Annotated in this window: 107 protein-coding genes, 2 tRNA genes and 1 riboswitch (2 of these 110 cut by a window edge); of the genes, 69 read left to right on the top strand and 40 right to left on the bottom strand. The window is 67.5% G+C overall.

Translation table 11 applies throughout. The features are described 5' to 3' along the window. Positions 1-354: the 5' portion of a sorbosone dehydrogenase family protein gene (locus tag DMB37_RS10775; RefSeq protein WP_135232576.1), read on the bottom strand. The gene continues 750 nt to the left of window position 1, outside the view; only the first 354 of its 1,104 coding nucleotides appear in the window; the start codon lies at positions 352-354; its stop codon lies beyond the left edge, outside the window. Between the two features lie 151 nt (positions 355-505). Between DMB37_RS10775 and DMB37_RS10770 the strand changes: the two genes are divergently transcribed. Next, entirely contained in the window at positions 506-1,363 is an 858-nt protein-coding gene (locus tag DMB37_RS10770) for a DoxX family protein (RefSeq protein ID WP_135232575.1), read from the top strand. Positions 1,364-1,835: 472 nt separating this feature from the next. Here DMB37_RS10770 and ilvD read toward each other — a convergent pair whose 3' ends face one another. Together ilvD and DMB37_RS40960 are read right to left on the bottom strand one after the other, a co-directional pair. Then, positions 1,836-3,677: a dihydroxy-acid dehydratase gene (gene ilvD / locus DMB37_RS10765; protein ID WP_135232574.1), complete on the bottom strand. Its 1,842-nt coding sequence runs from the start codon at positions 3,675-3,677 to the stop codon at positions 1,836-1,838. A gap of 316 nt (positions 3,678-3,993) precedes the next feature. Continuing rightward, positions 3,994-4,776 carry a PH domain-containing protein gene (locus tag DMB37_RS40960; RefSeq protein ID WP_240772326.1) on the bottom strand — a complete coding sequence of 261 codons (783 nt, stop codon included), beginning with the start codon at positions 4,774-4,776 and terminating at the stop codon, positions 3,994-3,996. A 328-nt stretch (positions 4,777-5,104) separates the two neighbouring features. Between DMB37_RS40960 and DMB37_RS10755 the strand changes: the two genes are divergently transcribed. The 3 genes from DMB37_RS10755 (at position 5,105) to ilvC (ending at position 8,712) form a co-directional block, all read left to right on the top strand. Next, positions 5,105-7,027, top strand: coding sequence for an acetolactate synthase large subunit (locus DMB37_RS10755; protein WP_135232573.1), 1,923 nt, complete (start codon positions 5,105-5,107; stop codon positions 7,025-7,027). Next, complete coding sequence (gene ilvN / locus DMB37_RS10750) at positions 7,024-7,527, top strand: acetolactate synthase small subunit (RefSeq protein ID WP_107658505.1); 504 nt, start codon at positions 7,024-7,026, stop codon at positions 7,525-7,527. Before DMB37_RS10755 ends, ilvN begins: the two co-directional genes overlap by 4 nt. A 69-nt stretch (positions 7,528-7,596) precedes the next feature. After that, positions 7,597-8,712 carry a ketol-acid reductoisomerase gene (gene ilvC / locus DMB37_RS10745; protein ID WP_370465362.1) on the top strand — a complete coding sequence of 372 codons (1,116 nt, stop codon included), beginning with the start codon at positions 7,597-7,599 and terminating at the stop codon, positions 8,710-8,712. Positions 8,713-8,803: 91 nt separating this feature from the next. Here ilvC and DMB37_RS10740 read toward each other — a convergent pair whose 3' ends face one another. From DMB37_RS10740 to DMB37_RS10730, 3 genes are all read right to left on the bottom strand, one after another. Beyond that, positions 8,804-9,097: a hypothetical protein gene (locus DMB37_RS10740; RefSeq protein WP_135232572.1), complete on the bottom strand. Its 294-nt coding sequence runs from the start codon at positions 9,095-9,097 to the stop codon at positions 8,804-8,806. Between the two features lie 334 nt (positions 9,098-9,431). Next, a complete protein-coding gene (locus DMB37_RS10735; RefSeq protein WP_135232571.1) occupies positions 9,432-10,643 on the bottom strand; it encodes a sodium:proton antiporter in 1,212 nt (403 codons plus the stop codon). A gap of 708 nt (positions 10,644-11,351) precedes the next feature. After that, positions 11,352-11,768: a PPOX class F420-dependent oxidoreductase gene (locus DMB37_RS10730; RefSeq protein ID WP_135232570.1), complete on the bottom strand. Its 417-nt coding sequence runs from the start codon at positions 11,766-11,768 to the stop codon at positions 11,352-11,354. 97 nt (positions 11,769-11,865) lie between these two features. Here DMB37_RS10730 and DMB37_RS10725 point away from each other — a divergent pair, with 97 nt between their 5' ends. The 4 genes from DMB37_RS10725 to DMB37_RS10710 all read left to right on the top strand — a co-directional run bounded on the left by DMB37_RS10725 (position 11,866) and on the right by DMB37_RS10710 (position 16,985). Further along, positions 11,866-12,744 carry a MoxR family ATPase gene (locus DMB37_RS10725; protein ID WP_135232569.1) on the top strand — a complete coding sequence of 293 codons (879 nt, stop codon included), beginning with the start codon at positions 11,866-11,868 and terminating at the stop codon, positions 12,742-12,744. 340 nt (positions 12,745-13,084) lie between these two features. Next, positions 13,085-14,503, top strand: coding sequence for a VWA domain-containing protein (locus DMB37_RS10720; RefSeq protein WP_135232568.1), 1,419 nt, complete (start codon positions 13,085-13,087; stop codon positions 14,501-14,503). Positions 14,504-14,640: 137 nt separating this feature from the next. After that, positions 14,641-15,804 carry an McrB family protein gene (locus tag DMB37_RS10715; protein ID WP_135232567.1) on the top strand — a complete coding sequence of 388 codons (1,164 nt, stop codon included), beginning with the start codon at positions 14,641-14,643 and terminating at the stop codon, positions 15,802-15,804. Between the two features lie 2 nt (positions 15,805-15,806). Beyond that, positions 15,807-16,985, top strand: a complete 1,179-nt coding sequence (locus tag DMB37_RS10710; RefSeq protein WP_135232566.1) for an McrC family protein — start codon at positions 15,807-15,809, stop codon at positions 16,983-16,985. A 108-nt stretch (positions 16,986-17,093) separates the two neighbouring features. On the opposite strand, the gene DMB37_RS10705 is transcribed toward DMB37_RS10710, so the two are convergent. The 4 genes from DMB37_RS10705 to DMB37_RS10690 form a co-directional block, all read right to left on the bottom strand. After that, a complete protein-coding gene (locus tag DMB37_RS10705) occupies positions 17,094-17,933 on the bottom strand; it encodes an endonuclease domain-containing protein (protein ID WP_135232565.1) in 840 nt (279 codons plus the stop codon). Positions 17,934-18,127: 194 nt separating this feature from the next. Then, complete coding sequence (locus DMB37_RS10700; protein WP_240772325.1) at positions 18,128-19,219, bottom strand: endonuclease NucS domain-containing protein; 1,092 nt, start codon at positions 19,217-19,219, stop codon at positions 18,128-18,130. A 104-nt stretch (positions 19,220-19,323) separates the two neighbouring features. Then, on the bottom strand, positions 19,324-20,343 hold the full coding sequence (locus tag DMB37_RS10695; protein WP_135232563.1) for a Gfo/Idh/MocA family oxidoreductase: 1,020 nt from the start codon (positions 20,341-20,343) through the stop codon (positions 19,324-19,326). A gap of 61 nt (positions 20,344-20,404) precedes the next feature. After that, complete coding sequence (locus DMB37_RS10690; RefSeq protein ID WP_135232562.1) at positions 20,405-21,409, bottom strand: LacI family DNA-binding transcriptional regulator; 1,005 nt, start codon at positions 21,407-21,409, stop codon at positions 20,405-20,407. 262 nt (positions 21,410-21,671) lie between these two features. On the opposite strand from DMB37_RS10690, the gene DMB37_RS10685 reads away from it, so the two are divergent. From DMB37_RS10685 to DMB37_RS10640, 10 genes are all read left to right on the top strand, one after another. Next, positions 21,672-22,562 carry a TIM barrel protein gene (locus tag DMB37_RS10685; protein ID WP_135232561.1) on the top strand — a complete coding sequence of 297 codons (891 nt, stop codon included), beginning with the start codon at positions 21,672-21,674 and terminating at the stop codon, positions 22,560-22,562. A gap of 10 nt (positions 22,563-22,572) precedes the next feature. Continuing rightward, on the top strand, positions 22,573-23,577 hold the full coding sequence (locus DMB37_RS10680; RefSeq protein WP_234391160.1) for a sugar ABC transporter substrate-binding protein: 1,005 nt from the start codon (positions 22,573-22,575) through the stop codon (positions 23,575-23,577). Between the two features lie 18 nt (positions 23,578-23,595). Then, positions 23,596-24,648 (top strand): ABC transporter permease, encoded by a 1,053-nt coding sequence (locus DMB37_RS10675; RefSeq protein ID WP_206055226.1) that lies wholly within the window; start codon positions 23,596-23,598, stop codon positions 24,646-24,648. Then, complete coding sequence (locus DMB37_RS10670; protein WP_135232560.1) at positions 24,645-25,445, top strand: ATP-binding cassette domain-containing protein; 801 nt, start codon at positions 24,645-24,647, stop codon at positions 25,443-25,445. Before DMB37_RS10675 ends, DMB37_RS10670 begins: the two co-directional genes overlap by 4 nt. 28 nt (positions 25,446-25,473) lie before the next feature. Then, positions 25,474-26,412: a 5-dehydro-2-deoxygluconokinase gene (iolC, locus tag DMB37_RS10665; protein ID WP_135232559.1), complete on the top strand. Its 939-nt coding sequence runs from the start codon at positions 25,474-25,476 to the stop codon at positions 26,410-26,412. 33 nt (positions 26,413-26,445) lie between these two features. Then, on the top strand, positions 26,446-27,339 hold the full coding sequence (locus DMB37_RS10660; RefSeq protein ID WP_135232558.1) for an aldolase: 894 nt from the start codon (positions 26,446-26,448) through the stop codon (positions 27,337-27,339). A gap of 34 nt (positions 27,340-27,373) precedes the next feature. Then, positions 27,374-28,261: a 5-deoxy-glucuronate isomerase gene (iolB, locus tag DMB37_RS10655; RefSeq protein ID WP_135232557.1), complete on the top strand. Its 888-nt coding sequence runs from the start codon at positions 27,374-27,376 to the stop codon at positions 28,259-28,261. After that, positions 28,258-30,099, top strand: a complete 1,842-nt coding sequence (iolD, locus tag DMB37_RS10650) for a 3D-(3,5/4)-trihydroxycyclohexane-1,2-dione acylhydrolase (decyclizing) (protein ID WP_135232556.1) — start codon at positions 28,258-28,260, stop codon at positions 30,097-30,099. The genes iolB and iolD overlap by 4 nt, the downstream gene beginning before the upstream one ends. Before the next feature lie 183 nt (positions 30,100-30,282). Continuing rightward, positions 30,283-30,711 (top strand): putative immunity protein, encoded by a 429-nt coding sequence (locus DMB37_RS10645; RefSeq protein WP_135232555.1) that lies wholly within the window; start codon positions 30,283-30,285, stop codon positions 30,709-30,711. Between the two features lie 143 nt (positions 30,712-30,854). Continuing rightward, complete coding sequence (locus DMB37_RS10640) at positions 30,855-31,058, top strand: cold-shock protein (protein WP_054814460.1); 204 nt, start codon at positions 30,855-30,857, stop codon at positions 31,056-31,058. 246 nt (positions 31,059-31,304) lie between these two features. On the opposite strand, the gene DMB37_RS10635 is transcribed toward DMB37_RS10640, so the two are convergent. Further along, positions 31,305-32,108, bottom strand: coding sequence for a nucleotidyltransferase domain-containing protein (locus DMB37_RS10635; RefSeq protein WP_135232554.1), 804 nt, complete (start codon positions 32,106-32,108; stop codon positions 31,305-31,307). Between the two features lie 47 nt (positions 32,109-32,155). Further along, on the bottom strand, positions 32,156-33,367 hold the full coding sequence (locus DMB37_RS10630; protein WP_135232553.1) for an MFS transporter: 1,212 nt from the start codon (positions 33,365-33,367) through the stop codon (positions 32,156-32,158). Between the two features lie 185 nt (positions 33,368-33,552). On the opposite strand from DMB37_RS10630, the gene DMB37_RS10625 reads away from it, so the two are divergent. Next, positions 33,553-34,440 carry a LysR family transcriptional regulator gene (locus DMB37_RS10625; RefSeq protein ID WP_135232552.1) on the top strand — a complete coding sequence of 296 codons (888 nt, stop codon included), beginning with the start codon at positions 33,553-33,555 and terminating at the stop codon, positions 34,438-34,440. Between the two features lie 688 nt (positions 34,441-35,128). Here the strand turns inward: DMB37_RS10625 and DMB37_RS10620 are convergent. Both DMB37_RS10620 and DMB37_RS10615 read right to left on the bottom strand, forming a co-directional pair. Next, entirely contained in the window at positions 35,129-36,835 is a 1,707-nt protein-coding gene (locus DMB37_RS10620; RefSeq protein ID WP_135232551.1) for an alpha/beta fold hydrolase, read from the bottom strand. Positions 36,836-36,909: 74 nt separating this feature from the next. Next, positions 36,910-37,464 (bottom strand): TetR/AcrR family transcriptional regulator, encoded by a 555-nt coding sequence (locus DMB37_RS10615; RefSeq protein WP_135232550.1) that lies wholly within the window; start codon positions 37,462-37,464, stop codon positions 36,910-36,912. A gap of 146 nt (positions 37,465-37,610) precedes the next feature. On the opposite strand from DMB37_RS10615, the gene serA reads away from it, so the two are divergent. The 3 genes from serA to DMB37_RS10600 all read left to right on the top strand — a co-directional run bounded on the left by serA (position 37,611) and on the right by DMB37_RS10600 (position 41,123). Then, the gene (serA, locus tag DMB37_RS10610; protein WP_135232549.1) at positions 37,611-39,209 is read left to right on the top strand and encodes a phosphoglycerate dehydrogenase; all 1,599 of its coding nucleotides are present in this window, start codon (positions 37,611-37,613) and stop codon (positions 39,207-39,209) included. Positions 39,210-39,356: 147 nt separating this feature from the next. Continuing rightward, positions 39,357-40,364, top strand: coding sequence for a 3-isopropylmalate dehydrogenase (locus tag DMB37_RS10605; RefSeq protein WP_107658478.1), 1,008 nt, complete (start codon positions 39,357-39,359; stop codon positions 40,362-40,364). A 156-nt stretch (positions 40,365-40,520) separates the two neighbouring features. Then, positions 40,521-41,123 carry a Uma2 family endonuclease gene (locus DMB37_RS10600; protein WP_240772324.1) on the top strand — a complete coding sequence of 201 codons (603 nt, stop codon included), beginning with the start codon at positions 40,521-40,523 and terminating at the stop codon, positions 41,121-41,123. 12 nt (positions 41,124-41,135) lie between these two features. Here the strand turns inward: DMB37_RS10600 and DMB37_RS10595 are convergent, their stop codons facing one another. Beyond that, a complete protein-coding gene (locus DMB37_RS10595) occupies positions 41,136-41,744 on the bottom strand; it encodes a TetR/AcrR family transcriptional regulator (RefSeq protein WP_135232548.1) in 609 nt (202 codons plus the stop codon). Positions 41,745-42,010: 266 nt separating this feature from the next. Next, entirely contained in the window at positions 42,011-43,195 is a 1,185-nt protein-coding gene (locus DMB37_RS10590) for an MFS transporter (RefSeq protein ID WP_135232547.1), read from the bottom strand. A gap of 204 nt (positions 43,196-43,399) precedes the next feature. On the opposite strand from DMB37_RS10590, the gene DMB37_RS10585 reads away from it, so the two are divergent. The 4 genes from DMB37_RS10585 (at position 43,400) to DMB37_RS10570 (ending at position 46,127) form a co-directional block, all read left to right on the top strand. Beyond that, complete coding sequence (locus DMB37_RS10585) at positions 43,400-44,176, top strand: fumarylacetoacetate hydrolase family protein (protein WP_107658475.1); 777 nt, start codon at positions 43,400-43,402, stop codon at positions 44,174-44,176. Between the two features lie 48 nt (positions 44,177-44,224). Next, a complete protein-coding gene (gltX, locus tag DMB37_RS10580; protein ID WP_135232546.1) occupies positions 44,225-45,697 on the top strand; it encodes a glutamate--tRNA ligase in 1,473 nt (490 codons plus the stop codon). A 135-nt stretch (positions 45,698-45,832) separates the two neighbouring features. Further along, positions 45,833-45,904 (top strand) — tRNA-Gln (locus DMB37_RS10575). A gap of 150 nt (positions 45,905-46,054) precedes the next feature. Beyond that, positions 46,055-46,127 (top strand) — tRNA-Glu (locus DMB37_RS10570). Positions 46,128-46,630: 503 nt separating this feature from the next. Here DMB37_RS10570 and DMB37_RS10565 read toward each other — a convergent pair. From DMB37_RS10565 to DMB37_RS10555, 3 genes are all read right to left on the bottom strand, one after another. After that, positions 46,631-46,837: a DUF5302 domain-containing protein gene (locus tag DMB37_RS10565; protein ID WP_107658473.1), complete on the bottom strand. Its 207-nt coding sequence runs from the start codon at positions 46,835-46,837 to the stop codon at positions 46,631-46,633. A 156-nt stretch (positions 46,838-46,993) separates the two neighbouring features. Beyond that, a complete protein-coding gene (locus DMB37_RS10560; protein ID WP_107658472.1) occupies positions 46,994-47,494 on the bottom strand; it encodes a pyridoxamine 5'-phosphate oxidase family protein in 501 nt (166 codons plus the stop codon). A gap of 33 nt (positions 47,495-47,527) precedes the next feature. Then, a complete protein-coding gene (locus DMB37_RS10555; RefSeq protein ID WP_135232545.1) occupies positions 47,528-48,229 on the bottom strand; it encodes an IclR family transcriptional regulator in 702 nt (233 codons plus the stop codon). A 163-nt stretch (positions 48,230-48,392) separates the two neighbouring features. On the opposite strand from DMB37_RS10555, the gene leuC reads away from it, so the two are divergent. The 3 genes from leuC to DMB37_RS10540 all read left to right on the top strand — a co-directional run bounded on the left by leuC (position 48,393) and on the right by DMB37_RS10540 (position 51,277). Continuing rightward, complete coding sequence (gene leuC / locus DMB37_RS10550) at positions 48,393-49,814, top strand: 3-isopropylmalate dehydratase large subunit (RefSeq protein ID WP_135232544.1); 1,422 nt, start codon at positions 48,393-48,395, stop codon at positions 49,812-49,814. 35 nt (positions 49,815-49,849) lie between these two features. Beyond that, on the top strand, positions 49,850-50,458 hold the full coding sequence (gene leuD / locus DMB37_RS10545; RefSeq protein WP_135232543.1) for a 3-isopropylmalate dehydratase small subunit: 609 nt from the start codon (positions 49,850-49,852) through the stop codon (positions 50,456-50,458). 156 nt (positions 50,459-50,614) lie between these two features. Continuing rightward, positions 50,615-51,277 carry an HU family DNA-binding protein gene (locus DMB37_RS10540; protein ID WP_107658468.1) on the top strand — a complete coding sequence of 221 codons (663 nt, stop codon included), beginning with the start codon at positions 50,615-50,617 and terminating at the stop codon, positions 51,275-51,277. Positions 51,278-51,435: 158 nt separating this feature from the next. Here the strand turns inward: DMB37_RS10540 and DMB37_RS10535 are convergent, their stop codons facing one another. The 3 genes from DMB37_RS10535 to cofC all read right to left on the bottom strand — a co-directional run bounded on the left by DMB37_RS10535 (position 51,436) and on the right by cofC (position 55,398). Further along, the gene (locus DMB37_RS10535; protein ID WP_135232542.1) at positions 51,436-52,374 is read right to left on the bottom strand and encodes an NUDIX hydrolase; all 939 of its coding nucleotides are present in this window, start codon (positions 52,372-52,374) and stop codon (positions 51,436-51,438) included. Between the two features lie 20 nt (positions 52,375-52,394). Further along, a complete protein-coding gene (locus tag DMB37_RS10530) occupies positions 52,395-54,554 on the bottom strand; it encodes an RNA degradosome polyphosphate kinase (RefSeq protein ID WP_135232541.1) in 2,160 nt (719 codons plus the stop codon). A gap of 160 nt (positions 54,555-54,714) precedes the next feature. After that, on the bottom strand, positions 54,715-55,398 hold the full coding sequence (gene cofC, locus DMB37_RS10525) for a 2-phospho-L-lactate guanylyltransferase (protein ID WP_135232540.1): 684 nt from the start codon (positions 55,396-55,398) through the stop codon (positions 54,715-54,717). Positions 55,399-55,429: 31 nt separating this feature from the next. Between cofC and DMB37_RS10520 the strand changes: the two genes are divergently transcribed. The 4 genes from DMB37_RS10520 (at position 55,430) to DMB37_RS10505 (ending at position 59,599) form a co-directional block, all read left to right on the top strand. Next, positions 55,430-56,425 carry an NAD(P)H-dependent glycerol-3-phosphate dehydrogenase gene (locus DMB37_RS10520; RefSeq protein ID WP_135232539.1) on the top strand — a complete coding sequence of 332 codons (996 nt, stop codon included), beginning with the start codon at positions 55,430-55,432 and terminating at the stop codon, positions 56,423-56,425. Positions 56,426-56,560: 135 nt separating this feature from the next. Further along, positions 56,561-57,457: a hypothetical protein gene (locus DMB37_RS10515; RefSeq protein ID WP_135232538.1), complete on the top strand. Its 897-nt coding sequence runs from the start codon at positions 56,561-56,563 to the stop codon at positions 57,455-57,457. Next, positions 57,442-58,479 carry a hypothetical protein gene (locus DMB37_RS10510; RefSeq protein ID WP_135232537.1) on the top strand — a complete coding sequence of 346 codons (1,038 nt, stop codon included), beginning with the start codon at positions 57,442-57,444 and terminating at the stop codon, positions 58,477-58,479. Before DMB37_RS10515 ends, DMB37_RS10510 begins: the two co-directional genes overlap by 16 nt. A gap of 121 nt (positions 58,480-58,600) precedes the next feature. Next, positions 58,601-59,599: a D-alanine--D-alanine ligase gene (locus DMB37_RS10505; protein ID WP_135232536.1), complete on the top strand. Its 999-nt coding sequence runs from the start codon at positions 58,601-58,603 to the stop codon at positions 59,597-59,599. An 86-nt stretch (positions 59,600-59,685) separates the two neighbouring features. Here the strand turns inward: DMB37_RS10505 and DMB37_RS10500 are convergent, their stop codons facing one another. Continuing rightward, positions 59,686-60,282: a DUF3515 domain-containing protein gene (locus DMB37_RS10500; protein ID WP_370465405.1), complete on the bottom strand. Its 597-nt coding sequence runs from the start codon at positions 60,280-60,282 to the stop codon at positions 59,686-59,688. Between the two features lie 419 nt (positions 60,283-60,701). Here DMB37_RS10500 and DMB37_RS10495 point away from each other — a divergent pair, with 419 nt between their 5' ends. Genes DMB37_RS10495 through DMB37_RS10480 form a run of 4 tightly spaced genes read left to right on the top strand, consistent with a single transcriptional unit; the run spans position 60,702 to position 63,619 of the window. Beyond that, on the top strand, positions 60,702-61,670 hold the full coding sequence (locus DMB37_RS10495; protein ID WP_135232534.1) for a thiamine-phosphate kinase: 969 nt from the start codon (positions 60,702-60,704) through the stop codon (positions 61,668-61,670). 11 nt (positions 61,671-61,681) lie between these two features. After that, entirely contained in the window at positions 61,682-62,365 is a 684-nt protein-coding gene (locus DMB37_RS10490; RefSeq protein ID WP_107658461.1) for a uracil-DNA glycosylase, read from the top strand. Between the two features lie 54 nt (positions 62,366-62,419). Further along, the gene (locus DMB37_RS10485; protein ID WP_135232533.1) at positions 62,420-62,695 is read left to right on the top strand and encodes a hypothetical protein; all 276 of its coding nucleotides are present in this window, start codon (positions 62,420-62,422) and stop codon (positions 62,693-62,695) included. 60 nt (positions 62,696-62,755) lie between these two features. Further along, the gene (locus tag DMB37_RS10480) at positions 62,756-63,619 is read left to right on the top strand and encodes an alpha/beta fold hydrolase (protein ID WP_135232532.1); all 864 of its coding nucleotides are present in this window, start codon (positions 62,756-62,758) and stop codon (positions 63,617-63,619) included. Position 63,620: 1 nt separating this feature from the next. Here DMB37_RS10480 and DMB37_RS10475 read toward each other — a convergent pair whose 3' ends face one another. The 3 genes from DMB37_RS10475 to rpmB all read right to left on the bottom strand — a co-directional run bounded on the left by DMB37_RS10475 (position 63,621) and on the right by rpmB (position 65,231). Beyond that, positions 63,621-64,400, bottom strand: coding sequence for an enoyl-CoA hydratase/isomerase family protein (locus DMB37_RS10475; protein WP_135232531.1), 780 nt, complete (start codon positions 64,398-64,400; stop codon positions 63,621-63,623). A gap of 37 nt (positions 64,401-64,437) precedes the next feature. After that, positions 64,438-64,944: a GNAT family N-acetyltransferase gene (locus DMB37_RS10470; RefSeq protein WP_135232530.1), complete on the bottom strand. Its 507-nt coding sequence runs from the start codon at positions 64,942-64,944 to the stop codon at positions 64,438-64,440. Positions 64,945-65,039: 95 nt separating this feature from the next. Then, a complete protein-coding gene (gene rpmB, locus DMB37_RS10465; protein ID WP_011210730.1) occupies positions 65,040-65,231 on the bottom strand; it encodes a 50S ribosomal protein L28 in 192 nt (63 codons plus the stop codon). Between the two features lie 294 nt (positions 65,232-65,525). Between rpmB and DMB37_RS10460 the strand changes: the two genes are divergently transcribed. Further along, a complete protein-coding gene (locus tag DMB37_RS10460; RefSeq protein WP_240772508.1) occupies positions 65,526-67,385 on the top strand; it encodes a DAK2 domain-containing protein in 1,860 nt (619 codons plus the stop codon). Further along, positions 67,386-69,671 (top strand): ATP-dependent DNA helicase RecG, encoded by a 2,286-nt coding sequence (recG, locus tag DMB37_RS10455; protein WP_135232529.1) that lies wholly within the window; start codon positions 67,386-67,388, stop codon positions 69,669-69,671. 21 nt (positions 69,672-69,692) lie between these two features. Here the strand turns inward: recG and DMB37_RS10450 are convergent, their stop codons facing one another. Further along, on the bottom strand, positions 69,693-70,097 hold the full coding sequence (locus DMB37_RS10450) for a nuclear transport factor 2 family protein (protein ID WP_135232528.1): 405 nt from the start codon (positions 70,095-70,097) through the stop codon (positions 69,693-69,695). A 98-nt stretch (positions 70,098-70,195) separates the two neighbouring features. Then, positions 70,196-71,647 carry an MFS transporter gene (locus DMB37_RS10445; RefSeq protein ID WP_370465361.1) on the bottom strand — a complete coding sequence of 484 codons (1,452 nt, stop codon included), beginning with the start codon at positions 71,645-71,647 and terminating at the stop codon, positions 70,196-70,198. Between the two features lie 168 nt (positions 71,648-71,815). Between DMB37_RS10445 and sigJ the strand changes: the two genes are divergently transcribed. Then, a complete protein-coding gene (gene sigJ / locus DMB37_RS10440; RefSeq protein WP_135232526.1) occupies positions 71,816-72,742 on the top strand; it encodes an RNA polymerase sigma factor SigJ in 927 nt (308 codons plus the stop codon). Here the strand turns inward: sigJ and DMB37_RS10435 are convergent. Beyond that, positions 72,721-74,142 carry a short-chain fatty acyl-CoA regulator family protein gene (locus DMB37_RS10435; RefSeq protein WP_206055225.1) on the bottom strand — a complete coding sequence of 474 codons (1,422 nt, stop codon included), beginning with the start codon at positions 74,140-74,142 and terminating at the stop codon, positions 72,721-72,723. The genes sigJ and DMB37_RS10435 overlap by 22 nt on opposite strands. Before the next feature lie 147 nt (positions 74,143-74,289). Here DMB37_RS10435 and prpD point away from each other — a divergent pair, with 147 nt between their 5' ends. Further along, positions 74,290-75,813 (top strand): 2-methylcitrate dehydratase PrpD, encoded by a 1,524-nt coding sequence (prpD, locus tag DMB37_RS10430; protein ID WP_135232525.1) that lies wholly within the window; start codon positions 74,290-74,292, stop codon positions 75,811-75,813. Between the two features lie 5 nt (positions 75,814-75,818). Here prpD and DMB37_RS10425 read toward each other — a convergent pair whose 3' ends face one another. Then, positions 75,819-75,992 carry a DUF1737 domain-containing protein gene (locus DMB37_RS10425; protein ID WP_135232524.1) on the bottom strand — a complete coding sequence of 58 codons (174 nt, stop codon included), beginning with the start codon at positions 75,990-75,992 and terminating at the stop codon, positions 75,819-75,821. 26 nt (positions 75,993-76,018) lie between these two features. Here DMB37_RS10425 and prpB point away from each other — a divergent pair, with 26 nt between their 5' ends. From prpB to DMB37_RS10410, 3 genes are all read left to right on the top strand, one after another. Next, positions 76,019-76,927, top strand: coding sequence for a methylisocitrate lyase (gene prpB / locus DMB37_RS10420; protein ID WP_135232523.1), 909 nt, complete (start codon positions 76,019-76,021; stop codon positions 76,925-76,927). Positions 76,928-76,932: 5 nt separating this feature from the next. After that, complete coding sequence (locus DMB37_RS10415) at positions 76,933-78,057, top strand: bifunctional 2-methylcitrate synthase/citrate synthase (RefSeq protein ID WP_135232522.1); 1,125 nt, start codon at positions 76,933-76,935, stop codon at positions 78,055-78,057. A 100-nt stretch (positions 78,058-78,157) separates the two neighbouring features. Continuing rightward, complete coding sequence (locus DMB37_RS10410; protein WP_135232521.1) at positions 78,158-78,535, top strand: SgcJ/EcaC family oxidoreductase; 378 nt, start codon at positions 78,158-78,160, stop codon at positions 78,533-78,535. Between the two features lie 324 nt (positions 78,536-78,859). Here the strand turns inward: DMB37_RS10410 and DMB37_RS10405 are convergent, their stop codons facing one another. The 3 genes from DMB37_RS10405 to metE form a co-directional block, all read right to left on the bottom strand. Continuing rightward, the gene (locus tag DMB37_RS10405; protein WP_135232520.1) at positions 78,860-79,390 is read right to left on the bottom strand and encodes a hypothetical protein; all 531 of its coding nucleotides are present in this window, start codon (positions 79,388-79,390) and stop codon (positions 78,860-78,862) included. After that, the gene (locus DMB37_RS10400; protein WP_135232519.1) at positions 79,387-79,956 is read right to left on the bottom strand and encodes a TetR/AcrR family transcriptional regulator; all 570 of its coding nucleotides are present in this window, start codon (positions 79,954-79,956) and stop codon (positions 79,387-79,389) included. The genes DMB37_RS10405 and DMB37_RS10400 overlap by 4 nt, the downstream gene beginning before the upstream one ends. Before the next feature lie 96 nt (positions 79,957-80,052). Beyond that, positions 80,053-82,320, bottom strand: coding sequence for a 5-methyltetrahydropteroyltriglutamate--homocysteine S-methyltransferase (metE, locus tag DMB37_RS10395; protein ID WP_135232518.1), 2,268 nt, complete (start codon positions 82,318-82,320; stop codon positions 80,053-80,055). Between the two features lie 151 nt (positions 82,321-82,471). Further along, a riboswitch (cobalamin riboswitch) is annotated at positions 82,472-82,662 on the bottom strand. 268 nt (positions 82,663-82,930) lie between these two features. Between metE and DMB37_RS10390 the strand changes: the two genes are divergently transcribed. The 4 genes from DMB37_RS10390 (at position 82,931) to coaD (ending at position 88,419) form a co-directional block, all read left to right on the top strand. Next, positions 82,931-83,806 carry a glycosyltransferase family 2 protein gene (locus tag DMB37_RS10390; protein ID WP_167768800.1) on the top strand — a complete coding sequence of 292 codons (876 nt, stop codon included), beginning with the start codon at positions 82,931-82,933 and terminating at the stop codon, positions 83,804-83,806. A gap of 115 nt (positions 83,807-83,921) precedes the next feature. Continuing rightward, positions 83,922-87,326, top strand: a complete 3,405-nt coding sequence (locus DMB37_RS10385) for a pyruvate carboxylase (protein WP_135232516.1) — start codon at positions 83,922-83,924, stop codon at positions 87,324-87,326. Further along, positions 87,323-87,874 (top strand): 16S rRNA (guanine(966)-N(2))-methyltransferase RsmD, encoded by a 552-nt coding sequence (rsmD, locus tag DMB37_RS10380; protein ID WP_135232515.1) that lies wholly within the window; start codon positions 87,323-87,325, stop codon positions 87,872-87,874. The genes DMB37_RS10385 and rsmD overlap by 4 nt, the downstream gene beginning before the upstream one ends. 59 nt (positions 87,875-87,933) lie before the next feature. Then, complete coding sequence (gene coaD / locus DMB37_RS10375; RefSeq protein WP_135232514.1) at positions 87,934-88,419, top strand: pantetheine-phosphate adenylyltransferase; 486 nt, start codon at positions 87,934-87,936, stop codon at positions 88,417-88,419. Positions 88,420-88,485: 66 nt separating this feature from the next. Here the strand turns inward: coaD and DMB37_RS10370 are convergent, their stop codons facing one another. Then, positions 88,486-89,004, bottom strand: a complete 519-nt coding sequence (locus DMB37_RS10370; RefSeq protein WP_135232513.1) for a GtrA family protein — start codon at positions 89,002-89,004, stop codon at positions 88,486-88,488. A gap of 392 nt (positions 89,005-89,396) precedes the next feature. Here DMB37_RS10370 and DMB37_RS10365 point away from each other — a divergent pair, with 392 nt between their 5' ends. From DMB37_RS10365 to DMB37_RS10325, 9 genes are all read left to right on the top strand, one after another. Then, positions 89,397-90,143: a DivIVA domain-containing protein gene (locus tag DMB37_RS10365; RefSeq protein ID WP_107658440.1), complete on the top strand. Its 747-nt coding sequence runs from the start codon at positions 89,397-89,399 to the stop codon at positions 90,141-90,143. A gap of 161 nt (positions 90,144-90,304) precedes the next feature. Then, on the top strand, positions 90,305-90,973 hold the full coding sequence (locus DMB37_RS10360) for a DUF177 domain-containing protein (RefSeq protein WP_199856824.1): 669 nt from the start codon (positions 90,305-90,307) through the stop codon (positions 90,971-90,973). Positions 90,974-90,975: 2 nt separating this feature from the next. Next, positions 90,976-91,158: a 50S ribosomal protein L32 gene (rpmF, locus tag DMB37_RS10355; RefSeq protein WP_014987105.1), complete on the top strand. Its 183-nt coding sequence runs from the start codon at positions 90,976-90,978 to the stop codon at positions 91,156-91,158. A gap of 21 nt (positions 91,159-91,179) precedes the next feature. Next, positions 91,180-91,893, top strand: coding sequence for a ribonuclease III (gene rnc / locus DMB37_RS10350; RefSeq protein WP_234391158.1), 714 nt, complete (start codon positions 91,180-91,182; stop codon positions 91,891-91,893). A 1-nt stretch (position 91,894) separates the two neighbouring features. After that, positions 91,895-92,755: a bifunctional DNA-formamidopyrimidine glycosylase/DNA-(apurinic or apyrimidinic site) lyase gene (mutM, locus tag DMB37_RS10345; RefSeq protein WP_135232512.1), complete on the top strand. Its 861-nt coding sequence runs from the start codon at positions 91,895-91,897 to the stop codon at positions 92,753-92,755. Between the two features lie 64 nt (positions 92,756-92,819). Beyond that, positions 92,820-93,401 (top strand): dihydrofolate reductase family protein, encoded by a 582-nt coding sequence (locus tag DMB37_RS10340; protein ID WP_107658432.1) that lies wholly within the window; start codon positions 92,820-92,822, stop codon positions 93,399-93,401. 5 nt (positions 93,402-93,406) lie between these two features. Next, positions 93,407-94,468 (top strand): PHP domain-containing protein, encoded by a 1,062-nt coding sequence (locus tag DMB37_RS10335; protein WP_135232511.1) that lies wholly within the window; start codon positions 93,407-93,409, stop codon positions 94,466-94,468. 94 nt (positions 94,469-94,562) lie between these two features. Next, complete coding sequence (locus DMB37_RS10330; protein WP_240772323.1) at positions 94,563-96,101, top strand: PstS family phosphate ABC transporter substrate-binding protein; 1,539 nt, start codon at positions 94,563-94,565, stop codon at positions 96,099-96,101. A gap of 81 nt (positions 96,102-96,182) precedes the next feature. After that, entirely contained in the window at positions 96,183-96,614 is a 432-nt protein-coding gene (locus DMB37_RS10325; RefSeq protein ID WP_135232510.1) for a carboxymuconolactone decarboxylase family protein, read from the top strand. Between the two features lie 142 nt (positions 96,615-96,756). Here the strand turns inward: DMB37_RS10325 and DMB37_RS10320 are convergent, their stop codons facing one another. Next, entirely contained in the window at positions 96,757-97,053 is a 297-nt protein-coding gene (locus DMB37_RS10320; protein WP_135232509.1) for a hypothetical protein, read from the bottom strand. 79 nt (positions 97,054-97,132) lie between these two features. On the opposite strand from DMB37_RS10320, the gene DMB37_RS10315 reads away from it, so the two are divergent. The 5 genes from DMB37_RS10315 to DMB37_RS10295 all read left to right on the top strand — a co-directional run bounded on the left by DMB37_RS10315 (position 97,133) and on the right by DMB37_RS10295 (position 102,793). Next, positions 97,133-98,221, top strand: coding sequence for a winged helix DNA-binding domain-containing protein (locus tag DMB37_RS10315; protein WP_135232508.1), 1,089 nt, complete (start codon positions 97,133-97,135; stop codon positions 98,219-98,221). A gap of 466 nt (positions 98,222-98,687) precedes the next feature. Next, the gene (locus DMB37_RS10310; RefSeq protein ID WP_135237477.1) at positions 98,688-99,851 is read left to right on the top strand and encodes a glycosyltransferase family 4 protein; all 1,164 of its coding nucleotides are present in this window, start codon (positions 98,688-98,690) and stop codon (positions 99,849-99,851) included. Beyond that, the gene (locus DMB37_RS10305; protein WP_370465360.1) at positions 99,848-101,986 is read left to right on the top strand and encodes a glycogen debranching N-terminal domain-containing protein; all 2,139 of its coding nucleotides are present in this window, start codon (positions 99,848-99,850) and stop codon (positions 101,984-101,986) included. The genes DMB37_RS10310 and DMB37_RS10305 overlap by 4 nt, the downstream gene beginning before the upstream one ends. A 92-nt stretch (positions 101,987-102,078) precedes the next feature. Beyond that, positions 102,079-102,264 carry a hypothetical protein gene (locus DMB37_RS10300; RefSeq protein ID WP_135232506.1) on the top strand — a complete coding sequence of 62 codons (186 nt, stop codon included), beginning with the start codon at positions 102,079-102,081 and terminating at the stop codon, positions 102,262-102,264. 124 nt (positions 102,265-102,388) lie between these two features. Then, a complete protein-coding gene (locus tag DMB37_RS10295; RefSeq protein ID WP_135232505.1) occupies positions 102,389-102,793 on the top strand; it encodes a VOC family protein in 405 nt (134 codons plus the stop codon). Between the two features lie 113 nt (positions 102,794-102,906). On the opposite strand, the gene DMB37_RS10290 is transcribed toward DMB37_RS10295, so the two are convergent. The 5 genes from DMB37_RS10290 to DMB37_RS41305 form a co-directional block, all read right to left on the bottom strand. After that, positions 102,907-103,797 (bottom strand): potassium-transporting ATPase subunit C, encoded by an 891-nt coding sequence (locus DMB37_RS10290; RefSeq protein ID WP_135232504.1) that lies wholly within the window; start codon positions 103,795-103,797, stop codon positions 102,907-102,909. 1 nt (position 103,798) lies between these two features. Then, positions 103,799-105,859: a potassium-transporting ATPase subunit KdpB gene (gene kdpB / locus DMB37_RS10285; RefSeq protein ID WP_240772505.1), complete on the bottom strand. Its 2,061-nt coding sequence runs from the start codon at positions 105,857-105,859 to the stop codon at positions 103,799-103,801. Positions 105,860-105,965: 106 nt separating this feature from the next. Next, positions 105,966-107,636, bottom strand: coding sequence for a potassium-transporting ATPase subunit KdpA (gene kdpA, locus DMB37_RS10280; RefSeq protein ID WP_135232503.1), 1,671 nt, complete (start codon positions 107,634-107,636; stop codon positions 105,966-105,968). After that, positions 107,637-107,723, bottom strand: a complete 87-nt coding sequence (locus tag DMB37_RS41310; protein WP_234391429.1) for a potassium-transporting ATPase subunit F — start codon at positions 107,721-107,723, stop codon at positions 107,637-107,639. Beyond that, the gene (locus DMB37_RS41305; protein WP_067449012.1) at positions 107,720-107,803 is read right to left on the bottom strand and encodes a potassium-transporting ATPase; all 84 of its coding nucleotides are present in this window, start codon (positions 107,801-107,803) and stop codon (positions 107,720-107,722) included. Before DMB37_RS41305 ends, DMB37_RS41310 begins: the two co-directional genes overlap by 4 nt. A 299-nt stretch (positions 107,804-108,102) precedes the next feature. On the opposite strand from DMB37_RS41305, the gene DMB37_RS40450 reads away from it, so the two are divergent. From DMB37_RS40450 to DMB37_RS10245, 7 genes are all read left to right on the top strand, one after another. Beyond that, positions 108,103-108,261: a hypothetical protein gene (locus DMB37_RS40450; protein WP_167768799.1), complete on the top strand. Its 159-nt coding sequence runs from the start codon at positions 108,103-108,105 to the stop codon at positions 108,259-108,261. 69 nt (positions 108,262-108,330) lie between these two features. Further along, entirely contained in the window at positions 108,331-110,832 is a 2,502-nt protein-coding gene (locus DMB37_RS10270; protein ID WP_135232501.1) for a sensor histidine kinase KdpD, read from the top strand. Positions 110,833-110,888: 56 nt separating this feature from the next. After that, the gene (locus DMB37_RS10265) at positions 110,889-111,596 is read left to right on the top strand and encodes a response regulator (protein WP_135232500.1); all 708 of its coding nucleotides are present in this window, start codon (positions 110,889-110,891) and stop codon (positions 111,594-111,596) included. Positions 111,597-111,772: 176 nt separating this feature from the next. Next, the gene (locus DMB37_RS10260; protein WP_107658411.1) at positions 111,773-112,210 is read left to right on the top strand and encodes an OsmC family protein; all 438 of its coding nucleotides are present in this window, start codon (positions 111,773-111,775) and stop codon (positions 112,208-112,210) included. Then, complete coding sequence (locus tag DMB37_RS10255) at positions 112,210-112,497, top strand: acylphosphatase (protein ID WP_107658410.1); 288 nt, start codon at positions 112,210-112,212, stop codon at positions 112,495-112,497. Before DMB37_RS10260 ends, DMB37_RS10255 begins: the two co-directional genes overlap by 1 nt. Before the next feature lie 31 nt (positions 112,498-112,528). Beyond that, positions 112,529-113,269, top strand: coding sequence for a hypothetical protein (locus DMB37_RS10250; RefSeq protein ID WP_135232499.1), 741 nt, complete (start codon positions 112,529-112,531; stop codon positions 113,267-113,269). Continuing rightward, positions 113,269-113,680: the start of a glutathionylspermidine synthase family protein gene (locus tag DMB37_RS10245; protein ID WP_135232498.1), read on the top strand. It continues 770 nt past the right edge of the window; 412 of the gene's 1,182 nt are visible here — the first part of the coding sequence; it begins with the start codon at positions 113,269-113,271; its stop codon lies beyond the right edge, outside the window. Before DMB37_RS10250 ends, DMB37_RS10245 begins: the two co-directional genes overlap by 1 nt.

Here is a 113,680-nt window from a genome sequence, read left to right as displayed (position 1 = left end):
GCCGTCCACCTCCACCCGCGCGTACTCGCTCGGCGGCGTTTCCGGCGCGACCTTCAGGATGCGCCCGGTGCGCCGCTCGGCGACCAGCGCGCCGTCGCCGAGCGCGACCAGTCCACCCGTGGTGTCCAGACAGGTGGCCACCACCGCGGGATCCGGGTCGATGCACGGCCCGCTGGGCCGGGTGGTCGACGTCTGCTCTTGTCCCGGTTTCTTCGGGTCGATGTTCGCACCGTGCAGCGTCGGCTCCGGCGTGAACGGGCTCGACGCCGAATCATCGAACCGCGCGCAGCCGGACACCAGCACGGACCCGAGCACCACGCTCGCCGCAACGCGACCCACGACAACCAACCTCATAGCTCAGACGTTACGGAAAACCGTCCGACACCGCCGCTCCCGGGTCCGGTGCGCCCCCGAATTCCGGCCGCACACCTGTATTTTGTCGGGAACTGACACGCCAATAGTGTTTGGTGCCCGCTGTTGCGCGGCGCAGCATAGGGTATTGGCCGTGACCGAGAAGCCGAAAGACACATCCGACCCCTCGGCGGCCCAGCGTTCAGCGCCGTCCACGGCCGAGCAGTCGGCGGTGTCGTCCACCGGTCGAGGCGTCAGCAGCCCGTTCGATTCGCCGACCGAGCAGTTTCCCAGGTTGTCCAAGGACGTGCCGCGCACCGACGACGAGCTCGGCCTTGACCCCGACGTGCCGCCCGTCGGCGCCAGCGGCACCGCGCCGGACGCGGCGCCCGCCTATGCCTACGCCAGCATCCCGCCCGCCGCGAACGCGCCGACCGACACCGGCAGGCTGCGTCGCCGCAACGGCGAGAACCGCCGCGGCACACTGGATTTCGGTCTGTTTCTGCTGCGGTTGATCGTCGGCGGCACCTTCATCTACCACGGCCTGCAGAAGCTGACCGGCTGGTTCAACGGCCCCGGCCTCGACGGCACCCGCGACATGATGGAGAAAGGCGGCTGGGACCACCCGACCGTGTCGGCCATCCTGGTCACCATCGGCGAAGTCGGCGGCGGCGCACTCCTGGTCCTCGGCCTGGCCACCCCGCTCGCCGCAGGCGCCGTCCTCGCCGTCATCCTCGACGCCTGGGCCTGGAAGCAAGGCATGATCCCCGGCTTCCAATACAAGGCCTCCGTCCCCACCGGCGTCGAAATGGAGAGCATCCTAGCCGGCATCTCCGCCGTCATCATCCTCACCGGCCCCGGCCGCTGGGCCCTCGACCGCAACCGCGGCTGGGCCACCCGCCCCTTCGCCGGCTCCTTCGTAGTCCTGCTCCTGGCCATAGCCGCCGCCATCGCCACCTATTGGTACCTGCACGGCGGCAACCCGTTGACCGGCATCGGCCCCTTCGACTAACTCCGAACCACCTGCGCCCCTTGGACTTCCGAGGGGCGCAGTCTTGTTCGGCACGCAGCCGAGCGGGACATGGTCCCGGCGGTTGTCGAGTTGGTGCGCCGTCATGTCCCGTTCGTCACCATGTGAGGTGGTTGGCTGCCTCGCATGGGACATAGTGGCGGCAATTCGCGGGTGGGCACGTCGTGCTGTCCCCGTTGGTCGGGTAGCTCATGAGCGACGGGATGTGGTGGCGGCAAACATCGAGTGGGCACGCCGTCACGTCCCGTGTGCCCCTACGCGAGGTGGTTGGCTGCCGCGAGCGGGACATGGCCGCGGCGAATGTCGAGTGGGCGCGGCGTCATGTCCCGCTCGTCGCTACGCGAGGGCGGTTAGGTGCGGCGAGCGGGACATGGTGGCGTGCAACGACGGGGAGGTGTGCTGTCAAAGTTCAGCTTGGACAGCGCTCAGTTGGTGTGGGCGAAACCGCAGTCCGCTACGGCACGTAGCGGACTGCACCCTTGTCGGCTGAGGTGGCGAGGGCCGCGTACGCCCGCAGGGCGGTGGTGACGGGGCGGTCGCGGTTGAGGGGTTGCCAGGGGCGTTCGGAGGCTTCCATTTTGGCGCGGCGTTCGGCGAGCACGGCGTCGTCGACGAGGACCTTGAGCGTGCGGGTGCTGACGTCGATGCGGATCTGGTCACCGTTCTCGATGAGGCCGATGGTGCCGCCGCTGGCCGCCTCGGGGGAGATGTGGCCGATGGACAGGCCCGAGGTGCCGCCGGAGAAGCGGCCGTCGGTGATCAGCGCGCACTGCTTGCCGAGCCCGGCGCCCTTCAGGAAGGCGGTGGGGTGCAACATTTCCTGCATGCCCGGCCCGCCCGCCGGACCCTCGTAGCGGACGACGAGCACGTCACCCGCCTTGATCTTCTTGTTGAGAATGGCCGACACGGCTTCCTCCTGGGATTCCACGACGAGCGCGGGTCCCTGGAAGGTGAACAGTTCCTCGTCGATGCCCGCGGTCTTGAGCACGGCACCGTCGGGGGCGATGTTGCCGCGCAACACGACCAGCCCACCCTCCCTGGTGTAGGCGTGCTCGAAGTCGCGGATGCAACCACCGGCGGCATCGGTGTCGAGTGAGGACCAGCGGTTCTCGGTGGAGAACGGTTCGACCGTGCGCACCCCACCCGGCGCGGCGTGGAACAACTCGATGGCTTCCTCGGAGGCCTTGCCGGAGCGGATATCCCAGGTGTCGAGCCACTCGTCGAAGCTGCGCGTGTGCACGGTGCTCACGTCGGTCTCCAGCAGACCGGCGCGGCGCAGTTCGCCGAGGATGGCGGGGATGCCACCGGCCCGGTGCACGTCTTCCATGTGGTAATCGGAGTTGGGCGACACCTTCGACAGGGTGGGCACCCGGCGGCTGGTCTCCTCGATGGTGTGCAGATCGAAGTCGATCTCACCCTCCTGCGCGGCGGCGAGGGTGTGCAGAACCGTATTGGTCGACCCGCCCATGGCAACGTCGAGCGCCATCGCATTGCGGAAAGCCTTGGCGTTGGCGACATTACGGGGCAGCACCGACGCGTCGTCCGCGCGGTACCAGCGGTTGGCGATGTCGACGACCACGGTGCCCGCGCGCTCGAACAGCGCCCGGCGCGCGGCATGGGTGGCCAGCGTGGAACCGTTGCCGGGCAACGCGAGTCCGAGCGCTTCGGTGAGGCAGTTCATCGAGTTCGCGGTGAACATGCCCGAGCAGGAGCCACATGTCGGGCAGGCGGACCGCTCGACCTCGCTCAAACCCTCTTCGGACACAGCCTGATTCGCGCTCGCCGAGATCGCGGTGATCAGGTCGGTCGGCGCCTGCGCGACACCGCCGACGACCACGGCCTTACCGGCCTCCATCGGCCCACCGGAGACGAACACCGTCGGAATGTTCAGTCGCATAGCAGCATTCAGCATGCCCGGAGTGATCTTGTCGCAGTTGGAGATACACACCAGCGCGTCGGCGGTGTGCGCGTTCACCATGTATTCCACGGAGTCGGCGATGATCTCGCGCGAGGGGAGCGAGTACAGCATGCCGCCGTGACCCATCGCGATGCCGTCGTCGACGGCGATGGTGTGGAATTCGCGCGGCACGCCACCCGCGGCACGCACCGCGTCGGCGACGATATCGCCGACGTTCTTCAAGTGCACGTGGCCGGGCACGAACTGCGTGTACGAGTTCGAGATGGCGACGATCGGCTTGCCGAAGTCGGAGTCGGTCATGCCGGTGGCGCGCCAGAGTGCGCGGGCGCCTGCGGCATTGCGGCCGACGGTGGTGGTGCGTGAACGAAGCGGTGGCATTGATGGTCCTCGGTCTGGTCGCGGGGGGGCTGGGATGCGACTGCGCAGAGTCAGCTCGGCGGCCGCTCCACGGTACTCCCGCGTGGGTCTCGGCCGACCTGCCGGTCAGCGCGGCTCGTGGCCGTCGTCCCGGTCCGTTCTGGTGTCAGTCCGTGCCGCGTGCCGGTGTCGCCGCGAGTGGTTCTCGTCGACGCTGACGGTGTCACCGGAGTTGCCGGAGGCGTCGGGCCGCGCTGTGCGAGTCGGAGATCGGTCTGCCGACACATCGCCGACAACATCCTAGCGTCGGCGATTGTTCCTGCTCCCGCGTGTGCGTCTACTGCTTGTTGCTGCCCTTGCCGCGAGTGTCATCGTCTTCGGCAGCGCTGCTGGTGGAAGCTGCACCCTTGTCGCGGTCGGTGCCGCCCTCGTCCGTCGTGTCTCGGGTGCCAGGGTCGGTCACCCTCGCGTCAGCGTCGGCGGTGGTTGTGCGCGTGTCATCAGTCTGGGGCGATTCCGCGTCGACGGTCGCCGCGTCAGCATCGCCCGAGTTCGCCGACCCCGCACCGGCGATGGTCGCGCCCGAGTCGTCCGTCTTCGTCGCGCCTACCTCACCGGACTCCGTCGCACTAGCGGCGTCCGGCTTCGCCGCACCGGCACCAGCCGGCGGCACCGCATACGGATCCGGAATCCGCCCCTGCGACGCAATCGCCAAATCCCGCACCCGGTCATAACTGACCGCAGGAAGTTTCACCTCGGTCCCGTCGACCAAATCGGCCCGCACGTATCCACGCTTCGGGATACGCACCCCCTTCAACTGAGACCAGTCCAGATGCCGCGACCCGAATACGGTCCGCAGATCCAGCCCGGCCTCGGAGACCGTCGTCTGCGTCCGCAGCACCCACACGCTCACCGCCACGGGGATCAGCAGCATCCACCACAGTCCGGCGGGCCAGCCGACGAACATGAAGAACACGCACATGAACAGGATGAACACACCTAGGAAGGCCAGGCGTGGGATACGGATCACAGTGGCGGCCGAGCCGCCACCCGTGTCCGATCCCTCGGGCGCGGTGTGGGACGATTTAGCCGGTGGCACGGACTGATGCGGTGATGACACACCACCATCCTCGCATCCTGGTGAAGGACCCAAGCAGCCGCACTATCCCACATAATGGGACCTGTTTGACTCTTCGGCTCACGCACACATACCGTCATGCGCGTGAATCGAAACGAGCTTCTCGTAATCGGCCGGCGCGTCCAGCGTTGAGCCTGACTATCTGAGTCGAATACGTCAGCTCGCGTTGCGACGCGCCACCCTCGATCAGCCATGGGCTGACGGGGGCTTTTTTGTGTTCGGACAAATGTCCGGCATGGGCGAGTCGCAAGACACCGCATGTCAGACACAAATCCGGGGTCAGAACGACAAGCAGTTAGGAACGAAGACGGTGAGTGCACCTACCGCACGGCCCGGGCCATCGGCCCGCAGGCCAGCGCCTTCGGCGAATCAGCCGAGCACTGGCAGCTCGACGACGTCGGCCAACCGCCGCCAGGTCCCGCCCGAGCGGGTCACCGGCGCGCAATCGGTCGTCCGGTCGCTCGAGGAGCTCGGCGTCGACACCGTATTCGGCATTCCCGGCGGCGCGATTCTTCCGGTCTACGATCCGCTGTTCGACTCGACCAAGGTGCGCCACGTGCTGGTCCGCCACGAGCAGGGCGCGGGTCACGCCGCGACCGGCTACGCGCAGGCCACCGGCAAGGTCGGCGTTTGCATGGCGACCTCGGGTCCGGGTGCGACCAACCTGGTCACGCCCATCGCCGACGCGCAGATGGACTCGGTGCCGATCGTCGCGATCACCGGCCAGGTCGGCCGCGGACTGATCGGCACGGACGCCTTCCAAGAGGCGGACATCTCCGGCATCACCATGCCGATCACCAAGCACAACTTCCTCATCACCGAGGGCGTCGACATCCCGCGCATCATCGCCGAGGCGTTCTACCTGGCCGCCAGCGGTCGGCCGGGCGCCGTGCTGGTGGACATCCCGAAGGACGTGCTGCAGATGCAGACGACCTTCAGCTGGCCACCGGAGATGCGCCTGCCCGGTTACCGTCCGGTGACCAAGCCGCACGGCAAGCAGGTGCGCGAGGCCGCCCGGATGATCTTGGAAGCCAAGTCGCCCGTGCTCTACGTCGGCGGCGGCGTGATCAAGGCCGACGCCTCGCCCGAGCTGCTCGAGCTGGCCGAGATGACCGGCATCCCCGTGGTCACCACGCTGATGGCGCGCGGCGCGTTCCCGGACAGCCACCAGCTCAACATGGGCATGCCCGGCATGCACGGCACCGTGGGAGCCGTTGCGGCCCTGCAGCGCTCGGATCTGCTGATCACCCTCGGCGCCCGCTTCGACGACCGGGTGACCGGGCAGCTCGACTCGTTCGCACCCGACGCCAGGGTGATCCACGCCGACATCGACCCGGCCGAGATCGGCAAGAACCGGCACGCGGACGTCCCGATTGTCGGCGACTGCCGCGAGGTGATCATCGAGCTGATCGAGACCCTGAAGGCCGATCCGGCCGCCAAGTCCCCGCTGCTCGACCTCACCGAATGGTGGAAGTACCTGGACGGCGTCCGCAAGAGCTACCCGCTCGGCTGGACCGCCCCCAGCGACGGCTCGCTCTCGCCCGAGTTCGTCATCGACGCGCTCGGCCGCCTGGCCGGACCCGACGCCATCTACTGTGCCGGCGTCGGCCAGCACCAGATGTGGGCCGCCCAGTTCATCAAGTACGAGAAGCCGCGCACCTGGCTGAACTCCGGCGGCCTCGGCACCATGGGCTACGCCGTCCCGGCCGCCATGGGCGCCAAGATGGGCGCGCCGGACAAAGAGGTGTGGGCGGTCGACGGTGACGGCTGCTTCCAGATGACCAACCAGGAGTTGGCCACCTGCGCCGTGGAAGGCGTGCCGATCAAGGTCGCGCTGATCAACAACGGCAACCTCGGCATGGTCCGCCAGTGGCAAACGCTGTTCTACCAGGAGCGCTACTCCAACACCGATCTCGGCACGCACACCCTGCGCATCCCCGACTTCGTGAAGCTCGCCGAAGCCCTGGGCTGCCACGGCATCCGGGTCGAGCGCGAGGAGGACGTGGAGGCCGCGATCCGCGAGGCGCAGGCCATCAACGACCGGCCGGTGGTGATCGACTTCATCGTCGGCAAGGACGCCCAGGTGTGGCCGATGGTCGCCGCGGGCACCAGCAACGACGAGATCATGGCCGCCCACGGCATCCGCCCGCTGTTCGACGACGACGAGCAGGCTGCCGAGCCCGCTGTCATCCACGAAGCGATGTCTCATGAGAAGAACAAGGTGACGGAATGAGTACTACGCACACGCTCAGCGTGCTTGTCGAGGACAAGCCTGGCGTGCTGGCGCGGGTCGCGGCGCTGTTCTCCCGCCGCGGCTTCAATATCGAGTCGCTCGCGGTCGGCGGCACCGAGATCCCCGAGATCTCCCGGATGACCATCGTCGTCACCGTCGAGGATCTGCCGCTCGAGCAGGTCACCAAGCAGCTCAACAAGCTGGTGAACGTCATCAAGATCGTGGAGCAGGACTCCGACACCTCGGTGGCCCGCGAACTGATCCTGGTGAAGGTCCGCGCCGACGCCAGCGTGCGGACCCAGGTGATCGAGGCGGTTACGCTCTTCCGTGCGAAAGTGATCGACGTCTCGCCGGACGCGCTCACCGTCGAGGCGACCGGAACCCGGTCCAAGCTCGACGCGTTGCTGCGCATGCTGGAGCCGTACGGAATCCGGGAGATCGTGCAGTCCGGTGTGGTGGCCGTCGGTCGCGGACCGAAGTCGATCACGGCGACGCGATAGCGCTCGCCGGCGTCGCGCCTTCGGACCGACCGCAGCAGAACAGTTGAATAGCGTGCGCCCGCAACCGATGTGGGCTCGACGCGAGGATCGCGCCACAGCGTTCCGGTGAAAACCGGGGCGGCGACGCGACTTTCAGACCTAAACAGAAGAATCCAGAAGGGAACCAACCAAGTGGCAGTCGAGATGTTCTACGACGACGACGCCGACCTGTCGATCATCCAGGGCCGCAAGGTCGCTGTCATCGGCTACGGCAGCCAGGGCCACGCGCACTCGCTGAGCCTGCGCGACTCCGGCGTCGAGGTCCGGGTCGGCCTCGCGGAGGGTTCGAAGTCGCGGCCGAAGGCCGAAGAGGCGGGCCTGACCGTCGGCACCCCGGCCGAGGTTTCGGCCTGGGCCGACGTGATCATGGTGCTGGCCCCCGACACCGCGCAGGCGTCGATCTTCACCAACGACATCGAGCCCAACCTCAAGGACGGCGACGCGCTGTTCTTCGGCCACGGCCTCAACATCCACTTCGGCCTGATCAAGGCGCCGGAGTTCATCACCGTCGCGATGGTCGCCCCGAAGGGCCCCGGCCACCTGGTGCGCCGTCAGTTCGTCGACGGCAAGGGCGTGCCCGCCCTGATCGCCGTCGACCAGGACCCGAAGGGTGAGGGCCAGGCGCTCGCCCTGTCCTACGCGAAGGCGATCGGTGGCGCCCGCGCCGGCGTCATCAAGACCACCTTCAAGGAAGAGACCGAGACCGACCTGTTCGGTGAGCAGGCCGTGCTCTGCGGTGGCACCGAAGAGCTGGTCAAGACCGGCTTCGAGGTCATGGTCGAGGCAGGCTACGCGCCCGAGATGGCGTACTTCGAGGTGCTGCACGAGCTCAAGCTCATCGTCGACCTGATGTACGAGGGTGGCATCGCCCGGATGAACTACTCGGTCTCCGACACCGCCGAATTCGGTGGCTACCTGTCGGGCCCGCGGGTCATCGACGCCGACACCAAGAAGCGCATGCAGGACATCCTCAAGGACATCCAGGACGGCAGCTTCGTCAAGCGGCTCGTCGCCAACGTCGAGGGTGGCAACAAGGAGCTCGAGGGTCTGCGCAAGGCCAACGCCGAGCACCCGATCGAGGTCACCGGCGCCAAGCTGCGCGGGCTGATGAGCTGGGTCGACCGGCCGATCACCGAGACCGCCTGAGTCTCCACCGAAGCGGCCCGGCACCTGACTGGTGCCGGGCCGTTGTCGTCGGTAGGTGCCGCAGGCTCGTTGCCGGTGCGGCCGCGCCGCGTTAGCTGCTGCCGAACAGTCCGTGCGGGCGGTTCTGCCGGAACTGCCAGAACGGATCGTCGTGGTGGCCGCGGTCGAACGGGCCGTTGTTGCAGCTCCAGTTCTTGAACGGGCCGAAGTCGCAGTTGCGATCGTGGTGTGGATGCCGGACGTCGGTGACGCCGGGCACGCCGACGCTCGGGCCTGCCGAGGCGGGAATGGCCAAGGCGGTCAACGGAACCGCGACGATCGCACCGGCGACAGCCACTCGGGCCAGCATGCGGCGCGAAGTCGTGGACTTGGTTGTGGAGAACAACGTGGATCCTTTCACTCTGCGGTGAACTGCTCGTTCACCATCCCCCGCTGTGGTCTGCCCACGTGGCGTAGTGCACCTCGTCGGCAGGTCGGGATCGACTGTGTCGCCGCTGCTTTGCGGGCCCCCGCCCGGCACAACACCGACTGCACGGTCTCACTCTTACGCATTTCACCCGAAAGGTCACGGGTGCAGGCAGGCCTGCAGAAGATTTCCACCCTTAGTACTAGGGGTTAACCCCCACTGACGCACCGGTACCCGAGTGATTCGCGTTGAGTGGCACACCATGGAGGGGCCTTCTCGACGTTTGCCGCGACCATGTGCCACTCACGCTGGGCTAAGCGTCTATTTGCTTGTCTCGGCGGCGTTTTCCGAGGTATTCCGCGGTGAGTGGCGCGCCGATGCCGTGCAGGACGACGCTGCCGACGACGACCACCAAGGTCACGCCGATCACGAGGTACGCGTCATCGTCTTTGTGCAGTCCGTTGAAGGCGAGCAGTGCGAACACGATCGACGCCACGCCGCGTGGCCCCAGCAGGCCGAGCATGAGCCGTTCGCGTTGCGTGAACGGCGAACCGAGCAACGAGATCGCTACCGGAACGCACCGCACCACCGTCAACGCGAGCAGACCGTAGACGAACACTTGCCAACTGAGCCAGCCGAAGCTCGCCGCCGCGACATTACCGACCACGAACCACATTGCCAGACCGCAGAATTCGGCGACGTCCTCGGTCGATTGCAGTGGCTCACCAGGCAATTCGCGCCGCGTGGTGCTGTAGGCGATGCCCGCGAGGAACGCCGCCACGAATCCGTTGCCGTCCACCCACACCGCGATGCTGTAGGTGAGCACGGGAATCGCGATCGTCCCGATGCGCACCGCCCGCGCGTCGGTCCACCGTTTACGGATGGCGAAGGACATGCAGTATCCAGCGAGCGCGCCCACCGCCAAGCCGATCACTATCGACTTCAGCACCGCGGGCACCGCCTGCCCAAGCGCGTGCACCGCCTGATCCGACTCGGCACTGGCCTCCGCCGCCGCCAGCGCGAACAGGAAGATCGGCGCGACCAGTCCGTCGTTGAACCCGCTCTCCACATTGAGCGCATGCCGAACCCGTTCCGGCACACGCAGATCCCGCACGATCGCTTGGGCAGGCACCAGATCGATGGGTATCACGATGCACGCGATCAACAGCAGCACCGTCCACGAAACGCCCGGTAGCAGCGCGAATCCCAGCAGATACGCGGCGGCGAGACTCAGAGGGAAGGCGATGAACAGCAGCCGGAAGATGCCCGTGTGCCGGCGACCGGACAGCCCGTCGCGCACCTCGGTCGCATCCGTGAAAAGGAACAGCGCCAAGATGAATTCGACGATCCGCTGCGCGGTGTCGGTGTTGACCGCGTTGGCCAGCCAGTGGTCGCTGCCCCAGCTGACCAGCGCGCCGACCACGACCATCGCCAGTGGGGCGGTCACCTTCCAGCGCGCCATCGATCGGGACAGGCAGGACCAGACCAGGATGACCGTCATCGTCGCGGCGATCGCAATGAACATGAGTCTCCCGATTCGGACAGCCCTGGTGGACCTCGACCTCCTGTGCTGCTGTCCGGCATGCTGACAGCAAACGGAGAGCTTACTCGGGGCTGCGGGTCCTGGCTGGTTCAACTCAGGTGTTCATGATCAACGTGACAGGGCGGCCGACTTGTCGCGGTCCCGCTACGCGACGGTGCGAGTGCCTGCATCTGGGTTGGCAGAGTCGTGCCGCTACGTGATGGTGTGGGTGCCACTATCGGGGTTGGCGGAGTCGCGCCGGGGCACGGTGGTGTGGGCGCCAGTGTCGGGTTGGTCGCGTCTTGCTGCTACGTGATGCGGCCGCCTCCATCGGGTCGGTGGAGGCTTGCTGCGATGCGATGGTGCGGGTGGTTGCGACCGCCGCGTAGCGGCACGACTCGGCCAAACCCCAACGGCAGCATCCGAACGGTCGTGTAGCTGCGAGATTTGACCGACCCCGCTGGAGGTGGCCGCGCCATCGCGTCGCGACAAGCCTCCACCAACCCGTGTGGGTGGCTGTCATCGGAGTTGGCGGAGTCGTGCCGCCGCGCGATGGGGCGGTCACCATTATCGGGGTTGGCAGGGTCGTGCCGGGACACGGTGGTGTGGGCGCACTGTCGGGTTGTTCGTGCCTTGCCGCTACGTGATGGTGCGGCTGCTGTCATCGGCTTGCAGCGACGGGGCTCCCACCGGATCGGTGGGGTCTCGCCGCTACGCGACGGTGCGGCTGCCGCCGTCCGGGTCGGCCGGGTCGATGTGCCAGCTCTTGATGCGGCGCGGGTGGATCCGGATGACGTCGTTGGAGAACCACTCGGCGACCGGCGGTGAGTCCAGCGTGAGGGTCTCCACCACGCCGCGGATCTCGACGCCCCGGCCCCAGCCCGGTTTGACCGCGCCGGGCTCGTCCGGGGTCATGTCGTCGATCAGCAGGCTGACCTTCGGGTTCTGCAGGATGTTCCGATAGCGCTGGGTCGCCGCGTGATTCGGCCCGCCGATATCGATCGTGTCGTCCGGGTTGAGGCGGAAGGCCAACGGCACGAGCTGCGGTGCGCCGCTGGGCGATACGGTGGCGAGCCGGGCGAGCCGCTGGCCGCTGAGATAGGCGCGTTCGACGTCGGTGAAGATCATGAGCCGACCATAAAACCTCGAGTGCGGTTCAGTTCAAGCCGTACTCGTGGGTCGCGTGACGAAGGCCTGGTAGCCGGGCGATCTACACTGTCTACTGATGAGTAAGTTCTTTGGCTCTGTCGACGAAGTCACGCAGCGGCTCACCGAGGCCGGGTATCTCCCGTCCCTCGATATCGCCACCGCCGTCTTCCTCGCCGGCCACCTCGGCAAACCCCTCCTGATCGAGGGGCCGGCCGGTGTCGGCAAAACCGAGCTCGCCAAAGCCGTCGCCACCGCGACCACCGCCGACCTCGTCCGGCTGCAATGCTACGAAGGCATCGACGAGGCCCGCGCCCTCTACGAGTGGAACCACGCCAAACAACTGCTCCGCATCACCTCCGAGCGCGAAGGCTGGGACACCACCCGCGACCACGTCTTCACCGAAGAGTTCCTCCTCGCCCGCCCCCTCCTCGCCGCCATCCGCAACCCGAACCCCACCGTGCTGCTCATCGACGAACTCGATAAGGCCGACGTCGAGCTGGAAGGTCTGCTGCTGGAAGTCCTCGGCGACTACCAGGTCAGCATCCCCGAACTCGGCACCATCACCGCCGTCCGCGAACCATTCGTCCTCGTCACCTCCAACGCCAACCGCGACCTCTCCGACGCGCTCAAGCGCCGCTGCCTCTACCTCCACATCGACTACCCCACAGCCGAATTGGAGCGAGCGATCGTCCGCATGAAGGTCCCGGAGCTGGACGAGGCGTTGGGCGAACCCGTAGTCCGCGTCGTGAGCGCGTTACGCGAACTGTCCCTTCGCAAACCGCCGTCCATCGCCGAAACCGTCGATTGGGCAAGAACTCTCGTAGCGCTGGGCACCCGCTCCTTGACCGGCAGTGTCGTCCGTTCCACTCTCGGCGTACTGCTGAAATATCAAGCGGACCACCGCATTGCGGCTGAGCGTCTGTCGTTGGATACCGATGAGGGGCCGGGGAAGTGAGCGGACAGCGAGTTCCGAAGCCCGCCCGCCGCTTTGCTCGGTTGTGCGCACATCTGTCGCCCGCCCGAGGTGACAGTGCGTCACCGGATTCGCCCCCGATCGCCAGCGTCAGATTCTCGCCCAGGCGCCGGCACGACGCCATCGCGCCGTGCTCCGCAGCAGTTCTTCGACACGATCAGCGACGGCCGCCCCGTGTTCTCCGCTGCGAATGTGTTGACTCGAAAGGGAACAGCGGCATGATTTCGGCGCGCCGCGACCAGACTGCTCCACTAGAGCCCACGATCGCCGACGGCCCAGTGTTATCCGCGCCGAACACTGTGGCCCGGAAGGGGACCGCGGCATGACACCGTCGCGCCGTAGCTCTGTTCCCCAACAGCCTTCCGACACGATCACCGACCGCCTCGTCGAGTTCGTAGGCCTACTCCGTGACCACGGAATCAACGCCGGCCCCAGCGAAACAATCGACGCCGCGGAGGCAATGCTCGCCCTCGGCCTATCCGACCGCAATCGACTGCGCTCCGGGCTGGCCGCCTGCCTCCTCCGCCGCAACGGCCAACGCGCAGTCTTCAACCAACTCTTCGACCTCTACTTCCTGACCACCGAACAGCCCCAACAAGCACCACTCGCGACCCCGGAATCCATTGAGTCGCTTCGAGACCGCCTCACCACCGCCCTCACCGAAGACGACCCCGAAGCCGCAGCCGACCTAGCCCGCCAAGCCCTGACCCAACTCGGCGCCTACGGCGGGGCAGGCACCGGCCAAACCTCCGCCCCCGTCACCACCGCCTCCGGCGCAGGCTGGTCCTCCTACCTGACCATGAGATCCCTTCGCACAGAAGACCTCATCGACCGCCTCGCCGCAGACACCACCAGCGAATCCCCCCTCGACGCCGCGGTACGCACCATCGAAGCCAACCGCCGCCTCACCCAATTCCGCACCGCCGTCCAAACCGAAGCCCGCCTACGCTCCGCCCAACTCCGCGGCACCGAATACATCGCCCGCCGCGGCGTCGAATCCAGCCCCGACCAGATCGACTTCCTAGGCGCCCGCGAACAAGACCTAGCCGAAATGCGCCGCCTGGTAACCCCTCTGGCCCGCAAGCTAGCCACCCGCCTAGCCGCCCGCCGCCGCAAATCCGTCCGCGGCCACATCGACATGCGCCGCACCCTCCGCCGCTCCATGTCCACCGGCGGCGTCCCCATCACCCCCGTCCTCCGCTCCCGCAAACACGGCCGCCCCGACCTGGTAGTCCTAGCCGACCTCTCCGGCTCCGTCACCGGCTTCGCCGAATTCACCCTCCAACTGATCCAGGCTCTCCAAGACCAATTCACCAAGGTCCGCAGCTTCGGCTTCATAGACACCTGCGACGAAATCACGTCCCAGTTCGTTCCCGGCGAACCCCCCGCCGCCGGCCTCGCCGCCCGAATCGTCCGTGAAACCAAGGTCGCCCGCTACGGCAGCAGCAACTACGGCGAAGCCCTCCAGAGTTTCACCGACAACTACCTCGACGCCCTAGGCCCGCGTACCTCTCTCCTCATCCTCGGCGACGCCCGCACCAACCGCACCGCCCCGAATCTCGATGCGCTGCAAACCATGTGCGACAGAGCCAAACACGCCTACTGGCTCAACCCCGAACCCGCCCGCTCCTGGTCCACCGGCGACTCCGCCGCCAACATCTATGCCGAGCACGTCACCATGCACGAGTGCCGCAACGTCAAACAGTTGGCCGAGGTCGTAGCCCGCCTGCTACCGGCGTAAGCGCTCCAGCTCGCTGGTTCCGAGCAGTCGTGCCTACCTCAGATTGTCGGAGGCCGGCGCTAGTCTGGGCCGCACTGGAACGTTCCGATTGAGGTCGCGACGTCCACTATCGAGCGCGGGGCAGCAGGGAGTCTTGGATGGCACGGATTCGCGAGATCGTTCAGGGGTCGCAGAACATCAGGCCGCACAAACCTGAGGACGAGGTCAGCTGTCGATATCAGGTGATCGCGGACACTGATGGGCGGCCGTTGGTGCACTTGTCGACGTTCGGTTCGAACAAGCGGGAATCAGATCCCAAGAGCAGTCAGTCGCTACAGCTCACTCTCGAAAACGCCGCTGAGTTGATGGACGTATTCAGAGATGCGTTCGGTATCACCTGGGGTCGCAAAGGGAAGCAGCCGTCTATTGATGACGTTGAACCCGAGTTCCCTGATGCGACAGAAGCGCTCGCGGAACGCCTCTTCATGTCGAAAGCGTGGCTCCAGCAATGCATCGACCTACTCAAGGATCGTCCGCAGCTGATCTTCTACGGTCCGCCGGGAACCGGGAAGACCTACCTGGCGAAGGCGCTCGCCGAACACCTGTCGAGCGCAGAGAACGTTAAGGTCGTCCAGTTCCATCCGTCGTACTCGTATGAAGACTTCTTCGAAGGGTTCCGGCCAGGCCGATCGAGCAACGGTCAGGTCTCGTATCGTCTCCATCAGGGGCCACTGCGGCTGCTTGCCGAGGATGCCCGGCAGAACCCCGGCGTGTTGTACACACTGATCATCGACGAGATCAACCGCGGCAACCTGTCGAAGATCTTCGGTGAGCTGTACTACCTGTTGGAGTACCGGGATGAAAGCATCAACCTGCTGTACTCGGAAAAGGTAGAGACGTTCTATCTGCCGAAGAATGTCGTGATCATAGGAACGATGAACACGGTCGATCGTTCGATCGCGTCGATGGATTCCGCTATGCGACGAAGGTTTTCGTTCGTGCACCTGCATCCGTCGGAAGAACCGACCAACGGAATCCTGCGTAGGTGGTTGGCGGATCGGGGCTACCCGTCCGAGGCCGCTGAGCTCTTGGACGAGCTGAACAGGCTGATCGAAGACAGGGACTTCAAGATCGGTCCGTCGTACTTCATGAGGCCCGCCGCGACGACACCGAACGGCATTGATATCGCCTGGAACACGTCAGTGATGCCGCTGCTCGAGGAGTTCCATTACCGGGATCCCGGTATCGATGTGCACGAGCGATACTCCTTGCAGCGGATCCGGGAACTGGTGAGCAGTCGGAATAGTGGCCAGGGAGCATAATCGTGCGGCCGCCGATTGATCTGATCGAATTCGGCTCGCCAGAGACGGTCGTTCTGTCGGTGAGCGAATACGAGGCGCTGTCCCAGCTCGGGATCGCGAAGGTGACTCAAACCCGGTCAGGGCAGTACTCCATCAAGCCGGGTAGCAAGGTGGGGTCAGTCACGTATCGCGACATCCAAATCAACGTGCGTCCGAAGATCACCGAGTTGAACAGACTCCTCTTCTTTGTCGGATACTGCTCGAACCCCGCCATCTGGCGCGAGGAGTTCGTGCACCTGGACCACGCACCCGGGTTGTACCCGGCCGTCGCCGAATCATTCTCTCGGCTCGCCTCCCGTGCCATCGAAGGTGGGCTGCTCCAGGGCTACCACACCAGGTCGGATTCGCTGGCCGTTGTTCGCGGTCGAGTCCAGTTCCGTGAGCAGATCATGCGCAACTACGGGCTGCCGCTACCGATTGCCGTCGAGTACGACGATTTCACCACCGACATCATCGAGAACCAGGTCGTCTTGCTGGCGACGTTGCGGCTGTTGAGCATCCCGGACATCGGCGTCGGGGCGCGCCAGCAACTGAGCCGCCTCCGTTGGCTGCTCGACGAGATCACGATGCTGCCCAACCGTGGCCGAGCACCGAAATGTCACCTCGGTCGGATCAACGCCCGCTACCACGACCTACTCAGACTGTCCGAAGTCATCCTCGACAACAGTTCCTTCGATCAGAACAACGGATCCCTCGCGGTATCCGGCTTCATGTTCGACATGTGGCGCATCTACGAGGATTTCGTCACCGGCGCGGTCGGCATGGCCATGCGTCAGTTCGGGGGGCACCCGAAGGTCCAGTTCGGCCGCCACCTGGACAAAGCATCCCGTATCAAGTTCATCCCCGACCTCGTCTGGTGCGACGACAACGATGTCCCGATCGCAGTGGTCGACGCCAAGTACAAAGCGGAGAGACCCAAAGGCTTTCCCGAAGCCGACCTCTATCAAATGCTCGCCTACTGCGCTGTCCTGGACCTACCGGAAGGACACCTGATCTACGCCAAAGGCAACGAGCCGGCAACGGTCCATGAGATCAGAAGCTGTGGGATCACTATCCACTGCCACGCCCTCGATCTCTCCCAGCCTCCAAAACAGCTACTGGCAGAGATAGATTCGCTGGCCCGAGCTATCCTGCACCGATGAGTGGCGGCAGTCGCGGGTGGTAGCCGGGTGTCCCGGCCTGCACGGACAGTTTCGAATATAAAGTGCCCTGTATCAGGCTTTCGTACGGAAAACTGTCCGTCTAGGCCGTCACGCGTTTCGCCGCCGCTCCCGAACTACCGAAACCACTTCGTCTGCGCATCGATCGATCGCGGTGTAGATGTCTGCCGCGGCGTAGCGGAGCACCAGCCACCCGTGTAGTTGCAGCCAGTTCTGCCGCCGCCTGTCACGGCGGAATACCTCTGGTTCACTATGGAATTCACGACCATCGACTTCGACGACAGTGCGTGACCGCTCGTCGACGAAGTCGCATATGTACGGTCCGATCGGATGGTTTGCCAACATATGCAGACGACGTTTGGAGAGGGCCCGCGCGAACAGTCGCTCCGGTTCCGATGCGGAGTACAGCGCTGCTTCACGGAGTTGCCTGCGCATCGCGGGCGAGCCTCGTTTGCCTGACCTGCTCGGGTGGACGAGTTCGGATGCCGCGACGGAGCGGTCGACGTGGTTGTCGACCAGCCGGGCGGCATCATCCTCTGGCATAACCGAAATGCAGTCGATCAGGGTTTGTGCAGCATTCACGGTCGGCATTCCCCACATGTCCTCCACTGCATCGGCAGGGAGGTCTCGGCGATATAGAGTCAGCCATTCGGGGCTTCGACGGTGCATTCTCGTTGGGACCGTTGCCTCGAAGACGGTCGGCTCCGGCAGCATATTGTGCAGCCATCCAGCCGTTCGGTGGCTCAACGCGGCTGTCGGAATCCAAGTCACGATGGCCGCACATCGTGCCAATCCGGTGGGGGCGCCCAGCAAATATGTGCGTGGCAGGAGACGGACGTATGTGCCTAGGCGACAACGGTCGTCGATCGTCGTCGCCGGCACACCATCGGCAATGAGTTGTGCGCGCGAGCAGACGCCGTAAAGGTCCATGCGCCGAGACTGCGCCGTCGGCGCTGCTCGATAGAACGACGGTGCTGGCCAAACAGTCGAGCTGTGGATAAGGCCGGGTTGTGAGTAACTGGCTTCAGCGGATCGGGGGGGGGGGCGCAATGCTCGCAGCCGTCAGAGCGGGTCAGTTCAACGACCTGACCTGAGGCGCTTCTGGCTGTCGACCGCGTCTTCCATCAAGCCTGGTCGAAGAATCCGGTGACCTCATCGATCGTGAACTGGTTGCGCAGGTTGCAGGCGGAATTTTGATTTGCGAACAGGCCGGGTTTGCGGAAGGCGCTGTCTCGGGTGACGGTTTTGTGCCATCGGACAGGGAGCACCCACTCGCGGTAGTCCTCGTCGGGGACGGGCTGTGTGGGGGTGTGTCGGTATTCGGCCAGCAGCTCGAGGCTGCGGAATGGAACAGCGGTGCCGTCGACGGTGAGTGTGGCCTCGTCGGCGGGCTGGGCTTCGCCGACCACCTCGCCTAGGCCGACGTAGCCGACCTTGGGGATGTAGGCGAAAACCCTTCCGCCGATAGGTACTTGGCGCAGGCTTCGGGAGTACCATTTTCCGCCGCCGGCGGAAACGAAGCCGTACTTGCGGGCATCGTCCCAGTTTCGGCTGAGTTCCTCGCCGAAGTTCACGTACCAGTCCTGGCCGTTCCACTGTGGTTGTCTTCGCGTGGACGTTGCAGTTGTGCCGGTGGCGGCGGAGGTGTTGCGATCGAGCATCCAGGTGCGAGCCAGGTAGCTGCGACCGTCGTCTTCGTAGTAGTCGAAGAACATCACGTTGATCGGTACGTTGTAGCCGGTCGCGAGGTAGTTCACCAATCGTTCTGTGGCGTCGTCCATCTCGCCCGCGACGACCGTCAAGCTGTGCGAGGTGTTGAGGGCGTCCGGTGCGCTTTCGGTGCCGAAATGGGTGGCGAAAGCCTCGTCGAATCCGCGGGTGTCGTTGGTGCCGCAATATTTGAGATAGATTTCTCGGACCGCATCGTCGCTGAGAGTCTGTGCCCACGAGCCGTAGTCGAGAACCTGGGCGACGACATCTCGAGGTGTGCGGTCTCGCTTGAGCTCGAGGATGTGTAGCCCTCCGTCGATGTCTACGGCGAGCAGGTCGATTCGACTTCCATACGCCGTGACCACCTGTCGGCCGATGATCATCACATCCGAGCCGAGCATGGTCGGATCGTTCTCGATGATGTCTTCGAGTCGTTGCTCCAACGGCATCTTCGCGGGCACTACGCGGCGGGGAACATCATCTACTCGCCACAGACCGATCTGCACCCCCACTACAGTCTGCCTCCCGCTACGGTCGTGCCGTGCCCATACCAGAAGCCCAGGGTACGTTCGACTCCTTGTCCGCGCGGCACTTCCGCAAACGACGTCTGTCAGCGGCGGACTTCCGAGATCTGGACGGGGCGGCGCTCGCGGCGAGAAAGTTCGCAGGCCTCGGCTACATAGAAGGCTTCGAGCGCATCCCCTGGGCTGCAGGGGTTTTCGAGGTCTCCGTTGACTACGGATACGAAGGCGATGAGTTCGTCGGTGTAAGCCCGACGGAAACGGTCCATGAACCCTGGGTAGGCGGGGAAGGTGGAGGGGATGTAGTCGGGTTCGACTGAGGTCAAGGGGGAGCGGTCGTCCAGGCCGACGATGGCGTTGCCTTTGGAGCCGAGGGCTTCCAGTCGGACGTCGTAACCTGCGCCGTTGTAGCGGGTCAGGGAGACGGTGGCGAGAGAGTCGTCGTCCAGCCGCAGGAGCACCGCGGCGGTGTCGACGTCGCCAGCGTCGGTGAAGAAGGACTCGCCACGGTTGGAACCGGTGGCGTACACCGAGACGATCTCCCGCCCGGTTACCCAGCGAATGATGTCGAAGTCGTGGACTCCGCAGTCGCGGAAGATGCCACCCGACCGGGGGATGTAGTCGGCGGGGGGTGGGGTGGGGTCGAGGGTGGTCGCTCGGAGGGTGTGGAGCCAGCCGAGGGAGCCGGAGGTGATGGCTTGGCGGGCGGCTTGGTAGCCGGCGTCGAAGCGGCGTTGGAAGCCGATTTGGACTGGGGTGGGGGTGTTTTGGATGTGGTCGAGGACTGCGAGGGTGCCTTCGATGTCGGCGGCTACTGGTTTTTCGCAGAAGACGGGGAGGCCTGCGTCTACGGCGCGGCAGATTAGTTCGGGGTGGGAGTCGGTGGCGGTGGCGATGATGAGGCCGTCGAGGTCGGCGGCGAAGAGGGTGTCCAGGTCGGGGGTGAATTCGAGGCCGAGTTTGGTGGCGGTGGTGCGGGCTCGGTCGGGGTCGGCGTCGGCGAGGAGGACGTTGGCTACGTTGGGGAGGTTTTTGAGGGTTTCGGCGTGGGAGGTGCCGATGCGGCCGGTGCCTGCGAGGCCGAGGGTGACGGCTTTGTGGGATGTCATCGACTTTCCTCCTGGTGAAATCTCGACGTGTGGTGCGGAACTGCCTGGGGCAGCGGAAGTTTCAGTGAGTGGGGGTGCTCGTGGTCGCGCGGACGACGAGGGAAGGCTGTAGGCGGCGACGGACCGGGGCGATGCGGTCGGCGCGTAGGCGTTCTACGAGGGCTTCGATGGCGAGACGGCCCATTTGGACGCGGGGCTGGTCGATGGTGGTGAGGGAGACGTGGCGGAGTGCGGCCAGGGAGGTGTTGTCGTAGCCGACTATGGAGACGTCGTCGGGGACGCGTAGTCCGGCTTCTTCCAGTGCGGACATGGCGCCGACGGCGTTGAAGTCGTTGCCGCAGACCAGGGCGGTGGGGAAGTTGTCGCGGGTGAAGAGGTTGAGCAGCTTCTGGACGGCGGCCAGGCCTGCGGAGTCGGTGTGTTCGCTGGGGATGACCATTGGTTCGAGGCCGTGTCGTTCCATCGCGGCGCGATAGCCTCGGCGGCGGGGGGCCGCGGTGAACGCGGTGCCGCCGTCCAGGTGCACGATGCGCCGATGACCAAGGGCGGCAAGGTGATCGACGGCGAGCGCGGCGCCTGTTTCGCCGTCGTCGTTGATGGTGTCGACGTCGGTGATGGCGGTGCTGCGCGATACCAGGACCAACGGAGTCTGTTGTGCCGCATCGCGAATGGCGGCGGCGGGCAGGATGGGGGAGAGCAGGATGATGCCGCCGGGGCGGAAGGAGAGCAGGCTTTCCAGTGCGGTGCGTTCGCGGGCGGCGCTGCGGCGGCCGGTGTTGAGGATCAGCTCCAGGCCGGATTCCTGTGCGGCGGTGTCCATTCCCTCGACGACGTCGGCGAAGAAGGCGTTGCGCAGGTCGGAGACCATCACACCGACGATGTTCGAGGTTCGGCTGGCCAGCGAGCGCGCCATGATGTCCGGCTGGTAGCCGAGGTCTTTCGCGGCCTCCAGCACGGCGCGGCGTCGATGATCGCTGACCTTCGGTGAGTTGCGCATGACGAGGGAGACGAGGGCGCGCGAGACGCCGGCGCGTTCGGCGACGTCTTCCATGGTGGGTCGCGCCATGTCGCCTCCGTTCCGCGTTCGATGAGCCGTGCCGTGTCGGACGTTACAAGGTCGACGCGCGCTAATCAATAGAGCGCTCTAATCCGACAATCTTCGCCGGTGAGTTCCCGGCATATCTGCTGGAAGTGCGGATATTACCTGGTAGTAGCGATATTCTGGACAACGCGGAACCTCTTGACACACTATGACCCACGTTACATAGTTGGAGCGCTCCAATCGCTTGGAGCGCTCCAACTCGACATCGAAGGTCGGAGAAGTCCTGATGACCGAACCGCTCTACCCGCTGCGCATCGCGGCCGCCCCCATCTCCTGGGGAGTGTGCGAAGTTCCCGGCTGGGGTCATGTGCTCGACGCGCGCACCGTGCTCTCGGAGATGGCCGCACTCGGCTTGTCCGCGACCGAACTGGGCCCGCCCGGCTATCTTCCGCGTGACCCGGACGAGTTACGGTCGCTGCTCGAAACATTCGGCATCGCCGCGGTGGGCGGGTTCCTGGCGCAGGTGCTGCACGCCGAGCCGGAGCAGGCGATCGCGGCGGCGAAGGAGACCGCCACGCTGTTCGCGGCGACCGGCGCCGACGTGCTGGTGGTCGCCGCCGCGACCGGTCTCGGTGGCTACGACGCACGCCTGCGACTCAGCGAGTCCGAGTGGCGCATGCTCATCGACACCGCCGCCGCGATCCGCGACGTCGCCGCCGAGTGCGGGCTGCGCACGGTGCTGCATCCGCATGTCGGCACGCACGTGGAGACCGAGCCCGAAGTCGAACGCTTCCTGGCCGATTCCGATCTCGACATCTGCCTCGACACCGGTCATCTGCTGATCGGCGGTACCGACCCGGTGCAGCTCGCACAGCGACACGCCGGTCGGATCGGGCATATTCACCTGAAGGACGTCCGCAGCGCGGTCGCCGACGAAGTACGCGGCGGCACAGTGGAATACAGCGAGGCCGTGCGGCGGGGACTGTATGCCCCGTTGGGAGAGGGCGACGTCGACATCGCCGCGCTGGTGAGCAGCATGCACGCCGCCGGATACCGGGGCTGGTATGTCATGGAGCAGGACACCGCCCTGCAGCCGACCGACTCGGCGGAGCTGCCGAGCCGGGATACCGAACGCAGCCTGCGGCATCTCGCGGGCCTCGTGGCCGCACGAATCTAGTGGGGAAGTGATGACAACGATGTCTCTACGACTCGGCCGAGGATGGCAGCGCTCGCGCCGCTTGCTGCCATGGCTCGCCGCCGCCACGGTGCTGGCCGCCTGTAGCGGTCCGGGCGCCGACGTGCCTGCCCCGACCAACTCGCCGGTGGCCGCAGGAAAATTGAACTCCGTCGCGGTGGTCACGCACGGCAGCCCGGGGGATGCCTTCTGGAACGTCGTCAAGAACGGCGCGGAGGCGGCGGGCAAGGATCTGGGCGTCCGGGTCGAGTACAACTCGGCCGGTGATCCCGGCCAGCAAGCCAAGCTGATCGACAACGCGGTGGCGCAGGGCGTGGACGGGCTCGTCGTCTCGATGGCCAACCCGGACGCGTTGCGCCCCTCGATCGAAAAGGCCGTCACCGCAGGCATTCCGGTGGTGACCATCAACTCCGGCGAGAACGAGAGCGTCAAGTACGGCGCCATCGGCCATGTGGGGCAAAGCGAGTCGCTGGCCGGCCAGGCGGCGGGCAAGCGGCTGGCCGATGCCAAGAAGACCAAGCTGCTCTGCGTCATCCACGAGGCGGGCAATATCGGCGCTACCCAGCGGTGCGACGGCGCGACCAAGGCCTTCGGCAACGGCACGACGTTGCAGGTCGACATCAACAACCCGACCGACGCGCAGTCCCGCATCAAGGGCGCGTTGGAGGCCGACAAGACCATCGACGCGGTGCTGACACTGAATTCGCAGGTCGCCGCGCGTGCGGTGGACGGGGTGAAGGAATCGCAGTCCGGCGCGACGGTCGCCACGTTCGACCTCAATACCGATGTGGTCGAGGCCATCCGGGCGGGCAAGCTGCTGTTCGCCGTCGACCAGCAGCAGTACGAGCAGGGCTACCTGCCCGTGGTGCTGTTGCAGGCATACCGGACGAACCTGAACACCGTCGGTGGTGGCGCACCGGTGCAGACGGGTCCGGCCTTCGTCGACAAGGACAACGTCGATGCCGTCGCCGCGCTCGTGGCACAGGGCACCCGCTGAGGTCAGGGAGTAGATGAAATGACTGTTGCCACAAAGACATCCGAGGCCGCACCGGCCTCGCAACCGCAGGGGCCGACGCTCATGCAGCGGCTGATCGTCCGGCCGGAGATCGGTGCCGCGCTCGGCGCGCTGCTCGTATTCGTGTTCTTCTCGATCATCACCGAGCGGTTCCTGAGCCCGCTGGGCATCGCGACCTGGCTGGACGACTCGTCCACGCTCGGCATCATGGCGGTCGCGGTGGCGCTGTTGATGATCGGCGGTGAGTTCGACCTGTCGGCCGGTGTGATGACCGCGTCGACCGCATTGGTCACCGCGCTGCTCGCGGTGCACGCAGGCTGGAACGTCTGGTTCGCGCTGCTGGCCTCGCTGATACTGGCGTTGCTGGTCGGCGCGTTCAACGGGTGGCTCGTGATGCGCACCGGATTGCCGAGTTTCATCGTCACGCTCGGTACTTTCCTTGCGCTGCAAGGCCTGAACCTAGGCGTGACCCGGCTGGTCACCGGGACCGTTCAGGTGTCCGGGATCCGGAGCGCGGAGGGCTACAACTCGGCAGGCTGGGTCTTCGCCTCCACGTTGAACATCGGTGAAGCCCGCATCCAAGCCTCGGTCATCTGGTGGATCGTGCTGACCGCGATCGCCGCGATCGTGCTGGTGCGCACCAAGTTCGGCAACTGGATCTTCGCGGTCGGCGGCTCGCTCACCAACGCGCGGGCCGTCGGCGTCCCCGCGGACCGGACGAAGATCGTGCTCTTCATGACCACCGCATTCGCCGGCTGGGTGGTCGGCTCCTGCGGCATCCTGCGTTTCGCCAGCGTGCAGGCGAACCAAGGGGTGGGCTTGGAGCTGCACTACATCATCGCCGCTGTCGTCGGCGGTTGCCTGCTGACCGGCGGCTTCGGCTCGGCGATCGGTGCCGCCATCGGCGCCCTCATCTTCGGCATGGCACGTCAAGGAATTGTGTTCGCGCGCTGGGACAGTGACTGGTTCATGCTGTTCCTCGGCGTGCTGCTGCTGGCGGCGGTGCTGGTCAACAACAGATTCCAAAAGCGAGCCGAAAGGGTACGCCGATGAGTGCATCAGCACAGACGAGCGGGGCGACCCCGCTCATCGAGGCCGTTGAGATCGGCAAGAGTTACGGTGGCGTCGTCGCGTTGGAGGACGTGTCGACCGTGGTCAACGCGGGGCAGGTCACCTGCATCCTCGGCGACAACGGCGCGGGCAAGTCCACGCTCATCAAGATCCTGGCCGGGGTGCACCAGCACGATCGAGGCGAGTTGCGCATCGACGGGCAGCCGGTCCGGATGTCCTCGCCGCGGATGGCTTTGGATCACGGCATCGCGACGGTCTACCAAGATCTGGCGGTGGTGCCGCTGATGAGCGTCTGGCGCAACTTCGTGCTCGGCTCCGAGCCGACCACCGGCTTCCTGCGCCTGCTCGACCGCCGCAAGGGCCGCGAGATCGCCCGGCAAGGGCTGGCGGACATGGGCATCGAGATCCGCGACATGGAGCAACCGGTCGGCACGCTGTCCGGCGGGCAGCGCCAATGCGTGGCCATCGCGCGGGCGGTGCACTACGGCGCGAAGGTGCTGATCCTGGACGAACCCACCGCCGCGCTCGGCGTGAAGCAGGCCGGAGTGGTGCTCAAATACGTTGTGCAAGCACGCGATCGGGGCCTCGGCGTCATCCTGATCACGCACAATCCGCATCACGCCTTCCCGGTCGGCGACCGTTTCCTGCTGCTGAAACGCGGCACGATGCTCGGCTCGTACGAGAAGGACGAGATCGACCTGTCGGAGCTCACCAGGCAGATGGCGGGCGGCGCCGAGCTGGACGCGCTGCAGCACGAACTGCAGCGGGTCGTGTCGTGAACAGCGCACCGCGGCGAAAGGTGTTGCCGTGACCGGCTTGGAAGCGTTGACCATCGGACGCGTCGGCGTGGACCTCTACCCGCAACAGAGCGGCGTCGGCTTGGCCGAGGTCGAGTCCTTCGCGAAGTTCCTGGGCGGCACCGCGACCAACGTCGCGGTGGCCGCCGCGCGACTGGGCCGCCGCAGCGCCGTACTGACCAAAGTCGGCCCGGACGGCTTCGGCGATTATGTGCGAACGGCGTTGGCGGACTTCGGTGTCTCGGCGGACTACGTGGGCACGGCGCCGGATTTGCTGACGCCCGTGGTCTTCTGCGCGCTGAAGCCGCCCGCCGACCCGCCGCTGCTGTTCTATCGCGCGCCCATCGCGCCGGACCTCACCCTCACCGAGGACGAGGTGCCGTGGGACGTGGTGGATTCGGTTCCGCTGCTGTGGGTTACCGGCACCGGCGTGAGCGCGGAGCCCGGACGCAGCACCCAGCGCCGCATCCTCGAACGGCGGAATCGCCGCGGGCACACCGTGCTCGACCTCGACTATCGGCCGATGTTCTGGCCGGATGCCGACACCGCCAGCGCCGAGATCGGCTGGATGGTCGACCACGTCGATGTGGTCGTCGGTAACCGTGCCGAGGTTCAAGTCGCCGTGGGGACAGCCGATCCCGACGAGGCCGCCGACCGCCTGCTCGCGCGCGGTGTCCGGCTCGCGGTGATCAAGCGCGGCGCCGAGGGCGTGCTCGTGGCGACCGAGTACGAACGCTGGACGGTGCCGCCGTGTCGCGTCGAGGTGGTCTGCGGACTCGGTGCGGGCGACGGCTTCGGCGGTGCGCTGATTCACGGCCTGCTCGCGGACTGGGATCCGCACCGCATCGCCACTTACGCCAATGCCGCGGGCGCCCTGGTGGCGTCCCGGCTGGCATGCGCGGACGCCATGCCGACGGATTCGGAGATCGAGGACCTGCTGTGCCGCTGAGGCGGCGCGCGAGACAGAAATGGAGAACCTACGGTGCATTTGACCGACGAACGCTGGCGTGAGCTGCTGCGCGTCCGCGCGACGGACCCGGCGGCGGTCGAACGGGCTTATGCGAAACGCGTCCGCCGCCCGAACCTGCTGGCGGACAAGGACACTCTGTTCCTGGTCGCCGCGGACCACCCGGCCCGCGGCGCCCTCGGCGTCGGCTCGGACCTGACCGCCATGGCGGACCGGCGAATGCTGCTGGAGCGGCTGCTGATCGCGCTGGCCCACCCGGATGTCGACGGCGTGCTCGGCTCGCCGGACGTGGTCGAGGAGCTGCTGCTGTTGGATGCCTTGGACGACAAGGTCGTCATCGGTTCCATGAACCGGGGCGGGCTCGCCGGCGCCGAATGGGAGATCGACGACCGCTTCACCGGATACGACGCAGACTCGCTCGCCCGATTCCGCCTCGACGGCGGCAAAATGCTGCTGCGCCTCGTCGATTCGGATGCGGGCACGGTCCCGACTTTGCAGGCGTGTGCACAGGCGGTCTCCGAACTCGCGGCGAACGGGCTCATGGCCATGGTCGAGCCATTGCCGTACCACCGCGACAAATCCGGCGCCCTGGTGATGGCCAAGGATGCGCCTGCTTTGTCCCGGGCGATCACGGTCGCCTCCGGCCTCGGCGTGACCTCGGCCTACACCTGGCTGAAGATTCCTGCCCCGCAGGATATTTCGGTCCTCGACGCGACGACCCTGCCGGTCGTCGTGCTCGGCGGTGCCCCCTCCGGCGACCCGGTCGCCGACCTCGCGTTCTGGGACGGCGCGCTGGGCCACGACGTGGTTCGCGGCCTGGTCGTCGGCCGGACCCTGCTGTATCCGCCCGACGGTGACGTGGGCGCAGCCGTCGACGCAGCCGCCAAGATGCTGAAGGAGACGCGATGAGAGTTGATCGTCCGGAATCGAGGCGGGGATTGCGATGAGGCTGCATAGACCAGCTGGAACACTGAGCCACGGCGGCGATCCGATCCGTCTGGCCCCGGAAGACGCCGGATGGACCTACACGGGCCTGCGGGTGCTGCGCCTGGCCGCCGGGGAAACCCGAAAGCTGGAGACCGGCGAGTACGAAGCGTTCGTATTGCCGCTGGCCGGCGCGTGCACCGTCCGTGTCGACGGCGCGACGTTCGAATTGTCCGGCCGGGAATCGGTTTTCACGCGGGTGACCGACTTCGCCTACCTCCCCCGCGACGCCGAGGTCGAGCTGACGGCCGACGCGGCGATGGAGCTCGCCCTGCCCATGGCACGCTGTACCAACCGCCTCGATCCGAAATATGGCCCCGCGGAACAGGTCCCGATCGATATCCGCGGCGCGGGCCGAGCCACCCGTCAGGTCACCAACTTCGGAGTCCCCGGCGTCTGGGACCACGCCGACAAACTCAATGCCTGCGAGCTGATCACCCCGGACGGCAACTGGTCGTCCTATCCGCCGCACAAGCACGACGAGGCGAGCGACTGTGAGGTCGTGAACGAGGAGATCTACTACTTCCGCATCGCCGGACGGGACGGCAGTACTCCGTCACGTGACGGATTCGGAATCCATCGGACGTACACCGCGGACGGCGAGCTGGACGAAAACGTCGTGGTGCGCGACGGCGATGTCTTCCTCGTCCCACGGGGCTACCACGGCCCGTGCATCGCCGCGCCCGGCTACCCGATGTACTACCTGAACGTGCTCGCCGGCCCCGCCCCGGAGCGTTCGATGGCCTTCTGCGACGACCCGGTGCACAGCTGGGTGCGCGGCACCTGGGACACCGAAGTCCGCGATCCGCGCTGCCCGATCACCAACCACGAAGGACGGCTCGGATGAAACTGACTGCGGCACAGGCACTGGTGGCCTGGCTGGTCGCCCAACGCTCCGAAACTCTCGACGGTCGCGAAGTACCGTTGTTCCCTGCGGTTTTCGGCATCTTCGGGCACGGCAACGTGCTCGGTCTCGGCACCGCGTTGCAAGAGCGCAGGGACGAAATCCCGGTCTGGCGCGGGCATACCGAGCAGGGCATGGCCTTGGCGGCCGTCGGCTATGCCAAAGCCACCCATCGGCGGCAGATCGGCGTGGCCACCTCATCGATCGGGCCCGGCGCGTTGAACATGGTGACCGCCGCCGGGGTCGCGCACGCCAATCGCCTTCCGCTGCTGCTGCTTCCGGGCGACACCTTCACCACCCGCGCCCCCGATCCGGTCCTCCAGCAGGTCGAGCACTTCGGCGACGCCACCGCCACGGTCAACGACGCCTTCCGTGCGGTGAGCCGGTACTTCGATCGGATCACCCGTCCCGAACAGCTGATTTCCACCCTGCCCCAGGCGGTTCGGGTGCTCACCGACCCGGCCGAGGCCGGTCCGGTCACTCTCGCCTTGCCGCAAGACGTCCAGGCCGAGACCTACGACTTCCCCGACGCCCTGTTCGAGCCGATCGTCCATCGCATCCTGCGCCCGCGCGCCGACGAGCGCTCGCTGGCCGACGCCGCCACGGCGCTGCGTAACTCCGCGCGGCCGCTGCTGGTGCTCGGCGGCGGTGTCCGTTACTCGGGCGCGGGCAGCGCGGCTCTCGAATTCGCTGAGCGCCATGGGATTCCGATCGTGGAGACCACGGCGGGCCGGACCCTGGTGCCGCACGACCATCCGCTCTACGCCGGTCCACTCGGCGTCACCGGGTCGACCTCGGCGAACACGATGGCCGCCGAAGCCGACCTGGTCCTCGCCGTCGGTACCCGCCTGCAGGATTTCACCACCGCCTCGTGGACGGTCTTCGCACCAGAAATCCGCCTCGTCACCGTCAACACCGCACGGTTCGACGCGGTCAAGCACGGCGCGCTCGCGGTAGTCGGCGACGCGGCCGCGGCGGTCCGCGATCTGGCCGATCACCTGCGCGAATGGCGCGTCGAACCCGAATGGTCCGCCCGCGCCGCGGCCCAGCGCGGCACCTGGGACGCCCACATCGACAAGCTGCGCGGCCACACCCCGGGCACCCCCAGCTACGCCCAGGTAGTCGGCATCGTCAACGAGCTCAGCGGACCGAACGACTACGTCATGACCGCCTCGGGCGGCATGCCCGGTGAACTCGTCGGCGGCTGGCGCGCCACCGGCGGCGCTGCGAGCATGGACGTCGAATACGGCTTCTCCTGCATGGGCTACGAACTCGCCGGCGCCTGGGGCGCGGCCATGGCGCACGCCGACGGCCTGGTCACCACCATGCTCGGCGACGGCTCCTACCTCATGCTGAACTCCGAACTGTTCTCCGCGGCCTTCGCCGGACACCCGTTCGTCGCGGTCGTCTGCGACAACGACGGTTACGCGGTGATCGCCCGTCTTCAGGAGGGCCAAGGCGGCGCGCCGTTCAACAATTTCTACGCCGACTGCCGCAGCGCCCACGACGAGCCGCCGCGGGTGGACTTCGCCGCGCACGCTCGCGCACTGGGCTGTGCCGTCTTCACCGCCGCCGACCTGGCCGAATTCCGCGACGCCTACGCCCGCGCGCGGGAGGCCGCGGTCCGCGAATCCCGCCCGGCCGTGCTGGTGATCCGTACACAGCCGTCGTCCTGGACCGAAGCCGGCGCCTGGTGGGAGGTCGGTGTCCCCGAACATCTGTCCGGCAGCGCCGCCTACGCCGCCGCGAAACCGCGTCAGGTGCGCTATCTGCAACCGTGAACCGGGGACGAACGTGGGGGCTGCGCGACGGGGCAGAAAGTCGTAGGATGACTTAGCGGCGCAGTGCTGCGCTGGTAGTGATGGCCCTTGCGGCACAAGGTAACTGGACGTGGCCCGGCATCGGCGACCACCTGCGTCGAGAAGGGGAAAGCCTGTGCGGACCGAGGCGATCAGAGCGGGTCGGTGACCCTCAACAGGGTCGACCACACGGCGTTGGCGCTGTGGGCGGCCACATGCGCCGAGCACGTGCTGCCGCTTTTCGAGCGCGCGCGACCCCAGGATCCGCGACCGGCCGAGGCGATCGAGGCCGCCCGAGCGTGGGTGCACGGCGATCTGACGATGCCGGAAGCGCGCAAAGCCGCTTTCGCCGCCCATGACGCCGCGCGCGAGACCACCGGACCCGCCGCTTTCGCCGCGCGGGCGGCCGGGCATGCCGCGGCCACCGCTCATATCGCAGGCCACGCGGTGCATGCGGCCAACTATGCGATGCAGGCGGTACAGGCCGATTCGTCGGAGGGGGACGACGAACGCGCCTGGCAACAAGCTCAGGTTCCCGAACGTCTGTTTCGGGTGGTTTTCCCGGATCGGGGCCTGTCAGAGCATGGGAGGTGAAGGCAACAACCCCACGTCAGCGTTGTATTGCTCACAGTTGACGGGGGAAGATGTGGAGAAATTCGTCGGATCATGGCATCGTTGATCTACGAGACCAGGGCATTCCATTTGCCAGAATCTGGCTCGTCTACAGAAAGTATGAAATGGCTCAGGGCATTGTGAAGTGGTTCAACAGCGAGAAGGGCTTCGGCTTCATCGCGCAAGACGGCGGAGGCCCCGACGTCTTCGTGCATTACTCGGCCGTTAGCGGCGCGGGTTTCCGGTCCCTCGATGAGGGGCAGCGCGTGGAGTTCGAAATCGGCCAGGGCCAGAAGGGCCCGCAGGCGCAGGACGTTCGCGTCCTCTGATTCGCTCCCAAGCTTTCGAAAGGCCCCACACCGGCACGGTGCGGGGCCTTTCCCCATTTCCGGGGACCTCTCAGGCCTTGCTGAAATGCACATGGGAGTGACCGCGGGGGAGCGGACCACCGAGCTGACCCGGTAGCCGGGCAGCGTCGCCTGTGGATCTTCCCCGTCCGGGGCAGGACCGGCCGGCCGCCACGCACCGCCTTGCTCAGGCGTACGCGGCGGCCGCCGCCGCCGAATGAGCGGTGGTTACTGCTGTGCCTCGGCGCGGAAGAACTCCGCGGTGAGGCTACGGGCGCGGTCGAGGTCCGGGTCCGTGGTCTTCGGGAAAGCATCTGCCGCCAGGGCGAATTCGGCCTCGATGAACGCGGCGATCGGCACCGGCACTGCCCCGCTGCCCATTTCGCGGGTCCGCGACTTGAGCTCGGTCAACTCCGCCACCGCCGCAACCAGTTCGGCGGGCAGGTCGCACTCGTCCATCAGGGTCGGCAGGTGCATCGGCGCCACCGCCGCGCCGGGATGTTCGCGCAGCCAGCGCAGTGCCATGGCCGGGCGCAGCGAGTAGAACACCTTCTTCAGTGATCGGTTGCGGTCGAACAACTCCCACTGCTTGGCACCCAGGTGCAGGTAGTGCCGGGCCACCCGGTTGCGGTCGGCGACCTCGTCGGCCAAGGCGCGCAGGTCATCTCGGAACCGGGTATCGCCGCGATACACGATCGGCGACATCAGCCATTCGATGAGCACGGCGTTGCCCGCGACCAGCAGGCGCAGCGCCTTGGCCAGGTCCCAGCCGTTCACGTCGAGCAGACCGGTCAGCGGCGTCTCGATGACGTCGCGGGTGCGCCAGGGCGAGAGATAGGTATCCAGGCTCGCGATGTAGACGAACCGGCAGTCGTAGTCGGAATCCGGCGACGGGAAACCCCAGGCGCGGCTGCCGCTTTCGATGGCGAGCCGGACCGAGACGCGGTGCTCGCGCTCGACTCGGTCCAGCTCGAAGTCGATGGACCCGACTACCGTCGGGTCCATCGAAGCGGGGATCGCGCGTAGGGCCATGCGCCGATGCTAGGCGGCCGATGATCACGACCGCATCTGGTTTTCAGCTATCCGCGCAGCTCGCGGGCTGCTGCCGGGCGACTGACCGCGGCGATGGTCAGCGCGATGAGGACCAGCGCGCCGCCGAGCCACATCGCGGAGGTGACGTCGAACGCGTCCGCTGTGCGCCCGCCCACCAACGCGCCGAGGGCGATGGCGGCGTTGAAGACACCGGCGTTGAGTGAGGATGCCGCCTCGCGTGCGTCGGGTGCCGCGGCGAAGGCCCAATTCTGCGAGGTGACCGACACCCCGCCGTAGGACAGCCCCCACACCACCATCAGCACGACCGCGAGCCACAGCGATCCGCCGAGTGCCGGTATCAACAGCACGGTGACCGCCAGCGGGATGCCGATCGTGATCAGCGTCCGGCGCGGGTTGCGCACGCCTGCGGCGCCCGAGCCGAAATTGCCGAGGACACCGGCGATTCCGTACACCAGGAGCAGGGTGCCGATGGCGCTCGCGCCGATGCCGGTCACCTTCTCCAGCAGCGGGCGGATGTAGGTGTAGGCGGCAAAGTGCCCCGTCACCAGGAACGCGACGACCAGCAATGCGGTGCGTAACTGTGGTTCTCGTGTCAATCGCAGGGTGTCCCGAAGCGGAACCGCCTGCGTAGCAGTCAATCTCGGTAGCAGTACGGCGATCGCGACCAGCAAGACCACCGCGAGCCCGGCAATGACGAGAAACGCGGCACGCCATCCGGCGAGTGCGCCGATGTAGGTTCCGGCGGGGACGCCGATCACCGAGGCCACCGCGACGCCGCTGTAGACCAGCGCGGTAGCGGTGCCGACCGACTTCGGCGGGACCAGTCGCGCCGCCATGCTCGCCGCGATGGCCCAGACCCCGCCGATCCCGACGCCGACCAACACCCTGGCCCCCATCATGACCGCGAAGTTCGGCGCCCACGCCGCGCCGACATTGCCCACCGTCAGCACCGCGAGCAGCGCGCAGAGCACGAGCCTGCGGTCGGTGCGGCCGAGCGCGGCGGTGAGCAGCGGTGCGGACAGCGCGGCGACCAGGCCGGTGGCCGTCAGCGAAAGCCCCGCCGCACCCTCGCTGACCCGCAATGTCGCGCTGATCGGAGTGAGCAACCCGACCGGAAGCATCTCCGAGGTGACGACCGTGAAAGTGGCCCCGGTCACGGCAGCGACGCCGAGCCAGCCGCGCAGTGCCGAATCGCGCGCTGCCGGTGCCGGACTCGCGATTTCCTCAACCTGTGTCATGACTCCAGCCAACTGATCATGCCTGGTGGAAACAACGGCGAAGGTCTCATCGTTCTATGAGCTGGACTAATCGACGGTGAGAGGGAAGCCGATGAGCGAGGCGCAGTCATGAGTAAGCGCAGCGGACGAATCGTGTGCCTGCGCGCGCCGCACATGACGGAGCCGAGCGTCAGCGAGGCGTGGTCGTGAGCGGCTTGGAGGTGCGCGAGCTCGAGGCGTTCCTGGTCCTCGCCGAGGAACTGCACTTCGGACGCGCGGGCGAACGTCTGTACGTCTCGCAGGGCCGGGTCAGCCAACTGCTGCGCGCGCTGGAGCACCGGGTGGGCGCGCGGTTGATCGAGCGCACCAGTCGCAAGGTCGCGCTCACGCCGCTCGGCGCGGACTTCCTCGCCGACCTACAGCCCGCGTATGCCGCGCTGCGTGCGACGGTGGACGGTGTCCGGGCCGCCGCGCGCGGCATGGAGGGAGTGCTGCGCATCGGTTTCCAGGGTTCGACCAGCGAGAATCTGACGGATGCTCTCGCGCTGTTCGCGCGCAGGTTCCCGCACTGCGGCACCGAGGTGATCGAGATTCCGCTGGCCGACCCGTTCGGTCCGGTGCAGCGCGGCGAGGTCGATATCGCCGTGGTGCTGCTGCCGATGGGGGAGAGTGATCTCGTTCTCGGACAGGTGTTTTCGGAGCAGCCGCAGATGTTGGCGGTGCACAACGAGCATCCGCTCGCGGCACGGGCCAGCTTGTCGCCGGAAGATCTCGCCGAGTTCGCGTTGATCGGTGTGCGCGGGCCCGCGCCGCAGTACTGGCGGCGCGCGCAGTCGCTGGATGTCACGCCGGGCGGTCGGCCCGTTCCGGCGGGTCCGGGCGTCGGCACCCTGCGGGAGGGGATCGAGTTGGTGGCGGCCGGCCAGGGCGCGATGCTGCTGTGTCATCCGACCGCTGTGTACCACGACCGGCCGGAGGTGCGCTTCGTGCCGGTGACCGGGTTGGCGCACTCCCGGCTCGGCCTGGTCTGGCATCGCAACCGCGAAACCACTCGGGTGCGGGCGTTTTCCCGGGCTGTCGCAGCGGTCGGCTGAGCGGCATTGCGGAGGCGGCGAACGGTATTGCGCGCCAGGTTTATCCAGGGCTGATTCGGCGACTGGATGCTGTTGTTCGGCGAAGCGCACACGAGTGCTTCTAGTGGGAGAGATCGAAGAATTCGAGCGCTTGTTACAGCGTTTTATGCGCCGGTCGTACTTGTCGTAAATGTCCGAGTTCAGAGCTGGCGATAATGCCCCTCTTATTCGGGTCCCAACGATTTCTTAGAAGATTGTCATGTTTACCGCTGTGGCCATCCCCGCGCACCGGCGTCGACGCATACGACGTGGTCAAGCCCATGGTTCTCCGGGCATGAACCCAAATGGTCACCTGACCAGGTGTTCTTCGTGATGTGACTGTAACCTGCATCACTAAACAGCGAAAATTAGTAACCGACTTTGTCGAGACGCCGATGTGTCTTGTGTCAGCCAGTACAACTGGATGGTCTTTCAACGAAGAGGTATTTAAATGATCCCCGTTATCATCGACACCGGTAGCGCTGCCCTCGGCGGTTTCCTGGACACCTTCGGTGCCGCTCTCCACGGAATTGTCAACACCCTGTGGACGGGATCCTTCGGCGGCCGCTGAATCAACGTGATGGTCGAGTGATCGACCGGGTCTCGCGCCGCTGAGCGCGATTCCGGAGAGGGCCCCGCACCCCAGTGGTGCGGGGCCCTCCTCGTGCGGTCAGCGCGCTTGCGCGTCGACGTCCAACCGGGCGATCTCGGCCGCGACCTGATCCGGATGAGTCAACTGGGGGTAGTGGCCGGTGCCCTCGATAACGATCGGTTCGTGCGGCACGGCCACCGAGAGCGGGTCCTCGGCGCCGACGACGATCCGCACCGGCACAGTGATCCCCGCCAGCAGTTCCGTCAACTCGTGTCGCCGAGCGGCTGCGCTCGCCCGTCGCAGCGCCGCGACCGTGCGCGCTGCCACTCCTGGCCGCCGCAAGTTGGCGGCGGCGGCTGTCGCGGGGCCTACGGGTATACCCAGCCGAGCTGCCAAGGTGGCGGCCGACATTCGCCGCAACGCCACCGCGGTCAGCGGGGAACGCAGCAGCCAACCGGTGGGCGGCTGAAGAAACGCGGGCGACACCAGGACGACGCCGGCGATGCGCTCCGGATGCGCCGCGGCGTACCGCAGCACCGGACCGCAGCCGAGTGAATGACCGACCAGCACCGGACGACTGCGCACGGAACTCATCAATCGCGGTAGCACGTCATAGATGTCGCCGGGGGCCGACCGTCCGAGACCGGGCAGATCGGCGACCAGGCTCGGTGCTTCGAGTGCCGCCCGCACCGCCACCCAGGAGTCGCCGTCGAGAGGCAGCCCGGGCAAGAGCACATACGCGGGATTCTCCCGATCCCCGGAAACCCAAGTGCCGTCCGCGAATCCGGCGGTCGGATCCGCCTCGACGGCGCCGAACCGGCTCGACACCAGGTGATCGGCCCAGGTGCGCAGCACGGTCTCGGTGTGCGGCATGGTGATTCCGGCCCGCCGCGCGACCTCCTCGGCGGCCGTGGTGTCGTAGCGGTCGTCGGCGATGAACGGCAGCGACTCGGGGTCGGCGCCGGTGAGCGCTCGCGGCAGCTTCTCGAGCACACCGACCGGAATCGAGAAGCGCGGCGCACGCACCCCCAGATGTCGCGCGAGCAGCCGAATCAGGTCCGGCAGCACCGGGGTTCGGGGATCGAGCACCGTGAAGGATCTGCCCACCGTGTCGTCCTGGCTCGGCAAGGCGGTCAGGAAGGTCGCGAAGTAGTCCAGATCGACTATCGGAAGGAAGGTTTCGCGGCCGCCGGGGATCGCTGCGAGCCTGCCGTGCCATAGATCCGCGACAATGCTTGCGAGCCCGACGTATTGGCCGGGACCGAGCACGCTGCTCGGGTTGGCGATGGTGAGCGGAGTGCCGCGCTCGGCGGCCCGCCGCCGCAGCATCGGGTCCGACTCGACCTTGGAGGCCTCGTAAGCCCCGCGCTCGTGGTGCCGTTCGCCGAAGTCCTCGACGGTGACGCGATAGCCGGTGATGTGGACGACGCGCCGCAGGGCAGGCAGTTCCGCCGCCCAGTCGAGCACGTTGAGCGCGCCGGTCACGTTCACCGCGTACGCATCGTCCTTGTCGAGGCCGAAAGCGAAACGCGCCGCACAGTTGTAGACGTCCTGGATGCCGGAGGTGTCGAGCTCGGCAGGCAGGCCGAGATCTTTCGCGGTGATGTCACAGGGCACGACGCGGAGCCGGGTCTGGTCGACGGCGCGCGACTCCAGCCATCCGGCGAGCCGGTTCTCGCTTCCCGGCCGCAGGGCGGCCGTGACGGTCCCGCCTTGCTTCAGCAGCTGTTCGACTACGGCGCGGCCGATGAACCCGGCGGCGCCGACAACGAGGCTGGCGGTCAATACATCTCTCCTTAATAGACTGGTCTACATATTCTGTAGACCTGCGAAAACCTGTGGCACAACGCCGAATCGGATCAGAGCATCGTGCGAATCGTCCGCGCCACCCGCTCGAGCGGCTCGCGGCTGCGCTGCGCCCGCGCCAACAGCAAAGCGCCCTCGATCATGGCGAGGACGGCCGCGGCCAAGTCCGCCGCGTCCGAGCGGCCGTCGGCCTGCAATCGAATGCGCAGCGCCTGCTCCCATGCCGTGTACGCGGCGGCGCATTCGGCTTGGATCGTGTCGTTCGCCGCGGAGACGTCGAGGGTGACCGTGGCGACCGGGCAGCCCTGGTGCCAGTCGGAGGCTTCCAGCCGATCGCCGAAAGCGGCGAGCAAGCTGGTCGCCGCAGCCGCGGTGTCACCGGGCGCGACCGCGTCGATCAGCGCGGTGATCTCGTTGCCCGACTGGGCGACGGCTGCCGCGACGAGTTGGTCCTTGCCGCCGGGGAAGTGGAAGTACAGCGAGCCGCGCGGTGCGCCGCTGGTCTCGATGATCTGGTTGAGGCCCGCGCCGAAGTAGCCGTGCTTCTCCACCAGTCCGCGGGTGGCGTCGATCAGCTTGCCGCGCGTCTCGGTTCCTTTGGCGCCCATGCCGCAACAGTAGACCGGTCTGCATAATTTGACCAATGGGTCATACTGACGACGGCCGCCTTACCAGGGGGTAGCACATGCCGAAACGACGCCCACTAAGCTGATCGGCGGTAATTGCCGACCCCTTTCCCCAGGAGTACTCCACAGTGAGCCAAGCAGGCCGTCCTGTTGTCCTGATCGCCGACAAGCTTGCCCAGTCGACCGTCGACGCGCTCGGTGACGGAGTCGAGGTTCGGTGGGTCGACGGCCCTGACCGCCCGGCTCTACTCGCCGCGGTCCCCGAAGCCGACGCACTACTCGTGCGCTCCGCGACCACGGTGGACGCCGAGGTGCTGGAGGCGGGCAAGAACCTGAAGATCGTCGCGCGCGCCGGCGTCGGCCTCGACAATGTCGACGTGCCCGCGGCCACCGAGCGCGGTGTCATGGTCGTCAACGCGCCGACCTCGAACATCCACACCGCCGCCGAGCACGCCGTCACGCTGCTGCTCGCTGCCGCCCGCCAGATCCCGGCCGCCGATGCGACGCTGCGTGAGCACACCTGGCAGCGCAGCAAGTTCAACGGCGTCGAGATCTTCGACAAGACCGTCGGCGTGGTCGGCCTCGGCCGCATCGGCCAGCTGTTCGCGGCCCGGCTCGCCGCTTTCGAGACCAAGATCGTCGCGTACGACCCCTACGTGTCGCCGGCCCGCGCCGCCCAGCTCGGCATCGAGCTGCTGAGCCTGGACGAGCTGCTCGAGCGCGCCGACCTGATCTCGGTGCACCTGCCGAAGACCCCGGAGACCAAGGGCATCATCGGCAAGGAAGCCATCGCGAAGACCAAGCCGGGCGTCATCATCGTCAACGCGGCGCGTGGCGGCCTGGTCGACGAGCAGGCGCTCGCCGATGCCATCAAGTCCGGCCACGTGCGGGCCGCCGGCCTCGACGTGTTCGAGACCGAGCCGTGCACCGACAGCCCGCTCTTCGAGCTCCCGCAGGTCGTGGTGACCCCGCACCTCGGCGCGTCCACCTCCGAGGCGCAGGACCGGGCGGGCACCGACGTCGCCAAGTCCGTATTGCTCGCGCTCGCCGGGGAATTCGTGCCCGGTGCGGTGAACGTCACCGGCGGCAGCGTCGGCGAAGAGGTCGCGCCGTGGCTCGACATCGTGCGCAAGCAGGGCGCGCTGCTCGGCGCGCTGTCCGACGAACTGCCGGTCAGCGTCGAGGTGCAGGTGCGTGGTGAGCTCGCCGCGCAAGACGTTGCGGTGCTGGAACTTTCGGCGCTGCGCGGCATCTTCTCCGCACTGGTCGAAGACCAGGTCACCTTCGTCAACGCGCCGACCCTGGCCAAGGAGCGCGGCATCACCGCACAGGTGAACACCGTGTCGGAGAGCCCGAGCCACCGCAGCGTCGTCGACCTGCGCGCGGTGTTCGGCGACGGCCGCACCCTGAACGTGGCGGGCACGCTGACCGAGCCGCAGCAGGTGCAGAAGATCGTCAACATCAACGGCCGCAACTACGACATGCGCGCCGAGGGCCTGAACGTGGCCGTGCTGAACTACGAGGACAAGCCGGGCGCGCTCGGCAAGATCGGCACCAAGCTCGGCGAGGCCGGGATCGACATCCTCGCCGCACAGCTGAGCCAGGACGTCGACAAGGAAGGCGCCACGGTGATGCTGCGCGTCAACCGTGAGGTGCCCGCCGACGTGGAGTCCGCGATCGCCGAATCCGTCGGTGCCGCAAAGGTCGTCGTCGTCGACCTGTTCTGATCGAATGCCCGGACGCCGCGCACCGATCGGCACCGCGCGCACGACATCGTGCGCGGGAGCCGAAAAGGTGCGCGGCATCGGGAAATAGGGGCACTGAGCGCGGCCGGTTACGGTGCGGCCGGCGATATTGAACGGAGCGTTGTTGCAATGAAGCTTGCTGTCATCCCCGGCGACGGCATCGGGCCCGAGGTGATCGCCGAGGCGCTCAAGGTGCTCGACGTGGTCCAGCCCGGTGTCGAGCGGACCGAGTACGACCTCGGCGCCAAGCGCTACCACGCGACCGGTGAGATCCTGCCGGACTCGGTGCTGCCGGAGTTGCGGCAGCACGACGCGATCCTGCTCGGCGCGATCGGCGATCCGTCGGTGCCGAGCGGCGTGCTCGAGCGCGGGCTGCTGCTGCGTACCAGGTTCGCGCTGGATCATCACGTGAATCTGCGGCCGTCCAAGCTGTTTCCGGGGGTGACCAGTCCGCTGGCGGGTACCCCCGACATCGATTTCGTCGTCGTCCGCGAGGGCACCGAGGGGCCCTACACCGGTACCGGCGGCGCGATCCGCGTGCAGACGCCGCACGAGGTGGCGACCGAGGTCAGCACCAACACCCGCTTCGGCATCGAGCGCGTGGTGCGCTACGCCTTCGCCAAGGCGCAGGCCCGCCGCAAGCACCTCACACTGGTGCACAAGACCAACGTGCTCACCTTCGCGGGCTCGCTGTGGCAGCGCACCGTCGATGAGGTCGCGGCCGAATTCCCTGATGTGGCAACGGCTTACCAGCACATCGATGCCGCGACCATTCACATGGTGAACGATCCGGGCCGGTTCGACGTGATCGTCACCGACAATCTGTTCGGCGACATCATCACCGACCTCGCCGCCGCGGTGAGCGGTGGCATCGGCCTGGCCGCCAGCGGCAATATCGATGCCTCCGGCACCAACCCGAGCATGTTCGAGCCGGTGCACGGCAGCGCCCCCGACATCGCGGGCCAGTCCAAGGCCGACCCGACCGCCGCGATCCTCTCGGTGTCGTTGCTGCTCAACCATCTCGGCAATACCGAGGCGGCCGCCCGCATCGAATCCGCCGTCGCCAAGGACCTCGCCGCGCGCGCGGGCTCGGCGTCGACGGTCGAGATCGGCGACCGCATCGCCGCCATCGTCTGAGCGAAACCCCCACGAGGTCCCGTGCCGGAGCACTTCCGGTGCGGGACCTTTCGGGTACGTGTGAAACGCACGTGGCGTGGTAACCATGGATTGAGTCCATGACGTGTGCCGCACCAAGCCGCCTGTCGATGGATCACCTGGTGAGACGGAGGTTCGGTGAACGGACGGCGCGGGAAGCAGCGGCCACAGGTCGGCCCGTATGCCGGGCTGGACCTGCGCGATGTGCCCGGCGGCGGAAAGGGTTTCGAGCTCGAGGACGGCTGGCTGGTCGAGGTGAACACCGGCGCGCGGCACAACCACGTGACGCAGCGGCTCGGCCGGTTCATCGATGCCGGTGCCGTCGGTGCGGCGGTACAGCTCTGCGTCGGCAGCGGCTGGGAGGTCAGCACGCGCAGCGGGGTGCGCAAACCCGACATCATCGTGATTCCCCGTGAGGTCGCCAGGGCCGCCGTGGTCGCGGATGTGCCCAAGCGAGTTCCCGGGTCCGAGGTGCGGCTGGCCGTCGAGGTCATCGCGCCGGGCAGCGGGACCGAACGCACCGATCGGGTGCGGAAGGTGCGCGAGTACGCGGCCGTCGGCATTCCGCAGTATTGGATCGTCGAGCATCAGCCCGAGGTGCTGGTGCATCGGATGGTGTTGGGCGACGGCGGCTATGGCGCCGACCCTGTTGTCGGTTCCGGCAGTATCTTCGATGCGGTCGTCGACGCCGACAAGCCGTTTCGGGTCACCTTCGATCCCGCTGCGCTGCTTGCGGTTTGAGACCGGCCGGGATCAGCCCTTGCCGCGGTGGCGGCTCGGGCGATGACTGATGCCGACCGCGCGGCGGACGAACGCGACTGTCTCCGGGGCGATCTCGTCGAGCGGACAGCCCGCATCGATGCGTTCGATGGCCCGCGCCAGTGCGCCGTCGATCAGATCGGCGGTCAGTTCGGGGTTCGCGTTGCCGAGGGCGGTCAGCGCCGCGCGCAGGGGGGCGGCCAGTTCGTGGTGCGCGTCGGCCAGGTCGCGCCGGGCGGTCTCGTCGCGGGGCAGGATGCTGCCGAGCACGGCGATGCGGTGGGCGCCGGATGCGGCCAGTGCCAAGGTGGTTCGCACGTAGGCCTCGACTTGGCCCGCAGCGGTCTCAGCCCGTTCGACCGTATCGCGCAGGCGCACGCCCCATTCCGTCAGCGCGTCCGCCACGATCCGGAACAGGATTTCGTCGCCGGACCGGAAGTATTTGTAGACGCTGCTGCGCGCGAGCCCCGCGGCCGCGCCGACCGTGGCGGGCGTCACCGCCTGTGGGCCGTTCTGTAGCAGCACCATGCGGGCGGCGTCGAGCAGGGCACGTTCCTGGTTCGCTCGGTGTTCGGCGACGGTTGGTGCGTCGATCCTCGGCATCGGGCTCCTGGTCCTGATAGCGACGGAATGTCTCCATACTACGCCTTGGCGACAGGGTGTCGCTAAATGCGACAGGGGTGGGGGCTGCGATGTAATCGGCAACGGCGCGCGTGGTCGCGGCAGGTGTCGTGTTCAGTGGGCTGAATGGTGCATTTGTACTAAAAGTGTTGTGGCCTAGTCGTTCCCGACCTTCCACAGTGATGGTCGTCGCATCGGCCCGCGGGTCGATGGCTCGGATAGGGCGTCAATCCGTCAGGGCTGGACGGTTATTGGGTGCGGCCGGTAGGTACCAGGGGGACGGCGGCCACCGCCAGCGCGGCGGCAACCAGGTAGGCGGCGGCGAAACCGCTCGTGCTGATGAGCGCGCCGAACACCGGCGGGACCGCGGCCATCGCCAGATTCTGTCCGGTGTTCTGGATGCCGAGGCCGCGGCCGCTCCAGTAGGGACCGGCGATCTCGGCGACGGCGGTGAAGGCCAGTCCGTTGTCGGAGACCGTGATCACCGAGGCGGCGACGAGCAACGGGATTGCGGCCCACCAGATGTGAGTCGCCGCAGCCAGTGCCAACCCGGCCATCGACAGCACGGCGGCGATGGCGACGGTGCGCAACGGGCCCAACCGGCTGCCGACGTGATCGGACCAGGCGCCCGCGCCGATTCGTCCTGCGGCACCCAGGATTTGAGTCGCGGTGACCAGAATTCCCGCGGCGGCCAACGACCAGCCCACGTCGCGGTGCAGCCACAGCAGTGCGAAAGTCCACACGGTGCCCTGCGGTATGACCAGCAGCACAGAGACCGCATGGATACGCCACAGTGTCGAGTCGCCGCGATATGGATTGGCGCGCAACGCCGCATCGGTGCCGGTGCCGGCGGGGCGCGGTGGATCGATGATGCCGATCAGGCAGCCCACCGCGGCGATGCCTGCCATTATCGTCGGTACCAGAATCGCCGCGGGCACACCGTATGTGGCCGCGACGGCGGGCACGGTCAGCGCGCCGACGGCGACGCCGAGCGGTTGGGCGGTCTGCCGAATTCCCATGGCCAGCCCCCGTCGATGCGGTGGGAACCAGCCGACGATGAGGCGACCGCTCGCCCCGTTGGTGCTCGCGGCGCCGATGCCGCCGAGGAACAGCAGTGCGCCCAAAGCGATGTCGTGGGTGGTGGTCGACGCCGCGATGCCGGCGGCCAGCATCAGCAGTGGACCTCCGATCAGTACTTTGCGTTCACCGATCCGATCGACCACGTACCCCCACGCGATCAGTGTGCAGACCAATCCCAGTGTGGGCATTGCCACCAGCAGTCCCGCGGTGGCCAGCGGCATACCCCGGTCGGTCAGCGCGGGCAGCAGGAAGGCGACACCGTGCACGAAGACCGCGCTGGCGGCCTGCGCGAAGACGCCGAGGCCGAGCATGGACCACCGTCGAGCCTCCTGGATCTGCGGGACGGTAGCCATCGACCTCACCTCGTATCTCATTATTTGGGAATGTGATCCCATTGAGTGAACGGCGAGGCTTACGTTACACCGGACGGGCAAGTGGATTACGGGCAGTGGATGTCGGTCTGCTCACAGTCGGCGCAACCCGCCGGTGCGTGGCCGCGCGTACCGCTCGGTTGGGCGCGTTCGGGCAGGTGGAAGCCGGTCGATAGACTGCCCGGCATGCGTCTAGGTCGAGTAGCCAGTCCCGATGGGGTCGCGTTCGTCAGCATCGAGGGGGACGGAAGCGACAGCATCGCGAAGGAAATCGCGGAACACCCGTTCGGTACGCCGACATTCACCGGGCGGAGCTGGCCGCTGGCCGATGTGCGCCTGCTCGCGCCCATCCTGGCGAGCAAGGTGGTGTGTATCGGCAAGAACTACGCGGCGCACGCGGCCGAAATGGGCGGGCCCGCACCGGAAGATCCGGTGATCTTCCTCAAGCCCAATACCTCGATCATCGGGCCGAACGCGCCGATCATTCTGCCGCCCAGCTCCTCTCAGGTCGACTACGAGGGCGAGCTCGCCGTCGTCATCGGCCGCCCGTGCAAGGACGTGCCCGCCGCTCGCGCGCTGGACGTGGTGCTCGGCTACACCGTCGCCAACGACGTGACCGCGCGCGACCAGCAGCGCCATGACGGCCAGTGGACCAGGGGCAAGGGCTACGACACCTTCTGCCCGCTCGGCCCGTGGATCGAAACCTCCTTGGATCCCTCGGATCTGGAGATCGTCACCGAGCTCGACGGCGAAGTCCGCCAGCGCAGCCGCACTTCGCTTCTACTGCACGACATTCCGAAGCTCATCGAATGGATCAGCACGGTGATGACCTTGCTGCCCGGTGACGTGATCCTCACCGGGACGCCCGAGGGCGTCGGCCCGGTCCAGGCCGGCCAGCAAGTGTCCGTGACCGTGGAGGGCATCGGCACCCTCATCAATCCCGTTGCCGCCAAGCACCGCTAGTGACTGCTTGCCGGTCACTGGTAATGGTCAGCTAGTCGAAAGAGAGCCATGACTGAAGTACGGGTCCGCTTCTGCCCGTCGCCGACCGGGACGCCGCACGTCGGCCTGATCCGCACGGCGCTGTTCAACTGGGCCTACGCCAGGCACCACGGTGGAAAGTTCGTGTTCCGCATCGAAGACACCGACGCGGCACGGGATTCCGAGGACTCCTACCGCGCGCTGCTCGACGCGATGCGCTGGCTCGGCCTCACCTGGGACGAGGGTCCGGAGGTCGGCGGCCCGTACGAGCCGTACCGCCAGTCGCTGCGCAAGGATCTGCACCTCGATGTGGTCCGGCGCCTGCTCGAGGCGGGGGAGGCCTACGAATCCTTCTCCACGCCAGAGGAAGTCGAGGCGCGTCATCGCGCGGCAGGCCGTGACCCGAAGCTCGGCTACGACAACTACGATCGCGAGCTCACCGCGCAGCAGATCGAGGCGTACCGAGATGCCGGGCGCCCCGCGGTGATTCGCCTCCGGATGCCCGACGAGGACCTCAGCTGGCACGATCTGGTGCGCGGCGAGACCACCTTCAAGGCGGGCACCGTGCCGGACTTCGCACTCACCCGCGGCACCGGCGATCCGTTGTACACGCTGGTCAACCCGGTCGACGACGCCTTGATGAAGATCACTCACGTGTTGCGCGGTGAGGACCTGCTCTCCTCGACGCCGCGCCAGCTCGCGCTCTACGGCGCCCTGCGCCGGATCGGCGTGGCCGACTTCACGCCGGAGTTCGGTCACCTGCCGTTCGTCATGGGACAGGGCAACAAGAAGTTGTCCAAGCGCGATCCCGAGTCGAATCTGTTCGTCCATCGGGACCGCGGATTCATCCCGGAAGGTTTGCTGAATTACCTGGCACTTCTCGGCTGGAGCATCGCAGACGACCACGACCTGTTCACCATGGCGGAGATGGTTGCTGCGTTCGACATATCGAAAGTAAATTCGAATCCGGCCAGATTTGATCAGAAGAAGGCCGATGCGCTCAACGCTGAGCACATCAGATTGCTGGAACCCGCTGATTTCAGCAACCGACTGCGTGAGTACCTGACCCAACATGGTCATATCGGTGCCGAAATCGATGAGAAGATCTTCGCCGCGGCGGCCGAACTCGTGCAGACCCGGATCGTCGTCTTGTCCGATGCTTGGGAACTGTTGCGTTTCCTGTTGGCGCCCGCCGAACAATTTGCGATCGACCCCGCCGCGGGAGCCAAGAATCTCGGCGCCGACGCAACCCCGGTATTGCAAGCTGCTATTACTGCGCTGGAGCCACTCGCGCAGTGGTCGACATCCGCTATAGAAGAAGCGCTGAAAACCGCGCTGATCGATGAACTGGGCCTCAAACCGCGCAAGGCATTCGCGCCCGTGCGCGTCGCGGTGACCGGATCACACATCAGCCCGCCACTGTACGAGTCGCTCGAACTGCTCGGCCGCGAAGCAAGCCTCGCGCGGCTGCGCTCCGCGCTGGAGTGGTCGGCAACTGCCTGAAAACGGCGAAACAGGCCGAAAACAAGGCTTTGACCAGGCGATTTGTAGTTAACCCGTAGCCGTTTGGTACTCTTCTTCTCGGCTCGGAACAAGGCCTCGCAGTCACCCAGACGCGAGGCTGAAAGACCTGGTCATTGGGGTATGGTGTAATTGGCAACACAGCTGATTCTGGTTCAGCCATTCTAGGTTCGAGTCCTGGTACCCCAGCGGAGAGATTGTTGTCGAGATCGGTTGCGCGGCCGAAATCAGTACAGCAGCTGGCGATTTGGTCGCCACGCTCCGGCCAGCTAAGCTAGCCGAGCCTCCTGATCGAAAGATCAACCAAAGGTGCTCCTCGTGCAAACGAGAAGCAGTCCTGGCCCCGTCGTCTAGCGGCCTAGGACGCCGCCCTCTCAAGGCGGTAGCGCGGGTTCGAATCCCGTCGGGGCTACACAGATGCAAGGCCTATGCCCATGGGGCATGGGCCTTGTCTGTTTCGCAATGTTTTTTGGGGGTGCAACCCCCAAACCCCGCCCGGCGGGCTTCGCCGCCCCGGACCCCCGGCCGAGAGGCTTCGCCTTCGGCGCGCATGGGGGCGGTGAGGTGGGGATCGTTCGGTTCGGCGATGTTGTCTGCCTGCGGTGGTAGCCGCACTACGTTTTGGGATACGCACTGCTTTCGGGCGTCCAGAGTTGGTGCGGATCCCTAGAAGCGGTGCGGATTTTGTTGGCGAGCCTGCACGGTCTCGTTACGAGCCGTATCTCTGCGGGGCGGGGGCGGCCTCGTTGGGAGGCACGCAGACTCCGTGGCATCCGCGCACCCAGTCCACGGTGGACGGGTGGCGGAGACGGTGTGCGGCTTCGGCTGCGGGTAGTCCCCGGGGGCGGAACGGTGGCCCGAGTACAGCGAAGGCCCCCCGGTCGGTGACCGGAGGGCCTTTTTCGGCTGCGGGGGTTATCCGCTCTTGCGGCGGAATTCGCGCTTGTGGCTGGCGCTGCCGTGGGTGGCGTTGGCGCCCTTGGAGCGGCCGTCGAGGTGGTCGGCGGTGCGGGCGTTGTGCTGGTTTTTGCGGTCGAGCGCCTCTTTGAACTTGCGCTTCAGCTCGTCGGCGCTGGTGCCCTCGGTGTTGCTCGAGCTCGGGGAACTATCCGGTTCCGTCATCGCCGTCTCCTCGTGGTGGCGGCCGGGCGCCGCGGAAGAGTTCCAGCGGGTTTCGGCCGATTCGTGTCGAACGGTTCGACGTTAGTCGCCGGAGGGGGGCGATGTCAGGTCGATATCGGGGTGCGTCGGGGGGCTGTGCCGCAACGCATAGGCGGGTCAGTCGAGGTATTGGGCGGTGGTGCCGCCCAGGGGGAGCTGGGGGAGGCCGAGCTTGCGGTGATCCCAGCTGCGAATGCGGTGTGCGACGACGCGGATGGCGGTGCGCTTGTGCAGCATGGCCTCGACCATCGGGCGGACGTCTTCGCTGTACGGGCCGGTGTAGCGCTCCCAGACGCTGACACCGACGGCGTAGAGCTTGTCGGGGTCGTCGATGATCTCGGCGTGGCCCTCGAGGGAGACGCCGCGCAACTGGTCGTAGGTCTGGCCGGCCTCGATCATGCAGGTGATGCGGGGGTCGCGGCGTAGGTTGACGGCTTTCTGCGACTTGGCCTTGGTTTCGAACCACAGCTCGCCGTCGATGAGCGCGTACCACATGGCGGTCAGGTGCGGCGTGCCCTTGGGGCCGATGGTCGCCAGGGTGGCGATGCGGCTGCGCTCCAGGAACTCGGTGATCTCGGTGTCGGACATGACGATCTGTGCCCGTTGGTTGACTCCCATGGACTCACTCTAGAAGGTCATTTCTAGAACGTGTTATAGGCGCTTGTGCAGGGCTTCGGCGGCGGCGACGAGGTCGGCGGCCCAGCGGGCGCCGGGCCTGCGGCCCATGCGGTCGATCGGGCCGGAGACCGAGACGGCGGCGATCACGGTGCCGCCGGCGTCGCGCACGGGGGCGGAAACGCTGGCCACGCCCGACGCGCGTTCGGCCGCGCTCTGTGCCCAGCCGCGCTTGCGCACCTCGGTCAGCGCGCGTTCGCCGAAGACGGCGTCGGCGAGGATGGTGCGTTGCAGGTCGGGATCGGCCCAGGCGAGCAGCACTTTGGCGGCGGAGCCCGCGGTGAGTGGCAGTCGCGCGCCGACGGGGACGGTGTCGCGGAGTCCGACGGGTGGTTCCAAGGCGGCGACACAGATGCGCGCATTGCCGTCCAGGCGGTACAGCTGGACGCTTTCGCCGGTGATCTCGCGCAATCGGGGCAGGATGGCCGACGCGGCCTCCAGCAGCGGATCGGTGGCGCCCGCGGCGAGCTCGGCGAGGGCGGGGCCCGGTCGCCACATTCCGGTGTTGTCGCGGGCCAGCAGCCGGTGCACTTCCAGGCCGACGGCCAGCCGATGGGCGGTGGCGCGGGGCAGGCCGGTACGGGCGCACAGCTCGTTGAGACCGCAGGGGTGCTCGGCGACGGCGTACAACACCGCCACTGCTTTGTCGAGGACGCCGATGCCGCTATGCTGTCTCATAGAACGATACTAGCGTCTCGGATGCTGGGAAATCCACTGCTGGGTGTTCCCCACGCGGAATCTCCCACGGGGCATCCGACCTCGCATATCCGAAAACTTGTGCAGCCGCCCCGCGCTCCCAGCCCGGACCGCGACCGGATGCTCGTCGAAAGGTGATCGAGAAATGGCACAGCCACGCACCATGGCCGAAAAGGTGTGGGAGCAGCACGTCGTAGCCCGCGGTTCGGGCGAGGGCGTCGGGCGCGAACCCGACCTGATCTACATCGACCTGCATCTCGTGCACGAGGTGACCAGCCCGCAGGCCTTCGACGGCCTCCGGGCGGCGGGCAGGCCGGTCCGGCGGCCCGATCTGACCATCGCGACCGAGGACCACAATGTCCCGACCGCCGACATCGATAAGCCCATCGCGGACCCGATTTCGCGCACCCAGGTGGACACACTGCGCCGCAACTGCGCGGAATTCGGTGTGCGCCTGCATCCGATGGGCGATCTGGACCAGGGCATCGTGCACGTCGTCGGCCCCCAGCTCGGCCTCACGCAGCCGGGAATGACGGTGGTGTGCGGGGACAGTCACACCTCGACCCACGGCGCGTTCGGCGCGCTGGCGATGGGCATCGGCACCTCCGAGGTCGAACATGTCCTTGCCACCCAGACACTCTCGCTGCGCCCGTTCAAGACGATGGCGATCACCGTGGACGGCACGTTGGCCCCCGGTGTGACGAGCAAGGACCTGATTCTGGCCGTCATCGCCAAAATCGGCACCGGCGGCGGCCAGGGCTACGTGCTGGAGTACCGCGGCGAGGCGATTCGGGCCATGTCGATGGAGGCGCGAATGACCATCTGCAACATGTCCATCGAAGCGGGCGCCAGGGCCGGCATGATCGCTCCGGACGAAACGACCTATGAATTCCTCGAAGGACGCCCGCACGCGCCGCAGGGAGCCGACTGGACGGCAGCAGTGGCCGCCTGGGAAGCGCTGAAGACCGACGAGGGCGCGGTGTTCGACGCCGAGGTGCACATCGACGCGAGCGACCTGACCCCGTTCGTCACCTGGGGCACCAACCCGGGACAGGGCGCGCCGCTCGGCGAATCGGTGCCGGACCCCGCCCAGATCGCCGATGAGACGGCGCGTGAGTCCGCCGCGAAAGCGCTGCGGTACATGGATTTGGAGCCGGGCACTCCGCTTCGGCAGGTCTCGGTCGACACCGTATTCGTCGGATCGTGCACCAACGGGCGCATCGAGGATTTGCGTGCGGTGGCCGGGATTTTAAAGGGACGCAAGGTCGCCGACTCGGTGCGAATGTTGGTTGTACCGGGGTCGATGCGGGTTCGCGCACAGGCTGAATTAGAAGGACTGGGCGAGATTTTCACCGCGGCGGGCGCCGAATGGCGGCAGGCGGGCTGCTCAATGTGCCTGGGAATGAATCCGGATCAGCTCGAACCGGGGCAGCGCTGCGCCTCGACGTCGAACCGGAACTTCGAGGGCCGACAGGGCAAAGGTGGCCGTACGCACCTGGTTTCCCCGCTCGTAGCGGCCGCGACGGCGGTTCGCGGAACCCTGTCCTCGCCTGCGGATCTGGACTGACCGGACGCGATACCCCTACCGACTCAGGAGAATCAATGGAAGCCTTCACCGTGCACAAGGGGATCGGCGTGCCGTTCCGCCGTTCCAATGTCGATACCGACCAGATCATCCCGGCTGTGTACCTGAAGCGGGTGACTCGCACCGGATTCGAGGACGGACTCTTCGCCGCGTGGCGTAACGATCCGGACTTCATTCTGAACAACGAGCCGTACAACCGGGGAAGTGTGCTGGTAGCGGGCCCGGATTTCGGCACAGGATCGTCGCGTGAGCACGCCGTTTGGGCGCTGTCGGACTACGGCTTTCGGGTGGTGATCTCGTCCCGGTTCGCCGACATCTTCCGTGGCAATGCCGGTAAGGGCGGGCTGTTGGCCGCTCAGATGTCACAGAACGATGTCGAAATGCTCTGGAAGTTGCTCGAGGAACAGCCCGGACTCGAATTGGTTGTGGACCTCGAGGCGCGCACGGTGACCGCCGGAACCGCCGTGTTGCCGTTCGATATTGATGACTACACACGGTGGCGTCTGCTCGAAGGATTGGACGACATCGGGCTCACCCTGCGCCGCAGCGACACCATCGCCGAGTTCGAAAACGCAAGGCCAGCATGGAAACCCACTACCCTCCCGGCACGTATTTCGCAGTCCTAAACACCCCGGGGTGTTAGCTGGATGGCAAGGGGGCCGATAGCTGGACGTGTGCTAAACCACATGAATTTTGGCGTGGCACATAGACTCTTGCCCAAAGTGGGTTTACCGTGGTACCTAGTCGGTCCGACGACGGGCCATTAGTCTGCGGAGGATTCAATGAACAAGGCGGAACTGATCGACGTTCTGACCGAAAAGTTGGGTACTGATAGGCGCACGGCCACCGCGGCAGTCGAGCATGTGGTCGACACCATCGTGCGCGCGGTGCACAAGGGTCAGAGCGTCACAATCACCGGATTCGGTGTGTTCGAACAGCGCAAGCGTGCGGCTCGAGTTGCCAGGAACCCGCGCACCGGCGAAACCGTCAAGGTGAAGCCCACTTCGGTGCCTGCGTTCCGTCCGGGCGCTCAGTTCAAGGCCGTGATCGCGGGTAAGCAGAAGCTCGCCCAGAGCGGTCCCGCCGTCAAGCGCGGCGTGAATGCCCCGGTGGCGGCGAAGAAGGCGGCTGCCAAGAAGACGGCGGCCAAGAAGACCGCCGCCAAGAAGGCCACCCCCACGAAGGGCCCGGCCAAGACCACGGCGAAGAAGGCCGCCAAGAAGGCGCCCGCAAAGACCGCTGCTCGCAAGACGACTGCGGCCAAGGCTCCCGCCAAGAAGACGGCTGCCAAGAAGACGGCCGTGAAGAAGGCGCCTGCCAAGAAGGTCACCGCCGCCAAGAAGGCGCCGGCCAAGAAGGTCACCGCGGCCAAGAAGACGGTCGCCAAGAAGGCTCCGGCCAAGAAGTCGGCCGCCAAGAAGGCGCCCGCTCGCGGTCGCCGCTAGATACTGCGCCAGTACGGTATTGGCGCCGGGTGACCGGTCGTGCGGCCGAATCACCCGCTGTACCGATCGAACACGGCCCCGGAGGATGCCTCCGGGGCCGTTTCGGTTGTCTGGGGCTGTCTTTGAGGGGGCTGTTCCGGTGCTGCCGGTGGCAGCGGTCAGGACTTCACGACGTCGGAGTTCAGCGAGCGGTCCAGATGGTCGGCGGCGACCAGCTTGCGGTCGACGAACGACAGCACCCACACACTGCCCTTGCGGTTGCGTGCGGACGGCAGCGTGATGCCGTCGCGCTCGGCCCACCAGCGCAGCAGATCCGGAATCACCTTGCCCTGACTGCACACAACGGGCACCTCGGTCTCCGACACCAGTGCGACGACCCGTTGCCGCGCCTCGTCCTGCGCTGCGGCATAACCGGTTTCGGACAGCAGCGGTTCGAGCGTGATCTCGACGCCGAGCTTCTCGGCCAGCGGTGTCACCGTCTGCACGCAGCGCACCGGATCGGCCGAGTAGATCTCAGATGCCCCGAACGCCAGCAGGTTCGAGACCAGCGCTCCTGCTTGGGCTTGGCCCGACCGATCCAGTGGGCGCAGCGGGTCGGGACCGGAGAAGCGGTCTCGCCGACCGGCTTTCGCGTGCCGCACCAACAGCAGCGTGCGGGTTTCCGGTGGCAGCCGGGTGAACGCGCGCAGCACCTGCCGATCCATCGGGTAGGACAGCTGGTCCATCACCCGATCCAGCGGATACCAATTCAGCACGTCCACTTCATCATTGGCGGTGAACTCGCCGCCCGCCACCTCGGCCGCCCAGTAGTCGACCCGCTTCAGCTTGCGGTGTCCGGGCACCGGATAGGTGACGTGCCCTAGGTAGCGGCCCAGCCTGCAGTCCAGACCGGTCTCCTCGCGGACCTCACGGACCGCGGCGAGCACCGGCGTCTCGCCGGGATCGAGCTTGCCCTTGGGCAGCGACCAATCCTGGTACTTCGGCCGGTGCACGACGGCGATCTCCACGCCGCCGTTCGGCGCTCGCCGCCACAGCACCGCGCCCGCAGCGTGAATGTTGGCGGTAACACGGGGATCCCAGAAGGGGCCCCCTTCCATCTCGTACCCCGTAGCACCACTCACTGTTGTTCTGGCCTCCGCAGCCGCATGAGAAATTCTTGGTGGTCACGCACTTTGACATCGTCATCGCCTGCGTGTTCGGGCCACGCGAGCCAATTGCCATCCGAGCTGAGTACCCAGCAGCGGGTGTTGGGATGCAGGGCGGAGTCGAAGACCTGCCCGAGCTGCTCGGTCAGCCGCGGATCCTTCACCTGCGCCATCACTTCCACGCGCCGGTCCAGATTGCGGTGCATCATGTCGGCACTGCCGATCCAGTACTGATCCTGAGCCTGGAAGTGCATCACCCGCGAATGTTCGAGGAAGCGGCCGAGGATCGAGCGGACCTCGATGTTCTCGCTCATCCCCGGCACACCGGGGCGCAGCCCGCAGATGCCGCGCACCACGATCTGCACCGGCACACCGGCCAGCGAGGCCCGGTACAGCGCGTCGATGATCTCCTCGTCGACGATCGCATTGGCCTTCAACCGGATTCGGGCATCCTTGCCCTCGGCGGCCAGTTCGGTCTCCCGCTGGATCCGCTCGATGATCCCGGCGCGCACGCCGTGCGGCGCGACAAGCAGGTTGCGGTAGTTCTCTTTTCGCGAGTAACCGGTCAGCGAATTGAACAGGTCGGTCAGGTCGGCACCGATTTCCGGTGCGGCGGTGAGCAATCCGACGTCCTCGTAGAGCCGCGCGGTCTTCGGGTTGTAGTTGCCGGTGCCGATGTGGCAGTAGCGGCGGATGGTCGCGCCCTCGCGGCGCACCACCAGACAGGTCTTGCAGTGCGTCTTCAAGCCGATCAGGCCGTAGACCACGTGCACGCCGGCCTGCTCCAGCTGGCGCGCCCATTTGATGTTGGCCTGCTCGTCGAAGCGCGCCTTGATCTCGACCAGCGCGACCACCTGCTTGCCCGCCTCGGCGGCGTCGATGAGCGCGTTGACGATCGGGGAGTCACCGGAGGTGCGGTAGAGCGTCTGCTTGATGGCGAGCACTTGCGGGTCGGCGGCGGCCTGCTCGATGAATCGCTGCACGCTGGTGGAGAACGAGTCGTACGGGTGGTGCACCAGCACGTCGCCCTCGCGCAGCGCCGCGAACACGTTGCGCGGCGTCTCCCGCTCGCCGAACGCGGGCGGGGTGGCGGGCACATAGGGCGCGTCTTTGAGGTTCGGCCGGTCCACGCCGTACACCTGCCACAGGCAGGACAGGTCGAGCAGGCCGGGCACCTGGATCACGTCGCCGGGATCGACATCCAGTTCGCGCAACAACAATTCGAGCATGTGCTCGGTCATGTCGTCGGAGACCTCGAGCCGCACCGGCGAGCCGAAGCGGCGGCGCGCGAGTTCGCGTTCCAGGGCCTGCAGCAGGTCCTCGTCGCGGTCCTCGTCGACCTCGAAGTCGGCGTTGCGGGTGATCCGGAACGAGTGCTGCTCAACCACTTCCATGCCGGGGAACAGCAGATCGAGGTGCGCCGCGATCAGCTCCTCCATCGGCAGGAAGGCGGCGATGGTCGAACCGGCGTCGGTGCGCCGCACCCGGACGAACCGATCTACGTTGTCCGGCACCTTGACTCGGGCGAAGTGCTCGCCACCGGTGGCGGAATCCTTCACCGTCACCGCGAGATTCAGGCTCAAGCCGCTGATGTAGGGGAACGGATGCGCCGGGTCCACCGCGAGCGGGGTCAGCACCGGGAACACCTGATCCTGGAAGTGGCCCGAGAGGCGTTGGCGCTCATCGTCGTTCAGGTCGGTCCAGTCGATGATCGCGATGCCCTCGGCGGTGAGCGCGGGCAGCACGTCGTCCAGGAACACGCGCGCGTGGCGCACGGCGATCTCCTGCGCGCGGGCGGCGATCAACTCCAGTTGCTCGCCGGGGGAGCGGCCGTCCGCGGAACGCACCAGCAGACCGGTCTCGGCGCGGCGCTTGAGGCCCGCGACGCGCACCATGTAGAACTCGTCGAGATTCGACGCGAAGATGGCGAGGAATTTGGCGCGCTCCAGCAGGGGCAGCGACGCGTCCTCGGCCAGGGCGAGCACCCGGGCGTTGAAATCGAGCCAGCTCAGCTCGCGGTTGAGGTAGCGATCACGTGGCAACTGCACGATCGTCGCGTCGGCCTGCACCGGGCTCGCCGCCGGCGGCGGAGTAGGAAGCAATTGCGGTTTGACAACTTCGGTATCGCTCATAGCCGTACCTCGCTGGCGCTAGGCTCTGACGGGCGCGATACACGCCGGCAGACGGTTGGCTCGCTTCGCTCACTCACGCCAACGATCATCCCCTACAAACCGGGCAGTGTGGAGCCCGACACTGTGATTGCCGTGAGCATCACCTCACTCTGGCGACCTCCTAGCACACTCGGCGAACCGGGAGGTGAACACGATCCGGCCAGCCGATGTCGTGCAGCGCCACCCTGGTGGCGCAGCCCGCGCCGAGCTCAATGGCCTGGTCCAGGTCGTCGGCCGTATCCACATCCAGTCGCAACCCGGGCCACTCGCCGGCCAGATCGACCGCACCCGCCGCTCTGTGTTTGCCCGCCGAACCGGGGCCGAAACGTGGTTCGAGGGCGGCAATGGGGTCGCGAACAAGTAGCGCTGCGGTGCCGGTGCCCGCGTGATCGACCACGATCGAGCGCAGCCCGCGCGGGGCGACCGTCAGCACGTCGGCCAGTTCCTCCGGGCGCAGTGCGGGCAGGTCCGCCTGCAACGCGAGCAGATCGACCGCGCCGTACCGGTGCCGCAGCCCCGTCGCGGCGTCGGCCAGCGCGTTGTTCAACCCGTCCCGACCGGCGGTGCGTGGCTCCGGGTGCACCGCGGCGCCCATCGACCGGGCCAGGTCGGCCACCGCCGGATCCGGCGTGACCACGGTGATCGAAACGATCTCCTGGACGGCCGCGGTAGCAGTGATGGTGTCGGCGAGCATGGCGAGGACCAGCCGGGCCCGGTGTTCCGGGCGCAGCCGGTCGGCCAGTCGGCTCTTGGCCTGATCGAGGCTCTTCACCGCGATCACGGCATGCACGGCGTGCGGGCGCATGCGTCCAATCCTTCCATGGCATATTGGGCAGATGACGAGGGCGGCAGTACTGGGCGCGGGATCTTGGGGGACCGCGTTCGCAAAGGTCTTGGCGGACGCGGGAACCGACGTCACCATCTGGGCGCGACGACCCGAGGTCGCCGAAATACTGCACACCCAACATCGCAATCCGTCCTACCTCACCGATATTCCTTTGCCCCCGCTGAAAGCCACCCACGACCCTGCCGTCGCCCTCGACGCGGCCGACATCGTGGTTCTCGCGGTGCCGTCCCAATCCCTGCGGGTGAATCTCGAACAGTGGAAAGGGCTGATCCCCGCGGAGGCGTCGCTGCTCAGCCTGGCCAAGGGCATCGAGAACGGCACATTGCTGCGGATGAGTCAGGTGATCGCCGAGGTCAGCGGGGCCGACGCGAGCCGGGTCGCCGTGCTGTCCGGCCCGAACCTCGCCCGCGAGATCGCCGTCGGCCAGCCTGCGGCAACCGTGATCGCCTGCTCCGACGCCGACCGCGCCGTCGCGTTGCAGCACGCCAGCGCCACCGGATACTTCCGCCCCTACACCAACACCGATGTGATCGGCTGTGAAATCGGCGGCGCCTGCAAGAACGTGATCGCCCTCGCCTGCGGCATCGCCTCCGGAATGGGCTTGGGCGACAACACCGTCGCCAGCATCATCACCCGCGGCCTCGCCGAGATCATCCGCCTCGGTGTGGCCCTCGGCGCCGAACCCGCCACCTTCTCCGGCCTGGCCGGCGTCGGCGACCTCGTCGCCACCTGCACCTCGCCGCTGTCGCGCAACCGCTCCTTCGGCCACGCCCTCGGCGCGGGCGGCTCCATGGAATCCGCGCAGGAGGCAACGCACGGCCAAGTCGCCGAGGGCGTCAAGTCCTGCACCTCGATCCGCGCCCTGGCCGTGAAGCACGACGTCGATATGCCACTCACCACCGCCGTGGACCAGGTCTGCCACGAAGGCATGGCGGTGCGCGAAGCCGTCGGCAATCTGCTCGGGCGGCGGATCAAGCCGGAGTAGGCAACGCGGCCGGGCCCCGCTATGTGGTGAATTCCACACGTTCCCAGCCGAATTCAGGGTGCTGATTGGTATCTTGACCTCGTCTGTTCGCGGGTCTGTCGATGCTGTCGGTGGATAGATACCGAGGGGACCGGTATGCAACTGTCGAAGGCAACGTCGCTGCCCGCTTTCGACGCGGAGCTGCTCGCTGCGGAGTGCGCCGCGATCCGCACGATGATTCGTGGGCGCTGGTCGGCGCACGCGGAGCTACGGCTGATGCACGGCGACGGCAACGTCATTGCCCTGCTCCTCGGTTTCCACCATGCCGGTACCCGACAGGATCGGGCCGAGCTGGCTCGTGCGGTCTGCGCCCGCATCGACGCGGTCCGCATCGACGGTGTCGGGTTCCTGCGCTGCACCGACGCGACGGCGCGCTTCTGGTTCCACGATCGTGACGGCACCTACGAACCCACCTGCGGTAACGGTTTGCGGTGCGTCACTCGCCTGCTCAGTGATCTCGGGTGGCTCACCGATCCCGCGGAGGTGCTGACCGACAACGGTCCGCGTCGCGTCCGGATGGAGCGTGGGGAGGCCGTCGTCTCCGTCGGAACGCCGCGGGACTATCGCGTCCTCGGACCATGGATGTCCTTCGTTTACACCGACATTCCGCACCTCGTCTTGCTACGACACCGACTCGCGGATATCGATGTCAGGCGTGCCGGCGCCCGACTGGCCCACGACGTCTCGCTGCGCCGGACGGTAGGGCACCCGGAGGGGGTCCACGTCGATTTCGTCGAGGCGACGCTGACCGGGATAGCTGTGCGGACCTACGAGATCGGGGTCGAGGACGAGACCAGCGCCTGCGGTACCGGCGCGGCCGCCGCCGCGTATGTGGCGAATCGGCTCGGATTGCGCCCGATGCCGGTCGAGGTCCGGATGCGGGGCGGGCGGCTCTTTGTCACCACCGATGGCACTGAACTGCTGATCACCGGCCGGTCCGATTATCTGCTGCGTCCCACCACCTCCGAGGAGGGTGCATGCGTGACTTCGTGAAACTGCTGCGGCGGCTGGCGGCGCATCTCACCAGAACACGCGCGAGGGCAGGGTGGGCGCTCACCGCGGCGTCGCTGCTGGCCTACGTGGCCTCCGGCCACAACGAAGCGCTGCGCCAGTTCTGGCTGGTGTTGACCGGTGTCGCGGCCGGTGCGATCTTTCTGCCGGAGCGAGACGAGTCCGTCTGGCGGATGAGTGCGACGCAGTTACGTGCCATGGTCCCCGAGCACCGGATCGCGGCGCTGCAACGCTTGCTCATCGCGGCTCGCTGCGAATCGCCGCAATGGGCCGACATCGTCTGGCAGCGTGGGCTGGAGCCGCTGCTGGAGGTGGGCCGCAAGGCCGAACTGGTCATCTGGGATGCCAAGTACGACATATCCATTCACCTGGTCGAGCGCCGCTGCGGCGACATGAATGTGTTCCGGGTGGACACGTTGAGCCGGGCCCGTCGGGCGCTGCCCGCCGCGGCGACCCGGAAGTATTGGGTCAGCGTGGCGCGCACCGAGGAAGCGCTTCAGGTGGAGTACCAGTTCTCGAATTGCCTGACGCGCGAACTGGTCATGATGCCAGGGGTGGATCCCACGGCCTGGCGGGCGGCGGTGGCCGAGTTCTGCCTGGTCCGCATGTGGTTCGACGGTGTGGCCGCGCGGGTGCGCGTCGACGACTCGGAGGGCCTGTCGGATGTCGTTCGCTGGTACATCGATATCCCGGAGGCGCAGCAGGTGTCGACGGCCGTTCCGTACACCCTGCAGTTCGACTTCCCGATACCGAGCGACGAGCGCACCTTCCCCGTGCTGTTCAACGGCTACTACAGCGCGGGCGCCAGCGAGGTGACATTGCGGATAGACGACCCCTCCGGCGCCAGTGAGCTTCGCTACGAACAGTTCCTCGCCTACGGTCTCGGCGCCTACGTCGGTGAGTTCTCCCGCAGCGTCGACAGCACCCATTCGCAGCAGATCAGCTTCGCCACGCCGCGGGAGAGCCTGCTGTGGCCCGGGTCGGGCATCGTCTTCCACTGGTGAGTGTTGGCCGTACGGTGTTATGACGGGCGCGCACCACGTTTGTCGTGGACGCGGCGCGCCCGTGTAGCCTGCTCGGTTGTCGATGCAGGCTGAAACCGAGCGCGGATCAAGGCGGAAACACATGCGGGTAGCGGTGCTGTTTGGCGGGACGAACAGTGAGCGGGATGTCTCGATCGCGACGGCGGGTCAGGTATTCCGTGCGCTACGCGACCGCGGCCACGACGTTTCGGCCTTCGACACCACCGCGGGCAAGCTGAAGCCGAGTGACGAGGACCGGCTCATGGAGGCGACGGTGCCCGTCGAGCCGCCGGATCTGAGCATCATCCCCGGTGCAGATGTCACCATGCAGCTGCTCAGCGAGCCGGGTGGGTTGCGCTCCGTCGACGTCGTGTTCCTGGCGCTGCACGGCGGCACCGGTGAAAACGGCACGATCCAAGGGCTGCTCGATCTGGCGGGCGTGCCCTACACCGGCAGCGGCGTGCTGGCCAGCGCGGTGGCGATGGACAAGGACGTCTCCAAGCGGCTGTTCCGGCTCGCGGGTGTGCCGACGCCGGACTGGTACATGGTCGGCCCCGAGGCGGAGTTCGACGATCAGCTCGGCTGCCCGGTGGTCGTGAAGCCGAACAAGCAGGGGTCGACGGTCGGATTGACGGTCGTCAAGGATCCCGCGTTGTTCGCCGACGCCGTGCGGGTAGCCCGCCTGCACGATGAAGAGGTGATGGTCGAGAAGTTCGTTCCCGGACGCGAATTCGTCATCGGGGTGCTCGGCGGGGAAGCGCTCGCGGTGGGCGAGATCATTCCGCAGGGCAGCGAGATCTTCGACTACCGCAACAAGTACCAGGTCGACGGCGCGGTGGAAATTTTCCCGGCCCAGATCTCCGATGCGCAAGCCGATGAGATGCGCAGCCTGGCCGTGCAGGCGCACAACGCGCTCAAGCTGGGTAACTACAGCCGCGTCGACTTTCGGGTGGACAGCGAAGGTCGCATGTGGTGCCTCGAGGCGAACACCCTGCCGGGGATGACCGCGACCAGCCTGCTCCCGCAGTCGGCGGCGGTTGTCGGCATCGGCTTCGCCGAACTGTGCGAGAAGATCTGCGAGAACGCGCTGACCAAGCGCTGATCGGCGGATCCTGACTCCGGTGGTTCGCCACTGATCCATGGGACGTGGTGGCGACGTAGTGCGGACGCCGTCATGTCCCGTTGGGCTCAGTTGGGGAGGGGGCCTGGGTCCAGGGGGGTGGCAGGGAGGTTGGCGGTGATGGTGTCGGAGACGGCCTGCAAGGGGGTGGGGCCGGAGCCGTCGGGGATGGTGAGGGCGATGTAGGTTTCGCGGTCGACCGCGAACCAGGTGCTCGCCTTGGCGGTTTGGTCGCGGGCCTCGAACCACTGGACGTTGTTCACGATCTGCAGGGCTGAGGCGCGGTTGAATTCGAGGGGGCGGTCCAGGCCGCAGCGCAGCACGATCGGGTCGCCGCCCTCGGTGCGCTGCCAGGCTCGGGTGGCCGGCGGGGAGGGTTCCACGAGGGTGGATTTGGTGAAGTCGCCGAGTTCGGTGGGCAGGGCGGGGAGCAAGGTGGTGCAGGCGGGGCCGGTGGCGGCGGGTGCGGGGACCGGGCCGAGGACCAGCGGTTCGCGTTCGACGGGGGCGCGGCGGGCGAGGATCGCGGCCACCAGGACGCCGACCACCAGGACGACCGGCAACGCCACGGCGGTGGCGATGAGGGCGGGAGAGTACTGGCGGGCGCTCGCGGCCGAGTCGGCGGTGCTGCCATCGGTTTTCGTTGTGCCGGGCTCGGCGTCGATGCCATTCGCCGGATTGTCGGAAGCAGTGCCTGGCTGAGTGGCACGCCCGGCACCAGCAGTGCTAGGCGTATTGGCAGCGGGCGCGGCGGTGGCGGCTTCGGCTGTAGTCGGGGACTCAGCGGAGGTGTCCGACGAAGCGGCAGGCTCGGCATCCGTGGTGCCTGGTGGATTCGCGGCAGGCCCGGGGGCGTCGGCGGTGGGCTTATCCACCGTCTCCTTCGCCGAATCGCGGTCCGACGATTCCGCCGCCATGCTCACCGATCCTTCCTGTCGCACTGAATGGGCGGTCGGGGCCGCGGGAGGCGCGGTGACCGGCCCGGTAGTAGTCGATTGCCCTGAAAAGGGTACCTTCGGGTCGATTCCAGTCGGCAGCGCGTCTGAAAGGACCGGTCATCAGCGAGCACACGGGGCCGAGGACGGTGCGTGAACTGGGGGAGTTCGCGCTGATCGAGCGGATCAACAGCGGCCGGGTGCAGGCGCCGGGTGTGCTGCTCGGGCCCGGTGACGACGCCGCGATGGTGGCCGCGCCCGACGGGCGGTTCGTGGTCACCACCGACATGCTCGTGCAGGACCGGCATTTCCGGCTCGACTGGTCGAGTCCGGTGGATATCGGCCGCAAGGCGATCGCGCAGAACGCGGCCGATGTGGTCGCGATGGGCGCGTGGCCGAGCGCGTTCGTGGTGGCCCTCGGCTGCCCGGCCGACACTGCGCTGGACGTGATCGATGGCCTGACCGAGGGGATGTGGGCGGAGGCGGCCCGTGCGGGCGCGTCGATCGCGGGCGGTGACCTGGTCCGCAGCCGTGACCTGGTCATCTCGGTGACCGCGTTCGGTGACCTGCGTGGCCGGTCGGCCGTCACGAGAGCTGGTGCGCGCGTGGGGGACACGGTCGCCGTCGCGGGCCGTCTCGGTTGGTCGGCCGCCGGGCTCGCGATTCTGACGGCCGGTGCCGAAGCCGACGACTTCGCCGAAGCGCTTGCCGCACATCGTGTCCCGCAGCCGCCCTATGCGGCGGTGCTCGAAACGCTCAGCGACAACTTGAACTCGCTCACCGACGTCTCCGACGGCCTCCTCGCCGATCTCGGCCATATCGCCACCGCATCCGGCGTCGCCATCGACCTCGATTCGTCCGCGTTGCACGACCCAGAACTCGAAAACCTCGCCGCCCGGCTGGATGCCGATGCGGCGCAATGGATTCTGTCTGGCGGCGAGGACCACGCGTTCGTCGGCACCTGGTCGGCGGGGGCTAGGCTGCCCGCCGGATGGGTGCCGATCGGCCGAGTGTCGGCCGGTCACGGCGTCACGGTCGACGGCGTACCCCCTTCCGGCAGCGCCGGGTGGGAATCGTTCAGTGGGGCGGACTCGGCGTCCGGGAGCGAACCACGATAAGTTGTGCGGTCATGGGCGCGAAACCACTGTCGGAAATCATGGATCCGGGATGGGCGAAGGCACTCGAATCGGTGGCGGATCGGATTTCCGCCATGGGCGAGTTTCTGCGCGAAGAGAACGCGGCGGGCCGCGGCTATCTACCGTCCGGCGAGAATGTGCTGCGCGCCTTCCAGCGTCCGTTCGAGGCGGTGCGCGTGCTGGTCGTCGGCCAGGACCCGTACCCGACCCCCGGTCATGCGATGGGCCTGAGTTTCTCTGTGGCACCGGATGTTTCGCCGGTCCCGCGCAGCCTGGCCAACATCTTCGCCGAGTACACCAAGGATCTCGGCCACCCGACGCCGTCCTGCGGTGACCTGAGCCCCTGGTCCGATCAGGGCGTGCTGATGCTGAACAGGGTGCTCACGGTGACCCCCGGCCAGCCCGCCTCGCACCGCGGCAAGGGCTGGGAGGCGGTGACCGAGCAGGCGATTCGCGCGCTGGTCGCCCGCGACGAGCCGCTGGTCGCCATCCTCTGGGGTCGTGACGCGGCGACGCTCAAGCCGACCCTGGTCGGGGCCGAGGTGCCCTACATCGAGTCCGCGCACCCGTCGCCGCTGTCGGCCTCGCGTGGCTTCTTCGGTTCGCGCCCGTTCTCCCGAGTGAACGAACTACTCGACGAACTGGGTGCCGAACCCGTTGACTGGCGCCTGCCTTGAGCAGGCGTCTGTGTGTGATCTACCTAGATTGAAATTCGAGTGAGGAGCTTTTCCATGCCCAACACCACCGTTCGCGGCGCACTGCGCGGCACCACCGCCACCCTGGTCCTCTGCGCCGCCCTCGCGGGTGGCGCCGCGACCGCGAGTGCGGCGGGCCTGCCGCTGGAGCAGGCCACCGAGACCACGTCCGCCCCGGCGGACACCGCCTCGACGCAGATCGGCGAGGAATTCACCTCCAACGGCTCCTCCACCATCTCCTCCTCGGTCAACGCCAAGGTCGCCTGCTTGCTGCAGCGCACGCTGAGCGCGTCGGGCAAGTGGGACTGCTGAGCTAGCCGGTCAGCGAGGCTCGCCCGCGAACCGTAACCGGTTCTATGCGATCCTCGATTCGTGAGTAAAGCGAACAAACTTCTCGAGCCCGCACTATTGCGGCTGCGCGGCTCGGGTGGGATCGAGCTGGTCGCGGACCAGTTCGGCCCGGCCGACGGTCCGCTCGTCGTCTTTCTCCACGGCGGCGGGCAGACCAGGCACTCGTGGAAACAGACCGGCGCGAAGCTGGGGGCGGCGGGCATGCGCGTCGTCACGCTGGACGCGCGCGGCCACGGCGACAGCGCGTGGTCCGACGCCGCCGACTATCGCCGCGACACGATGGTGGCCGACCTGCTGCTCGTGCTCGAACAGCTCGGTGCGCCCGCCGTGGTGGTGGGGGCGAGCATGGGCGGCATCACCGGCCTGCTCGCCACCGCCGAGCCCGCGGGCACGGCGATCAGCGCGCTGGTGCTGGTCGACATCGTGACCAGGCCGGAGCAGGCCGGTGTCGCGCGGGTGATCGACTTTCTGGGCAAGCACCGCAACGGATTCGACAGCCTCGAGCAGGCGGCCGACGCCGTCGCCGAGTACCTGCCGCACCGGCCGCGCCCGAAGAACACCGACGGCCTGCTGCGCAATCTGCGCCGGCGCGACGGCCGCTGGTACTGGCACTGGGATCCGGACATGCTGTCCCAGCGCGTCGAGGATCCGTCGGCGATGACCGACCAGCTGGAAGCCGCCGCGCGCAAGCTGACGATTCCGGTGCTGCTGGTGCGCGGCATGCAGTCGGATGTGGTGAGTCCCGAAGGCGCAGCGGCGTTTCAGGAGCTGGTACCGCACGCGCAGCTGGTCGAGATCGGCGGCGCGGCCCACACCGCGGCCGGCGACGACAACGACTCCTTCACCGACGCGGTCGCCAAGTTCGCCCTACAAGCCAGCGAATGAGCTAGCTGTAGTTAGGCTTTCGCTTCTCCACGAACGCGTCGACCCCTTCGCGACCGGTCGCGCCGTTGGCCGCGGCGGCGATCGCGTCACGCTCGCGATCCAGCTGATCGCTCAGGGTCGACGAAGTGGACTGTGCCAGTAGGGTTTTGATGCTCGCGTAGGTGGATCGTGGTCCGGCGGCGAGGGTTCGGGCCAGCTTCAGTGCCTCGGCCTGTACGTCCTCGTCGGCGACCAGCCTGCTGAGGATGCCGAGCCGCACCGCCTCGTCGGCGTCCAGAACCGCGTCGGTGAGTAGGATTTCGCGGGCTCGGGCGAGTCCGACGATGCGCGGCAGCGTCCACGACATGCCGCCGTCGGGGCTGAGGCCGATGCCGGGGTAGGCCGGGCGCAGCTTGGTGCTCGGCCCGCCGAGCGCGATGTCGGCGGCGCAGATCAGGCTCATGCCCGCACCCGCGGCCCAGCCGTGCACGCCGACGACCACCGGAACAGTCGTCGCGTCGAGCGCGCGCACGAAATGGTGCAGATCCGTTGCCAGACCGTAGATGTGGGCGGCCCGGTCGGTCGCTGCCGCGAAGCCGCGCACGTTGCCGCCCGCGCAGAAGTTGGCGCCCGTGCCGGTCAACAGGACGGCGCCGACCTCGCTGCCCAGCGACCGCAGGGCGGCCGTGCCCGCGACGATTCCGCCGAAGTCCATGGACGTGCCGTTGGCCGCGGTCGCGATGGTGATCTGCAGAACGCCGTCGGCGGTGCTCACGTACCCGGCTTGCTCGGTGGAGGTCATGGTCAGCACCTTATCGCGTGCGCGCGAGTGGGCTGTCTCACTGTTCGGCGCCGGGCGGGCGCACCATCCGGACCTCGATGGCAGGCGTGAATGCTTCGACTCGGCGGGTCCCGTCCAGCGCGAAACCGTGTTTGCGGTAGAAGGACTGGGCGCGCGGGTTCTCCTCGAAGACCCACAGCGAGCACGCCGCCGATGGGTCGACCGCGGCGCGTAGCAGATCATGCGCGACGCCGGTGCCGTACCAGGACGCTCGGACATACAGCGCGTTCAGCTGGAGCGGGGTCACCGGCGGGTTGTCGAGACTGTCACCTGCCGTCACGAAACCGATCACTCGATCATCGACGAGCGCCACCCACGTGCGTCCCGAGTACTCGACCCGTTGCCGCTCCCACTGCTCGGCGCGGCGCTCGACATCGAACGCGTCGAGCACATGCGCGGGCACCAGGCCGGGATACGCCTCCCGCCAGCAGGCGATGTGGCATTCGGCCAGGCTGTAGGTGTGCTCGGCGGCGAGCGGCAGGATGCGCCACTCGGGGTCGGTCATACCCGATATTCTCACCCATCGATGACTACGCCCCGGACCACCCTCGCGGGTGCCGGGGCGTGCGTCGGTCTCTTACCGGTTCAGCCGAGGCTGAATCAGCCGCGAACGACCTTGCCTGCCTTGAGGCAGGAGGTGCACACGTTCATGCGACGGGTGTTACCCGGCGCAACCTGGGCGCGAACGGTCTGGATGTTCGGGTTCCAGCGACGGTTGGTGCGCCGGTGCGAGTGCGAGACCGACTTCCCGAAGCCGGGGCCCTTGGCGCAGACGTCGCAGACGGCAGCCATAGTCGCGAACTCCTTCATGTCATGTGGAGGACCGCCGCCCGCGGGCAGCATGTCCGGAAACAATGTATTGACGTACCCCTGCCGACTGACATCGGCCAGCGCAAACCGGCAACGGCCACGCGAGGCAACCCTGCAAGGGTAGCGGGACGGCCCCCGATCCACCAAACCGGGTCGCTTTCCGACGTTGCCGGAACACGAGGTGGGTACCACCAGTATGTCGGTATCGCCCGCTAACCTTGCGGGCGGTGCAGGTCTGACAAAGAAGGGGTGACGGTGCCCGGAGCGCGGGATGTGATGGACGGCACGGCGTTGCTGCGCTGGGGCCGCGCCTGCCTCGACGGCCTGGAGAATCGCCGCGAGGAGATCAACGCCCTCAATGTCTTCCCCATCCCGGACGCCGATACCGGCACCAACCTGCTCGCCACGATGCGCGCCGCGATGGATGCGGTCGCCGCGAAGACTTCGGCGACAGTCGCCGCAAGGGATGCGGCAGTCGCGAAGGCACACGCTCCGGCCGCCGCGAGCCCGGCACGCGATGTCGACGCCGCGAGCCGGGCACGCGATGTCGACGCCGCGAGTCCGGCACGCCATATCGACACGAGCCCGGCACGCGATGTCGCCACGGCGATGTCCGCCGCCGACGGATTCGCCGCAATGCCGGCGGACGATGTCGACGCTGCCGCCAAGGACGTCGCAATGTCAGCCCACGACGTCGCTGCCGCAATGGCGCGGGGCGCGACTCTCGGCGCCCGCGGCAACTCCGGCATCATCTTGTCGCAGGTGCTGCGCGGCATCGCCGAGGCGGTTCGGCACGAGCCGCTGAACGCCACCACCTTGCGCGATGCTCTGCGGCGTGGCTCTGCCCTGGTCCGCGACGCGCTGAGCGAACCGATCGAAGGCACCATCCTCACCGTCCTCGACTGCGCGGCCGCCAGTGCCGCCGACTGTGCGGACACCTCGCTCGCGGAGGTGGCGTTGGCGGCGGCCGACGGTGCCGCCAAGGCGCTCGGCGACACCCCGTCCCAGCTCGGCGTGCTGCGCGAGGCGGGCGTCGTCGACGCGGGCGCGCGCGGCCTGGTGGTGCTGTTGGACTGCCTCGTCTCGGTCACCCTCGGCGAGCTCCCGACCCGGCCGGAGTACACCCCGCGCGACCCCGTCCCGCCGCAAGTCGCCGAAAGCAGCGAGGTAACCGGCTCTGCCGCACCGCAATACGAGGTGATGTACCTGCTGGCCGACACCGACCAGGACCAGCTGGCCGAGCTGCGCGCCCGCCTGACCGAGCTCGGCGACTCGGTCGTGGTCGTCGGCGACGGAGACGGCTCCTGGTCCGCCCACGTGCACTGCGCCGACGCGGGCGCCGCCGTGGAGGCGGGCCTCGCCGCCGGGAAGCTCAGCGGCATCCGCATCGAGAGCTTCGCCCCCGCCAAACACGACATGACACCCGGACACCTGGTCACCCACACCACGATGGACTCCGCCAAGGAGACCGACGGCCCCGCCGACCGCGGCGTCCTTGCGGTCGCGGCCGGTGCAGGCGCGGCCGAGCTGTTCGAGGACGCCGGTGCGGTGGTGCTGGCGGGCGACGGCGCGGTGACGGCCACGGCCCTGCTCGACGCGATCCGGGCGATGCCGAACCGCGAGGTGCTCGTGCTGCCCAACGGCGCGCTACCCGCGCACGACCTGGTCGCGGTCGGTGTCGCCGCTCGTGACGCGCACCGTGACGTGTTGCTGCTGCCGAGCGCGTCCATGGTGCAGGGCCTCGCGGCGCTGGCCGTGCACGACCGCGGCCGGATCGCCGTCGATGACGCCTTCGCCATGTCCGAGGCGGCCGCGACCACCCGGTGGGGGTCGCTGCGCGCGGCGCAGGGACGGGCGCTCACCATGGTGGGCACCTGCGAAGCGGGCGACGGGCTCGGCCTGGTCGGCCACGACGTGGTGGTGATCGACCACGACGTGCGCGCGGCGGGCCTGACCCTGCTGGACCGGATGCTCGCCTTCGGTGGCGAACTGGTCACCCTGTTGATGGGCGCGGCGGCACCGGATGGTCTCGCCGGCGAACTCGCCGCACACATCGGCGAAAGCTTTCCCGGCGTGGAGGTCACCGTGTATTCCGGTGGGCAGCACGGGGATCTGGTGCAGATCGGAGTGGAGTAGATGGCGACCCTGAGTGATCGGCTCGACCATGTCCTCGGCGTGAAGGCGGCGGGTTCGCTGGTCGACGCGTTCGACATGCACACGGTGGAGGACCTGCTCCGGCACTATCCGCTGCGCTACGCCACCCAGGGGCAGCCGCTCACCGAGGAAGAGCCCGAAGACGGCACGCACATCACCGTGATCGGCCGGATCACCAAGGCCGAGCTGCGGCCGATGCGCAATCGCCGCGGTTCGCTGCTGAAGGTGGTGCTGGACACCGGTTCCGGCACCGGCCGCGGCGTCGACGTCACGTTCTTCAACGGCGACAAGGTGAAATACGTTGTCCGCGAAGGGCTTCGCGCGATGATGTCGGGCACGGTGAACTACTGGCGGCCCGGCCAGTGGAACCTGAGCCATCCGGGCTACCTGATCCTGCCCGAAGCCGACGACGAGTCGGTGGGCGCGGTAAAGACCGTGCGCGGCGGCGGTGACCTGCGCGGCCTCGCGCAGAGCGCGAAAGGCGCTGAGGGCGTGGACACCTCGTTCATGGAGCGAGAGTTCATCCCGGTGTATCCGGCCACCGCGAAGGTGCAGAGCTGGGACGTGCTCGCCTGCGTCCGTCAGGTGCTCGATCAGCTCGACCCCATCGATGATCCGCTGCCCGACGACATCAGGAACGAGCGTTCGCTGATGAAGATCTCGGACGCGCTGCGCCTGATCCACCTGCCGGAGCGCAAGACCGACATCGACCAGGCGCAGGAGCGGCTGCGTTTCGACGAGGCGCTGGCCTTGCAGCTGGTGCTCGCCGAACGCCGCCACGAGGTGTCCGGCCGGGCCGCGCGCCCGTGCCCGCCGCGCGCCGACGGCATCGCTGCCGAGTTCGAGAAGCGGCTGCCGTTCGAGCTCACCGAGGGCCAGAAAAAGGTGGTCTCGGAAATCTCCGCGGATATGTCGCGCAGCCATCCGATGCACCGGCTGCTCCAGGGTGAGGTCGGCTCCGGTAAGACGATCGTCGCGTTGGAGGCGATGCTGCAGATCGTCGACGCGGGTCAGCAGTGCGCGTTGCTCGCGCCGACGGAAGTGCTTGCCGCCCAGCACTATCGGTCGCTGCGCGCAATGCTCGGCGACCTCGGTAACGCCGGTGAGCTCGGCGCAGGCGAGAAGTCGACCAAGGTGGTGCTGGTCACCGGCTCGATGTCGACCGCGACCAAGAAGGCCGCGCTGCTGGCGGCGATGACCGGCGAGGCGGGCATCGTGATCGGCACGCACGCGCTGATCCAGGACAACGTCGAGTTCTTCGACCTCGGCATGGTGGTCGTCGACGAACAGCACCGCTTCGGCGTCGAGCAGCGGGATGCGTTGCGCGCCAAGGCGAAATCCGGTGCCAGCCCGCACCTGCTGGTGATGACCGCGACGCCGATCCCGCGCACCATCGCGATGACCACCCTCGGCGACCTGGAGACCTCGACGCTCACCGAACTGCCGCGGGGTCGTTCGCCGATCACCTCCAAAGTCGTTCCGCGCAGGCAGCATCCGAACTGGGTCGACCGCGCCTGGGAGCGCATCGTCGAGGAGGTCAAGGCCGGTCGGCAGGCCTACGTGGTGTGCTCACGCATCGGCGACGACGAGGCGGAAGGCTCCGGCAAGTCCCGCAACGGCAAGTCGAAGGCGGCGGAGCCGGAAAAAGAAGGCCCGACCACGCAGGCGGCGCTGGACGTCTTCGAGATGTTGCGCACCGGTCCGCTGGCCGAGCTGCGCGTCGGCCTGCTGCACGGCCGCCTGCCCGCGGACGAAAAAGACCAGGTGATGCGCGCTTTCAACGACGGCTCCGTCGACGTGCTCGTCTGTACGACCGTCGTCGAGGTCGGCGTGGACGTGCCGAACGCGACGGTCATGGTGATCGTGGACGCGGACCGCTTCGGCGTCAGCCAGCTGCATCAGCTGCGCGGGCGCATCGGCCGCGGCAAGCATCCCGGATTGTGCCTGCTGGTCACCGATTCCGCGCCCAACGGCTCGGCCATGGCGCGACTGGACGCCGTCGCCGCCACCACCGACGGCTTCGAACTCGCCGTGCTCGACCTGCGCACCCGCCGCGAGGGCGACGTGCTCGGCTCGGCCCAGTCCGGCACCGCTCGCTCGCTGCGCCTGCTCTCGCTGCTCGACGACCTCGAAGTCATCACCGCCGCACAGGATCTCGCCCGCGAGGTGGTCGAGGCCGACCCGGGCCTGAAGAAGCATCCGGGCTTGGCGAGCATGATGCACGCTGCGGTCGACGCCGAACGCTTGGAGTACCTGGCCAAGTCGTAATCGGCTCGCCGGCAACCGGATCTATCGCGCCGCGACGGCGGTGATCTGGGTGAGCGAGCAGCGCCACCCTTGCGCGGTCTCGACGAAGACGTCCGTCGTCCACTCGTCGGCGTCGAACCGTTCGCCGCGGTAGTGGGCGGTATTGGTGGCCCGCACCGTCAGCACCGCGACGTTCCCGTAGTGCTTGATCGAGGCCGCACCGACGCGCTGCATCGCCGAATGGGTCAGGTCACCGGACTCGACGAATGCGAGGAATTCCTTGGCGGAGGTGATCCCGTTCTCGGAAACCATGGTCCAGTCGTCGGTCATGTAGTCGGCGATCCTGGCCGCGTCGTTGGCGACGATCGCGGCCATCCACTGGTCGAGCAGACCTACCAGCAGAATGTCGGTCGAGCCGTCTGCGGCGGAAGAACGTGTCGTTGCCATGTTCTGCACGGTAGACCTGACATCGAGTTATGGGCTTGGACGAATGGAACACCTGCGGGCCGGGTGCGGACGCCTCCGCTACCCGGCCCGCAGTCACGCTAAGCGGCAACAGGTATCGCCGCTGCTTCCTCGCCGCGCGAGTTGACGGTCCGCAACCCGATGAACGCGGCGCTGAGCGTGATGAACCCGCCGATCAGCAGTGCGAGCTGGAAGCCGGAGGTCATCGCTTCCAGCGGTGCGTCGCCCGCGGTCAGCTGGCTGGTGGTGTGCGAGGTGGCGACCGCGGTCAGCACGGCCAAACCGAGCGCGCCGCCGATCTGCTGGCCCGTATTGAGCAGTGCGGCGGCGAGTCCGGCTTGCTCGGCGGGCACGCCCGCGTTGGCGGCGGTGGTATTCGCGACGAACACGACGCCGAGGCCGACGGACATGAACACCATCGGGGGCAGCAGGTCGACCAGGTACGAACCGTCGGTGGGGATGCGCGACAACCAGATCAGCCCTAGCCCGGAGATCACCGACCCGGCGACGATGAGCGGCCGAGTCCCGGTCTTGGCGATGAACTTCGCGGTCACGCCGGCGGCGGCACCGATGGTGAGGCTGATCGGCAGGTAGGCGCTGCCGGCCTGGAACTCCCCGTAACCCAGCACTTCCTGCATGTAGAGCGTGACGAAGAAGAACATCGCGAGCATGCCCGCGGCCAGGGTGAGGTGGGTCAGGTTGGCTGCCGCGAGACCTTTGACCCGGAAGATCGACAGGGGGACAAGCGGATCCGCGGTCCGTTGCTCGTTGAGCACGAAGCCGGCCAGCAGCGCGACCGCCACACCGAGTTGCAGCGCCGTCCGCACGTCGCCCCAACCGTGCTGCGGCGCCTGCACCAAGCCGTAGACCAGCAGCATCAGACCGCCGGTCGCCAGCGCGGTACCGAAAACATCGAAGCCACCACGTATCTCGTTGCGCCGGTCGTCGGGCACCAGAAATGGCACCACGGCCAGCACCAGTAGGCACACGGGTGTGTTGACGTAGAAGACCCAACGCCAGCCGGGGCCCTGGGTCAGTACGCCGCCGAGGAAAACCCCTGCGGCGGAGGCGAGTCCGGCGGTACCACCCCACACGCTCAGCGCGGTGGTGCGATCGGTGCCCTCCCGGAAGTTGGTGGTGAGGATCGACAGCGCCGCGGGCAGCATCAATGCGGCGCCGACGCCCTGGGCGAACCGGGCACCGATCAGCAGCTCGCTGGACGCCGCCAGGCCACCGATCGCCGAGGCGGTACCGACCAGGATCGTGCCGGCGATCAGCACGCGGCGCCGGCCGAGCAGGTCGGCCAGCCGGCCGCCGAGCAACATCAGCCCGCCGTAGGTCAGCAGATAGCCGCTGGTGATCCATTGCAGCGTCGACACCGACAGCCCCAGTTCGTGCTGGATGGTGGGCAGCGCGACATTGACGATCGAACCGTCGACGAAGTCGAGGAAGGCGACCAGGCACAGCAGCGCCAGCATGAGTTTGCCGCGGCGGCTCGCCAGGAACGACGGTGATTCGGTGAGTGCACTCACTCCGATGTCCTCTCTCGGGTGCGGACGAGTTTTCATCCGTTGCCATCCGAGAGGCCCGGCTCAGGTCGGTACGTGACTTGGGGAGAGCCGGATCACAGTTTTCGCGCGGGCGTCACTTTTCCCCCTGCTGCCTCGCTCCTAGTAGCGACACCGGTATGAGGAGCGACGATGATCGAAATCGTGGACGAGGATGCGACCCGTGTGTTCGCCGACCACCGGGAGCTGCTGTTCTCGGTCGTCTACAACATGCTCGGTAGTGTCGCCGACACCGAAGACGTGCTGCAGGACACCTGGCTGGCCTGGGTAGCGCGCCTGCGCGCGGACGGGCCCGAGATCGAGCACCCGCGCGCCTATCTGGTGCGTATCGCGGTCAACCACGCGCTGGCCAGGCGCGCCGCGATCAGCAGGCGGCGGGAAACCTACGTCGGCCCGTGGCTACCCGAGCCGCTGGTCTCCGACGAACCGGCGGCCCAGGACAGCGCCGAGACCGCGCTGCGCGCCGAATCCGTCTCGATGGCGATGCTGGTGGTGCTGGAGACGCTCACTCCGCTCGAGCGCGCGGTGTTCGTGCTGCACGACGTGTTCGGCTATCCGCACGCCGACATCGCCGACATGCTCGGCCGAAACGCCGCGGCCGTCCGGCAACTCGCGCACCGGGCGCGCGAACACGTCCATGCCCGCCGGCCGCGCCACCAGGCCGACCCGAGGGTGCAGCGGGAGGTGACCGAGAAGTTCCTCGCCGCCCAACTCGGCGGCGATATGGCGGGCCTGCTCGAACTGCTGGCGCCGGACGTGACGTTCTGGTCCGACGGCGGCGGCAAGCAGCGGGCGGCGCTGCGCCCGATCCACGGCATGGACAAGGTCGCCCGGCTGATCACGAGCCCGATTGTGCTGGGCCATGTGCCGAACCTGCGCATCCGGCACCGCTGGGTCAACGGTGACCCGTCGGCGGTGGTCTTCTCCGGTGACGCGCTGTTCGCGGTCGTCGTACTCGACATCGATCCGGGCACCGAGCAGATCCGCGGCATCTACGCGGTGGCCAACCCGGACAAGCTCGCCAGGATCGCGGGCGATCAGCGTCCGACGCGCGGGTAGGGCAGGTCGGTGCTGGTGAGCTCGTTGACGGCGAGGGGGCTGCCGATGTGCGGGAAGGCGCGCTGCGGACACGACGGCCGCTCGCAGACCTTGCAGCCCGCGCCGATCTGTACCGCCACGGCGGGGTCGTCGAGCTGGAGGCCGGACGAATAGACCAGGCGCTCGGCGTATTCGATGTCACAGCCGAGGCCGATCGCGAAGTTCTTTGTGGCGGTGCCGAATCCATGCGGCGCGGTCATCGCGGTGCGCGCGATCCACAGGTAGCGCCGCCCGTCCGGCATCTCCGCGACCTGGGTGAGGATGCGGCCGGGATGGGCGAACGCCTCGTGCACCACCCAGAGCGGGCAGCTGCCGCCGACCCGGGAGAAATGAAAGGCGGTGGCGGACTGGCGTTTCGAGATATTGCCCGCGCGGTCGGTGCGGACGAAGAAGAACGGCACCCCACGCTGGCCTTGGCGTTGCAGCGTGCTGAGCCGGTGGCAGATGGTCTCGAAGCCGACCTCGAAACGCAGCGCCAGCAGGTCGATGTCGTAGTGCAATTCCTCGGCCGAGCGCAGGAAGCGGCCGTACGGCAGCACCAGTGCGCCCGCGAAATAGTTGGCCAGCCCGATCCGCGCCAAGGTGCGGGATTCGCCGGTGAGCGAGGGTGTTTCGGCGAGCACGCCGTCCAGCTCGGTGCTGTAGAGCAGGAATCCGAGGGTGGTCGCGATCTGGAAGGCGCGCTGCCCCGGCCGCAGTCGCCTGGCCAAAGTCAGTGTGCGGCTGTCGGGGTCGTATTGCCGCTTCGGGATGGACGGATCCGCACCGTCACCGCGGACGAGCACGGTGACCCCGGCGCGCTCCTCGGCCACCCTGGCGAGCTGGCGATCCAGCGAGCCGATGGTCAGGCCGGACTGCTCGAACAGATGCTCGGCGGCGAGGTCGAGCTGCGGGATGTGATTGTGGTGGTCGTAGAAGAAGTCCCGGACGTCCTCGTAGGGCATGGGCATGCCCGGCGCGCCGGTCGGTGCGGCCACCCGGGCGGAGAGCAGGTCGAGCTGGTCGGTCGCGGCGCGCAGGCGGCGGTGCATCGCTACGACGATCCTGGCGACCTCGGGCTGCCTGGTCGCGAGTTCTTCCACCTCGGTCAACGGCGCGGTGTGCCCGCCCGCGGCGTCGATCAGCACCTCGTGCAGATCGGAGACGAGGCGCGCGTCGGAGTCCGCGGCGAAGAACTGGACGTCTAGATCGAAGGTGGAGTTGAGTTTCAGCAGGACCGGGATGGTGAGCGGTCGCTGATCGCGTTCGAGCTGGTTGAGATAGCTGGGCGACAGATCCAGCGACTTCGCGAGAGCCGCCTGGGTGAGTCTGCGTTCTTCGCGCAACCGTCGGAGCCGGGCGCCCGCATACATCTTCCGCACCTGCAAGATCGTAGCCCCGGATCTTCGCAATCATCGCAATATCCACACTTCTTTTCCGCAGAAATATGCCGCTGCGAGGTATTTTGCGCGAGATGTCGGCTGCGTAGCGTGCGAAGAGAGGTTCTTTCACCACCCTTGGAGGACGCATTGAAGACACACATCGTACGCGCCCGCCCCGCCGCCGCCGACTTCCCGCGCGCGGAACATCTGGCTACCAAGATCGCCGAGGTAGCTGCCGACCCGGTCGAGGTCCCGGCGGAGGTCGCCGAGATGATCGTGAACCGGATCATCGACAACGCGGCGGTCGCGGCCGCGTCGCTGACCCGCCGCCCGGTGACCAGTGCCCGCGCGCAGGCGCTCGCGCAGCCGTATCGGCCCGGTCCCGGCCGGTCGGGCGCGACGGTGTTCGGCCTGCCCGCGCAGCGCTGGGTATCGCCGGAATGGGCCGCCTGGGCCAACGGAGTCGCGGTGCGCGAGCTCGACTTTCACGACACCTTCCTCGCGGCGGAGTACTCGCATCCGGGCGACAATATCCCGCCGATCCTCGCGGTGGCCCAGCATCTCGGTCGCACCGGTGCGGACCTGATCCGCGGCCTGGCAACGGGTTACGAGATCCAGATCGACCTGGTGCGCGGAATCTGCTTGCACGAGCACAAGATCGACCATGTCGCGCACCTCGGGCCGTCGGCGGCCGCCGGTATCGGCACGCTGCTCGGGCTCGACCCCGAGACGATCTATCAGGCGGTCGGGCAGGCGCTGCACACGACCACCGCGACCAGGCAGTCGCGCAAAGGCGAGATCTCCAGCTGGAAGGCCTACGCGCCCGCGTTCGCCGGGAAGATGGCGGTCGAGGCGGTGGACCGGGCCATGCGCGGCGAGGGTGCGCCGTCGCCGATCTGGGAGGGCGCCGACGGGGTGATCGCCTGGCTGCTCGGCGGGGCCGACGCGGAATATCGTGTGCCACTGCCGGGTCCGGGCGAGGCGAAGCGCGCGATCCTGGACAGCTACACCAAGGAGCACTCGGCCGAGTACCAGAGTCAGGCGCCGATCGATCTGGCTCGCCGGATGCGTTCGCGCATCGGCGATCTCGACCAGATCGCCTCCATCGTGCTGCACACCAGTCACCACACGCACGTGGTGATCGGCACCGGATCGGGCGACCCGCAGAAGTTCGACCCGCACGCCAGCCGCGAAACCCTGGACCACTCCGTGCCTTACATCTTCGCGGTCGCGCTACAGGACGGAACCTGGCACCACGAGCGGTCCTACGCGCCCGAGCGCGCGCAGCGGCCGGACACCGTCGCGCTGTGGCGCAAGATCTCCACCATCGAGGATCCGGAGTGGACGCGGCGCTATCACGCCACCGACCCGAACGAAAAGGCGTTCGGCGCACGGGCGGTGGTGACGCTGCGGAGCGGGGAGACCATCGAGGACGAGCTCGCCGTCGCCGACGCGCACCCGCTCGGTGCGCGACCGTTCGCACGGGAGCAGTACCTCGCCAAGTTCCGCACGCTCGCCGAGGGCGTGCTCGACCCGGCCGAGCAGGATCGTTTCCTCGACGCGGCCCAGCGCACCCCGGAACTGGCCGCGGGCGAACTGGATCAGCTCACGTTCACCGTGTCGAACGCTGTGCTGGACCGGGCGCCGAGGACTCCGGAAGGGATCTTCTGATGCCGCTACTCGCCATCCCAGATCAGCGCCTGCGCGGCGATCACCGCGACGCCGTTGAAGGTCACCGATGGGGAGCCGTGCAGCCGGTAGCCCTCATCGAGCAGGCCACTGATCCGCTCACAGAACGAGGCGTCGTCGACGCCGGTGATCAAGCGGTAACGCAGGGGACGATCGTTCATGCCCCGAGCCTAGAGCGGTGGCACCGATGACGGGACTGCTGGCGGCCGCGACGAGCGCGGCGGACAAGCGGGCGGCGTTCCGGGCCGGATTGGCGTCGGGGCGGATCCAACGGCTGCCCGGCGCGTTCAATCCGTTGGTGGCCAGGCTGATTCAGGAAGTCGGCTTCGAGGGCGTCTACGTCTCGGGCGCGGTGATGTCGGCCGAGCTCGCCCTGCCCGATATCGGCCTGACCACGCTCACCGAGATCGCCGCGCGGGGTCAGCAGATCGCGCGGGTCACCGACCTGCCGGTGCTGATCGATGCCGACACGGGGTTCGGCGAGCCGATGAACGCGGCACGCACGGTGACTCTCCTGGAGGATGCGGGCGTGGCCGGTTGCCACCTCGAAGACCAGGTGAACCCCAAACGCTGCGGCCATCTCGACGGCAAGGCGGTGGTGCCCGTCGCCGAGATGATCCGCCGCCTGCGCGCCGCCGTCTCGGCGCGGCGTGACCCGAACTTCGTGCTCTGCGCCAGGACCGACGCCCGCGGCACCGAGGGGTTGGCCGCGGCCATCGATCGGGCCAAGGCCTACGCCGACGCGGGCGCGGATCTCATCTTCACCGAGGCCTTGGCCGACGCCGCCGAGTTCGCGAAATTCCGCGCCGCCGTCGATGTTCCGCTGCTCGCCAACATGACCGAGTTCGGCAAATCCGAGCTGCTCTCGGCGCAGACCCTGGCGGATCTCGGCTACAACGCCGTCATCTACCCGGTGACGACGCTGCGGCTGGCCATGTACGCCGTGGAGCACGGACTGCGCGAAATCGCCTCGACCGGAACCCAATCCGGCCTCGTCCCGGCGATGCAGCACCGGTCGCGGCTCTACGAACTCCTGAAGTACCAGCAGTACAACGACTTCGATGCCGGAATCTTCACGTACACCCCTAGCGAGTGAGCGACATGACCGAGATCAAGAAGGGCCTGGCCGGGGTGGTGGTCGATACCACGACCATCTCCAAGGTGGTGCCCGAGACCAACTCACTGACCTATCGTGGCTACGCGGTGCAGGATCTCGCGGCCCACTGCTCCTTCGAAGAGGTCGCCTTCCTGCTCTGGTACGGCGAACTGCCCGACGCGGCCCAGCTGGCGCTGCTGTGTCAGCGGGAGCGGGCGCAGCGCCGGGTCGACCGATCGATCCTGTCGCTGATCGAGAAGATGCCCACCTCCTGTCATCCGATGGATGTGGTCCGGACGGTGGTGAGTTTCCTCGGTGCCGAGGACGCCGAGGAGGAGCTGGGTACCGTCCCCGCGCCGCGAGTGTTGCCGGCCAAGGCGTTACGGCTGACCGCAGCGCTGCCGACGATCATCGCCGCCGACATGCGCCGTCGGCGCGGCCTCGATCCCATTGCGCCGCACTCACATCTGGGCTTCGCGGCGAACTTCCTGAACATGTGCTTCGGCGCGGTGCCCGACCCGCGCATCGTCCGCGCCTTCGAGATCTCGCTGATCCTCTACGCGGAGCACAGTTTCAACGCCTCGACCTTCGCGGCGCGGGTGGTCACCTCCACCCGGTCGGACATGTACAGCGCGATCACCGCCGCCATCGGTGCGCTGAAGGGTCCGCTGCACGGCGGCGCGAACGAGGCCGTCATGCACACCATGTTGGCGATCGGTGAACCTGAGCTGGCCGCGCAATGGTTGCGCGCCAAGCTCGAAAGCAAGCAGAAGGTGATGGGCTTCGGGCATCGCGTCTACAAGAACGGCGACTCCAGGGTGCCGACCATGCGCGCCGCGCTGGCGGAGGTCGCCGAGGTGACCGGTGGACAACGGTGGTTGCGGATGTACACCGAATTGGAGCGGGCGATGGCCGAGGCCACGGGCATCAAGCCGAATCTCGACTTCCCGGCGGGCCCCGCCTACTACCTGATGGGCTTCGATATCGAGATGTTCACGCCGATCTTCGTGATGAGCCGGATCACCGGGTGGACCGCGCATATCGCGGAGCAGGCGGCCTCGAACGCGTTGATTCGGCCGCTCTCGGAGTACGTCGGCGTGCCGCAACGCGAGCTCGCCGGCCGCCACTGAGACAGGGGCTTGGAAACCGAGCACTTGCTTGGTTGAATCGAGGAGGTGGTGCGGACAACGCGGTCCGGCCGCCTCCGGCATCAGAAAGTGAGCCAAGCCCATGCCAAGCCCCGACGAACTCGTCCGCGACATGTGCCGCAGCTGGTCCGACCCCGATCCGGACCGCATCGCGTCCTTCTTCGCCGAAGACGCTGTCTACCACAACATCCCGATGGAACCGGTGGTCGGCCGCACCGCCATCCGCGAGTTCATCGCGGGCTTCCTCACCACCTTCGAAGCCATCGACTTCGACATCCACCACCAGATCGCCTCGGGCAACCTGGTCATGAACGAACGCACCGACACCCTCCGCAGCGCGGGCCAAGCCATCCCACTCCCGGTCACCGGCGTCTTCGAGGTAGCAGGCGAGGCCATCGTCGCCTGGCGCGACTACTTCGACATGGGCGTCATCAACCGCGCCTTCAACCTGGCGGGTTGAACCCGGTCGAACCGGTCGGACCGTTCTTGAAAATTCCTGATAGCTACCCGGAACCGACGGGTGAGTTCGCGCGTCGAAGGTGGTTAGGGGCGATTCATGGAGTGGTTTGACGACGGGTGAAAAGGGGTTGGTATGGACCGATGTCCGGGGTGTCATACGGCGTGGCGGCGGGGGATGAGTTCCAGGTCGCGGCAGCAACCGGTCAAGCGGGCCGAGGAACCGTGTGAGCGGTACACGTCACGGCGGCGGCAGCGGCTGCGGCCGGAGACCGAATTCGAGTGAGGTGATGGGTCGGTGCCTTCCGTGGGTGGGAGGCGCCGACCGTCAGCGGGCGGCGTTCTCCGGAAGCAGGTGCGCGAGTAGCAGTTTGATCAGCAGGAGCGGAGCGAACCAGGCCACGACGTGCGGGACGGTGAGCATGCTGGTGGTGATGGTGAGCGCGGCGGCGGTGGCGCCGAAGGCGATGGGGCGGCGTAGCTCGCGCGGGGCGGCGGTGACCAGGACGGCGCCGGTGAGGGCCGAGACGTAGATGGTGGCGGCGGCGAACCACGTGAAGCCGGGGACCACCAGGGCGAGCAAGAACGGCTGGACGTGGATGGCGACGAAGCCGAGATGGTGCAGGCTGGTTCGGTCGGGACGGTGATACCAGCGCTTCGCCGAATCGGTCGCGTTGACGACCGCGCCGCCGAACATATCGAAGGCGACCAGCGTGATGACGGCGACGCTCAGCCAGGACAACTCGGCGTGCAGTGCCAACCCGAAAGCCAGTGCGGCGCCGCCGAATGCCGCGCCGAAGCCGGTGCCGACCTCGCCGTGCGTGGCATTCGGGGCGATCAATCGATCCGTGAGATTCATCGACGGATTCCTTCCACGCAGATCTGCGCAATCGGGCCGGCCAGCTCGCGCAGGGACACCTGCGGATCGACCAATGCCTGGACGAGACACCCCTCGATGGCGCCGACGACGACTGCGGCATGTGCTTCGCCGATGCCGGGTCGCAGCTCGCCGCCGGCCTGGGCCTGCCGCAGCAGATCCGCGATGGCCGAGCGGTATTCGCGATACACCGTCGCCATATCGAGCGGTGGATTCGACGCCCAGACGTCCAGCAGGACGCGCGCATGGTCGGGGTGCGCGGCGAGCATCTCGACCGTCCCGTGGATCAGCCTGGTCAGCCGATCCAGTGCGGTGCCGTCGCCGAGCTCGGCCAGCACCTGCCCGCTGCTCTCGGCGTAACTCTGGAAAACCCCTGCCAGCAACGCATCTCGGCTGTCGAAGTACAGATACACGCTGCCCTTGGCGATACCCGCCTCGGCGGCGACGTCCTCGATGCGCGAGGTGGCGAAGCCCTTGCGGGCGAACACGCGCACCGCGGCGTCGAGAATCTCCGCTCGGCGCGCGACCCGGTCGACTTTCCTCGGCATGATCCGATTATGAATGACCGGTCAGTCATAAACAAGGGTCGAGTTCAGCCCCCTCCGCGAACACGAAGGGGGCTGAACTTCACCACGCCGGAACGATCAGCGCACAGCCGTCGCGGCGGCCACCATGTTCCGCAGTGACGCCTCCACCTCGGCCTGCCCGCGGGTCTTCAGCCCGCAGTCGGGATTGACCCACAGCCGTTCGGCGGGAACGGCTTTCAGCGCCGCACGCAAAGACGTGGTGATCTCCGCCACGCTGGGCACCCGGGGCGAGTGGATGTCGTACACACCCGGCCCGACACCCAGATCGAAGCCCGCCGCGTTGAGGTCGTCGAGCACCTCCATCCGGGAGCGCGCCGCCTCGATCGAGGTCACGTCGGCGTCCAGCCCGGCGATCGCGTCGATCACCTCGCCGAACTCCGAGTAGCAGAGGTGGGTGTGCACCTGGGTGGCGTCCGAGACGCCGGAGGTGGCGATCCGGAACGCCTGCACCGACCAGTCGAGGTAGGTCTGCTGGTCGATCTTGCGCAGCGGTAGCAACTCCCGCAGTGCGGGCTCGTCCACCTGGATGATGCGGATACCCGCGGCCTGCAGGTCCACCGTCTCGTCCCGGATGGCCAGCGCGACCTGCCGCGCCGAGTCGCCGAGCGGCTGGTCGTCGCGCACGAATGACCAGGCGAGGATGGTGACCGGTCCGGTGAGCATGCCCTTCACCGGCTTGTCGGTGAGCGACTGCGCGTAGCTGATCCAGTCGACGGTCATCGGCGCAGGCCGGGTCACGTCGCCGAACAGGATCGGCGGGCGCACGCAGCGCGAACCGTAGGACTGCACCCAGCCCTGCTCGGTGGCGGCGAAGCCGTCGAGCTGTTCGGCGAAGTACTGCACCATGTCGTTGCGCTCCGGCTCGCCGTGCACCAGCACGTCCAGGCCCAGCTTCTCTTGCAGCGCAATGACATCGGCGACCTCGGCACGCATCCGGCGGATGTACTCGGCCTCGTCGATCTCGCCCTTGCGCAACGCCGCCCTGGCCAACCGGATCGCTGAGGTCTGCGGGTACGAGCCGATGGTCGTGGTCGGCAGCGGCGGCAGTTGCAGCCGTTGTTGTTGCAGCACACGACGTTCCTCGGCGGGCGCGCGCCTGCTCGCGTCCGGGCCGAGCGCCGCCAGCCTGGCCCGCACCTGCGCGTCGTTGAGCCGTGGGTCGGACTGCCGCGTAGCCAATGCCGCACGCACCTCGGCCAATTCGGCGCTGATCGCCTCGGTGCCCTCGGTCAGCGCGGTCGCCAGCAGCCGGACCTCGGCCACCTTCTCCGTGCCGAACGCCAGCCAGGACCGGAGGCGATCGTCCAGCCCGGTCTCCGCGGCGAGCGTGTACGGCACGTGCAGCAGCGAGCATGAGGTCGAGACCGCCACCGACGCGGCGCTGCCGAGCAGGGTGCCCAGGGTGGACAGTGCCTGGTCGAGATCGGCCCGCCACACGTTGCGGCCGTCGACCACGCCGGCCACCAGCAGCTTGCCTGCCAGGGCAGGGACGCCCACCACATCGGAGACGCTGGTGCCTGCGGTGAAGTCGAGCGCGATGCCCTCGATGTCGGTGCCCGCCAGCGCGGTCAGTGCGGCGTCGGGATGGCCGAAGTAGGTGGCCACCAGGATCGCGGGGCGCTGCGACGACGCGGACAGTTCGGTGTAAGTGCTACGCACCAGGTCGATTTCGTCGTCGGTGAGGTCGGTGACCAGCGCAGGCTCATCGATCTGCACCCAGCCGACCCCTGCCTCGGCCAGCAGCCGGAGCAACTCGCGATACAGCGGGACGAGCTCGCTGAGCCGGTCCAACGGTGCACCGCCGGTGGCCTTGGCCAGCTTCAGGAAGGTGATCGGCCCGACCACCACCGGGCGCGCGTTCGCGCCGAGCTCGGCCGCCTCGCGCACCTCGTCCAGCAGCTTCGCCGGGTTCAGCGAAAACACGGTGTCCTGGCCGATTTCCGGCACCAGATAGTGGTAGTTGGTGTCGAACCACTTGGTCATCTCCAGCGGTTCCACCGTGTCGGTGCCGCGGGCGGCGGCGAAGTACCGATCCAAGGAATCGGCGATCCCGGCGACCCGCTGCGGCAGTGCGCCGAGCAGCTGGGCGGTGTCGAGCACCTGGTCGTAGTACGAGAAGGTGCCCACCGGGATCGAATCCAGGCCTGCCGCTTGTAATTCGGTGAGCTGGGCGTGGCGCAGCTCGCGCGCGACGGCGTGCAGCTGCCCGGCGTCGATCTTGCCCGCCCAGTAGGCCTCGGTGGCCCGCTTGAGCTCACGCCGCGGTCCGACCCTAGGTAGCCCGAGAACCGTTGCGGTGAACGGTGTCTGATTTACAACAGTCACGTTGTCTCTCCAGTGCTGGTGTCGTAGGCCGACGCCATACGGGCTGCGCGGCTACCGAGATACGCCAGGAGATTTCAACAAACTAGAGCCCGACATATCAGTACTGGTAGAACCGCGCGCCCAGATCCACGAGGCGGTGGCCGCCGGATACGGCGTATCCGACACGGCTGGCAGGTCTTCGGACTCACAGGCACCGGCCTCGCGGCCGACCTACTGGCCGTCGCTTCCCGGGCGTCGTGCCCAGTGCATGTGACGGCGGTCGTTCCTGCTCACCGCTGCGGGACAGTCCCGGATTCTCACCGGGTTCCCTCTCGCCCGGCCACCCTCTCGGGGCGGTCGAACTCGACTCCGCTGCGCGACGACGGGGCTCCATCTCGTACGCGCCGCAGTGAACCAGCTGCACCTACGAGCATAGGGCGCGCGGCGCGGTGGTGGACGGCCGGGCGGGGGAGCGGTGGTCTTCGATCATTTGCCCATCACTGTTTGGTCATTTGACCAAGTCTGTGAGGAAGCCCACGGAACTCGGGTGTAGCCGCCCTTTCCGGAATGCGTTTAAGGTTGTCCCCTCGGGGGAGGGCTCCCGCGTGGGGAAACGATTGCAGGAGTACGCGTGGTGACTGAACGGTCGGTATCGATCGTCATTCCAACCTACATCGGGACGGCCGACGGCCTGGATCTACTCGATGTCCAACTAGGCGCCTTGACGCGTCAAGATTATAGGGGGGAATTCGATGTCGTCATAGCCGACAACGGATCCCCGATCGATGTGAAACTCCATATCGAAACTCATCCGCTGCACGGACGCCTCGAACTGCGTTATGTGGACGCGTCGGGGACCTCCGGTGCGGCATTTGCCCGTAATGTCGGCGCTTCGCAAGCCACCGGCACGATCCTGTTGTTCTGCGACCACGACGACCAGGCGCATTCCAATTGGGTCAGCCGCATGGTCGAGTTCCTGGACGAGGGTTACGACCTGATTTGCTCTGCGGTCGAAGGTGATTCGCTCAACGCGGCCAATCCGCGCCACGTCGCCAACATCCCGGCGCCTGACAAATTCCAGCCGACCGGCGTTTATGCACCTGTGATCATCGGGACCAGCATGGCGTGCCGGGCGGAGGTGTATCGGAAGCTGGGCGGCCAGGACACCAGCTACGCCGCGAACGAGGATCTCGAATTCGGCTGGCGGGCCCATCGCGAGGGATACCGTCTCGGATATCTGCCCGAGGCGCTCGTCGCCTATCGATACCGGCAGGGCTTCCGTCCCGGATATCGGCAGGGACGCAGCCGAGGCATCGGCCTCGCCCGGCTGAATGCGGAATTCCCGAACAATGGGTTGCCGGAAATTCACCTGCCCGAAGTCTTGTTACGCATGATTCGTCTGCCATTCACTCGCGGATTGGTTGCCGAGGAGCGCGGACTGATGATCGGTCTCGCCGTCGGTCAGTTCCGCGGCGGGCTCCGGCATCGGACGATGCACTGGATCTGACAGTGTGACGCGCGGATGAACGCATCTTCGCAACGCCGCCGGACGGCGTTGTGAAGATGCTTGCGAAGGGCCCTTCCGTGTCTGTGAGGCGGGTGGGTCCGGGTACCTTAGGCCAATGTTCACGAAAGTCTTGGTTGCCAATCGGGGCGAGATCGCCATCAGGGCCTTCCGCGCGGCCTACGAGCTCGGCGTTGGGACGGTGGCCGTCTTCCCGTACGAGGACCGCAACTCGGTCCATCGAACGAAGGCGGCCGAGTCCTACCAGATCGGTGAACAGGGGCACCCCGTCCGGGCGTACCTCTCGATCGACGCGATCGTCGACGCGGCCAAATCGGCGGGCGCCGACGCCGTCTACCCGGGCTACGGCTTCCTGTCCGAGAACCCGGACCTGGCGGCGGCCTGCGCCCGCGAGGGCATCACCTTCATCGGCCCGTCCGCCGAGGTGCTCGAGCTCGCAGGCAACAAGGCGCGGGCCATCGCGGCGGCCAAGGCCGCCGGGCTGCCGGTGCTGCGGTCCAGCGCGCCGTCCGCCGATGTGGACGAGTTGCTTGCCGCGGCACAGGAATTGGACTATCCGATCTTCGTCAAGGCGGTAGCAGGCGGCGGCGGGCGCGGCATGCGCCGGGTCGCCGACGCCGAGCACCTGCGCGAGTCCATCGAGGCCGCGTCGCGCGAGGCCGAGTCGGCGTTCGGCGATCCCACCGTCTTCCTCGAGCAGGCCGTGGTGAACCCGCGCCACATCGAGGTGCAGATCCTGGCCGACCAGCAGGGCAATGTGATGCACCTGTTCGAGCGCGACTGTTCGGTGCAGCGCAGGCACCAGAAGGTGATCGAGCTCGCGCCCGCGCCGAACCTGGATCCCGCACTGCGCGACCGCATCTGCGCCGACGCGGTGGCCTTCGCCAAGGAGATCGGCTACAGCTGCGCGGGCACCGTCGAGTTCCTGCTAGACGAGCGCGGCAACCACGTCTTCATCGAGATGAACCCGCGCATCCAGGTCGAGCACACGGTGACCGAGGAGATCACCGACGTGGACCTGGTGCAGGCGCAGCTGCGCATCGCAGCGGGCGAGACCCTCGAACAACTCGGCCTCAGCCAGGAGACCGTCAGCATCCGCGGCGCCGCGATGCAGTGCCGGATCACCACCGAGGACCCGGCCAACGGCTTCCGCCCCGACACCGGCCGGATCACCGCCTACCGGACTCCGGGCGGCGCGGGCATCCGGCTCGACGGCGGCGCCAACCTCGGCGCGGAGATCGGCGCCTACTTCGACTCGATGCTGGTGAAACTCACCTGCCGCGGCCGCGATTTCGGCGCCGCGGTGTCGCGGGCCCAGCGTGCGCTCGCCGAGTTCCGCATTCGCGGCGTCACCACCAACATTCCGTTCCTGCTCGCGGTGCTCGACGACCCGGACTTCCAGGCGGGCCGGGTCACCACCTCGTTCATCGATGAGCGCCCGCAGCTGCTCAACCAGCGTGGTTCGGCCGACCGCGGCACCAAGATCCTCACCTACCTGGCCGACATCACCGTCAACAAGCCGCACGGCGAACGGCCGACCACGGTGTACCCGCACGACAAGCTGCCACCGATCGACCTGACCGTCGCGCCGCCGGACGGTTCCCGGCAGCGCCTGCTCCGTCTCGGCCCGGAGGGCTTCGCGCAGGACCTGCGCGCGCAGAAGGCAGTCGGCGTCACCGACACCACCTTCCGTGACGCGCACCAGTCGCTGCTGGCCACCCGCGTGCGCACCAACGGCCTGCTCGGCGTCGCCGGGCACGTGGCCAGGCTGACCCCGCAGCTGCTGTCCATCGAGGCCTGGGGCGGCGCGACTTACGATGTGGCGCTGCGCTTTCTGTACGAGGACCCGTGGGAGCGCCTCGCCGCGCTGCGCGAGGCGGTGCCGAACATCTGCCTGCAGATGCTGCTGCGCGGCCGCAACACCGTCGGCTACACGCCCTACCCGGAGAAGGTGACCCGCGCGTTCGTCTCCGAGGCGACCGCCACCGGCATCGACATCTTCCGCATCTTCGACGCGCTCAACAATGTCGACCAGATGCGCCCGGCCATCGACGCGGTGCGCGAAACCGGCACGGCCATCGCGGAAGTCGCGATGAGCTACACCGGCGATCTGTCCAACCCGGACGAAACGCTCTACACGCTGGACTACTACCTCAAGCTGGCCGAGCAGATGGTGGACGCGGGCGCGCACGTGCTCGCCATCAAGGACATGGCCGGGCTGCTCCGCGCCCCCGCGGCCGCCACCTTGGTTACCGCGCTGCGCAGCAACTTCGATCTGCCGGTGCACGTGCACACCCACGACACCCCGGGCGGTCAGCTGGCCACCTATCTGGCCGCCTGGCAGGCGGGTGCCGACGCGGTGGACGGCGCGAGCGCCGCGATGGCCGGAACCACCAGTCAGCCTGCGCTTTCCGCGATCGTCGCGGCCGCGGCGCACAGCGAGTACGACACCGGCCTGAACCTGCAGCACGTGTGCGACCTTGAGCCGTACTGGGAGGCGCTGCGAAAGGTGTACGCGCCCTTCGAGTCCGGGCTGCCCGCCCCGACCGGCCGGGTCTACACCCACGAGATCCCCGGCGGTCAGCTGTCGAACCTGCGCCAGCAGGCCATCGCCCTCGGCCTCGGTGATCGATTCGAGGAAGTGGAAGCGAAATACGCTGCGGCGGACCGGCTGCTGGGCCGCCTGGTGAAGGTGACCCCGTCGTCCAAGGTGGTCGGCGACCTGGCGCTGGCCCTGGTCGGCACCGGCGTCGACATCGAGGATTTCGCCGCCGACCCCGGCCGCTACGACATCCCCGACTCGGTAATCGGCTTCCTGCGTGGCGAACTCGGCACCCCGGCGGGTGGCTGGCCGGAACCGTTCCGCAGCCGTGCGCTGGCCGGGCGCGGCGAGGCGAAGCCGGAGACCCCGCTCACCGCCGAGGACGAGGCCGGGCTGGCCGGCACCTCGGACGAGCGCCGCGCGACGCTGAACCGGCTGCTCTTCCCCGGCCCCACCGCCGAATTCAACGCGCACCGGGAAAAGTACGGCGACACCATGGGTCTGTCGGCGAACCAGTTCTTCTACGGACTGCGCCAAGGTGAGGAACACCGGGTGCAGCTGGAGAAGGGCGTCACCCTGCTCATCGGCCTGGAGGCCATCTCCGAGCCGGACGAGCGCGGCATCCGCACGGTCATGTGCATCCTCAACGGTCAGCTGCGCCCCGTCGCCGTGCGCGACCGGTCGATCGCCAGCGAGGTCCCGGCCGCGGAGAAGGCCGACAAGGGCAACGCGGGTCATATCGCCGCGCCGTTCGCCGGTGTGGTGACCTTGGCCGTGTCCGAAGGCGACGCGATCGCGGCCGGGGACACCGTCGGCACCATCGAGGCGATGAAGATGGAGGCCGCGATCACCGCGCCGCGGGCGGGCACTGTCGGCCGGGTCGCGATCGGCCCGGTGCAGCAGGTCGAGGGTGGCGATCTGCTGATCGAGCTGGCCGTGCGCGAGTCCGCGGTCGAATGACCCGGATCGTCGCCGGAACGGCGGGCGGGCGGCGGCTGCGGGTGCCGCCGGCCGGCACCCGCCCGACCTCCGACCGGGTGCGCGAGGCGCTGTTCAGCGCGCTCGACGCGCGGATCGACTTCGACGGCATTCGGGTGCTCGACCTCTACGCCGGGTCGGGCGCGCTAGGGCTGGAGGCGTTGTCCCGCGGCGCCGCGCACGCACTGCTGGTCGAGTCCGACCGCAAGGCGGCCGCGGTGCTGCGCGGCAATATCGCCGATCTCGGGCTGCCCGGCGCCGAACTGCGCGTCGGCACGGTGGCGAGCGTGCTCCAACTGGGTGGCGCGGGTGAATTCGATCTGGTGCTGTCCGACCCGCCGTACGCGGTCGACGCCGACGCGGTGCTCGCCGATCTGCGGGCGCTGGCTGCGGGTTGGCTGCGACCGGACACGCTCGTCGTGGTCGAGCGATCCAGCCGATCGCCGGAAATCGAATGGCCCGTGGGTTATTCGGCGATGAAGCCGCGCAAGTACGGCGAAACGCGCATCGAGATGGCGACGTTCGACTAGCGATGTGGTCTTGTGCACCCTCTGTGGTGCCCGCCGGTCCCGCACGATAGCGTCTGACCATGGCAGGAGCATTGTGCCCCGGGTCCTTCGACCCCGTGACCCACGGTCACATCGACGTCTTCAACCGGGCCGCGGCCCAGTTCGACGAGGTCGTTGTCACCGTCATGATCAACAAGAACAAGCAGGGCATGTTCAGCGTCGACGAGCGCATGGAGATGCTGCGCGAGGCGACCGCTCATCTGCCCAATGTCCGCGTGGAGTCGTGGTACGGCCTGCTGGTGGACTTCGCCAAGCAGCAGGGCGTCACGGCCATCGTGAAGGGCCTGCGCGACGCGACCGACTTCGGTTACGAGCTGCAGATGGCCCAGATGAACCGGAAGCTCTCCGGCGTGGACACCTTCTTCATCGCCACCAATCCCACCTTCAGCTTCCTGTCCAGCTCGCTGGTCAAGGAGGTGGCGTCCTTCGGCGGCGACGTCGTCGACATGCTGCCGCCGTCGGTACACAAGCGCCTGCTCGACCGCCTGGCCGAACGCAAAGGCTGAGTACGCAAATCAGCCCCGGTCCCGAAAGCCTTGGGACCGGGGCTGATTCCCCTCACTCGACGAGCTTCAGAAGACCAAACCCCGTAGTGCCAGGAAGCGCATGCCGCCGACGGCTGCGGTGATGCCGAGGATGGCGGTGGCCTCTGCCGGTCCGCCGATGGTAGGTGCCCAGACGTCCAGGGCGGCCAGACACGCGGTGGTGATGGCGAGTCCGACCAGTGCCAAACCGCCGCCTTCCCACTGTGCGGTGAACCAGCCGACACGGCCGCTCGCGTGGAAGGTGAGTTGGCGGTGCAGCTCGTTGGCGATCACGGTGCTGACGATCGAGCCGACCACGTTCGCGAGCAGCGGCCCGACGCCGTGCATCGCGAAGAACAGCAGCACGTAGGCGATATTGCTGGACCCACCGACCAGCGCGAAGCGGATCAGCTGGGCGAAGGCCCGGTCACCGCGCAGGTAGGCCATCAGCTGCTCGAACCGCGCCGACGCGGGGGCCACCTGCAACGCGGGGTACGGGCCTACCCACGGCATGAAGTAGCTGCTGGTGCTAACTCCTGCCGATCTCTGTAGATCCAGAACAGTCATGGGCTTTCCGATCGAACATGAGCCTTCGCTGGGGACAACAGCGACGGTTGTCGCTTCCTTCCCACCGACTCTTGATAGGTCCCGCTTGTGCGATGTGTTCAGCATGTACTGAACAGTCGGAACCTGTCAACATTCGGCGGATCGGCTGACCCTTCCCTTCGGCTTCCGCAATCCCGCAGTCCCGGTGGGGCCTGCGCTCGGTCTGAAGACCTTGTCGATCTTCGTATCGACGATAACACGAAGCGGAGACAGATCCTCCACTTGATTTGTGTGGCGTGCAAGACACTGCGACGACACACCGGAGGGTGACTCGGCACAGGCCGTGATGAGGGGCACACTGGGGCTCGGCGGACAGTTCGCCGAAGAGTCGTAGGAGAGTGGGGTCAGTCAGCATGTATCGCGTATTCGAAGCCCTCGACGAGCTGGTCGCCATCGTCGAGGAGGCGCGCGGCATCCCGCCGACCCGCAGCTGCATCGTGCCGCGCGGCGACGTGCTCGAACTGCTCGACGACGTGCGCGACGCACTGCCGGGCGAGCTCGACGACGCCCAGGACGTGCTCGACATCCGGGACAAGATCGTCTCGGACGCCCGATCCGCCGCCGAGGTCACCGTCACCAGTGCCAACGAACAGGCCGCGCACACCATCGGCTCGGCCCGCGAGGAGGCCGACCGCATCCTCGCCGACGCCAAGGCGCACGCCGACCGGATGGTCGCCGAGGCCAGCGCGCACGCCGACCATCTCGTGGCCACCGCCCAGGCCGAGGCCGACCGCGTCGTCGCCGACGGCAACGCCGAATTCGAGGCCGTCACCGCCCGTGCCCGCCTGGAGTCCGAGCGAATGATCGACGCGGGCAAGGCTTCCTACGATCGCTCCGTCGCCGAGGGCGAGGCCGAGCGGGATCGCCTGGTCGCGCAGACCGAGGTGGTGCGCGCCGCGCACGCCGAATCCGCGCGGGTGATCGACGCGGCACACGCCGAGTCCGATCGGATGCGCGAGGAATGCGACGTCTACGTCGACTCCAAGCTGGCCGACTTCGAGGAGACCCTGAGCAACACCCTGCGCACCGTCGGCCGCGGCCGCCACCAGCTCCGTTCCGGAGCGGGCGCTCCCGACTACGCCGCCGACTACCGCCGCTAGGACCCGACAGCCGCACACCTCCTGATTCCCGCACCGGGTTTCGCATGCGCTTCGGTCTGCGGGAGATCAAGAGGCGTGCGGCTGCCTCGTTTGAGGTCGGCGGGATCCCTCGCGTATCGTGGTGTGGTTGCCCATTCCCCCGATAGTGAAGTGAGTTCGTGATGCCCGCCGGTTCCGGTTCTGCCCCGCGTAAGGACTCGGCCGCGCGCCGAGAGCCCGACGCGGCCTTTGTGCTGGACGTCCGCAGCCTCGGCCGCCGGGCCGGGACGATGCGCGAGCTCCATCGCACGCTCACCACCGTCGAGCGGATCGGGCTCGACCTGGTCGGCGTCCCGGTCGGCGCCGAGGTCGTGCTCGACCTGCAGCTGCAGGCGGTGTCCGAAGGTGTGCTGGTCACCGGAACGGTGTCCGCGCCGATCGAGGGCGAGTGCTCACGCTGCCTCGAGCCGTTCACCGACAGCGTGAGCATCTACCTCACGGAGTTGTTCGCCTACCCGGACAGCACCACCGAGCAGACCACCGACGACGACGATTCCTACCGCATGGTCGACGACACGATCGACCTCGAACCGGTGATCATCGACGCGATCGGCATCGAACTTCCGCTGCAGCCGCTGTGCACGCCGGACTGCGCGGGGCTGTGCGCGGAATGTGGCGTGCGGATGGCGATTGCGGGTTCTGAGCACTCGCATGAGATACTTGACCCTCGCTGGGCCGGGTTGGCGAAATTTGCCACCGCATCGCCCGGCAACGGCAGCCCCGACGAGGGTGCGGCCACCGCAGCAGACCAGTCAGCCGAAATGGCAAGCAATATGACAGAGGAGAAGTAGTCGTGGCCGTTCCCAAGCGCCGGATGTCCCGTTCCAACACCAGGTCGCGGCGCAGCCAGTGGAAGGCCACCGCGCCGACCCTGATCACCTGCCCGAACCGCGCCTGTGGTGAGAAGACCCTGCCGCACATCGCGTGCCCGTCCTGCGGCACGTACAAGGGCCGTCAGGTCACGGCGGCTGTCTAACAGTTCAACTGTCGTATCGACGTGAGCGATGAACCCGATTCGTCCGGTGGACACGCGAGCCTGCTCGCAGCGCTCGGCGTCGAGGTGCAGCCGGAGCTGCTGCGCCTGGCGCTGACGCACCGGTCGTACGCATATGAAAACGGCGGGCTGCCGACCAACGAGCGCCTGGAGTTCCTCGGCGACTCCGTCCTCGGACTGAGCATCACCGAGCGGCTCTACCACGAGCACCCGGACAAGTCCGAGGGCGAGCTGGCGAAGCTGCGCGCGAGCGTGGTGAACATGCACGCGCTCGCCGAGGTGGCGCGCCAGCTCGGCGAGGGCGGCCTCGGCGTGCACCTGCTGCTCGGCAAGGGTGAAGAGCTCACCGGCGGCAGGGACAAGCCGAGCATCCTCGCCGACGGCATGGAGTCGCTGCTCGGCGCGGTGCACCTGGAGCACGGCATCGACGTCGCACGCGAGGTGGTGCTGCGGCTGTTCGCCGACCTGCTCGAGCGCGGTCCCCGGATGGGGGCCGGCCTCGACTGGAAGACCAGCCTGCAGGAGCTCACCGCCGAGCGTGGCCTCGGCGTGCCCAGCTACGAGATCACCTCGACGGGCCCCGATCACGACAAGGAATTCACCGCGACCACCGTGATCGGTGGCCGGGCCTACGGGCAGGGTGTCGGCCGCTCCAAGAAGGAAGCCGAGCAGAAGGCCGCGGGCACCGCCTACCAGGCGCTGACCGCCGAAGCCTGACGTGCCCGAACTTCCCGAGGTAGAGGTCGTCCGGCGCGGCGTCGCCGAACACGTGGTCGGTCGCGTCATCGAGTCGGTCGCGATCACCCATCCGCGCTCGGTGCGCAGGCACCTCGAGGGCGCCGCCGATCTCGCCGCGCGGTTGACCGGATTGAAGGTCGCCTCCGCCGAGCGGCGCGGGAAATATCTCTGGCTCACCTTCGACGAGCCGGACACCTCGCTCGTCGTGCATCTCGGCATGAGCGGCCAAATGCTCGTGCAGCCCGCGGACGCGCCGCTGGAGAAGCACGCGCACATCCGCGCCACCCTCGGCGACGGTACTCAATTGCGCTTCGTCGACCAGCGCACCTTCGGCGGCTGGGCGCTGGCACCGCTGGTCGAGGTGGACGGCACCCTGGTGCCGGAACCGGTGGCACACATCGCCCGCGACCCGCTGGATCCCCGCTTCGACCCCGAAGCAGTGGTGGCCGCGGTGCGCGCCAAACACACCGAGATCAAACGCGTGCTGCTCGATCAGAGCGTGATCTCCGGCATCGGCAACATCTATGCCGACGAATCGCTGTGGCGCGCGAAGATTCACGGCAGCCGGCTCGCCTCCGGCCTGTCCCGGCCCGCCGTGCGCGCCTTGCTCACCGACGTCGGTGCGGTGATGGGGGAAGCACTCGCCGCGGGCGGCACCTCGTTCGACGCGCTCTACGTGAACGTCAACGGCCAATCCGGCTATTTCGAACGCTCCCTTGCCGTCTATGGCCGCGCGGAGGAACCGTGCCGTCGCTGCGGAGCGCCTGTTCAGCGGGAAAAATTCATGAATCGTTCCTCGTACTCTTGCCCGCGGTGCCAACCGAAGCCTCGCGGTCGTTAGCGGGCGCGAGTTACCTTTCTTGTAGGCGGTTCGGGAAGTCGGTCCGGCCGTGGAGGAAGGACACATGCGCAAGCTCACCTACTACGTAGCCTCGACGATCGACGGTTACATCGCCACCGATGACGGATCGGTCGATTTCTTCCCGGTCGGCGGCGACCACGGGCCTGCGATCACGGCGCAATATCCGGAGACGCTGCCCACCAAGGTGCGTGAGTCGCTCGGCATCGATAAGCGCAACCGGTACTTCGATACCGTGCTGATGGGACGCAAGACCCACGACTTCGGGGTGCGCACCGGGACGTCGAGCCCGTACGCGCATCTGAAGCAGTACGTGGTGTCGACGACGCTGCCGGAGAATCCGGATCCCGACGTCGAACTGATCGCGAGCGACCCGCTGGGCAAGGTGCGCGAACTCAAGCGCACCGAGGGTCTCGGGATCTGGTTGTGTGGCGGCGGGGAGCTCGCCCAGGAACTGCTGCCCGAGATCGACCAGATCTTCCTCAAGCTGTACCCGGTCCTGCTCGGCCGCGGGCGGTCGCTGTTCGGGTCCGGCCCCAGGCTGCCCGATGCGGCCAAGTTCCGGGTGATCACCAGCCGGGTGTTCGAGGACGGAGTGGCCTTCATGAAGTACAGCAGGATTCGTTAACCGCGGTGGCGGCAGACGATTCGAGCACAGCGGACCCGGCGGCCACGCCGGGCCCGGTGGAGGTGTTGCGGGAGATCGGCTTCTGGCTGGAACGCTCGCGGGCCGAGACGTACCGGGTCAAGGCGTACCGCCGGGCCGCCGATATCGTCGCGGAGCTGCCCGACGAGGAACGCGAGGCGCACCGCGCCGCGCACAGCTGGCGCGACATCGCCGGGATCGGGCCGAAGACCGCCGGCGTCATCGAGGAGGCGTACGCAGGCCGGGTGCCGCAGTACCTGCTCGACCTGCGCAACGCGGCACAGCCGATCGGCGCCCCCGGCAAACCGCTGCGCACCCAACTGCGCGGCGACCTGCACACCCACTCGGACTGGTCCGACGGCGGCAGCCCGATCGCGGAGATGATGGGTGTCGCGGCGGCCCTCGGGCACGAATACTGCGCGCTGACCGATCATTCGCCGCGTCTGACCGTCGCGAACGGGCTGTCCGCCGACCGGCTGCGCAAGCAACTCGACGTGGTCGCCGAGCTCAACGATCGCTTGGCACCGTTTCGCATCCTCACCGGCATCGAGGTCGACATCCTCGATGACGGCACGCTCGACCAGCAGGCCGATCTGCTCGCCGAACTCGACATCGTGGTGGCCAGCGTGCACTCGCATTTGCGCGCGGACAGCGCGGCGATGACCAAGCGGATGGTCTACGCGGTGGCCAACCCCAACGTCGACGTGCTCGGCCACTGCACGGGCCGGCTCGTCACCGGCGGCCGCGGCACCCGGCCCGAGTCGAGCTTCGACGCCGAGATGGTGTTCGAGGCGTGCCGGACCTACGGCACCGCCGTCGAGATCAACTGCAGGCCGGAACGCCGCGACCCGCCGTCCCGGCTTATCCAGCTCGCCATCGAGATGGGCTGCCACTTCTCCATCGACACCGACGCGCACGCGCCCGGCCAATTGGACTGGCAGGGCTACGGTTGCGAGCGCGCCGTCGCGAATGGTGTTGCGGCCGAGCGGGTCATCAATACCTGGCCGCTGGCCGACCTGCTTGCCTGGACCGAGGTGCACGAGGCCTGATGGCCGTCCGGTTAACTGTTGCCGAATAGTCGTGCCGTGCCGGGGATCTGCCGCGATCGCCGCTGAGAATGGGTGCCAGACAGAGTAGGTGGGGGTGGGCGGGCCGTTGGGTGAGTTTCCGGTCGAAATCGTGCTGGCGGTCATCGGTATCGCGGTACCGATCGGCGCGTTCCTGTACGAGTTCGTGCTCGTCGGGCGTAAGCGGCTCGGCTACCGCGTGCAGATGGACACGCCCGTCACCGGTGAGGTCGCCTCGGTGTTCCCCGGCGTGCTGCCGCAGCTGCGCCCCTCGCTGGACGGCGCGAGCCCGGACCTGAAAGATCTCTCGGTTGTCTTGGTGCGCATCGAGAACAGCGGCGCGACCGACATCGACACCCACGATTACAAGGCGCCCGATCCCGCGCGGATCGGCCTGCACCTACGGTTCCCGCAGCGTCTGGTCATCGGCATGGCGGTGACCGAACTCAGCGATCCCGGGCTGGCGGACAACCTGGATCGGGACTCCGGCATCGCGGTGCGCGAGGACATGGCCGGGCACATCGGTGTCATCGATCTGCCCAAGGTGCCGCTGGATCGCGGTGAGCACTACAAGATCCTGGCCATCCTGCAGCGCTCCGAGGGCACGGGGGAGTACCCGGTGCCGGTGCTGACCGGCGGCATCAAGGGTGGGCGCATCCAGGAAACGCGAAGCCGCACCGGCATTCCCCGAATGATGGTGGGATTGACCGTCTTTCTGGTGCTGGTGATCATCGTCCAATTGATCATCACCGCACTGGAGCCCGCGCCGACGCCGCTGGAATGTGCCGAAGGCAAGCTCACCGTGCTCGGATCGTCGGCCTTCGCGCCGGTCGTCCGGGCAGCCGCCGAACAGTACGGTAAGCGTTGTACCGGAGCGCAATTCGCCTTCGCCTTCGAAGGCACCGAACGCGGGCTGGACCGACTGGCCGAGGAGGGCAAGGGCAACGCCGGACTGCTGGCCATCAGCGACGGCCCGAAGGGCAGCGGATACCCCGCGCTGGTGCATCGCCCGCTTGCGCTGTCGCTGTTCAGCATGATCGTCAACAAGGGCGTCGGTGTGCCGAGCCTCACCGAGGGGCAGATCCGCGACCTCTATCAAGGCCGGATCGGTAACTGGCGCGAGGTGGGCGGACCGGATCTGCCGGTGGTGCTGGTGAATCGGATCGCAGGCTCCGGTTCTCGAAATACGTTCGAGCGCAGGCTACTCGGCGGGAGCCAACCCGACCGTCCGCACGTGAGCTGCATCGCGATCAAGGGGACGGCGCTGTCGGCCGCGACGCACTGCGAGGTCCAGGTGACCAAGGACATGCAGAAGGCTGTCGGCGAAATCCCCGGCGCCATCGGCTATTCGGAGTACTCCGAGGCGGTGGCGGCCGAACTGGCGACCGTCGCGATCAATGGCGTCACCGCGGGTCGCGAGGCGGCGATCGCTCGCACGTACCCGTTCTGGGGCGTGGAATACGCCTACAGCCACGGCGAGCTGCCCGGTGACTCACTGGCGGCGGCCTTCCTGCGCTACCTGGTCGATCAGGCAGGCAAGGACGTGCTCCGGGCGCACGGCAACGCGCCGTGTGGCGAGCTGCCCGATCCGGCCAGGTGCCTGCCCGATTCGTGACCGCGCGTCACATTTCCGGCGGCTGTCTCGTCCCCTTGGTGTAGGAGAGCACACCGACGAAAGGACGACACCGTGTCACGGATGAAGCTCGCACAGGTTGCGCCGGAGTTGTACCAGGCGTGGTTCGCCGCCGAGGGGGCGATTCGCCGCGGCCCGCTGGACCCGGTGGTCCGGGAGCTGGTCAAGATCCGCGCCTCGCAGATCAACGGCTGCGTGTACTGCATCGACCTGCACACCACCGACGCCCGTCTGGCCGGGGAAACTGAAAAGCGCATTTTCCAGCTCGATGCCTGGCGTGAGTCGGCGCTCTACACCGAGGCCGAGCGCGCCGCCCTCGCCTACGCCGAAGCGGTCACCAAGCTCGGCGAGCACGGCGTGAGCGACGCGGTGTGGGCCGAGGTGGAGAAGCACTTCGACGAAGGGTCCAGAGCCGGATTGGTGGGTGTGACCGCGATGATCAACCTGTGGAACAGGATCGGTGTACCGCTGCGGATGCAGCCCGACGCCGACTGAGGTCGCCTGCGGTACCGCGCGCTCGTCATGCGGTACCGCGCCGACCGCAGCGCGTGCGTGCCTGACCGAGGAACAAGCATCGATTCGGCAGGGCGGGCGTTCTCGTTCGCGCTGACGCGCCTGTCGCTAGCCAGCTCGACGGTCAGTCCGTCGGCGGCAGGAACGGCCGCGTGAAGTAGTCCTCGACCGGCAGCGGCCCGGTGTACCGCCGGCACGGGCAGCGCACCCACTGCCACGTCGCGGGCGCGACCGACCGCCGCTCCTCCGCGTGGCACTCCCCGGCCTGCGGATCGTGGATGGCGAGGTCGTGGCCGCAGCCGCACTTCGCGGCGCTGCGTCGCGCCTTGCCACCCACCGCCCCGAGGTGGCCGTACCGTCCGAGGACCCAGCCGAGGCCGAGGATGCCTGCGCCGACGGCCAGGGTGAGAGGATCGAACATGGATTAATTGTATGTATACGTATGCGCGGTTACCGGCGGAAGGCCCCGTTCTGTCGGTGGTATCGGCGAAGATGGCCTCATGACGGAACTATCGCTGCGTGAGCTGAACCGAACCCTGCTGGTGCGTCAGATGTTGGCGCAGCGGGTCGCGATGACACCGTTGGAGTTGGTACGGCATCTGGTCGCGGTCCAGGGGCAGGAACCCAACTGGCCCTATGTCGGGCTGTGGACCCGGCTCGCGGAGTTCCGGCACGACGACCTGGCCGCGTTGCTGCGTGAGCGAAAGCTGGTGCGCTCCGCCATGATTCGCCGCACGGTGCACCTCGCCGACGCGGACGACTTCCGCTGGCTGCGCCCCACCGTGCGCCCGGTGGTGCTCGCGGCGTTGCAGGCCCCCTACTACCGCGACGAGATCGAGGGCCTGGACCTGGACGAGCTGGCCGCCGCGGGACGGGAGCTGCTGTCGGGCAGCATCCGGTCCCGGTCCGACCTCGGACAGCTACTCGGCGAGCGTTTTCCGGACCGGAACCCGCGCAGGCTCGCCGAGTCGGTGGAGCTGCTGGTGCCCATGGTGCACAGCCCGGTGACCGGTGCCTGGGGCAAGTGGCGCAACCGGTCGGTTACCGTCGCGCTCGCCGACGAATGGATCGGCGCACCGATGGCGACGACGCCGCAGGCGGAGACCATGATTCTGCGATATCTGGCCGCGTTCGGGCCCGCCACCGTCGCGGACATGCAGGCGTGGGCCGGGGTCACCCGGCTGGCCGAGGTGGTCGACGAGATGCGCACCCGCCTACGCGTTTTCACCGACGACCAGCACCGGGTGCTGTTCGACCTGCCGGACGCGCCGCTGGCCGACCCGAATCTGCCGGTGCCGGTGCGCTTCCTGCCCGCCTTCGACAATGCGTTGCTCGGCCACAAGGACCGGCGCAGGATCATCAGCGAGGAAGACCGGCAGCGTATCGCCAAGGAGGCGTCGGGGGGTGTGCCGATGTACCTGGTCGACGGGTTCGTGCACGGTCGGTGGGTATTGGACGACACCACCATTCGGGTCACGCCGTGGCATCCGCTGTCGGCCGCCGACGAGGAGGCGGTGCGCGCGGAAGCCGAGCGGCTGCTGCCGTTCGTGGTGCCCGGGCAAGACGGGAAGATCGTGATCGAGGGCTGAGCCCGCGTCCACCCCGGTGGACATGTTGGGTGCAATCGGCAAAGGCGGCTCCTACCTGCCGATCTCGGCAATCGATCAGCAACGTATCCGACTGCATGGTTTGAGAGTGCCGTGGTGAGGTACATCACTGGCGGCCCCCCTGGTCGAGTAATCGGCGATCAGGCCAACCAAGCCCTGTGGACGGCGGTGCGGCTGAGCTTCACCTCCGCTGAGGCGGCCACCAGTTCGAGTTCGGCGCCCGGTGCTCCGAAGCACTGGGTGGATGCGAGAGCTAACGGTTGTGCCCCTTGGAAGGAGGGTCGATGAGCGCGCGTAGCGAGCGAAAAACGAACCCAGCCGCCATCAACGTCCTGGCGGAGTCGAGCACCGGTGAGGTGCGGTCATGAGTCAGCGAAGCGGGCGAATCCGCGATGCGGTAGCCCTGGCGAATGACGGTGCCGAGCGCGGTGGCGCGGGCCACTTGCCGATGTCGGCGCAGCCTGCGTCCTCCGAACTGCTCTCGATCGACCACGCCGGAACCCGATTCCGTATCGCGATGGTTGTCCCGCCGTACTTCGACGTGCCACCCAAGGCCTACGGAGGGGTGGAGGCCGTCGTCGCCGATCTGGTCGACTCGCTGGTGGCCAGAGGCCACGACGTGACCCTGCTCGGCGCGGGCGAACCGGGCACCAAGGCGAAATTCGTTCCGCTGTGGGACCGCATCTGCCCCGAGCGGCTCGGCGAACCCTTCCCCGAGGTGCTGCACGCGCTGCGCGCCCGGCGGGCGATCGAGAAGCTCGCCGCGGACGGCGCCATCGACCTCGTGCACGAGCACACCTTCGCGGGCCCGCTGAACGCCCCTGCGTATAGGGAACTTGATTTGCCGACCGTGGTCACCGTGCACGGTCCGGTCGAGGGCGAATGCTATGAGTACTACCGGGAAATGGGCGACGACGTCTCGCTCGTCGCGATCAGCGACCGGCAGCAGGAGCTGGCCCCCGATTTGAATTGGGCTGGGCGAGTGCATAATGCTCTGCATCCTGAGGAGTGGCCGTTCCGTGCCGACAAGGACGACTACGCGCTGTTCCTCGGCCGCTTCAACGAGTGCAAGGCGCCGCATCTGGCGCTGGAGGCCGCGCACGCCGCGGGCATGCCACTCGTGTTGGCGGGCAAGTGCAGCGAACCGCCCGAGCTCAAATACTTCGAAGAGCAGGTACGCCCATTGCTGACCGACCAGGATCACGTATTCGGCCTCGCCGATGCCGCCGCGAAGCGGAAACTGTTGGCGGGAGCCAAGTGTCTGCTGTTCCCGATCCGTTGGGAGGAACCCTTCGGCATGGTGATGATCGAGTCCATGGTGTGTGGCACACCGGTCGTCGCGCTACGCGGCGGCGCGGTAGCCGAGGTGATTGTCGATGGGGTAACCGGCCGGATCTGTGACGACCCCGCCGAACTCACCGCCGCCATCGCCGAGGTGCAGACGATGGATCCCGCGGCGTGCCGCAAGCACGTCGAGGAGAATTTCGGTTCGGATACGCTCGGGCGCGGCTACGAGCAGGTCTATCGCAAGCTGATGCGGCCGCGGAAACGGATCGACTATCGATGGCGCAAGGACGAGATGGTGCCCGTCGCGGCGAGCGGACTCGCGTGACGGCGGATCCGACCGCCGCGCTCAGCCCCGCTCCACTGAACTCCGGTGAGCCGACGGGTTTCGGTGGAGCGGGTTCGGTCACGCTGGTCGAGGGCGGCACCTTCTGTCTGTCGAACCGGCTCGGCGATGTCGAGCCGGGCCGCCCGCATGGGCTGTTCTTCCGGGACGCGCGCGTCGTGTCCCGGTGGGAGCTGCTGGTGGACGGCCATCTGCCCGAACCGCTTTCGGTGCTCAGCCCGGAGGCGTTCGCCGCGCGGTTCGTGCTGCGAAGACCGCCGACGGCCGGGCTGGCCGATAGTACGTTGCTGGTGGTGCGCGAGCGGATCGTCGCCGACGGCATGCACGAGGTGCTCACCCTGGAGAACATGGGGCGCGAGCCGACGGCGGTCACCTTGGAGTTGCATGTCGACGCCGATTTCGTGGACCTCTTCGCGGTCAAGGAAGGCCGCGCCGGACACGGCAGAGCCGAGGTGACGGTGGCCGAGGGGGAGCTCCTGTTCCACGATCGCGCCGATCGCATGCGCGGGCTCTCGGTGTCGGCGACCGTCGAACCCACGGTATTGCCCGGCACCTTGGTGTGGAAGGTCGTGGTCCCCGTCGGCGCGAGCTGGCAGACCGAGATCACCGCCCAGCCTACCTTGGGCAACCAGCGGTTCCAGGCGCCGCTCGCCCCCGGCGAGCACTACGGTGTCAGCGCTCCCGGGCGCAAGATCGAGGCCTGGCGGCACACCGCCACCGACATCGCCGCCTCGCATCCGGAGCTGACCCAGGTGCTCCGGCGCACCGAAAGTGACCTGGGCGCCTTGCAGATTCACGACGATTCCGGCGACAGCAGACCGTTCGTGGCGGCGGGCGCGCCCTGGTTCATGACACTGTTCGGCCGGGACAGTCTGTTGACCGCATGGATGGCGCTGCCGTTGGAGGTCGACCTGGCCCTCGGCACGCTGCAGCAGCTCGCCGAACTGCAAGGGCAGACGGTGAATCCGCTCACCGAGGAGGAGCCGGGGCGGATCATGCACGAGATGCGCCGCGGTCCGGCCGGTGGGCTGGTGCTCGGCGGCAACATCTATTACGGAACCGTCGACGCCACACCGCTTTTCGTGATGCTGCTGGCCGAATGCTATCGCTGGGGCGCGGATGCGGAGGCGATCAGGCAGCTGCTGCCCGCCGCCGACGCGGCACTGAGCTGGATCGAGGACTACGGCGACCGGGACGGCGACGGGTTCGTCGAGTATCGGCGGGCCACCGACCGCGGCCTGGTCAACCAGGGGTGGAAGGACAGCTGGGACGGCATCAACGACCTGCAGGGCCACATCACCGAGGCGCCGATCGCGCTGTGTGAGGTGCAGGGGTATGTGCACGCCGCGCTGCTTGCCCGCGCCGAGCTGGCCGAGGCCTTCGACGACCCGCGCCGGGCGGCGGAGCTGCGTGATCAGGCGGCGGAGCTGCGCGGCAAGTTCGCCGAGGAGTTTTGGCTGCCCGAACGCGGTTGGTACGCCGTCGCGCTGGACAAGGGCAAGCGCCGGGTCGACGCGCTGACAAGCAATACGGCGCACTGTCTTTGGTCCGGCATCGCCAGCGACGCGCACGCCGCCGAATTGGTGCGGCGGCTGTCCGGGCCGGAGATGGACAGCGGTTTCGGGTTGCGCACGCTGTCCACGAAGATGGGCGCCTACAACCCGATGAGCTACCACTGCGGCTCGGTGTGGCCGCACGACACCGCCATCGCGGTGGCCGGACTGCTGCGCTACCGCCACGTGCCGGGCGCGGTCGACCTGGCGACCCGGCTGGCGACCGGATTGCTCGACGCCGCAACGGCTTTCGACGGCAGACTACCCGAGCTCTACTGCGGCTTCCCGCGCTCGCGGTTCCCGACCCCGGTGCCGTACCCGACGTCCTGCTCACCGCAGGCCTGGGCGAGTGCCGCACCGCTGCTGCTGGTGCGCTCGTTCCTCGGTCTCGACCCCGATGTGCCCAATCGCACCATCACCGTGCGGCCGCTGGTGCCGCCGGAGTGGGGCCGAATCACGTTGGCCGCGTTGCGCCTCGGTCCGATCACCATCGACCTCGAGGTGGAGGGCGCCCAAGTGACCGCCGCGCGCCTACCCGACGATTGGCAACTGGTCACCCGATGAATTCCCGATCTTGGTATGAACAGCCCCGCAACGGGGTACCCCCCGGGTGTAAGCATTTCAGGCTGATAGACAACGCAGGCTGGAGGTGCACCATGCAGACATCGCGGGATATGCGGGACCTGTGGAGTACACAGCACCGCGACTGCACTATCGAGCCCATGGATCTGGACATGGAGCTCGCCCAGTTCGTCCGCAGTACCCACGCCGGCCACGGCCCCGACTGCTGCCAATACCTGGCGGCCGCGGCCTACTACTTCGACCACGCCGAAGTCGGCTGATCCCTGAGGTTCTCGCGCCCACCGGCGCTGCTCGGCCCAGCTCGCTCAGGCCACCCCTGAGCCAGCTGGGTCGAACCGGTTCTTGCGGCAGTCCATCTCCGTTGTCCGGCCGTAGGATCGAGGGGTGGCTATCGCTCAGCTGAGTTTGATCACCCTGAACTGCTCGGACAAGGAGGAGCTCGCGGTGTTCTGGGCCGCGTTGCTCGATGGTGAGATCGTTTATCGGACAGCGGAGTTGGCTGTGGTGCACACCGAGCGCGGGTCGCTGTGTGCGCTGACGGTGCCGGACTACCAGCCGCCGACCTGGCCTGCGGGGGAGACGCCGAATCACATCCATCTCGACCTGCGGGTGGACGACCTGGACGACGCGCAGGCCGAAGCTGTCCGCTTGGGCGCACGGGTCGCGGACGTGCAACCGGGTCCAGAGCTTTGGCGGGTATTGCTCGACCCGGCCGGTCATCCGTTCTGCCTGACTTCCCGAGCCCCGCTACTTCCCCTCGGCCCGCGCCCGAACATCCAAGAGGGCTGAATTCGCGATTGTTGGCGGTAGAACCGCGGCTGAACCCCGCTTTGAAGCGCCACGCGGTCGGGATGAATGCGCAGGGCCGGTGACGACGTGTCACCGGCCCTGCGCTCGGCAGGTCAGCCGCGGAACGGGTAGCGCTGGTCGAGGTCGAGGTTCAGTTCGACCACGTTGACGCGGGGTTCGCCGAGGAAGCCGAGAGTGCGGCCGGACGTGTGCGCGTCCACCAGTTGGCGCACCTGATCCTCGGAGATGTTGCGGGCCTTGGCGATCCGCGCGATCTGGATGTCCGCGTACCGGGGCGAGATGTGTGGGTCGAGTCCGCTGCCGCTGGCGGTCACCGCGTCGGTGGGGACCGGGGTGTCGACGGTGGCGTCGCCGAAGATCGGGATGATCCGGCCTGCCGCGTAATCCGCACCGGGCTCGGCGCATTCGACCCGCACACCCTGGTACGCGGCCAGGAACGGTGTCGCCGGGCACGCCTCGTTGACGCTCACCACCCGCGTGGGATGGGAGACCTCACCGTCGGCATCGCGCGGCCCGATCACCGAGAGCACCGCCCCGACACCATCTTTCGTGCAGAACGGCCGGGCGCCGTCGACCCCCTCACGGTCGCCGACCTCCTTGCTGCGTGCGCACACCGTGGACAGCAAGCTCAGCTTCCCCTTGTCCGGGTCGGCGTCGAGGGTATCCACAATGCTCTCCGGGCCGAGGTTCGACGCGGAGGTTGCCATCGGGTCGTACCCGTGCTCGCCCGCCGCGGACGGACGGCTCTGGAAGTACTGCACCAGCGCCTTGCCGTCGGCGTCGGTGAACGACTGCCCGATCAGGCTGGAACCGACGAGCTTGCCGTCGACGGAGAGCAACGACCCGTCCGACTTGTCGTGCAGCCCGGGCAGCTGCGCAACCGCGAAAACCGCCAGGGGATAGATGATTCCGGTGATCGCGGTGAGCACGAGCAGCGCACGCAACGCGGCCAGGTGCTGCCGGACCCAAGTGGAGAGGCGCATGTCAGGACATCCCAGGGAGGAGTTGGACGACGAGGTCGATGAGCTTGATGCCGACGAACGGCGCGATGATGCCGCCGAGCCCGTAGATCGTCAGGTTGCGGCTCAACAACTTCGACGCGTTGCTCGGCGTGTAGTTCACCCCGCGCAGCGACAGCGGGATCAGCGCCACGATGATGATCGCGTTGAAGATGACCGCGGACAGGATCGCCGACTGCGGGCTGTGCAGCCGCATGATGTTCAGCGCGTCCAGGCCGGGGAACAGCGCGATGAACAACGCGGGCAGGATCGCGAAGTACTTGGCGATGTCGTTGGCGATGGAGAACGTGGTCAGCGCGCCGCGGGTGATGAGCAACTGCTTGCCGATCTCGACGATCTCGATCAGCTTGGTCGGATCGGAGTCCAGATCGACCATGTTGCCCGCTTCTTTGGCCGCCGAGGTGCCGGTGTTCATGGCGACACCCACATCGGCCTGGGCCAGGGCGGGTGCGTCGTTGGTGCCGTCGCCGGTCATCGCGACCAGCCGCCCGCCGTCCTGCTCCTTCTTGATGAGCGCCAGCTTGTCCTCCGGCGTCGCCTCGGCCAGGAAGTCGTCCACGCCCGCTTCGTCGGCGATCGCCTTGGCGGTCAACGGGTTGTCGCCGGTGATCATGACGGTGCGGATGCCCATCCTGTGCATCTCGTCGAAGCGTTCCCGCATGCCCTGCTTGACGACGTCCTTGAGGTGGATGACGCCGAGCAGGCGGGCGGTGCCGTCCCTGAGCTCGCCGACGACCAGCGGTGTGCCACCGGAGGCGGACACGCCGTCGACGATCACGCCGGCCTCGCTGGGCACCGCGCCGCCTTGTGCGCGCACCCATTCGATCACCGCACTGGCCGCGCCCTTGCGCAGCTGGTGCCCGTCGGCCAGGTCGACGCCGGACATGCGGGTCTGTGCGGTGAACTCCACCCAGGTCGCGCCGGTCAGCTCGCCGGGCGTGCGCTCGCGCTTGTTGTACGCCTGCTTGGCGTAGACGACGATCGAGCGGCCCTCGGGTGTCTCGTCGGCGAGGCTGGACAGCTGGGCCGCGTCGGCCAGTTCGTCGGCCGAGATGCCCGGCACCGGAACGAACTCCGCGGCCTGCCGGTTGCCGAGGGTGATGGTGCCGGTCTTGTCCAGCAGCAGCGTGTTCACATCGCCGGCCGCCTCGACCGCGCGGCCGGACATGGCGAGCACATTGCGCTGCACCAGCCGGTCCATGCCCGCGATGCCGATGGCCGAGAGCAGCGCGCCGATGGTGGTCGGGATCAGGCAGACCAGCAGCGAGACCATGACGATGCCGGTGATGCCGTTGGCGTCCAGCGCCGAAGTGTCCGGCACACCAGGGTTGTTCGCCTTCGAGAAGATCGCCAGCGGCTGCAGGGTCACCACCGCGAAGACGAAGATGATGGTGAGCGAGGCGAGCAGGATGTTCAGCGCGATCTCGTTGGGCGTCTTCTGCCTGCTCGCGCCCTCGACCAGGGCGATCATCTTGTCGATGAAGCTCTTGCCCGGCTCCTGGGTGATCTCGACGACGATCCGGTCGGACAGCACGGTGGTGCCGCCGGTGACCGCGGAACGGTCGCCGCCGGATTCCCGGATCACCGGCGCGGATTCACCGGTGATCGCCGATTCGTCCACCGACGCAATGCCTTCCACCACGTCACCGTCGCCGGGGATGACCTGCCCCGCCTCGACGACGACGTGATCGCCGCGCTGGAGTTCCGGTGCGGCGACACCTTCCTCGACGATCGGCCCGCCGGGCGTCCAGTCCACCAAACGTCGTGCGACGGTGTCGGTCTTGGCTTTGCGCAGCGTGTCGGCCTGCGCCTTGCCGCGCCCCTCGGCCACCGCTTCGGCGAGATTGGCGAAGACGACGGTGAGCCACAGCCACACCACGATCGCCCAGGCGAAGAAGGTCGGGTCGGCGATCGCGAGCACGGTCGCCCAGACCGCGCCGATCTCGACAATGAACATCACCGGGTTGCGCCACATGGTGCGCGGGTCGAGCTTGCGTACCGCGTCGGGCAGCGAGGTGAGCAGCATCGTCGGATCGAGCGCACCGCGCGCGACGCGCTTGTGTTCCAGCTGCTTCTTCGACTCGGTGAACTCGTCCGGAGCGCTGGCGATTTCGGTAGTGGGAGTGGTCATTTCAGTGGATTCCTTCAGCGAGCGGCCCGAGCGCGAGTGCGGGCAGGAAGGTGAGTGCGACCAGGATCACCGTCACACCGACGACCATGCCGATGAACTGTGGCCGGTGCGTCGGCAGCGTGCCGATCGACTCGGGGGTGTTGCCCTGCTTGGCCAGCGACCCGGCGAGCGCGAGCACGAAGATGATCGGCAGGAACCGGCCGAAGACCATGGCCAGGCCCAGCGCGGTGTTGTACCACTCGGTATTGCCGGTGAGGCCGGCGAACGCGGAGCCGTTGTTGTTCGCCGCAGAGGTGAAGGCGTACAGCACTTCCGAGAGCCCGTGCGGGCCGGGGTTCAGCATGCCCGCGCGTTGACCCGGCAGCGCCATCGCGATCGCGGTGCCTACCAACACGATCAGCGGGCTGACCAGGAAATACGAAGCGGCGAGCTTGATTTCGCGTGGCGTGATCTTCTTGCCGAGGTATTCCGGTGTGCGCCCGACCATCAGGCCCGCGATGAAGACGGTGATCACCGCGAGGATCAGCATGCCGTAGAGCCCGGAGCCGACGCCGCCCGGCGCGACCTCACCGAGCTGCATGTTGAACATCGTCATCATGCCGCCGAGGCTGGTGTAGGAGTCGTGGAACGAGTCGACCGCGCCGGTGGACGTCAGCGTGGTCGCGCCGGAGAACGTCGCCGAATTCGCCACGCCGAACCGGGTTTCCACGCCCTCCATGGACGCGCCGATGGCGGTGGGCACCGTGCCGTGGTGGGCTAGCTGGAAGATATTGCTCAGCGTCACGCTGATGATCGCGATCGTGCCCATCACCGCGACGATGGCGACGCCCTGCTTCTTGCTGCCGACCATCCGGCCGAAGGTGCGCGGCAGCGAGAAGCTGATCATCAGGATGAGGAAGATCTCGAGCCAGTTCGTCCAGGTGGTGGGGTTCTCGAACGGGTGCGCGGAGTTCGCGTTGTAGAAGCCGCCGCCGTTGGTGCCGAGCTCCTTGATGACCTCCTGGCTGGCCACCGGCCCGCCGGGGATGGTCTGCTCGGTGCCGTTCAGGGTCTGCGCGACCTGGTCGTGCAGGTGGAAGTTCTGGATCACGCCACCGGCGACCAGCACGATCGCGAAGACGAAGGCGATCGGCAGCAGAATGCGCAGGGTGCCGCGCACCAGGTCCACCCAGAAGTTGCCGAGATCGCCGGTGTGCCTGCGGGCGAAGCCGCGCACCAGCGCGACCGCGACGGCCATGCCGACGGCCGCGGAGACGAAGTTCTGCACCGCCAGCCCGGCCATCTGCACGAGGTGCCCCTGGGTGGACTCACCGGAGTAGTTCTGCCAGTTCGTGTTCGTCACGAAGCTGACGGCGGTGTTCCAGGCCAGCGCGGGCGTCATCTCGGTGCCCGGGTCGTTCAGGCGCAGCGGCAGCCTGCCCTGCAGCAGCTGCAAGAAGAAGAGGAACAGGATGCTGACAGCGGAGAACGCCAGCACGCTGCGGGCGTAGACGCCCCAGGTTTGCTCGACCTCGGGTTGGACGCCGATGGTCTTGTAGATAACGCGCTCGGCGCGGGAGTGCTTGGTGTTGTTGTAGACCCGGTACATGTAGTCGCCGAGCGGTACATGGACCAGGGCGAGCGCGATGATCAGAGATGCCGCGAAGGCGATCCCCGCCGTTGTCGTGTTCACCTAGAACCTCTCGGGAAAAAGCAGCGCCGCGACCATATAGACCGCTACGGCGATGGCGAGAACCAGACCGATCAGGTTCGCTATCACAGCTTTTCCACCCCACGCTGGATCAGGCCCAGCAGGGCGAAGATCGCCACGGTGAGCACCGTGAACACCACGACAGACATGTTGACCAACCTCCATCAAGCGCTCGTGTTGTGGAGCGCGCCTTGGCGAGTCAAGTCTTCGATCAGGCGCGTGCCGAGGTTCCTTACGACTCCTTTGCGCGCGAAACGGTTGCCTTTGCGTTTCGTTTACACCCGGGCCGGGGATAGCTGAAAGGATGCCGTCAAAGAATGCTGCGATAGCGTCAACACACCGTAAAGATCGGTCCGATCTCCCTGCGTGGCGGTAGTAGTGGAGAGCCGGCCAGGCGGACCCCTCCAGCGCAACCGGTTGTCCGCATCGGTCACCAGAGAGGAACGTCATGTCGGCTGTCACCGTCGCCGTCATCATCGGGTTCGTGTGTTGTGCGCTGTTGATTCGCGCGCTGGGCGCCCGCCGCGACGCGCGGCACGTGCCCGGCCTGGTCGTGGACGGCGACCGGAGCCGTGTCGGAGAACCCGGTGTCTTCGATGTCGGGTGATCGGGCGCAGCGCGCCGATCTGTCCCGCGGGTGCGCCGCGCCAGGGCCGCGACACGCAATGATGGACGAGTGAAACGCGGCCAACTACGCATCTACCTCGGCGCCGCGCCGGGAGTCGGTAAGACCTACGCCATGCTCGGCGAGGCCCACCGGCGGCTCGAGCGCGGCCGCGACGTGGTGGCTGCGGTGGTCGAGACGCACGGCCGGGCGAAGACCGCCGAACTGTTGAAAGGGATCGAGCGGATACCGCCCAAGATGCTCGAGTACCGCGGCACGCTGCTGCCCGAGCTCGATCTGGCGGCGGTGCTGCAGCGCGCGCCCGCGGTGGCGCTGGTCGACGAGCTCGCGCACACCAATGTGCCCGGCAGCAAGCACGAAAAGCGTTGGCAGGACGTCGAAGAGCTGCTCGCCGCGGGGATCGACGTGGTCTCCACGGTCAACGTGCAGCATCTGGAGAGTCTCAACGACGTGGTCGAGCAGATCACCGGCATCCAGCAGCAGGAAACCGTGCCGGACGCGGTGGTGCGCGGCGCGGATCAGGTCGAGCTCGTCGACATCACCCCGGAAGCGTTGCGCCGCAGGCTGTCCCACGGCAACGTCTACGCCGCCGACAAGGTCGACGCGGCGCTGCGCAACTACTTCCGGCCCGGAAACCTCACCGCGCTAAGGGAATTGGCGCTGCTGTGGCTCGCCGACCAGGTCGACGCGGCCCTGGCGAAGTACCGGGCCGACCACAAGATCACCGATCTGTGGGAGGCGCGCGAGCGGGTGGTGGTCGCGGTGACCGGCGGCCCGGAGTCGGAGACGGTGGTGCGCCGCGCGAGCCGCATCGCGACCAAGGCCAGCGCCGAGCTGGTTCTGGTGCACGTCGTGCGCGGCGACGGGCTGGCCGGTGTCTCCACCGAACGGCTGGCCCGGCTGCGCGAATTGGCCGCCAGCCTGGACGCGTCGCTGCACACGGTCACCGGCGACAATGTGCCCGCCACACTGCTGGAATTCGCTCGCGAGGTGAACGCGACCCAGTTGGTCCTCGGTACCTCCCGCCGTTCGCGGTGGGCGCGCATGGTCGACGAGGGCATCGGGTCGGCGGTGGTGCAGCAGTCGGGCAAGATCGACGTGCACATGGTCACCCACGAGGAGGCCCACCGCGGTCTGCGCCGTGGTTCGCTGATGCCGCGCCAGCCGATACGAGCCTGGCTGGCCGCGGTGCTCGTGCCGCTGGCGGTGTGCGGGATCTGTGCGGTGTTCCTGGACGGCTACCTCCAGCTCGGCGGCCTCAGCGCGGTGTTCTTCATCGGCGTCGTCGCCGTCGCGCTGCTGGGCGGCGTTGTCCCCGCGGCCTTTTCGGCGCTGCTGTCCGGGCTGCTGCTGAACTGGTTCTTCGCCGTGCCGCGCTACAGCCTGACCATCGCCGAGCCGGACAGCTTCGTCACGGTGGTGGTGTTGCTGTTCGTCGCGGTCGCGGTGGCGGCGCTGGTCGATACGGCGGCCAAGCAGACCCGCCAGGCGCGGCGGGCCTCGCAGGAGGCCGAACTGCTGACCTTGTTCGCCGGTGCCGTGCTGCACGGCGCGGATCTGCCCAATCTGCTCGAACAGGTCCGCGAGACCTACGGGTTGCGCGCGGTCAGCATGCTGTGCGGCGAGCAGGTGATCGCGGCAGTGGGCCCGAATCCGCCGCAGCGTGCGGCCGACGCCGAAACCGCCATTCAGGCGGGCGATGCATCCGGCTGGCTGTTGCTGGCCGGACGGCCGCTGGCCTCGGCCGATCGGCCGGTGCTCAACGCCGTCGCCAATCAGGCGGCCGGGCTGGTCCGCCAATCTCGGCTCGCCGAGGAGGCTAGCGCCGCCGCGGCACTGCTCGAGGCCGACCGGTTGCGCCGCGCGCTGTTGTCCGCGGTCAGCCACGACCTGCGCACGCCGCTGGCCGGGGCCAAGGCCGCCGTGTCCAGCCTGCGCAGCGACGACATCGAGTTCTCCGCCGAGGACACCACCGAACTACTGGAAACCATCGAGGAATCGGTGGACCAGCTCACCGCGCTGGTCGGCAACCTGCTCGACTCGTCCCGGCTGGCCGTCGGCGTGGTGAAGCCGCAGCTGCAACGGGTGTACATGGACGAGGTGGTGCACCGGGCCCTGGTCAGCGTCGGGATGGGCGCGCGTGGGCTGCGGCGGGCGGCGATGGATCGGGTGAAGGTGGAGGTCGGCGACGTCTCGGTGCGCGCCGACGCCGGGCTGCTGGAACGCGTGGTGGCCAACCTGATCGACAACGCCCTGCGGCACGCGCCGCGCGACACACCGGTGCGGGTGACCGCCGAACGCGACGGCGACCGCGTGTCGATCGCGGTGGTAGACGTCGGTCCCGGCGTACCGCCGGGCACCGAGGAACAACTTTTCGAGCCGTTCCAGCGGCTCGGCGACCGCGACAACACCACCGGCGTCGGGCTCGGCCTGTCGGTGGTACGCGGTTTCGTCGAGGCGATGGGCGGCACCGTGCACGCCGAACCGACCCCCGGCACAGGATTGACCATGATCGTGGACCTGCCTGCCGACGAAACGGAAGCGAGCAGCTGATGATGGATACATCGACAGTCGGAGCCGCGCAGAACCGGACCACACAGGAAGCCGTGATGACCGACAAGAAACAGGAAGCCCCGGCGATCAAGGTGCTTGTCGTCGACGACGAACCACAGATCGTGCGTGCGTTGCGGATCAACCTGTCGGTCCGCGGTTACGAGGTGATCACCGCGGAGACCGGCGCTGGCGCGCTGCGGGCGGCCGCCGACAAACACCCCGACGTGGTGATCCTCGACCTCGGTCTGCCCGACATCGACGGTATCGAGGTGCTGGCCGGGCTGCGCGGCTGGACCTCCGCCCCGGTGATCGTGCTGTCGGCGCGCACCGACTCGGCGGACAAGGTCGAGGCGCTCGACGCCGGCGCCGACGACTACGTCACCAAGCCGTTCGGAATGGACGAGCTGCTGGCGCGGTTGCGGGCCGCGGTCCGGCGCGGGGCCGCCGACACCGACTCCTCCGACCCGGTGGTGGTGACCTCGTCGTTCACCGTCGATCTGGCCGCCAAGAAGGTGACCAAGAACGACGAGACCGTGCATCTCACCCCGACCGAGTGGGGGATGCTCGAGATGCTGGTGCGCAACAAGGGGAAGCTGGTGGGGCGCAAGGAGTTGCTGCGTGAGGTGTGGGGGCCGGCGTATGCGACCGAAACCCATTATCTGCGAGTGTATTTGGCGCAGTTGCGGCGCAAGCTCGAGGATGATCCTTCGCATCCCAAGCATCTGCTGACCGAGGCGGGAATGGGGTACCGGTTTCAGGAGTAGCTGTCGCTCCGGCAGTCCGCGGCCCAGGCGCGGAGTGTGTGATCCGGCCAGGTTCGAGCCTGCTGATCCAGCCGTGGTGGAGTGGCCGGTATTGCGCGGACCGCCGGAATGCGGAACCGGGCTTGTCGCGTTGCCAGGCGTGAGCGAACTCCGACGACAATGGCAGGATCGAAACCATGGTTGAACAGACACCCGCACAGGCACCGACCGAGCTATGGGTCGAGCGCACCGGTACGCGGGCCTACACCGGGCGCAGCTCGCGCGGCGCCGAGGTGCTGATTGCTTCGCAGGGCGTGCCGGGAGCCTTCACCCCCGGTGAGTTGCTGAAGATCGCACTGGCCGGTTGCTCGGGACTGAGCGCGGATTTCTCGCTTTCTCGCAAACTCGGTGATTCCTTCGACGCGACCATTCGGGTGTCCGGCGACGCGGATCGGGAGAACGAGCTGTACCCGCAGTTGGAAGAGACGTTCGAGCTCGACCTCAGCGAATTGGACCAGGAGGCGCGGGAGCGGTTGCTGGTCACCGTGCAGCGCGCCATCGACAAGGCGTGCACCGTCGGCCGGACTCTGCAGGCGGGGACGAAGGTGACTTTGTCCTTCGACGTCGAAGCCTGATGGGCGAATCCGACGAGCTCGCCCGGCTGAGCGCATGGGTGCACGGCCGCGTCCAAGGCGTGGGTTTCCGCTGGTGGACGCGGTCGCGCGCGTTGGAACTCGGGCTGACCGGGCATGCGACCAACGCGCGCGACGGGCGGGTGCACGTGGTGGCGGAGGGGCGGCGCGACGACTGCGCGCGTTTGCTCGAACTGCTACGTTCCGGAGATACACCTGGTCGGGTGACCTTGGTTGTGGAAAGCTGGGAGCCCGCGCGGGGTGATATGACCGGATTCGAGGAGCGGTAGTGGTGGGCCGGGATAGGACGAGGACTCGACAGTGAGCACGCACAATCCTGGCGACGAGCGTCCGGGGAACCAGCCGGACGAATCCGCGGCGCAGCCGTCGGGGGCGCACGAGGTGACCCCTTCCGGGCCTAGTGAATCCAACCCGAATCCGGCCGGCCTCGGTGCCGCATCCGGGCAGCCGACCCCCGATCCCGGCCGGCCCACCGACCTTCCGGAACCGCCCGCATCGCCACGGCCGGGCAGCGTGCAGCGCCAGGAGCCTGGCGTCACCCAACCGCGCCCGCCGACCGTGGCCGAGGCGCGGGCCAGGGACAAGGCTCGTAAGCGGGCCGCCGAAGCGCAGCGGGCCGCCGCCGCGGCCGATGAAGCGAAGAAGCGCACGCGCAAGCGGGTGATGATCGGCGGTGTCGCGATCGTCGGCGTCGCCGCGCTGGTCGGCGGCGGTTACCTCGCCTATCGGGCGATCTCCGCGCCGGACAAAGTCACCGCGTCGTGTGTGAAGGTCGAGAACGGTCAGGAGATCGTGGTCGAGGACCGCTACTGCGGCGACGGCCGCCCCGGCTTCGTCGGCGACGGCGGCATCAACCCCGGACTGATCATCCTCGGCGGCGGGCCGCAGTACCGCTACTACTATGGCGGCACCCCCACCGTCGGCAAGCCGCCCACGGGTGGCACCACGGTGAAACCCAAGAGTGCCGAGATAAAGACGAAGAGCGGCACCACCATTCAGCGCGGCGGGCTCGGCAGCAAGAGCACCGGCGGAGGATCGTAGTGCGGCGGATACGCAGTACGCCCCGGCCGGATTGGCAGCAGATCACCGAAAGCCAGGGCCTGGTCTACGGTGTGCCCGGTCGAGATGCCAGCGGTCAGCCGCGGCCGTACTGGGACGAGTCGGTGCACTACGAGTTCGAGATGGACGAGATCCTCGCGCTCGAAGCCGATGTCGAGCTGCTGCACTCGATGTGCCTCAACGCCGTCGAACACGTCGTGCTCACCGAGCGGTTCAAGGATTTCGGTCTGCCCGAATGGAGTTGGGCGCCGATCGCTGAATCCTGGCGGCGCAACGACCCTTACGTGTACGGGCGGTTCGACCTGCGCTACGACGCGCGTCGTCCGGCGAAACTGCTGGAGTACAACGCGGATACGCCGACCTCGCTGCTCGAAGCGGCAATTGTGCAGTGGC

Origin of the sequence: Nocardia sp. CS682 (assembly GCF_004634405.1) — a bacterium.
Taxonomy (GTDB): Bacteria; Actinomycetota; Actinomycetes; order Mycobacteriales; family Mycobacteriaceae; genus Nocardia; species Nocardia ninae.
The sequence above is the reverse complement of the archived record's forward strand: the minus strand, read 5'-3'. Positions and strand labels throughout refer to the sequence as shown.

What these genes read in the sequence shown, in the direction of transcription:
- ilvD (WP_135232574.1), bottom strand. Translation starts at nt 3,677, where the DNA reads ATGCCACCGCTTCGTTCACGCACCACCACCGTCGGCCGCAATGCCGCA.
- ilvN (WP_107658505.1), top strand. Translation starts at nt 7,024, where the DNA reads ATGAGTACTACGCACACGCTCAGCGTGCTTGTCGAGGACAAGCCTGGC.
- DMB37_RS10735 (WP_135232571.1), bottom strand. Translation starts at nt 10,643, where the DNA reads ATGTTCATTGCGATCGCCGCGACGATGACGGTCATCCTGGTCTGGTCC.
- DMB37_RS10730 (WP_135232570.1), bottom strand. Translation starts at nt 11,768, where the DNA reads ATGATCTTCACCGACGTCGAACGCGCCTATCTCAGCGGCCAGCGGCTC.
- DMB37_RS10725 (WP_135232569.1), top strand. Translation starts at nt 11,866, where the DNA reads ATGAGTAAGTTCTTTGGCTCTGTCGACGAAGTCACGCAGCGGCTCACC.
- DMB37_RS10720 (WP_135232568.1), top strand. Translation starts at nt 13,085, where the DNA reads ATGACACCGTCGCGCCGTAGCTCTGTTCCCCAACAGCCTTCCGACACG.
- DMB37_RS10715 (WP_135232567.1), top strand. Translation starts at nt 14,641, where the DNA reads ATGGCACGGATTCGCGAGATCGTTCAGGGGTCGCAGAACATCAGGCCG.
- DMB37_RS10705 (WP_135232565.1), bottom strand. Translation starts at nt 17,933, where the DNA reads ATGGACCTTTACGGCGTCTGCTCGCGCGCACAACTCATTGCCGATGGT.
- DMB37_RS10695 (WP_135232563.1), bottom strand. Translation starts at nt 20,343, where the DNA reads ATGACATCCCACAAAGCCGTCACCCTCGGCCTCGCAGGCACCGGCCGC.
- DMB37_RS10690 (WP_135232562.1), bottom strand. Translation starts at nt 21,409, where the DNA reads ATGGCGCGACCCACCATGGAAGACGTCGCCGAACGCGCCGGCGTCTCG.
- DMB37_RS10685 (WP_135232561.1), top strand. Translation starts at nt 21,672, where the DNA reads ATGACCGAACCGCTCTACCCGCTGCGCATCGCGGCCGCCCCCATCTCC.
- DMB37_RS10680 (WP_234391160.1), top strand. Translation starts at nt 22,573, where the DNA reads ATGACAACGATGTCTCTACGACTCGGCCGAGGATGGCAGCGCTCGCGC.
- DMB37_RS10675 (WP_206055226.1), top strand. Translation starts at nt 23,596, where the DNA reads ATGACTGTTGCCACAAAGACATCCGAGGCCGCACCGGCCTCGCAACCG.
- DMB37_RS10670 (WP_135232560.1), top strand. Translation starts at nt 24,645, where the DNA reads ATGAGTGCATCAGCACAGACGAGCGGGGCGACCCCGCTCATCGAGGCC.
- iolB (WP_135232557.1), top strand. Translation starts at nt 27,374, where the DNA reads ATGAGGCTGCATAGACCAGCTGGAACACTGAGCCACGGCGGCGATCCG.
- iolD (WP_135232556.1), top strand. Translation starts at nt 28,258, where the DNA reads ATGAAACTGACTGCGGCACAGGCACTGGTGGCCTGGCTGGTCGCCCAA.
- DMB37_RS10640 (WP_054814460.1), top strand. Translation starts at nt 30,855, where the DNA reads ATGGCTCAGGGCATTGTGAAGTGGTTCAACAGCGAGAAGGGCTTCGGC.
- DMB37_RS10635 (WP_135232554.1), bottom strand. Translation starts at nt 32,108, where the DNA reads ATGGCCCTACGCGCGATCCCCGCTTCGATGGACCCGACGGTAGTCGGG.
- DMB37_RS10630 (WP_135232553.1), bottom strand. Translation starts at nt 33,367, where the DNA reads ATGACACAGGTTGAGGAAATCGCGAGTCCGGCACCGGCAGCGCGCGAT.
- DMB37_RS10615 (WP_135232550.1), bottom strand. Translation starts at nt 37,464, where the DNA reads ATGGGCGCCAAAGGAACCGAGACGCGCGGCAAGCTGATCGACGCCACC.
- DMB37_RS10605 (WP_107658478.1), top strand. Translation starts at nt 39,357, where the DNA reads ATGAAGCTTGCTGTCATCCCCGGCGACGGCATCGGGCCCGAGGTGATC.
- DMB37_RS10595 (WP_135232548.1), bottom strand. Translation starts at nt 41,744, where the DNA reads ATGCCGAGGATCGACGCACCAACCGTCGCCGAACACCGAGCGAACCAG.
- DMB37_RS10590 (WP_135232547.1), bottom strand. Translation starts at nt 43,195, where the DNA reads ATGGCTACCGTCCCGCAGATCCAGGAGGCTCGACGGTGGTCCATGCTC.
- DMB37_RS10585 (WP_107658475.1), top strand. Translation starts at nt 43,400, where the DNA reads ATGCGTCTAGGTCGAGTAGCCAGTCCCGATGGGGTCGCGTTCGTCAGC.
- gltX (WP_135232546.1), top strand. Translation starts at nt 44,225, where the DNA reads ATGACTGAAGTACGGGTCCGCTTCTGCCCGTCGCCGACCGGGACGCCG.
- DMB37_RS10565 (WP_107658473.1), bottom strand. Translation starts at nt 46,837, where the DNA reads ATGACGGAACCGGATAGTTCCCCGAGCTCGAGCAACACCGAGGGCACC.
- DMB37_RS10560 (WP_107658472.1), bottom strand. Translation starts at nt 47,494, where the DNA reads ATGGGAGTCAACCAACGGGCACAGATCGTCATGTCCGACACCGAGATC.
- DMB37_RS10555 (WP_135232545.1), bottom strand. Translation starts at nt 48,229, where the DNA reads ATGAGACAGCATAGCGGCATCGGCGTCCTCGACAAAGCAGTGGCGGTG.
- leuC (WP_135232544.1), top strand. Translation starts at nt 48,393, where the DNA reads ATGGCACAGCCACGCACCATGGCCGAAAAGGTGTGGGAGCAGCACGTC.
- leuD (WP_135232543.1), top strand. Translation starts at nt 49,850, where the DNA reads ATGGAAGCCTTCACCGTGCACAAGGGGATCGGCGTGCCGTTCCGCCGT.
- DMB37_RS10540 (WP_107658468.1), top strand. Translation starts at nt 50,615, where the DNA reads ATGAACAAGGCGGAACTGATCGACGTTCTGACCGAAAAGTTGGGTACT.
- DMB37_RS10535 (WP_135232542.1), bottom strand. Translation starts at nt 52,374, where the DNA reads ATGGAAGGGGGCCCCTTCTGGGATCCCCGTGTTACCGCCAACATTCAC.
- DMB37_RS10530 (WP_135232541.1), bottom strand. Translation starts at nt 54,554, where the DNA reads ATGAGCGATACCGAAGTTGTCAAACCGCAATTGCTTCCTACTCCGCCG.
- cofC (WP_135232540.1), bottom strand. Translation starts at nt 55,398, where the DNA reads ATGCGCCCGCACGCCGTGCATGCCGTGATCGCGGTGAAGAGCCTCGAT.
- DMB37_RS10520 (WP_135232539.1), top strand. Translation starts at nt 55,430, where the DNA reads ATGACGAGGGCGGCAGTACTGGGCGCGGGATCTTGGGGGACCGCGTTC.
- DMB37_RS10515 (WP_135232538.1), top strand. Translation starts at nt 56,561, where the DNA reads ATGCAACTGTCGAAGGCAACGTCGCTGCCCGCTTTCGACGCGGAGCTG.
- DMB37_RS10510 (WP_135232537.1), top strand. Translation starts at nt 57,442, where the DNA reads ATGCGTGACTTCGTGAAACTGCTGCGGCGGCTGGCGGCGCATCTCACC.
- DMB37_RS10505 (WP_135232536.1), top strand. Translation starts at nt 58,601, where the DNA reads ATGCGGGTAGCGGTGCTGTTTGGCGGGACGAACAGTGAGCGGGATGTC.
- DMB37_RS10490 (WP_107658461.1), top strand. Translation starts at nt 61,682, where the DNA reads ATGGGCGCGAAACCACTGTCGGAAATCATGGATCCGGGATGGGCGAAG.
- DMB37_RS10485 (WP_135232533.1), top strand. Translation starts at nt 62,420, where the DNA reads ATGCCCAACACCACCGTTCGCGGCGCACTGCGCGGCACCACCGCCACC.
- DMB37_RS10475 (WP_135232531.1), bottom strand. Translation starts at nt 64,400, where the DNA reads ATGACCTCCACCGAGCAAGCCGGGTACGTGAGCACCGCCGACGGCGTT.
- DMB37_RS10470 (WP_135232530.1), bottom strand. Translation starts at nt 64,944, where the DNA reads ATGACCGACCCCGAGTGGCGCATCCTGCCGCTCGCCGCCGAGCACACC.
- rpmB (WP_011210730.1), bottom strand. Translation starts at nt 65,231, where the DNA reads ATGGCTGCCGTCTGCGACGTCTGCGCCAAGGGCCCCGGCTTCGGGAAG.
- DMB37_RS10460 (WP_240772508.1), top strand. Translation starts at nt 65,526, where the DNA reads ATGGACGGCACGGCGTTGCTGCGCTGGGGCCGCGCCTGCCTCGACGGC.
- recG (WP_135232529.1), top strand. Translation starts at nt 67,386, where the DNA reads ATGGCGACCCTGAGTGATCGGCTCGACCATGTCCTCGGCGTGAAGGCG.
- DMB37_RS10450 (WP_135232528.1), bottom strand. Translation starts at nt 70,097, where the DNA reads ATGGCAACGACACGTTCTTCCGCCGCAGACGGCTCGACCGACATTCTG.
- sigJ (WP_135232526.1), top strand. Translation starts at nt 71,816, where the DNA reads ATGATCGAAATCGTGGACGAGGATGCGACCCGTGTGTTCGCCGACCAC.
- DMB37_RS10425 (WP_135232524.1), bottom strand. Translation starts at nt 75,992, where the DNA reads ATGAACGATCGTCCCCTGCGTTACCGCTTGATCACCGGCGTCGACGAC.
- prpB (WP_135232523.1), top strand. Translation starts at nt 76,019, where the DNA reads ATGACGGGACTGCTGGCGGCCGCGACGAGCGCGGCGGACAAGCGGGCG.
- DMB37_RS10415 (WP_135232522.1), top strand. Translation starts at nt 76,933, where the DNA reads ATGACCGAGATCAAGAAGGGCCTGGCCGGGGTGGTGGTCGATACCACG.
- DMB37_RS10410 (WP_135232521.1), top strand. Translation starts at nt 78,158, where the DNA reads ATGCCAAGCCCCGACGAACTCGTCCGCGACATGTGCCGCAGCTGGTCC.
- DMB37_RS10405 (WP_135232520.1), bottom strand. Translation starts at nt 79,390, where the DNA reads ATGAATCTCACGGATCGATTGATCGCCCCGAATGCCACGCACGGCGAG.
- DMB37_RS10400 (WP_135232519.1), bottom strand. Translation starts at nt 79,956, where the DNA reads ATGCCGAGGAAAGTCGACCGGGTCGCGCGCCGAGCGGAGATTCTCGAC.
- DMB37_RS10385 (WP_135232516.1), top strand. Translation starts at nt 83,922, where the DNA reads ATGTTCACGAAAGTCTTGGTTGCCAATCGGGGCGAGATCGCCATCAGG.
- rsmD (WP_135232515.1), top strand. Translation starts at nt 87,323, where the DNA reads ATGACCCGGATCGTCGCCGGAACGGCGGGCGGGCGGCGGCTGCGGGTG.
- coaD (WP_135232514.1), top strand. Translation starts at nt 87,934, where the DNA reads ATGGCAGGAGCATTGTGCCCCGGGTCCTTCGACCCCGTGACCCACGGT.
- DMB37_RS10370 (WP_135232513.1), bottom strand. Translation starts at nt 89,004, where the DNA reads ATGACTGTTCTGGATCTACAGAGATCGGCAGGAGTTAGCACCAGCAGC.
- DMB37_RS10365 (WP_107658440.1), top strand. Translation starts at nt 89,397, where the DNA reads ATGTATCGCGTATTCGAAGCCCTCGACGAGCTGGTCGCCATCGTCGAG.
- DMB37_RS10360 (WP_199856824.1), top strand. Translation starts at nt 90,305, where the DNA reads ATGCCCGCCGGTTCCGGTTCTGCCCCGCGTAAGGACTCGGCCGCGCGC.
- DMB37_RS10340 (WP_107658432.1), top strand. Translation starts at nt 92,820, where the DNA reads ATGCGCAAGCTCACCTACTACGTAGCCTCGACGATCGACGGTTACATC.
- DMB37_RS10325 (WP_135232510.1), top strand. Translation starts at nt 96,183, where the DNA reads ATGAAGCTCGCACAGGTTGCGCCGGAGTTGTACCAGGCGTGGTTCGCC.
- DMB37_RS10320 (WP_135232509.1), bottom strand. Translation starts at nt 97,053, where the DNA reads ATGTTCGATCCTCTCACCCTGGCCGTCGGCGCAGGCATCCTCGGCCTC.
- DMB37_RS10315 (WP_135232508.1), top strand. Translation starts at nt 97,133, where the DNA reads ATGACGGAACTATCGCTGCGTGAGCTGAACCGAACCCTGCTGGTGCGT.
- DMB37_RS10310 (WP_135237477.1), top strand. Translation starts at nt 98,688, where the DNA reads ATGTCGGCGCAGCCTGCGTCCTCCGAACTGCTCTCGATCGACCACGCC.
- DMB37_RS10300 (WP_135232506.1), top strand. Translation starts at nt 102,079, where the DNA reads ATGCAGACATCGCGGGATATGCGGGACCTGTGGAGTACACAGCACCGC.
- DMB37_RS10290 (WP_135232504.1), bottom strand. Translation starts at nt 103,797, where the DNA reads ATGCGCCTCTCCACTTGGGTCCGGCAGCACCTGGCCGCGTTGCGTGCG.
- kdpB (WP_240772505.1), bottom strand. Translation starts at nt 105,859, where the DNA reads ATGCTGCTCACCTCGCTGCCCGACGCGGTACGCAAGCTCGACCCGCGC.
- DMB37_RS41305 (WP_067449012.1), bottom strand. Translation starts at nt 107,803, where the DNA reads ATGTCTGTCGTGGTGTTCACGGTGCTCACCGTGGCGATCTTCGCCCTG.
- DMB37_RS40450 (WP_167768799.1), top strand. Translation starts at nt 108,103, where the DNA reads ATGTCGGCTGTCACCGTCGCCGTCATCATCGGGTTCGTGTGTTGTGCG.
- DMB37_RS10265 (WP_135232500.1), top strand. Translation starts at nt 110,889, where the DNA reads ATGACCGACAAGAAACAGGAAGCCCCGGCGATCAAGGTGCTTGTCGTC.
- DMB37_RS10260 (WP_107658411.1), top strand. Translation starts at nt 111,773, where the DNA reads ATGGTTGAACAGACACCCGCACAGGCACCGACCGAGCTATGGGTCGAG.
- DMB37_RS10255 (WP_107658410.1), top strand. Translation starts at nt 112,210, where the DNA reads ATGGGCGAATCCGACGAGCTCGCCCGGCTGAGCGCATGGGTGCACGGC.